General features: G+C 42.2%; 95 protein-coding genes and 1 pseudogene (1 of these 96 cut by a window edge). 82 read left to right on the top strand and 14 right to left on the bottom strand.

All coding sequences use genetic code 11. The features are described from left to right. Positions 1-156: 156 nt before the first annotated feature. Both AC2CZC_RS21520 and AC2CZC_RS21515 read right to left on the bottom strand, forming a co-directional pair. On the bottom strand, positions 157-1,023 hold the full coding sequence (locus AC2CZC_RS21520; protein WP_484583366.1) for a hypothetical protein: 867 nt from the start codon (positions 1,021-1,023) through the stop codon (positions 157-159). 27 nt (positions 1,024-1,050) lie between these two features. Continuing rightward, positions 1,051-2,886, bottom strand: coding sequence for a motility associated factor glycosyltransferase family protein (locus tag AC2CZC_RS21515; protein ID WP_484583365.1), 1,836 nt, complete (start codon positions 2,884-2,886; stop codon positions 1,051-1,053). 714 nt (positions 2,887-3,600) lie between these two features. Here AC2CZC_RS21515 and flgB point away from each other — a divergent pair. From flgB to AC2CZC_RS21370, 29 genes are all read left to right on the top strand, one after another. Next, positions 3,601-4,014 (top strand): flagellar basal body rod protein FlgB, encoded by a 414-nt coding sequence (gene flgB / locus AC2CZC_RS21510; protein WP_484583364.1) that lies wholly within the window; start codon positions 3,601-3,603, stop codon positions 4,012-4,014. A gap of 2 nt (positions 4,015-4,016) precedes the next feature. Further along, a complete protein-coding gene (gene flgC, locus AC2CZC_RS21505) occupies positions 4,017-4,448 on the top strand; it encodes a flagellar basal body rod protein FlgC (protein WP_484583363.1) in 432 nt (143 codons plus the stop codon). 15 nt (positions 4,449-4,463) lie between these two features. Next, positions 4,464-5,141: a flagellar hook assembly protein FlgD gene (locus AC2CZC_RS21500; RefSeq protein ID WP_484583362.1), complete on the top strand. Its 678-nt coding sequence runs from the start codon at positions 4,464-4,466 to the stop codon at positions 5,139-5,141. A gap of 38 nt (positions 5,142-5,179) precedes the next feature. Further along, positions 5,180-6,532 (top strand): flagellar hook protein FlgE, encoded by a 1,353-nt coding sequence (gene flgE, locus AC2CZC_RS21495; protein ID WP_484583361.1) that lies wholly within the window; start codon positions 5,180-5,182, stop codon positions 6,530-6,532. 110 nt (positions 6,533-6,642) lie between these two features. Further along, a complete protein-coding gene (locus AC2CZC_RS21490; RefSeq protein WP_063363459.1) occupies positions 6,643-7,407 on the top strand; it encodes a flagellar basal body rod protein FlgF in 765 nt (254 codons plus the stop codon). A gap of 18 nt (positions 7,408-7,425) precedes the next feature. Further along, entirely contained in the window at positions 7,426-8,214 is a 789-nt protein-coding gene (gene flgG, locus AC2CZC_RS21485) for a flagellar basal-body rod protein FlgG (RefSeq protein ID WP_023401742.1), read from the top strand. 17 nt (positions 8,215-8,231) lie between these two features. Beyond that, positions 8,232-8,912 (top strand): flagellar basal body L-ring protein FlgH, encoded by a 681-nt coding sequence (flgH, locus tag AC2CZC_RS21480; protein WP_284018550.1) that lies wholly within the window; start codon positions 8,232-8,234, stop codon positions 8,910-8,912. Positions 8,913-8,923: 11 nt separating this feature from the next. Beyond that, positions 8,924-10,018: a flagellar basal body P-ring protein FlgI gene (locus AC2CZC_RS21475; RefSeq protein ID WP_484583360.1), complete on the top strand. Its 1,095-nt coding sequence runs from the start codon at positions 8,924-8,926 to the stop codon at positions 10,016-10,018. A gap of 104 nt (positions 10,019-10,122) precedes the next feature. Beyond that, the gene (flgJ, locus tag AC2CZC_RS21470; protein WP_484583359.1) at positions 10,123-11,115 is read left to right on the top strand and encodes a flagellar assembly peptidoglycan hydrolase FlgJ; all 993 of its coding nucleotides are present in this window, start codon (positions 10,123-10,125) and stop codon (positions 11,113-11,115) included. 1 nt (position 11,116) lies between these two features. Then, the gene (gene flgK, locus AC2CZC_RS21465) at positions 11,117-13,147 is read left to right on the top strand and encodes a flagellar hook-associated protein FlgK (RefSeq protein ID WP_484583358.1); all 2,031 of its coding nucleotides are present in this window, start codon (positions 11,117-11,119) and stop codon (positions 13,145-13,147) included. Between the two features lie 2 nt (positions 13,148-13,149). After that, positions 13,150-14,388 (top strand): flagellar hook-associated protein FlgL, encoded by a 1,239-nt coding sequence (flgL, locus tag AC2CZC_RS21460; protein ID WP_484583357.1) that lies wholly within the window; start codon positions 13,150-13,152, stop codon positions 14,386-14,388. Between the two features lie 336 nt (positions 14,389-14,724). Further along, complete coding sequence (locus AC2CZC_RS21455; protein WP_484583356.1) at positions 14,725-15,690, top strand: flagellin N-terminal helical domain-containing protein; 966 nt, start codon at positions 14,725-14,727, stop codon at positions 15,688-15,690. Between the two features lie 392 nt (positions 15,691-16,082). After that, entirely contained in the window at positions 16,083-17,051 is a 969-nt protein-coding gene (locus AC2CZC_RS21450) for a flagellin N-terminal helical domain-containing protein (protein WP_484583355.1), read from the top strand. Positions 17,052-17,201: 150 nt separating this feature from the next. Then, complete coding sequence (locus AC2CZC_RS21445; protein WP_484583354.1) at positions 17,202-18,167, top strand: flagellin N-terminal helical domain-containing protein; 966 nt, start codon at positions 17,202-17,204, stop codon at positions 18,165-18,167. 93 nt (positions 18,168-18,260) lie between these two features. Next, positions 18,261-18,671 carry a flagellar protein FlaG gene (locus AC2CZC_RS21440; RefSeq protein WP_484583353.1) on the top strand — a complete coding sequence of 137 codons (411 nt, stop codon included), beginning with the start codon at positions 18,261-18,263 and terminating at the stop codon, positions 18,669-18,671. A 21-nt stretch (positions 18,672-18,692) separates the two neighbouring features. Then, the gene (gene fliD, locus AC2CZC_RS21435; RefSeq protein WP_484583352.1) at positions 18,693-20,120 is read left to right on the top strand and encodes a flagellar filament capping protein FliD; all 1,428 of its coding nucleotides are present in this window, start codon (positions 18,693-18,695) and stop codon (positions 20,118-20,120) included. A 20-nt stretch (positions 20,121-20,140) separates the two neighbouring features. Continuing rightward, the gene (fliS, locus tag AC2CZC_RS21430) at positions 20,141-20,569 is read left to right on the top strand and encodes a flagellar export chaperone FliS (RefSeq protein ID WP_235408399.1); all 429 of its coding nucleotides are present in this window, start codon (positions 20,141-20,143) and stop codon (positions 20,567-20,569) included. Beyond that, positions 20,559-20,846 (top strand): hypothetical protein, encoded by a 288-nt coding sequence (locus tag AC2CZC_RS21425; RefSeq protein WP_484583351.1) that lies wholly within the window; start codon positions 20,559-20,561, stop codon positions 20,844-20,846. Before fliS ends, AC2CZC_RS21425 begins: the two co-directional genes overlap by 11 nt. Further along, entirely contained in the window at positions 20,836-22,959 is a 2,124-nt protein-coding gene (locus tag AC2CZC_RS21420) for a motility associated factor glycosyltransferase family protein (protein WP_484583350.1), read from the top strand. The genes AC2CZC_RS21425 and AC2CZC_RS21420 overlap by 11 nt, the downstream gene beginning before the upstream one ends. 3 nt (positions 22,960-22,962) lie before the next feature. Beyond that, positions 22,963-23,445, top strand: coding sequence for a GNAT family N-acetyltransferase (locus AC2CZC_RS21415; RefSeq protein ID WP_484583349.1), 483 nt, complete (start codon positions 22,963-22,965; stop codon positions 23,443-23,445). 70 nt (positions 23,446-23,515) lie between these two features. Then, a complete protein-coding gene (locus tag AC2CZC_RS21410; RefSeq protein ID WP_484583348.1) occupies positions 23,516-24,838 on the top strand; it encodes an aminotransferase class III-fold pyridoxal phosphate-dependent enzyme in 1,323 nt (440 codons plus the stop codon). Between the two features lies 1 nt (position 24,839). After that, a complete protein-coding gene (locus AC2CZC_RS21405; RefSeq protein WP_484583347.1) occupies positions 24,840-25,604 on the top strand; it encodes a cytidylyltransferase domain-containing protein in 765 nt (254 codons plus the stop codon). After that, positions 25,594-26,721: a pseudaminic acid synthase gene (gene pseI / locus AC2CZC_RS21400; RefSeq protein ID WP_484583346.1), complete on the top strand. Its 1,128-nt coding sequence runs from the start codon at positions 25,594-25,596 to the stop codon at positions 26,719-26,721. Before AC2CZC_RS21405 ends, pseI begins: the two co-directional genes overlap by 11 nt. A gap of 1 nt (position 26,722) precedes the next feature. Beyond that, positions 26,723-28,105 (top strand): FAD-dependent oxidoreductase, encoded by a 1,383-nt coding sequence (locus tag AC2CZC_RS21395; RefSeq protein WP_484583345.1) that lies wholly within the window; start codon positions 26,723-26,725, stop codon positions 28,103-28,105. Beyond that, positions 28,098-29,072, top strand: coding sequence for a hypothetical protein (locus AC2CZC_RS21390; RefSeq protein WP_484583344.1), 975 nt, complete (start codon positions 28,098-28,100; stop codon positions 29,070-29,072). Before AC2CZC_RS21395 ends, AC2CZC_RS21390 begins: the two co-directional genes overlap by 8 nt. Then, the gene (locus tag AC2CZC_RS21385) at positions 29,059-29,727 is read left to right on the top strand and encodes a class I SAM-dependent methyltransferase (protein WP_484583343.1); all 669 of its coding nucleotides are present in this window, start codon (positions 29,059-29,061) and stop codon (positions 29,725-29,727) included. The genes AC2CZC_RS21390 and AC2CZC_RS21385 overlap by 14 nt, the downstream gene beginning before the upstream one ends. Continuing rightward, positions 29,691-30,641 carry a DegT/DnrJ/EryC1/StrS family aminotransferase gene (locus AC2CZC_RS21380; RefSeq protein ID WP_484583342.1) on the top strand — a complete coding sequence of 317 codons (951 nt, stop codon included), beginning with the start codon at positions 29,691-29,693 and terminating at the stop codon, positions 30,639-30,641. Before AC2CZC_RS21385 ends, AC2CZC_RS21380 begins: the two co-directional genes overlap by 37 nt. Then, the gene (locus tag AC2CZC_RS21375; protein WP_484583341.1) at positions 30,638-31,270 is read left to right on the top strand and encodes a class I SAM-dependent methyltransferase; all 633 of its coding nucleotides are present in this window, start codon (positions 30,638-30,640) and stop codon (positions 31,268-31,270) included. The genes AC2CZC_RS21380 and AC2CZC_RS21375 overlap by 4 nt, the downstream gene beginning before the upstream one ends. Next, the gene (locus AC2CZC_RS21370; protein WP_484583340.1) at positions 31,267-31,989 is read left to right on the top strand and encodes a WbqC family protein; all 723 of its coding nucleotides are present in this window, start codon (positions 31,267-31,269) and stop codon (positions 31,987-31,989) included. Before AC2CZC_RS21375 ends, AC2CZC_RS21370 begins: the two co-directional genes overlap by 4 nt. A 44-nt stretch (positions 31,990-32,033) precedes the next feature. Here the strand turns inward: AC2CZC_RS21370 and AC2CZC_RS21365 are convergent. From AC2CZC_RS21365 to pseB, 3 genes and pseudogenes are all read right to left on the bottom strand, one after another. After that, positions 32,034-32,920 (bottom strand): annotated as a pseudogene (locus AC2CZC_RS21365) (aldo/keto reductase). Further along, on the bottom strand, positions 32,917-34,068 hold the full coding sequence (pseC, locus tag AC2CZC_RS21360; RefSeq protein ID WP_484583339.1) for a UDP-4-amino-4,6-dideoxy-N-acetyl-beta-L-altrosamine transaminase: 1,152 nt from the start codon (positions 34,066-34,068) through the stop codon (positions 32,917-32,919). Before pseC ends, AC2CZC_RS21365 begins: the two are co-directional and overlap by 4 nt. After that, entirely contained in the window at positions 34,065-35,066 is a 1,002-nt protein-coding gene (gene pseB / locus AC2CZC_RS21355) for a UDP-N-acetylglucosamine 4,6-dehydratase (inverting) (RefSeq protein WP_484583338.1), read from the bottom strand. Before pseB ends, pseC begins: the two co-directional genes overlap by 4 nt. 224 nt (positions 35,067-35,290) lie before the next feature. Here pseB and AC2CZC_RS21350 point away from each other — a divergent pair, with 224 nt between their 5' ends. Continuing rightward, positions 35,291-36,079 (top strand): flagellin N-terminal helical domain-containing protein, encoded by a 789-nt coding sequence (locus tag AC2CZC_RS21350; RefSeq protein ID WP_484583337.1) that lies wholly within the window; start codon positions 35,291-35,293, stop codon positions 36,077-36,079. 148 nt (positions 36,080-36,227) lie between these two features. Continuing rightward, positions 36,228-37,664 carry a sigma-54 dependent transcriptional regulator gene (locus AC2CZC_RS21345; protein WP_484583336.1) on the top strand — a complete coding sequence of 479 codons (1,437 nt, stop codon included), beginning with the start codon at positions 36,228-36,230 and terminating at the stop codon, positions 37,662-37,664. 8 nt (positions 37,665-37,672) lie between these two features. On the opposite strand, the gene AC2CZC_RS21340 is transcribed toward AC2CZC_RS21345, so the two are convergent. Then, entirely contained in the window at positions 37,673-38,290 is a 618-nt protein-coding gene (locus tag AC2CZC_RS21340) for a DNA-3-methyladenine glycosylase I (RefSeq protein ID WP_484583335.1), read from the bottom strand. Positions 38,291-38,547: 257 nt separating this feature from the next. Here AC2CZC_RS21340 and AC2CZC_RS21335 point away from each other — a divergent pair, with 257 nt between their 5' ends. The 30 genes from AC2CZC_RS21335 (at position 38,548) to AC2CZC_RS21190 (ending at position 68,612) form a co-directional block, all read left to right on the top strand. Then, positions 38,548-39,654 (top strand): sensor histidine kinase, encoded by a 1,107-nt coding sequence (locus AC2CZC_RS21335; RefSeq protein WP_484583334.1) that lies wholly within the window; start codon positions 38,548-38,550, stop codon positions 39,652-39,654. Continuing rightward, positions 39,651-41,060 carry a sigma-54-dependent transcriptional regulator gene (locus tag AC2CZC_RS21330; RefSeq protein WP_484583333.1) on the top strand — a complete coding sequence of 470 codons (1,410 nt, stop codon included), beginning with the start codon at positions 39,651-39,653 and terminating at the stop codon, positions 41,058-41,060. Before AC2CZC_RS21335 ends, AC2CZC_RS21330 begins: the two co-directional genes overlap by 4 nt. 154 nt (positions 41,061-41,214) lie before the next feature. Continuing rightward, a complete protein-coding gene (fliE, locus tag AC2CZC_RS21325) occupies positions 41,215-41,550 on the top strand; it encodes a flagellar hook-basal body complex protein FliE (RefSeq protein ID WP_063363410.1) in 336 nt (111 codons plus the stop codon). Between the two features lie 25 nt (positions 41,551-41,575). Further along, positions 41,576-43,294, top strand: a complete 1,719-nt coding sequence (gene fliF / locus AC2CZC_RS21320; RefSeq protein WP_063363409.1) for a flagellar basal-body MS-ring/collar protein FliF — start codon at positions 41,576-41,578, stop codon at positions 43,292-43,294. Continuing rightward, a complete protein-coding gene (fliG, locus tag AC2CZC_RS21315) occupies positions 43,287-44,327 on the top strand; it encodes a flagellar motor switch protein FliG (protein ID WP_484583332.1) in 1,041 nt (346 codons plus the stop codon). The genes fliF and fliG overlap by 8 nt, the downstream gene beginning before the upstream one ends. A gap of 3 nt (positions 44,328-44,330) precedes the next feature. Next, positions 44,331-45,149: a flagellar assembly protein FliH gene (fliH, locus tag AC2CZC_RS21310; protein ID WP_484583331.1), complete on the top strand. Its 819-nt coding sequence runs from the start codon at positions 44,331-44,333 to the stop codon at positions 45,147-45,149. Positions 45,150-45,169: 20 nt separating this feature from the next. After that, positions 45,170-46,513 carry a flagellar protein export ATPase FliI gene (gene fliI / locus AC2CZC_RS21305; protein ID WP_484583330.1) on the top strand — a complete coding sequence of 448 codons (1,344 nt, stop codon included), beginning with the start codon at positions 45,170-45,172 and terminating at the stop codon, positions 46,511-46,513. After that, a complete protein-coding gene (fliJ, locus tag AC2CZC_RS21300; RefSeq protein ID WP_484583329.1) occupies positions 46,513-46,959 on the top strand; it encodes a flagellar export protein FliJ in 447 nt (148 codons plus the stop codon). Before fliI ends, fliJ begins: the two co-directional genes overlap by 1 nt. Positions 46,960-47,042: 83 nt before the next feature. Beyond that, positions 47,043-49,325 (top strand): flagellar hook-length control protein FliK, encoded by a 2,283-nt coding sequence (locus AC2CZC_RS21295; protein ID WP_484583328.1) that lies wholly within the window; start codon positions 47,043-47,045, stop codon positions 49,323-49,325. A 46-nt stretch (positions 49,326-49,371) separates the two neighbouring features. After that, entirely contained in the window at positions 49,372-49,896 is a 525-nt protein-coding gene (fliL, locus tag AC2CZC_RS21290) for a flagellar basal body-associated protein FliL (protein ID WP_039609455.1), read from the top strand. 9 nt (positions 49,897-49,905) lie between these two features. Further along, positions 49,906-51,000, top strand: a complete 1,095-nt coding sequence (gene fliM / locus AC2CZC_RS21285; RefSeq protein ID WP_063363404.1) for a flagellar motor switch protein FliM — start codon at positions 49,906-49,908, stop codon at positions 50,998-51,000. Positions 51,001-51,025: 25 nt separating this feature from the next. Continuing rightward, positions 51,026-51,421, top strand: coding sequence for a flagellar motor switch protein FliN (gene fliN, locus AC2CZC_RS21280; RefSeq protein WP_484583327.1), 396 nt, complete (start codon positions 51,026-51,028; stop codon positions 51,419-51,421). A gap of 23 nt (positions 51,422-51,444) precedes the next feature. Beyond that, a complete protein-coding gene (gene fliO / locus AC2CZC_RS21275; protein WP_484584914.1) occupies positions 51,445-51,804 on the top strand; it encodes a flagellar biosynthetic protein FliO in 360 nt (119 codons plus the stop codon). Positions 51,805-51,809: 5 nt separating this feature from the next. Further along, complete coding sequence (gene fliP / locus AC2CZC_RS21270; RefSeq protein WP_484583326.1) at positions 51,810-52,553, top strand: flagellar type III secretion system pore protein FliP; 744 nt, start codon at positions 51,810-51,812, stop codon at positions 52,551-52,553. Position 52,554: 1 nt separating this feature from the next. Next, the gene (gene fliQ, locus AC2CZC_RS21265) at positions 52,555-52,824 is read left to right on the top strand and encodes a flagellar biosynthesis protein FliQ (RefSeq protein ID WP_484583325.1); all 270 of its coding nucleotides are present in this window, start codon (positions 52,555-52,557) and stop codon (positions 52,822-52,824) included. Between the two features lies 1 nt (position 52,825). Next, the gene (gene fliR, locus AC2CZC_RS21260; RefSeq protein ID WP_484583324.1) at positions 52,826-53,605 is read left to right on the top strand and encodes a flagellar biosynthetic protein FliR; all 780 of its coding nucleotides are present in this window, start codon (positions 52,826-52,828) and stop codon (positions 53,603-53,605) included. Positions 53,606-53,614: 9 nt separating this feature from the next. Continuing rightward, the gene (flhB, locus tag AC2CZC_RS21255; RefSeq protein ID WP_484583323.1) at positions 53,615-54,745 is read left to right on the top strand and encodes a flagellar biosynthesis protein FlhB; all 1,131 of its coding nucleotides are present in this window, start codon (positions 53,615-53,617) and stop codon (positions 54,743-54,745) included. A gap of 58 nt (positions 54,746-54,803) precedes the next feature. Further along, entirely contained in the window at positions 54,804-56,903 is a 2,100-nt protein-coding gene (flhA, locus tag AC2CZC_RS21250; RefSeq protein ID WP_484583322.1) for a flagellar biosynthesis protein FlhA, read from the top strand. Positions 56,904-56,925: 22 nt separating this feature from the next. Next, on the top strand, positions 56,926-58,437 hold the full coding sequence (gene flhF / locus AC2CZC_RS21245; RefSeq protein ID WP_484583321.1) for a flagellar biosynthesis GTPase FlhF: 1,512 nt from the start codon (positions 56,926-56,928) through the stop codon (positions 58,435-58,437). Continuing rightward, a complete protein-coding gene (locus AC2CZC_RS21240) occupies positions 58,430-59,290 on the top strand; it encodes a MinD/ParA family ATP-binding protein (RefSeq protein WP_023401816.1) in 861 nt (286 codons plus the stop codon). Before flhF ends, AC2CZC_RS21240 begins: the two co-directional genes overlap by 8 nt. 2 nt (positions 59,291-59,292) lie before the next feature. Further along, positions 59,293-60,027 carry an RNA polymerase sigma factor FliA gene (locus AC2CZC_RS21235; RefSeq protein ID WP_023401817.1) on the top strand — a complete coding sequence of 245 codons (735 nt, stop codon included), beginning with the start codon at positions 59,293-59,295 and terminating at the stop codon, positions 60,025-60,027. Between the two features lie 47 nt (positions 60,028-60,074). Next, a complete protein-coding gene (cheY, locus tag AC2CZC_RS21230) occupies positions 60,075-60,458 on the top strand; it encodes a chemotaxis response regulator CheY (protein ID WP_010364893.1) in 384 nt (127 codons plus the stop codon). A 20-nt stretch (positions 60,459-60,478) separates the two neighbouring features. Continuing rightward, positions 60,479-61,246, top strand: a complete 768-nt coding sequence (locus AC2CZC_RS21225; protein WP_063363394.1) for a protein phosphatase CheZ — start codon at positions 60,479-60,481, stop codon at positions 61,244-61,246. A 15-nt stretch (positions 61,247-61,261) separates the two neighbouring features. Beyond that, complete coding sequence (locus tag AC2CZC_RS21220; RefSeq protein ID WP_484583320.1) at positions 61,262-63,526, top strand: chemotaxis protein CheA; 2,265 nt, start codon at positions 61,262-61,264, stop codon at positions 63,524-63,526. A gap of 85 nt (positions 63,527-63,611) precedes the next feature. Beyond that, entirely contained in the window at positions 63,612-64,772 is a 1,161-nt protein-coding gene (locus AC2CZC_RS21215) for a protein-glutamate methylesterase/protein-glutamine glutaminase (protein WP_484583319.1), read from the top strand. Positions 64,773-64,833: 61 nt separating this feature from the next. Next, a complete protein-coding gene (locus AC2CZC_RS21210) occupies positions 64,834-65,619 on the top strand; it encodes a ParA family protein (protein ID WP_237137267.1) in 786 nt (261 codons plus the stop codon). Beyond that, positions 65,612-66,391 carry a chemotaxis protein CheW gene (locus AC2CZC_RS21205; protein WP_484583318.1) on the top strand — a complete coding sequence of 260 codons (780 nt, stop codon included), beginning with the start codon at positions 65,612-65,614 and terminating at the stop codon, positions 66,389-66,391. Before AC2CZC_RS21210 ends, AC2CZC_RS21205 begins: the two co-directional genes overlap by 8 nt. Positions 66,392-66,415: 24 nt before the next feature. Then, positions 66,416-66,913, top strand: a complete 498-nt coding sequence (locus AC2CZC_RS21200; protein WP_023401824.1) for a chemotaxis protein CheW — start codon at positions 66,416-66,418, stop codon at positions 66,911-66,913. Positions 66,914-66,916: 3 nt separating this feature from the next. Continuing rightward, the gene (locus tag AC2CZC_RS21195; RefSeq protein ID WP_484583317.1) at positions 66,917-67,345 is read left to right on the top strand and encodes a DUF2802 domain-containing protein; all 429 of its coding nucleotides are present in this window, start codon (positions 66,917-66,919) and stop codon (positions 67,343-67,345) included. A gap of 157 nt (positions 67,346-67,502) precedes the next feature. Next, positions 67,503-68,612: a serine hydrolase domain-containing protein gene (locus AC2CZC_RS21190; protein ID WP_484583316.1), complete on the top strand. Its 1,110-nt coding sequence runs from the start codon at positions 67,503-67,505 to the stop codon at positions 68,610-68,612. 223 nt (positions 68,613-68,835) lie between these two features. On the opposite strand, the gene AC2CZC_RS21185 is transcribed toward AC2CZC_RS21190, so the two are convergent. Further along, positions 68,836-69,132, bottom strand: a complete 297-nt coding sequence (locus AC2CZC_RS21185) for an EscU/YscU/HrcU family type III secretion system export apparatus switch protein (RefSeq protein WP_484583315.1) — start codon at positions 69,130-69,132, stop codon at positions 68,836-68,838. 2 nt (positions 69,133-69,134) lie between these two features. Beyond that, positions 69,135-71,687: a flagellar hook-length control protein FliK gene (gene fliK, locus AC2CZC_RS21180; protein WP_484583314.1), complete on the bottom strand. Its 2,553-nt coding sequence runs from the start codon at positions 71,685-71,687 to the stop codon at positions 69,135-69,137. A gap of 105 nt (positions 71,688-71,792) precedes the next feature. Between fliK and ccmA the strand changes: the two genes are divergently transcribed. Genes ccmA through AC2CZC_RS21130 form a run of 10 tightly spaced genes read left to right on the top strand, consistent with a single transcriptional unit; the run spans position 71,793 to position 79,531 of the window. Continuing rightward, positions 71,793-72,416: a cytochrome c biogenesis heme-transporting ATPase CcmA gene (ccmA, locus tag AC2CZC_RS21175; protein WP_081216527.1), complete on the top strand. Its 624-nt coding sequence runs from the start codon at positions 71,793-71,795 to the stop codon at positions 72,414-72,416. After that, positions 72,416-73,102 carry a heme exporter protein CcmB gene (ccmB, locus tag AC2CZC_RS21170; RefSeq protein WP_484583313.1) on the top strand — a complete coding sequence of 229 codons (687 nt, stop codon included), beginning with the start codon at positions 72,416-72,418 and terminating at the stop codon, positions 73,100-73,102. The genes ccmA and ccmB overlap by 1 nt, the downstream gene beginning before the upstream one ends. Before the next feature lies 1 nt (position 73,103). Then, positions 73,104-73,841 (top strand): heme ABC transporter permease, encoded by a 738-nt coding sequence (locus tag AC2CZC_RS21165; RefSeq protein ID WP_063362907.1) that lies wholly within the window; start codon positions 73,104-73,106, stop codon positions 73,839-73,841. Between the two features lie 2 nt (positions 73,842-73,843). Continuing rightward, positions 73,844-74,050, top strand: a complete 207-nt coding sequence (gene ccmD / locus AC2CZC_RS21160; RefSeq protein ID WP_484583312.1) for a heme exporter protein CcmD — start codon at positions 73,844-73,846, stop codon at positions 74,048-74,050. Next, positions 74,047-74,526, top strand: a complete 480-nt coding sequence (ccmE, locus tag AC2CZC_RS21155; RefSeq protein WP_063362909.1) for a cytochrome c maturation protein CcmE — start codon at positions 74,047-74,049, stop codon at positions 74,524-74,526. The genes ccmD and ccmE overlap by 4 nt, the downstream gene beginning before the upstream one ends. Position 74,527: 1 nt before the next feature. After that, the gene (locus AC2CZC_RS21150) at positions 74,528-76,480 is read left to right on the top strand and encodes a heme lyase CcmF/NrfE family subunit (protein ID WP_484583311.1); all 1,953 of its coding nucleotides are present in this window, start codon (positions 74,528-74,530) and stop codon (positions 76,478-76,480) included. A gap of 2 nt (positions 76,481-76,482) precedes the next feature. Further along, positions 76,483-77,055, top strand: coding sequence for a DsbE family thiol:disulfide interchange protein (locus tag AC2CZC_RS21145; RefSeq protein ID WP_063362911.1), 573 nt, complete (start codon positions 76,483-76,485; stop codon positions 77,053-77,055). Next, a complete protein-coding gene (locus tag AC2CZC_RS21140; RefSeq protein ID WP_484583310.1) occupies positions 77,052-77,528 on the top strand; it encodes a cytochrome c-type biogenesis protein in 477 nt (158 codons plus the stop codon). The genes AC2CZC_RS21145 and AC2CZC_RS21140 overlap by 4 nt, the downstream gene beginning before the upstream one ends. Continuing rightward, entirely contained in the window at positions 77,525-78,799 is a 1,275-nt protein-coding gene (gene ccmI, locus AC2CZC_RS21135) for a c-type cytochrome biogenesis protein CcmI (RefSeq protein WP_484583309.1), read from the top strand. The genes AC2CZC_RS21140 and ccmI overlap by 4 nt, the downstream gene beginning before the upstream one ends. Next, on the top strand, positions 78,800-79,531 hold the full coding sequence (locus AC2CZC_RS21130) for an MlaA family lipoprotein (RefSeq protein WP_484583308.1): 732 nt from the start codon (positions 78,800-78,802) through the stop codon (positions 79,529-79,531). A 46-nt stretch (positions 79,532-79,577) separates the two neighbouring features. Here the strand turns inward: AC2CZC_RS21130 and AC2CZC_RS21125 are convergent, their stop codons facing one another. Beyond that, the gene (locus tag AC2CZC_RS21125) at positions 79,578-81,605 is read right to left on the bottom strand and encodes a TonB-dependent copper receptor (RefSeq protein ID WP_484583307.1); all 2,028 of its coding nucleotides are present in this window, start codon (positions 81,603-81,605) and stop codon (positions 79,578-79,580) included. Between the two features lie 226 nt (positions 81,606-81,831). Next, positions 81,832-83,055 (bottom strand): EAL and HDOD domain-containing protein, encoded by a 1,224-nt coding sequence (locus tag AC2CZC_RS21120; RefSeq protein WP_484583306.1) that lies wholly within the window; start codon positions 83,053-83,055, stop codon positions 81,832-81,834. A 274-nt stretch (positions 83,056-83,329) separates the two neighbouring features. On the opposite strand from AC2CZC_RS21120, the gene putP reads away from it, so the two are divergent. Beyond that, positions 83,330-84,823, top strand: coding sequence for a sodium/proline symporter PutP (putP, locus tag AC2CZC_RS21115; RefSeq protein ID WP_484583305.1), 1,494 nt, complete (start codon positions 83,330-83,332; stop codon positions 84,821-84,823). A gap of 64 nt (positions 84,824-84,887) precedes the next feature. Here putP and AC2CZC_RS21110 read toward each other — a convergent pair whose 3' ends face one another. The 4 genes from AC2CZC_RS21110 to map all read right to left on the bottom strand — a co-directional run bounded on the left by AC2CZC_RS21110 (position 84,888) and on the right by map (position 90,150). Further along, a complete protein-coding gene (locus tag AC2CZC_RS21110) occupies positions 84,888-85,592 on the bottom strand; it encodes a hypothetical protein (protein ID WP_484583304.1) in 705 nt (234 codons plus the stop codon). A gap of 122 nt (positions 85,593-85,714) precedes the next feature. Next, complete coding sequence (gene dapD / locus AC2CZC_RS21105) at positions 85,715-86,542, bottom strand: 2,3,4,5-tetrahydropyridine-2,6-dicarboxylate N-succinyltransferase (protein ID WP_063362918.1); 828 nt, start codon at positions 86,540-86,542, stop codon at positions 85,715-85,717. A gap of 11 nt (positions 86,543-86,553) precedes the next feature. Next, positions 86,554-89,172, bottom strand: coding sequence for a [protein-PII] uridylyltransferase (gene glnD, locus AC2CZC_RS21100; protein WP_484583303.1), 2,619 nt, complete (start codon positions 89,170-89,172; stop codon positions 86,554-86,556). Positions 89,173-89,361: 189 nt separating this feature from the next. Then, a complete protein-coding gene (gene map / locus AC2CZC_RS21095) occupies positions 89,362-90,150 on the bottom strand; it encodes a type I methionyl aminopeptidase (RefSeq protein ID WP_484583302.1) in 789 nt (262 codons plus the stop codon). Positions 90,151-90,440: 290 nt separating this feature from the next. Between map and rpsB the strand changes: the two genes are divergently transcribed. The 10 genes from rpsB to AC2CZC_RS21045 all read left to right on the top strand — a co-directional run. Further along, positions 90,441-91,169: a 30S ribosomal protein S2 gene (gene rpsB / locus AC2CZC_RS21090; RefSeq protein WP_063362921.1), complete on the top strand. Its 729-nt coding sequence runs from the start codon at positions 90,441-90,443 to the stop codon at positions 91,167-91,169. Between the two features lie 104 nt (positions 91,170-91,273). Next, positions 91,274-92,125, top strand: a complete 852-nt coding sequence (tsf, locus tag AC2CZC_RS21085) for a translation elongation factor Ts (RefSeq protein ID WP_046355137.1) — start codon at positions 91,274-91,276, stop codon at positions 92,123-92,125. Between the two features lie 141 nt (positions 92,126-92,266). Further along, positions 92,267-93,007, top strand: a complete 741-nt coding sequence (pyrH, locus tag AC2CZC_RS21080) for a UMP kinase (RefSeq protein ID WP_023401852.1) — start codon at positions 92,267-92,269, stop codon at positions 93,005-93,007. A gap of 102 nt (positions 93,008-93,109) precedes the next feature. Continuing rightward, positions 93,110-93,667 carry a ribosome recycling factor gene (gene frr / locus AC2CZC_RS21075; RefSeq protein ID WP_063362923.1) on the top strand — a complete coding sequence of 186 codons (558 nt, stop codon included), beginning with the start codon at positions 93,110-93,112 and terminating at the stop codon, positions 93,665-93,667. Positions 93,668-93,898: 231 nt separating this feature from the next. Further along, complete coding sequence (uppS, locus tag AC2CZC_RS21070; protein ID WP_484583301.1) at positions 93,899-94,672, top strand: undecaprenyl pyrophosphate synthase; 774 nt, start codon at positions 93,899-93,901, stop codon at positions 94,670-94,672. An 11-nt stretch (positions 94,673-94,683) separates the two neighbouring features. After that, positions 94,684-95,550: a phosphatidate cytidylyltransferase gene (locus AC2CZC_RS21065; protein WP_484583300.1), complete on the top strand. Its 867-nt coding sequence runs from the start codon at positions 94,684-94,686 to the stop codon at positions 95,548-95,550. After that, complete coding sequence (gene ispC, locus AC2CZC_RS21060) at positions 95,547-96,755, top strand: 1-deoxy-D-xylulose-5-phosphate reductoisomerase (RefSeq protein WP_484583299.1); 1,209 nt, start codon at positions 95,547-95,549, stop codon at positions 96,753-96,755. Before AC2CZC_RS21065 ends, ispC begins: the two co-directional genes overlap by 4 nt. After that, positions 96,755-98,107: a sigma E protease regulator RseP gene (gene rseP / locus AC2CZC_RS21055; protein ID WP_484583298.1), complete on the top strand. Its 1,353-nt coding sequence runs from the start codon at positions 96,755-96,757 to the stop codon at positions 98,105-98,107. The genes ispC and rseP overlap by 1 nt, the downstream gene beginning before the upstream one ends. Before the next feature lie 72 nt (positions 98,108-98,179). Then, a complete protein-coding gene (gene bamA / locus AC2CZC_RS21050; protein WP_484583297.1) occupies positions 98,180-100,651 on the top strand; it encodes an outer membrane protein assembly factor BamA in 2,472 nt (823 codons plus the stop codon). A gap of 10 nt (positions 100,652-100,661) precedes the next feature. Next, on the top strand, positions 100,662-100,939 hold the 5' portion of the coding sequence (locus tag AC2CZC_RS21045; protein ID WP_063362929.1) for an OmpH/Skp family outer membrane protein. It continues 241 nt past the right edge of the window; 278 of the gene's 519 nt are visible here — the first part of the coding sequence; it begins with the start codon at positions 100,662-100,664; its stop codon lies off the right edge, out of view.

Raw genomic sequence — 100,939 nt, 5'->3', positions numbered from 1 at the left:
TACCATTCCGCATAAAGCTGATTTAATCTTTATACGGAATGGTATTAATTATTAATACACTGCATTATTTAAATAAATGAAAAGGCCAGCTAATACAGCTGGCCTAATAGCTGTCAACTTGAGCTAGGAGAAGCCAAGCGTTGCCGTTAGTGATAATTAACTACCCAAGTGTGCTTGGCAATATTCAGCTTCATAGGCATCTAGGCCTTTATAGTATGCTCTGTATACTGTATATGTCTGTCCGTAATCTGCGCCAAAACCGTAGAATTCATACTTACCATAATTATGCTTGTAAAAATTAAGTTTAGTGGTTCCAGGTTTATTAGCATGTTTTAATTTTAGGTGTAGAGAATAGAATCTTTCACCAGAATGTTCGTCTTTCTTATACGTTCCTTTCATTAAGTAACTGTGGTCTTTTACTAAATAGTCTTCATGTGTATTAGCACCGATAATGAAGCTTCGGTTGGATTTTGTACAGATGGTGTATGTTAGCTCATATTCAGCAAACGGATCATTTATGTTTTTACTTTCTACATATAAAACACCGTTATGTTGTTTCTCATAGAGTGGTGTTGTGTTACGTTCAGTTGTTGGAAATGGAACAAAGTCGATCGGGCGAGGCTCTGTTGAAGAAGAGTCTCCTGCACCGAATGAATCTCCCGCACCGAATGAGTCGCCTGCACCGAATGAGTCGCCCGCACCGAATGAGTCGCCCGCACCGAATGAGTCGCCCGCACCGAATGAGTCGCCCGCACCGAATGAGTCGCCTGCACCGAATGAATCGCCTGCACCGAATGAATCGCCGGCACCGAATGAATCGCCGGCACCGAATGAATCGCCTGCACCGAATGAATCGCCGGCACCGAAAGAGTCACCTGCACTGAATGCTGTATCTGTCATTGAGCTATAGTAACCACTCTGATCAGTATCGCTAACGAGAGAATTAACAGTATCTGCTAAAGAGGCCGATACATGCATTGTGCCTACAGCAAGAGGTAACACAGTTAATAAATTGAACTTCATCGATTTTCCTTATAGTTTCTTTAAGGGTTATTGGGTTTTACTTAACTTTTCTAGTGCCATATCAAATGAGATCATGAGCACTTCTTTTAAGTCGGTGAAATACTCATTATGATTTTCCAATGGCAAGTGATTTATATGACTTGCAACGGTTGTAGTTACATATTTTAAGGTACCACTCAGTAAATAGTGACTCCCCTGATATTCAGATTGATGAGATATTTTTGATAATTCTTTAGCGAACAATGCTAGTACTTGAGATGCATGCTCTGTTTGGTTGATTTTTTGTTTCAGTTTGAACAGAATATTGGCTGCTTGAGTTATCGAATTTTTAGCATTAATAGGTGAAGGAACATGATGCTGAGTATATTTTCTTATTTCGCACATAATCGATTTTTTATCAATTTTTTGTGGGGTGATATCACTCAGCCTCTGCGATACCGTCCCTTCAATATATGCCCCATCGCTGCTGTTAATGACATTAACGAACTTGTTCGTTTTAATTAGTCTTTGCTGTGCGAGTCTAGACTCATTGTAAATACGATCTGTATAGATAGACTGTCTAAAATTACCTTTAGTTTCTATCTCAGGACTAAAGACACTTTTTGAAAGAGAGCTTGAATCTTCAAAATAAGCAGAGTGCTTACTGTGATGGTATTTGGGGTCGATATAGCCATAGTCACATCCGACTAAAATAATATTCTTAAAACCCATTCGTGTTAAGGATGCCAGAGCCATATTTGTGACAGTCGGGTTGCAGTTATATAGCTGGTCTACTTGTTTTACATTTTGAGTATAAACATGAGTACCTAAGTCATTGGCTTTTGGAAAAAGCATGCGATGGTCAAATAAGTTTACATATTTAGGGTAAACCGTATTAAGTGCAACCAAGACAACTTCCTTCATTCTCGGATCTCTGACTTGCTCTTCTTTAATATATAAGTTACACGGAAGACGTTCCATTTCAATGTGAAAATCTGGTGTAATATTGTTGTTTAATAAGGGATTGAGCGAAGTGCCACAAGATGCAATGAGGAAATTCTCACGATTTTCAATTAGGTAACTTATGTCATTATCCAATGATGGCCCATTACCGGCTATCACTAGAGGTATGTCCTCAAATTGAGACAGGACACCGTTATGTCCAGTAATCTCATGTGATAAACTATTTTTTACAGTGTGTGATAGTCCAACCAACTCATCTTCCATGAACCCCCAAAGGCTAGCTAGGCGATTACGCCAAGTTTTAAAGTTGTCATAGACTTGGTCGAATAAGGAGGTTGAATAGTGTCTGTATAGGCTTATATCTGCCACAATATGTGATCCAACCTTTTGTGAGATACACAAGAGCGCTCGTTCAAACTCTTCATAGCTCTCGCTGTGAATGAGGTGTAGGCTACCACCCCTATTACTACACTCTGTATGTATTTTTTGAAAACTAATATGGTGCGATGCCATACTGAGCATATCGTTAGAAGGCTCGAGAATGATGACGTCGCTATATTTAATAGACTTCATTAAAGCTTCAATATGGTAACCAGCTGCGAGCCCTAATATAATTAACGTACCTCGTTGTGGTTTTGAATTTGGCTTGAGACCCAACTTGTTTGCTGTCTCATTCATCTTATTAATCAAATGCTGATGGACGTAGTCACTCTGATTGTTTGTCTTAAACCGCATACTTAGGTGTTGAGGGTGTTTCAAAAAGAGTTTCACTTGCTGCTCACAACAGGCTTTTGCACAACCCTCATAAAAATCTACGGTCTTGTTTTGAAGGTCTTGATGATTCCATAATGAAGGCGGGGGGACTGAGGATAAGTTATTAACTGAGCTTAAAAAATTTAAGTTTTTACTAAATAGTTCCATCTTATGTAATTTGTTTTTAATCGTTTTCTATTGCATATTTTTTCAGAGTTAAAACCTTCCGTCAATTACACATTTTACTATAATTGAATATTATTCTGGAATAAATAATTTAAACCATTATTTCTATATTTTGTTTAATAAATATATGAATATATGGTAACTGAAAGGTGTTTATAAACCTATTTTTTCGGTGATTGTTCGTAAAAACCCAACTGCAGAAATACTATTAATGATTAAGTAGTTTTAAATGTTAAATTTGTGGTTTTTTAATGTTTGAGTCTTTTTATTAATATTTTCATTAGTCACTTGGAGTACTAGGGAGCTTAAAGCAACCTAATTTAAAGTTCAGAGTAAATGTGATTTCAGTTTCTTCATCATTGCTTAGGATCCAACCTACTAACATACCTTGCAATATACTGTACCGCTTTTAAATAACTTATGTTTCGTCTTCAAGCCTGAGCTGGCTGTTAAGTTTTCTAAAGCCTAGGCCTTCAAAACAGGAAAGTAGTCGAACAACAATTCGATATAGACAAGAAATTTGTATGACATTGTGACCTTTATTTTATAAATCAGAGGTTGTTAATTGGCGGATCTAATCCAAAGTAGAAACATAACATATTGAATTTAAGGTTATTAATGATAAATCAAGTAGGTTGAGAATACTGGCCTTTATCTTGCATTAACCACCGTGAAGTCAAATTTTTGGAGTTGGTTATGGCAATTAGTTTTGATAAAGCGCTAGGGGTACATCAGCATACCATGTTGATCCGTTCTCAACGTGCAGAGCTCTTAGCGAGTAATATCGCAAATGCTGATACTCCCGGTTACAAAGCAAAAGATATAGATTTTGGCAGAGCGTTAAACGCGGCAAAGTCGGCACAGCAAAGCGGCAATCAGATGACCCGTACCAACGAAAAGCACATTAGTGGTGGGACAAGATTGACTAACAGTGAAGAATTATTTCGTAATCCAAATCAAACAGATACGGGAGATGGTAACTCAGTTGATATACAAGTGGAACGGAACTTGTATGTACAAAACTCATTAGAGTACCAAGCTAGTTTGAACTTTTTGGGTGGTAAATTTAAAAGCTTGAAAAAAGCGCTTAGTGGTGGTCAAGGAGCCTAATTATGAGTTTATATAACGTTTTTGATATCGCAGGCTCCGGCATGAGTGCACAAAATGTTCGCTTGAATACCACTGCGAGTAATATATCCAATGCAAACAGCGTCAGTTCCAGTCAGGATAAGGTGTATAGAGCTAGGCATCCCGTATTTGCAGCCGAATTGAACAAGGCAGCAGCGGCAAATCCTAATACATTGAGTTCGTCTGTGGGAGTTAAGGTTTTAGGTATTGTTGAAAGTGACAAGCCGCTGCAAGTTGAATACAACCCTAACCACCCAAGTGCTGATAAAGATGGTTATATCTATAAACCGAATGTGAATGTGGTGGAAGAAATGACAAATATGATTTCTGCATCACGCTCGTATCAAACGAATGTTCAAGTAGCAGACGCAGCAAAGCAGATGTTAAGTAAAACTCTGTTGCTTGGTCAGCGCTAATTGGGAGTATAGCTGATGAGTAATGATGTCAATTCCGCAACTTCGTCCTTTGTTGACTCGTTGCGTTGGCAAGATAAAAAAGTGCCAACAGAGAAAAATGATGAGCTAAAGCAGGAAGATTTCTTTGCGCTACTTACTCAGCAATTGTCTTTTCAAGACCCGAGTAAACCAGCTGATAATGATCAGATGATATCCCAGATGACCAATTTTACGATGGCAGAGGGGATTTCAAACTTAAATACAAAGTTTGAATCATTGGCGGCATCGATGACATCAAATTCAGCACTTCAAGCATCAACATTGATAGGTAAGAAGGCTTTGCTCGAGTCTGACACTGTTGAGCATGGGCCTGGTATGCAGGCGAGAGGCTCCATTATTGTTGCAGAGCCTGTCGAAAAGCTTACTTTGAGTATCGTCAATGATAAGAATGAGCTTGTTAGAAAGATTGAATTAGGCAAGCAAAGCGTAGGTGCAACACGTTTTGAATGGGATGGTTTGACTGATAATGACGAGCCAGCCCCTCCAGGTGAATACACAATTAAAGCTGAAGGGCAAACAAACGGTAAGTTTGAGTCATTGCCAACAGCAACATTTAGAAATATTGATAGTGTTAATGTAAATGGCTCTCAGGGCATTGTCATTAACACTAAAGCTGGTGCAGTTAGACTATCTGACGTTGCAGAGATAGCTTAATCAAAAGATTTAACCTTCATTTATAGAGGTATTAGAGTATGAGTTTTAATATTGCTTTAACAGGACTAGCTGCAGCCCAAAAAGATTTGGACACCACAGCTAATAACATTGCAAACGTAAATACCACAGGTTTTAAAGAATCCCGTGCGGAGTTTGCTTCTGTCTATGCATCGTCAGTGTTCAGTGCGGGTAAAACCAAAAATGGTGATGGTGTATCAACGACCATGGTTGCTCAGCAATTCCACCAAGGTTCATTAAACTTTACACAAAACTCGCTTGATCTTGCTATTACAGGTGAGGGTTATTTTGCGACAAGTGAAGATTTAGGCAGCCAAGATTATACATTCACCCGTGCAGGTGCATTTAAGCTGAACAAAGATAACTTTATTGTTGATGCGAACGGCAACTTTTTACAGGGTTTCCCTGTTGATCCAAGTACGGGTGATACAACATCAGTGAGCTTAAGTACGTCGTCACCGTTGCAAATACCTGACGCGTCAGGATCTCCGCGTGCAACAACAAATGTTTATTCATCATTTAACTTGGATTCGACAGCGACGGCACCTACCATTGCATTCGACCCAGATACAACAGCATCTTATAATAGCTCAACGTCGACGACAGTGTATGACTCTTTGGGTGAGCCACATACCCTACAGTTATTTTTCCGTAAAGAAGACCCAACAACCGACGCAAATGAGTGGCAGGTCTATGCAACGTTAGGCGGAAAGCCTTTTGACGCGAACGGTAATGAGATTGTTGCACCTGCTGTGATAACTCCCATTACTGAATTTGGATTTAATGCGCAAGGTTTTCCTGAGCATACTGGAGCTGCAGAAACTCCCAATACAGGCACAACCTTTAACCCACTTAATTTAACAGCAGCCAATGTATCTGGGTTATTGACTAACGGTGCAACTTTTCCGTCAGATATTCAGTTAAACTGGCGTGATGAAGCGAATACAACGAATAAGTTACCAACGCAGTTTGCAAGTCGTTTTGAAGTTAAGGCACTTGATCAAGATGGTGCGACAACGGGTCGACTTGCAGGTATTGACATTGGCTCTGATGGTAAGATTGTTGCGTCATACAGTAATGGAGACTCAACTTTCTTAGGACAGGTTGCTATGGTGAGATTTTCAAACTCACAAGGTTTGACAGAAGCGGGTAATACAGGTTGGAAGAAAAGTTTAACCTCAGGTGAGCCAATTGCCGGTGAACCAGGCTCAGGTACTTTAGGTACGATTAATTCATCAGCATTAGAGCAATCGAATGTAAACTTAACAAATGAATTAGTTGACTTGATCAGTGCGCAAAGAAACTTCCAGGCAAACTCGCGTGCACTTGAAGTGAATTCAACACTGCAACAGAATATCCTTCAGATCCGATAATATTTATCTCTTGTAAAAAGCCGCGTTTGCGGCTTTTTTATTTTTTGACACTCACCTTGGCACTAATATTGCTTTTATCACTATATATTGAACAGTTTTAGGTCGTTCTCATGGATAAAATGCTCTATATCGCCATGTCAGGCGCTAAGCAAAGCTTGCGAGGTGTGGCGCTCAAGGCGAACAATCTAGCAAATGCTAATACGACAGGCTTTAAAGCAGACTTTGCACAAGCTCGCTCTATGCAAGCTTTTGGTGAAGGCTTACCAACACGGGTATTTGCCATGCAAGAGCGCCCTGGTACTAATATGTTAAGCGGCGCGGTTGCAGAAACAGGTCGTGATTTAGATATCGCGGTTGATGAGAAGTCGTGGATCAGTGTCATGGATGCCAGTGGTGAAGAGGCGTATACAAAAGTAGGTACCTTGAACATTACTAGCGACGGGGCTTTGGTCACAAGTCATGGACGTCAATTAATTGGCGAAGGCGGCCCGATTATATTACCTTTACCTATCGATAAAGTGGTATTTAGTGATGATGGCTCCATTCAAGTTCGTCCTCAGGGGGCCCCAGCAAACTTCTTAGAAACCGTTGATCGGCTAAAAATAATTACCGCTGATAATAACCAGCTCGAAAAAGGTAATGATGGTTTATTTAGGCCACAAGAAGACCAGCTTGATGATGGGCATTGTGGTTTTTGCGAAGTATCTCCAACGGCAAAAGTGATGAGTGGATATTTAGAAATGTCTAATGTAAACCCCGTTCATGAAATGGTGGATTTGATAAACCATCAGAGACAGTTTGAGATGCAAATTAAATTAATGAAGTCAGCAGAAGAAATTGACGAGCGACACACTTCGCTCCTGCGCATAGTTTAAGAGAGTGAGGTATAGATTATGAATCCAGCATTGTGGATAAGTAAAACAGGGCTTGATGCTCAGCAAACAGATATTTCGGTTATTTCAAATAACTTGGCGAATGCCAGTACGGTTGGTTATAAAAAGAGCCGTGCTATTTTTGAAGATTTACTGTATCAAAATATCAATCAGCCCGGTGGGCGCTCATCACAGGATACTGAGCTACCTTCAGGTTTAATGCTTGGTGCAGGTTCTAAAGTCGTGGCTAACCAAAAGAACTTTTCTCAGGGCAATATGATAAGCACTGAAAACTCTTTGGACTGGATGATACAAGGTCCAGGTTTTTTTGAAATACAAATGCCAGATGGCACCATTGCGTATTCTCGAAATGGACAGTTCACCACGGACGAAACCGGTCGTGTTGTTACATCAGGTGCAGGTTTCCCGGTACAGCCAGAAATGACAGTACCAGATAATGCGAACTCCATCACCATATCTCAAGACGGTGAAGTATCAGTAAGTATCAATGGTCAGGCAGAAAACACAGTTATTGGCCAATTAGTTATCAGTGACTTTATCAATCCATCAGGGTTAGAGCCGATTGGACAAAACTTGTATACAGAAACAGCTGTAAGTGGCGCCCCAGTGCAAGGTAACCCAGGGGTCGAAGGATTGGGCTCTATGGTTCAAGGTGCGCTTGAAACGTCGAACGTAAACGTGACTGAAGAGTTAGTAAACTTGATTGAAACCCAGCGCGTCTATGAGATGAACTCTAAAGTCATTAAGTCGGTTGACGAAATGCTGAGTTATATCAACCAACAACTTTAATTAGGGTAGGGCAGATCATGCGTAAATGTATATTGGTAGTTACGTTAGGTTTAGGCTTAAGTGGGTGTATGTCTACTGAAAACAGTGATGTTGTCAGAGATGACCCTTATTACGCACCTATGTATCCTGAAATGGAGGCAGAGCCAGTTGTCACAACGGGCTCGCTGTTCAACTCATATTCAAATGATCTGTACTCAGATAAAAAAGCAGTGAGAGTCGGCGATATAATTACGGTTGTACTTAGAGAGTCTACCCAAGCTTCCAAAGCGGCTAATTCTAAATTAGATAAAGACAGTGAAGTCAATGTGGACCCTTTCCTAGGTCTTGGTAACGCGCCTGTCAATATTGGCGGTGACGCCATTCAACTGGATATGGGTGCGAACTCTTCTTACCAAGGTGATGCACAAGCTAATCAATCAAATAGTTTGTTTGGTAACATCTCAGTAAATGTAATGAGGGTTTTACCCAATGGCAACTTGGTGATCCGCGGTGAGAAATGGCTAACGCTAAATACGGGTGAAGAGTTTATTCGTTTAGAAGGGTTAGTGCGGCCGCAAGATGTTTCCGCAGAAAATGAGGTTGAATCAAATCGAATTGCTAATGCACGCATTCAGTATTCAGGAAAAGGTCAGACGCAAGAAGTGCAGAGTGCAGGCTGGCTAACTAAATTCTTCATGAGCACATTAATGCCGTTTTAAGGAAGTTGATCATGCGTATTCTGCAAAGTGTAATTTTATCATTGCTCCTTATCATATCGGTCAATGCACAAGCTGAGCGAATTAAAGACGTCAGTGTCGTTGAAGGAGTGAGAAGCAACCAACTTATAGGTTATGGTTTGGTGGTGGGTCTGCCTGGGACCGGTGAGCAAAGTCGGTTTACAGAACAGAGCTTTAAAGCGATGTTAAACAGTTTTGGTATCACCCTGCCGGGTAACCTAAAACCGAAGATTAAAAATGTAGCAGCTGTTGCTGTACATGCCGATTTACCGCCATTTGTAAAACCAGGGCAAAGTATTGATGTCACCGTTTCATCTATTGGTAGTGCGGGAAGTTTGAGAGGCGGTACATTATTGCAGACATTTTTAAAAGGTGTCGATGGCAACGTCTATGCAATAGCACAAGGCAGTATGATCGTTGGGGGCCTAGGCGCTGAAGGTTTAGATGGGAGTCGAGTGGTGATTAACACCCCTACAGTTGGCAGAATTCCCAATGGCGCTATGGTTGAGCGAGCAGTTAAAAGCCCGTTTACACAAGGGGATCATATTACGTTTAATTTGAACCGTCCTGATTTTACAACAGCCAAACGCTTAGCCGACAGAATAAATGAACTAGTGGGGCCTAATAGTGCCAGCGCACTGGATGCAGCCTCTGTGAGAGTCATCGCTCCGAGAGACCCATCGCAACGAGTGGCATATTTGTCTACTCTGGAAAATCTTGAATTTAAACCAGCAGATACTTCAGCAAAAATCATCGTTAACTCAAGAACGGGTACGATTGTAATTGGTAAAGATGTGAAGTTACAGCCAGCGGCGATAACACACGGTGGATTAACAGTGACAATTGCTGAGCAAACAAATGTGTCACAGCCACAACCTTTGACGGATGCTGATGCCGTCGTTACACAACAAAGTATTGTGGATGTTGATCAAGATGACTCGAGAGCATTTGTATTTGACCCAGGTAGTAGCCTTGATGACTTAGTTCGTGCAATTAATGCAGTTGGCGCTGCCCCTGGTGACTTGATGGCGATATTAGAGGCGTTAAAAGAAGCGGGTGCAATACATGGTCAATTAGTCGTTATATAGTTTATTTTATAATCAAAAAGTTAGCCTCATATTTATGAGGCTTTTTTTTGGCCTAATATTTGCATTTGATTAAGTATTCATTTTTTAACGACGTGTTTTTGACCATGAATACTGATCCTACACATAATCAAAGTTTTTTTGATTTAAACAACCTGAACTCATTGAGACAGGATGCATTAAAGAGTGCAGGGGACGGTGATGCATCAAAGCAGGCGTTGAAAAAAGCTGCGGAGCAATTTGAATCAATTTTTACGCAAATGCTATTGAGCAGTATGCGTAAAGCCAATGAAGCATTTGAAGACAAAGATAGTCCTTTCAATTCGAGCAGTGTTAAATTTTACCGAGACATGCATGACCAGCAGATGGCTCTAGAGCTGTCAGGTAAAGGTAGTTTAGGCTTAGCTGATTTGATTGTTCAGCAACTTTCTCCGCAAAAAGATGGTTATATGCCTTCTTCAGTTATTCGCACAGGGGCGGAGATCCAAAGCGATAAAATAGTCAGTAGGCAAGCTCCACATACAAATACCCCAGACAGTACTGAGTTGACTACGTCAGCACCTAAAGAAGTCGCTCAGCAACAACAAACTGACCCTCAAGCTTTTGAAAGCCCTGAAGAGTTTATCAATACTTTGTGGGATTACGCGAAATCAGCGGCTGAAAAAATCGGCTTAAACCCTGCTGTTATGGTAGCACAAGCCGCTTTAGAAACGGGTTGGGGCAAGCATGTGATAGCAAAACCTGACGGAAATAGTAGTTTTAATTTATTTAATATCAAAGCGGATAGCCGCTGGACAGGAGACAGTGCCAGTAAAATGACACTCGAATTTGAACAGGGCTTACCTGTTAAAAAACAAGCAAACTTTCGTGCTTACGAGTCGCTAAAAGATAGCTTCAGTGATTACGTAAACTTTTTACAGTCTAACCCTCGCTATCAAGACGCCCTCAAAAAAGCGGCTAAACCGAGTGAATACTTAGACGCTTTGCAACAAGCTGGGTATGCAACGGATCCTAATTATGCCAATAAGATAAAAAATGTATTAGGCGGTTCGCACTTTCAGTCCGCAGTGACATCGTTTATGCGTCAAGGAGTAAACTAATATGTCTTTTAACTTGATGAACATTGGTACTTCGGGCGTCAGAGCAAGTAGTGAGCTATTGCAAACGACCAGTAAAAATATTGCTAACCTAAATACAGTTGGTTATATCCGAGAACGTACTGAACATGCGACGATGGTTGGCAACCAAGTTGGTCGCGGTGAAACAGTAAGGCTATTGAATGAGTTTGCTCAAAAGCAATTAATTCGTGACATATCTAGTCAATCATACTATGAACAGTTTGTGGCTGAGTCAGCACGTGTAGATACTTTGTTTGGTGAAGAGTCAAACAACTTAAATACGAGTATCAACTCTTTATTCAATAACTTGCAAGAAGCAATGAATCTGCCTTCTTCAACTGTAACACGTTCCCTATTTCTGACCGATGCACAAAATATGATTGACCAAATGGATCGTCTATCAGGTATCGTTTTTGATCAAAATAATATTGTTAATGAGCAGCTCGCAATATACTCGCAAGAAGCAAACAATTTAATTCAAAAAATTAGTGACCTTAACGGTCAAGTTGGAGCGCTTAACGCGAATCCTGATAGTAACAATGCTAATTCTGTACTGAATGAGCGCGATCAATCAATAAAAGAGCTGTCTGAACTCGTTGATATAGAGGTACTTGATGGTTCAAATGGTGAAAAATTGGTTTTTCTTGGATCTGGTCAATCTGTGGTGATGGAAAATGGCACATTTAACCTATTTTCTCTTGATGGGGATCCAGATCCGAACCGAAAAGAGTTAACGCTCGATGTTACAGAGGGTAGTGCGATTGCTTTAGAAGTCGATCAAACTAAGCTTCAAGGCAAAATTGGTGGGCTACTGGCATTTAGAGATGAAATTTTAGTACCCGCTCAGAATCAATTGGGGCAAATTGCGCTATCTCTTGCTGATGCATTTAACCAGCAGAATAGATTAGGCATGGATTTGGATGGTAACTTGGGTGGTGATTTATTTACTATCCCAACTACGGCTGGTTTTCCCCACCGCTCGAATACCAGCGCAACCCAGTTATCCGCAACGCTAGAGCCCGGAAAAGGTGATCAGATCCCTGCAACAGATTTTAGAGTGACATATAACGCAGGTAATACAGTCACGATTGCGGCAATCGATGCATTTGGCAATACCATTGGTACTCCAACCAATGTGGCTTACACGGACCCATTAAACTCGACAACTGCACCAGCTGGAACTGAATTGTATGGGCTGCAAATCAGCTTTACAGATGCAAGCGGTGCAGCTGCTTTACCTAATGATGGTGATACTTTTGACATTAAGCTTAACTCCGCGGCTGCTGGCACATTATCGTTAGCAACCGACAGGCCAGAAAGCGTCGCCTTAGCCTCTCCGATTAGAACCGAATCCTCAGCTGGGAATGTAAGTAATGCGACCATTTCAGTTGGTTCTGTGACCAATACGGATCCTGCTAGCAGTAATTTCGCGGCGACAAATCCACCGTCGCTTGCGCAAGGTACGATTACCATACAGAAAACAGCAAACCCTGACGAATATACAATCACTGATGGTAATGGTACGACAACATTTATAGCGGCGGCACCTCGAGAGAACATTTTGGCGTCTGCTGGAGGTGTGTATGCAAATTATGGGTTTGACTTTGATATAGATGGCGAGCCCGCTACCGGAGATACATATACGGTTGAATTTAATGAAGGTGGCTTTGATGATAACCGTAATGGGTTGATACTGAGTCAATTGCAGTCAGGACAATTAGTACGTCAAAATGTTGTAACAACAACGGTGGCAGATAATCATAAGACGTTTAATGAAGCATATGCGGGGTTGGTTACAGAGATTGGTGTTATAGCTAATCAAGCAAAAACTAATGGCGCTGCCTATGATGCCCTTGCGGCTCAATCAGAAGCGTGGTTTGAATCAGTTGCCGGCGTGAACTTAGATGAAGAAGCGGCAAATTTGCTCCGTTTTCAGCAATCGTATACAGCATCTGCACAGATTTTGAGCGCTGCTCGTACTGTCTTTGATACATTAATTAATGCTGCGAGGTAATTATGCGTTTATCTCATAATATGATTTTTAAGAACAACTTGAACTCTATTTTAAATAGTCAGCAAGAAGTCAATAAATCAATGAAGCAAGTTAATACGCAGAAGCGAGTATTAACGGCCTCTGACGATCCTTCAGCTATGGCAAGATCATTACTATATTCAGATAGAATCCAAACTAATGAGCAGTATACAAAGAATCTGACTATGTTAAAAAGTCGACTTGATACGCAAGAGGGTGTACTTGAAAACATAAAAGATTCTTTAACTCGTGCTCATGTGTTGACAGTGCAAGCAGGTAATGGTGCTTTAACTTCACCAGATAGAGCTTCTCAGTCTGAAGAGTTAAGTGCAATAAAAACAGCAGTACTCGATTTAATGAATGCTAAAACCGAAGATGGGCGTTATATCTTTTCTGGATATCAAGATAATACCAAGACCTACGCTTATGACAGTGCAACAGGAAGGTATGCTTACAATGGGGATCAAGGTCAGCACAAGATAAAGGTTGCAGAGGGCGTCGAGATCAAGTCAAGTGACAATGGCTTCGATGTGTTCGAAAGTGTCGATCAAAGGTTGAACGTGACACAAAACACGGGGTTCAATAATACCGGTGGGGTAACAGCGAGTACAGTCTACGTAAAAGAGCAGGCTGATTTTGAGCAGTTCCACAAAGCAAATTATAATCCTGACCCAGCGGCAGCGGCGACAGGCAACCAAATTATTATTACTATGGCCGCTGGCACACCAAATAGCTACACTCTGACACAAGGTGGAACAAATATCGGCACCGGCACTTTTGCGGGTAATCGTATTAACTTTGGTGGGATGGAAGTCGATATTTCTGGCACATTGCCAGGATCTACTACGATAGAATTAGAACCACCCCAAAAAGACAATGTGCTCAACACATTGGATAAGCTGATTAATGCGTTGGAAAATCAGTCGCTGAGTGATGATGATTATAGGCAATTACTCGCAGATTCTATGGTGGGCATAGAGAATGCAAAAAATCGTGTTTCTCAAATTCAGTCTGGATTAGGTGGCAGACTTAATACGGCAACAAGGATAACGGATGCCAATGGAGATTTAGATGTTAATAACCAAATTGCGCGGGCTCAGTTGATTGAAGTTGATATGGCTGAAGCAATTACAGAATTAACAAAACACGAAACGGCTTTACAAGCCTCCCAAGCAACTTATGGCCGTTTGTCGAATCTTTCTTTATTAGACTACATTCGCTAATTTAAATACTCGTAAATTGTATATTTGTATCAATTTACGAGTATGCTTACCATAAACCCCTTCTAGCCCCATTAACTGATTATAAATAATAAAGTTTATTTGACGCTATCTTCTCAATTGTTGTCTGTAAATCATTCTTCCCAGACCTAGTCATGCTGCTTTTAAGTCACTTAAAAAATATAAAAAACAAAAGGTTAAAATTTTTTTTAATTTTTTACTAAAGGATTTTCTCGAGAGTCCGATAACTTAATTAACCAAGCCGGAGAGATAAAAAATCATCGAAGGCTAGAGAATTTAAGTTTGAGAGTAAACTAAGTTTACAGTGGGAGAATCATCATGGCACTTTATGTAAATACTAACGTAAGTTCATTGAACGCTCAAAGACAATTAAACAATTCAGGCAATGCTCTAGACGTATCGTTCAAGCGTCTATCATCAGGTTTCCGTATTAACAGTGCGGCGGACGATGCGGCAGGCCTACAAATATCAGACCGTTTAACATCTCAAATTAACGGTTTGAATCAAGGTAACAGAAACGCAAATGACGGTATTTCTTTAGCTCAAACAGCTGAAGGTGCGATGGACGAAGTGACTTCTATGTTCCAACGTGTCAGAACTTTGTCACAACAAGCGGCAAACGGTTCGAACACAGACGAAGATAGATTGGCTATCCAAGAAGAAATTCGTTCATTAATGTCAGAAGTTAACCGTGTAGCAACAGATACTACCTTTGGTGGCGCTAACTTACTAGACGGTTCATATGAAGCGAGCTTCCAAGTCGGTGCAGATGCGGTACAAACAATCGGCTTCAGTATGCAAAACGTTGGCGGCACAGCGGCAATTAATAGCCTATCGGCAAACGGTGGCTTCACGCTATCGGGTATTGCGGGCATTGCGAGTGCTGTAACCGGAAATGAACTGTCAACACTAGCGGTAGGTGTATCAGATATTGACGGTGCGGCAGTGACTGAAACGTTTGCGAATACTTACATTGCTACTGCAATCAGTGTATCGAGTCAAACCAATGCGCAAGTAGTGATGGCTGGTATGGACTCACTAATCGCAGTAGTTGATAAGAAACGTGCGGAGCTAGGTGCTGTACAAAACCGCTTCCAGTCAACAATTCGTAACCAATCGAATGTTGCAGAAAACCTATCAGCTGCGAAATCTCGTATCAAAGATACTGATTTTGCTACAGAAACTGCAAGCCTTACTAAAATGCAGATTCTACAACAGGCGAGCCAAACAATCCTAAGTCAGGCAAACCAGCGTCCACAGGCAGCTTTGAGTCTACTAGGTTAATATAATTAATAGGAAATAGTTGAAAGAGGTGTCTGTGCTTGATGGGGTATTAACACAGACACCCAAATTGGACGATAAAGCGGAGAAGCTTAAATCCAAAAGCGTTCATCAATTTAGTGAACATGAATTATTAAGCACATACTATGCCAATTTTTAAATGAAATATTGGCACTCACTCTCAAACTTTAAAAAAGAGGCAGTTACTGCCTCTTTTTTTATTCTTGAATACCTTATTTTCAACTCTGGCACGGCTATTGCTTTATTTCAGGAAACTTGAAAGAAATGTACATGGGCAATGCTTTGTATACATATCAAGCAAAGATCTTGCCGCTCCATGCAATCGACTTGTACTTCTTTCTAGATATCGACAATTTATAGAGAGAGAGTGAATCATGGCTTTATTTGTAAATACAAATGTCAGTGCGTTGAACGCACAAAGACAGTTAGCGCAGTCTAGTGTTGAGCTGGATACTTCTTTTAAGCGTTTATCTTCAGGTTTACGGATCAACAGTGCGGCTGATGATGCGGCAGGTCTACAGATCTCAGATCGTCTTCAATCTCAAATACTGGGTTTAAACCAAGGTAACCGTAACGCAAATGATGGTATTTCATTGGCACAAACAGCAGAAGGTGCAATGGATGAAATCACGTCAATGTTCCAAAGAATGAGAACATTGTCACAACAAGCGGCAAATGGTTCTAATACAGACGAAGACCGCCTGGCAATTCAAGAAGAAATTCGTCAGTTGGCGTCAGAAGTAAACCGTGTTGCTACAGATACAACATTTGGTGGTCAGAACCTATTAGATGGCTCTTACTCAGCAAACTTCCAAGTGGGTGCTGATGCTGTTCAGACCATTGGTTTTAGTATGCAAAATGTTGGCGGAACAGCGGCAATTAATAGCCTATCAGCAAATGGCGGCTTTACCGTGTCGGGGATTGCCGGTATTGCGAGTGCTGTTACAGGCAGTGAACTGTCTGCATTAGTTGCTGGTGTGTCTGAAATTGATAATGCGGCAATTACAGAAACATTTGCTGGCGTATATCAAGCTACGTCTATCAGTGTTTCTTCGCAAACCAATGCACAAGCCGTAATGGCAGGTATGGACTCGCTTATTGCTGTCGTTGATAAAAAACGCGCCGAGCTTGGTGCGGTTCAAAACCGTTTTCAGTCAACCATTCGTAACCAAAGTAACATTGCTGAAAACCTTGAAGCTGCAAAATCAAGAATCAGAGATGCAGATTTCGCAATGGAAACTGCTAAACTAACTAAAAATCAGATCTTACAACAAGCAAGTCAGACTATTTTAGGTCAGGCAAATCAACGTCCTCAAGCAGCATTGAGTCTATTGCAAGGATAAAATTTTAAATTTTTTTAAAAAAAAGCTAAAGCATTCGCTCATCTCGTCGATATCAGAGTTAGAGAACTATAAATTTAGGACTCTGACTCTCATCTTCGCAGGGTAGGGGTATCCCGCGTTGATGGATGAAATGATAAAGCGGAGGCTATTATGGCTATTTTTGTAAATACGAATGTAAGTTCTTTGAATGCTCAAAGACAACTTAATAATTCGTCAATGGCGTTGGATACATCTTTCCAGCGGTTGTCTTCAGGGCTAAGAATTAATAGTGCGAAAGACGATGCTGCGGGTATGCAGATCTCAAACCGATTAACAGGTCAAATTAATGGCTTAAGTCAGGGATCACGAAACGCAAATGATGGTATTTCTTTGGCTCAAACAGCTGAAGGGGCACTAGACGAAACAACACAAATGTTTCAACGAGTCAGAACATTGGCGCAACAAGCATCAAATGGCTCAAACACAGATGAAGACAGACTCGCTATTCAAGAAGAAATTCGCTCATTAATGGGTGAGGTGAACCGAGTTGCTACAGATACGACCTTTGGTGGTCAAAACTTACTAGATGGCTCTTATCAAGCGAGTTTCCAAGTAGGTGCTGATGCTGTACAGACTATTGGCTTCAGTATGCAAAACATTGGTGGTACTGCGGCAATTAACAGTATTTCTGCTAATGGCGGTTTTACCTTATCGGGTATTGCTGGCGTAGCAAGTGCTGTAACTGGTAATGAGTTATCAACATTAGCAGTAGGTGTGTCAGATATCGATGGTGCCGCTGTCACAGAAACATTTGCGAATACTTATATCGCAACTTCTATCAGTGTATCTTCTCAAACAAACGCGCAAGTTGTCATGGCTGGTATGGACTCATTGATCGCGGTCGTGGACAAAAAGCGTGCTGAGCTAGGTGCCGTTCAAAACCGTTTCCAATCTACTATCAGAAACCAAAGTAACATCAGCGAAAACCTATCGGCTGCACGATCTCGTATCAGTGATACAGACTTTGCTGTTGAAACTGCAAACTTGACCAAAATGCAGATTTTGCAACAAGCGAGTAGTTCAATTTTAAGTCAAGCCAACCAGCGTCCTCAAGTAGCCTTATCGCTTCTAGGGTAATTTTGTTGCAATAGTAGCGTCAGGTTTATACTTATTTGATAAACTTGACGTATACTATAAGTTGAGCTTGCTATTTGGAATAGGAGGCGAATCGTGAAAGAGGTTCAAATTCCACTTGGTAATGGTACACAGACTTCTTTACTGGCTCGTGAGCAAACAAAGCAAGAAGAGGGGGTCGAATCCCTCAGAGCGATTGAAAAGCTTACTGATGTACAAGACAAGTTAAAGTCTGAGTTAGAGCAGTCAGATGAAAACTCTGAGTTGTTTGAAGCTGTGAAAGCCAATCTTGCCAAGGTAAATGATTTTATACCGGTCACGGCGACGAATTTGTCATTTGAATTTGATGACCAAGGAGATCCACCTTTCATAAGGGTGGTGGACAAAGATAGTGACGAGGTGATTCGTGAGATTCCTTCAGAGGAATTCCGTGAAGTCGCTAAAGCATTGGATGAACTTGCCGATAAGGTATCAGGTAAAGGTGTACTGTTCGATAGAACAGCATGATAGTTAGTTGGAGGTAGAAAAATGCCACTTATTACATCTGCGGGTGTAGGCTCAGGGTTAGATCTTGAGGGCATTATTAAAGCGTCAATTGATGCTGAAAATAGGCCCAAAATGGAACAATTCGTCGCAAAGGATCAGCGTCTAGCCGTTGAGCTTTCCGCAATTGGCGAGGTTAAATCTGCCCTATCTACCCTCAACGACACTGTCGAAAAATTGGCGGACATTGATAATTTCAACAAGCGGGTTGCGAATATTACCCAGCCTAGCAGCGGCGACATTATCAGCGTCACGCCAACATCTGACATTTCTGTGGGTGATTTTGAAATCGCAGTGCAAGAGTTAGCGCAGGGGAGTCGTGCTGTAAGCGCAGATAACGCGTTTGCAACAGCGGATTCTGTTGTGAGTGCATCTGGTGGAACCTTATCATTTTCTGCCGGTACAAAATCATTCGATTTAGCTGTAACAGCGGGCATGACCTTAAATGAGCTAAGAGATGCAATTAATGCTGACAGTAACAATTTTGGTTTAACGGCAAACATCATCAATACAGGTGATACTGACGTAGGAAGTAAGCTGGTCTTGACTTCCAGTGTAACTGGTACGAATAACGATTTAGTGATAACCAGTGACACGTCTGAATTAGACGCGATCGAAACATATGATGCAGCAACCAACCCCACCGGTGGTATGCGGATCGCCGATGATGACAAAGCAAAGAGTGCGGTTATTACAGTTGATGGTCTAACTGTAACCAGCGAGACAAACACTTTTACGAACGCTGTACAAGATATGACAATCACAGCCAAAGCTAAAAGTGTTCAAGATGCCACGACTCTGGAATATGAAACAGCCAAGCTGAATATTGCTTACGACAGAGAATCGGTGACGACGCTCATAGATGAGTTTATAACGAATTATAATGCAGTTGTTGGGCAGATTGGTTTTAGAACACGTATTGGTGAGCCGTTAAATGGTGATTCATCGATGCGAAGTTTAAGTGATCAGATGGTATCTACCTTGTCGAAAGCGTTAACGGACGCAGGCCCGTTTGGCTCAATTTTTGACATTGGTATTAGCGTTGATAAAAAAGGTTATTTAGAAAAATCATCCCTGGTACGTAGTTTAAATGAAGCTATGGATACCAATTATGATGATATTGGCACAGCGTTTGCAGGTCCTAATGGGGTTGCCAAAGATTTAGAAACTCTGCTTGGCAACTATGTAGATTCAGGTGGATTACTGAAACAAAGGGAAGATGATTTAACGACTCAGCAAAAGGCGATCGAAGATGATGTTTTAAAGCATCAATATCGCATGGAGTCATTGGAGCAGAGGCTCCGCAAGCAGTATGCTGGACTGGATGTTTTGATAGCGCAAATGCGTCAAACGCAAACGTATCTGGGCTCTCAGTTAGCAAATTTACCTGGATTTACTAGTAGTAAGAAATAACACACTAAGGAGCCGTTTTTATGTATAACGCAAAAGTTAAAAATTATCAGCGTGAGGCACTGAAAACTCGAGTTGCAGGTGCTGATAGATACGAGATAATTCAAATGCTGTTAGGTGGTGCTATTGAAAAATTGGTCTTGGCTAAAATCTCGATTGAGAAAAAACAGTTAGAGGCAAAAGCGGAGCATTTATCTAAGGCGTCGGCGATTATTGAAGCGCTACGCGGTTGTTTGGACTTTGAGGTCGGCGGTGAAGTGACTGAAAACTTGTATGCACTTTATAGCTACATGATTGACAGGCTGCTAGACGCGACGATTCAAAATGATCCTGAAATGGTTCAAGAAGTATCCCACTTATTAAAAGAGATTAAATCTGCGTGGGATGCAATCCCGCAAGATGTAAGAATGCAGACAATGCAAGATTACGGTGCAGATGCGAATGTCGGATAGTAGTGAGTATCATCGCTTAAAAGTGGCTTTTGATACTTTTGAGCAGCAGCTAGAAAAAAATGTTGATAGTACGCTGGGCTTGTATGATGAGCTCAGTGAAGAAATTAAACAATTATTCAGCAACCCAGAGGTTTCGACCGAAGAAAAAGCGGCGTTGTTGACTCGCCATGGACAAATCATAGAAAAGGTTGAACAAAGCCGAGAAGATATTAAGTTGCAATTGATCCGCTACAACACAGGCCAGAAAAAAATAAAGAAGTACTACGATGTCAAATAACTTGCACGATAAAGACTCCATCCCAGAACAACTGCAAGATCTCGAAAAACAGATTCAGGATTTAGATCATCAGCAACAAGCCGAAGAAGCATTTATTGATGCGGCAAATGATTTATTCAATAAAAACATTCAAGCCTTTTCAAAATATTTCCCTGACATTGCGGAAAAGTTTGCTAAGCATGACCCATCAGAGAAGTTTAATCTTTTTTTGACGCCAAGTGGGCAAGCAAACCTCATTGATTATGACACAGGTGTGCCAATATATGGCGATACGCCGATAGAGCAGTGTCATCAGCAGGTTGATGAAATACTAAAACAGCCAATCATTGGCCGAGTCGATCATAGTGCGATTTCGAGTATTAAGAATGAAACGGGCTTTAAGCACATTACCTTGATGCAAAATATAGGTAAAGTCTACGATGAAGCCAAAGCAACGTTACCCAAAAATGACCGCGCATGTAAAAAAATGCCCAGTATGATCATTTTTGGTGTGGGCTTAGGTTACTTTTTAGATCGATTAATTGAACAAGTCACGGCCTCATACATAACCATTCTTGAACCAAACGAAGACTATTTTTTTGCAAGTTTATTTACTTTTGACTGGGCGCAATTCTTAAACAAAGTAGATCAAGACGGTAGTTTTTTATATATTTCGGTCGGTGTTTCAGAACAAGAGATGTATCAATCTCTTTATGATAGAGCATCTCAAATAGGTGCGTTTAGTATATCGACGGCAGTATTTTATCAGCATTACCCTTCGAAGTTGATGAATGAACTGATTAAAGAGTTTAAAACTAACTTCCATCGTTTCTTTATGGGGTGGGGCTTTTTCGATGATGCATTATTAAGTATTGCGCACACCGTCCAAAATTTTAAAAAGCCAGTATCGATCCTTAACCCTAAATCGAAAGGGGTTGGGCCTGAACTGAATTTTCCTGTTTTTATTGTCGCCAACGGTCCTTCTTTGGATAATGACGTTGCGTTTATCAGAGAAAATCAGCACAAGGCGCTTATAGTTGCTTGTAACTCTGCCACCACAGCATTACTTAAAGAAGGCATTATCCCTGATTTTCACGTGGCTCTTGAACGAACAAAAGCGACAGAGGATTTATTGACAACGTTTATCAGCGAAGAACTCAGGCAGAAGATTAACCTGCTGGTTTTAAACGTAATGTATCCCAAAGTATTGGACCTATTTGGTTGGTGCGGTGTGGCATTAAAAGGTAACGAAGCCGGTACTTCTTTGTTTCACATCTCCGAGTTTATAAAGCATAAACGTATTACAAGTACGCTCGGTTACAGCAACCCGCTCGTAGGTAACACTGCGTTGAGTTTTTTCGGTAGTATGGATTTCAAGAGCATCTATTTGTTTGGTGCCGATAATGGTTATAAAGATCCCAACCATCACCATTCAAAAAACAGCTACTACTACTCTAAAAGTGGTGAAACGGTATATGAGCCGTTAAAGATGGGGGGAGAGCTGCACGTTGAAGGGAATTTTGGTGGCGTAGTCACAACAGATCACTTTATGCATACAGGTAAAGTGCAGATGGAACGCTTCATTGATTCCAAAAAGGATGCCGATATTATGGTGTTTAATTGTAGTGATGGCACCAAAGTCGAGGGGGCCTTCCCGCTTCACTCTGAAGATATCATGTTTGAAGAATCAAGCTTTAGCAAAGAGCAAGTGATCAACTTCGTCAAAAATAAAGTATTCACTTCAAGCAACAACGACACTGAGTTAGAGTCGTTTCTTGATTTTGACGAGTTCGACGAAATGTGTCACGTGATGGCTGAAATACTGGAGGAGCCCGTTTCAAACAGGGGGGAAGCACTTGAGCAAATTCTAAAAAGTCTTCGCTATTTATTCTCTTTTAAGCAACACCCTCGGTATACGCATTTTTACCTTTTGATGGAAGGCGAGTCTTTATATGTTACGTCGGTGCTCCTATCTACTCTATATAATTTTGGTGATGACGAAGAAATAATGCCGTTGTACTTGAATGCGAGGCAACTATGGGCAGACTTTATTAAAGAAGCACCAGATGAATATAGGGCACGTTGGAACGAGTTAAGTGACTATAGTTTTGACTACTCACAATCAGAGGTCTAGCTTATGTTAGAACTAGCAACAGAGAGATTTGTACTAAAAAAACTAGGTGCGGAAGATGTATCAGAAACCTATTACAATTGGTTTTTTAATGCTGAAAATGCGCAGTATATCAGTTACAGACCAACCTCTGTTGCAGAGTTAAAAGAATATGTAAAAGACCGTGAAATTAAACAAGATTGCTTGCTATTGGGTATTTATCATGATGGCAAGCACATCGGTAATATTAAATATGAACCCATTGATGTGAGTAAGAAAACTGCAGAGATGGGTATTTTTATTGGTGAGCCCGATTGGCAAGGAAAGGGTGTAGCAAAAGAAGTCATTCATGCTGTAAACTTGTTCTTGAATAAAAAGTGGGGGATCCAAGACATTCACTTGGGGGTCGATTATAAAAATCAGCCTGCCATTTCAGCCTATGAAAGATTGGGGTTCAAAATAACATCCCAATATCCAACCTATTATATAATGAGCCTTGAACTAACATAGTAGCCTTAATGAATTAAGACGGCTGCATGAGTGTTCGGGTCAATCTTCAAGTTATTCTTTGGTTATCAAAATGGAAAGTAAAAAAAATTCAGGTGCAACTCTATGGGAAAAGGCGAAAAAGATAATCCCTGGAGGCAATCAGCTATTATCGAAAAGAGCTGAGATGTTTCTTCCTCAGCAATGGCCTGCATACTATAAAAAAGCCCAAGGATGTGAAATTTGGGACTTGGATGACAAGCATTATTTAGACTTTTCTATTATGGGCATTGGAAGTTGCTCATTAGGTTACGCTCACCCTAAAGTAACCGAAGCGGTTGTAGAGGCCGTGCAAATGGGGTCTATGTCGAGTTTAAACTGCTATGAAGAAGTTGAACTAGCTGAAAAATTGATTGAAATACATAGTTGGGCTGGTGGCGTTAGATTTACACGCACTGGTGGCGAATCCTGTGCTTTAGCTATTCGTATTGCTCGCTCTTACTCGGGCAAAAATAAGGTGGCATTTTGTGGCTACCACGGCTGGCACGACTGGTATTTAGCAACCAACCTTGCCGATGGAGATAAGCTCAAAGAGCAGCTACTTCCGGGCCTCTCACCAAGTGGTGTTCCTCAACAGCTAATTGATACTGCACTACCTTTCCACGAGGGGGACCTTGAGGGGTTTGATGCACTGTTATCAGAGCATGGTGATGATTTGGGGGTCGTAATGATGGAAGTATTCAGGCACGGAATGCCTGATTTAGAATTTATCAAAGCGGTAAAATCACGTTGTGAGAAGCATGGCATAGTCCTCATTTTCGATGAAATATCTTCTGGGTTTAGGCTAAATGCAGGGGCAGCGCACCTACTATTCGATATTCACCCTGATATTTGTGTACTTGGTAAAGCAATGGGGAATGGCCACCCAATTGGAGCGATTATCGGTAAGTCTGAGGTAATGGATGCTGCGCAGCAGTCGTTTATTAGCAGTACATATTGGACTGAACGTGTGGGGTTTGTTGCCGCATTAAATACACTGGCTGCTTTTGAACAAGAGCAAGTGAGTGAGCAGCTAAATAAGACGGGTCACCATCTAAAAACTAATATGGCAAAAATTTGTCAGGACTTACAATTTGAACTCCAGTTAATAGGCGTTGACAGCGTACCAATATTGGTTTTCCCGGGTGAACAGGCCCTTGCACTCAAAACGCTATATACGCAAGAGATGCTAAAAAGAGGCGTGTTAGCCGCCAATGTTATTTATGTATCAATGGGTCATACACCAGCACACTGTGAAACCTTCTTAAACGCCTTTAAAGAGGTTATCGGTATTTTAAAGCAGGCCCAAGACAAAGGGGATGTGCTTGATTTACTCGATGGACCCGTGTGCCACAGTGGATTCCAGAGGCTGAATTAATATGGTGAAGACGGTAGCATTTATCCAAGCGAGGATGGCATCTTCTCGCTTACCTGGTAAAGTTTTAAAGCCGCTCAATGGTTTGCCGGTCATTCTGCATTTGATAGAGCGTTTGAAGCAAGCTTCTCGTGTTGACAGCATTGTTGTGGTGACTTCGGTCAATCAGGAAAATGACGTATTGTGCGATACGCTCAATGCTGCGGGTGTCAATGTTTTCCGAGGGAGTGAAGATGATGTACTGGCCCGTTTTTGTGAAGCCTTAAAGGTTTATCCCGCAGAACGAGTGGTCAGACTGACCGCTGATTCTCCTTTCATTTGTCCTGAGATAGTCGATCAACTTATAAATCGCTTTGAACAAAGCGACGCTGATTATGGGTATTTAAATGAGTCATACCCCGAAGGTGTCGATTGTGAGGTGGTACGTTCAACGACGCTTCAAACCGTGAGTCAACTGGCGACACGCGCGTCAGAAAGAGAGCATGTAACCTTATACCTTTTTAATCACCCTGATTTTTGCAACATGGTAGAACTGTGTAACGAAACACAGGATAGCCACTACAGATTTACTTTAGATACGCACGAAGATTGGCAAGTTGTATCCGCAATGGCGGAACACTTTAACACTGAAAGCTTGGCTGTTAATTACGAGCAAATAAAGCAGTTTTTCGACACAAATCAAAGTATTTTTGAAATAAACCAGCATATTATTAGAAATGAGGGGCTAGAAATCTCCTTGCAAAAAGAGAGTGAAGCAAATGAACACTAAACCATCTCTAACAATTAATAAAACCAAAATAGAGGGGGATTCTCCTTGCTACATCATTGCGGAAATGTCTGCTAATCATGGAGGCAGTTTAGAGAAGGCAATATCCCTTATCAATGTTGCCCATAGAGCTGGGGCAAACGCGATTAAGTTGCAGACTTACACGGCAGATACAATCACTTTAAATTGTACAAAGGATGACTTTTTGCTGCCGAGTGGCAACGCATGGGAAGCACATCATTCTTTATACTCTTTGTATCAAAAAGCCTACACGCCATGGGAGTGGCACAGCGCACTTTTTGCTGAAGCTCGCAGATTAGGCATGGATATATTCTCTAGCCCCTTTGATACAACAGCGGTTGACTTGTTAGAGAGCTTAGACGTCCCAGCGTACAAGATTGCGTCACCTGAAATAACCGATATAGGCTTGCTCTCTTACGTTGCAAAAACTGGCAAGCCCGTTATTTTATCAACCGGGGTGGCACAGTATGAAGACATCCGTTTAGCCGTTGAGACTTTACGTGAGCATGGTTGCAATAATATTGCCGTTTTAAAGTGCACTACGGCTTATCCAACACCACTTGATGAATGTAACTTGAGAACGATCCCGGATATTGCGAAGGAGTTTAATTGTGTGGCTGGGTTATCAGATCACACTGAAGGAACCCTAGTGCCAGTTACAGCTGTAAGTGTGGGGGCAAAGATTATCGAAAAGCACTTCGTTGATAGCAGCGAAGATGATTCTGTTGATGCATTTTTTTCGTTAGATGCTCAGGCATTTACGGATATGGTTAATGCAGTGCGTCAACTTGAGTCAGGAATAGAGCCAAAATATACGCCGGCACAGCAGCAGCAAATAGAGCTAGCGCTTGGGCGCATCAATTATGATATTACTGAGTCGGCGCAGAAAAATATCCTGGCCAAACGTTCTTTATATATATGTAAAGACCTGCCAGCAGGGCATATACTCGAGGAAGGAGACATCCGCTCGGTGAGACCTGGGTTTGGTGCCCACCCTAAGTTTTTACCCCACTATCTTGGTCAGACTCTCAAACAAGCTGTGGAGCTGGGAGATAGGGTAGGTCCAGATCTTATTGAGGGGGCCATAGAGGAGTGTTGATATGAGCAAGTGTGTTGTAGTCGGCGGGGGCGTTTGTGGGCTACTCGCTGCGTATTTGTTGAAAAAACATGGTCAAGATGTCGTGTTGATTGAACAAGCAGAAGAATGCGGTGGCCTACTTCGATCTGTGACCGATGCATCTGGTCATTACTATGATCAAGGTTCACACATCCCCAATTTGTCGGGCGTTGCTGAATTAGATGACTTTTTATTCGGCCCAGAGCAAGCTCGTCAACATAGTTGGGTAAGTATTCCTGAGCTGATGACGGGAAACTACTTCCAAGGTGCTTGGGATCTTCAAACACAAACCATTGATGCTCGAAAGCTAAATAAAGAAGACTACTTGGCAGGTATTGCACAGTTGCTGGCGAATGAAAATGTATCTCAGGCAGACAATATCGAAGAGTACTGTAAAGAGACGCTCGGATCCTTATTTTTCGAAAAGTTAGTGAAGCCAGTTATTGTTAAACTATACGGTGAACAACCTGATTATACCCAACTTTCGGCACGAAATAGCATCAATTATTTTGGCGCATCTCGTATTTTAGCATTTAACGCCGATATCACGGATAAGTTGAAGCAGCTCCCTGTTTTTGATGCAAAACTGGGTTATCACAACCGGCTTGACTATGCCAAGCGTCTGCAGCAGGATGGCGCTAAAGACTATGCGTATCTGTATCCAAAGTCACCTAAAGGCAGTCAGTATTGGGTGGACTATTTGGTCGACAAAGTGACCTCTGCGGGTGTAAAAATAGAAAATAATTTGAGCGTATCTGAGTTAAAGCGTGAGAACAAAAACATTACCTCACTCACATTGAGTGATGGACGTGAGCTTGCTTGTGACTGGGTTTACTGGAGTGCACCTCCCATTTTTGCATTGAAGTTATTGGAGGATTATAAGAGCCGCTGTCGGCCTAATTTCCGTACTGCAAACATTTTCCATTTTACTTTTGATGCGCCTTTAAAAAATACGGAGTCGCACTTGTTGTGGAACTGGGACCCACGTTCTAGCATTTTTAGGATCACTATGTATCCCAACCTCAACGGTAGTCGCGCGCACTCTATCTCTGCGGAAGTCTTGAGTAGTGCTGATGAAGCAAAAGAAATTAAGCAACAGGATATTTTACAGGCACTGATTGAAATGGACTTGGTGCCCAAAGAAGCGAGTTTGCTAGACTCAACGACACAGGTAATACACAACACTTTCCCAGTACCTACAAAAGAGTTTAATCAAGAAGTGAGCGCACAGTTTGAGCATTTAGGATCCTTGGTGAATAATCTCTGCGTATCAGGTAGGTTTAGTGGTAAGTTATGGTTATTAAATGATATTCTCCATGATACTTACACTAAGATAAACAAAACGTTTGGGGAAGTGAGTGCCTAAAAAAGCCATTTTTGTATGTGATGGTACCAGTCGAGTTGGATTTGGACATTTTTCACGCTGTTTGACCATCGCATTGGAAATGTCTATACACAAGGTTGATATTGAGTTCTGTGGCGAATTCGATGGCTTCGCAATGGACTTACTCAAGGGATCTGGTTTTGATGTTGTGCCCAAGTCGTCTCTGATGAGGGGCGATTTGATTATTGCAGATAGTTATCTGTTTACAAAAACCTTATTAACACAGTTAAAAGAGCAATGTCAGCGTTTAGTTGTACTAGATGATTTCGATATGTATCGCTACGACTGTGTAGATTTGCTCGTCAACTTTCGATTTAACGCGCAGTCGTTTGTTAAAAATACAAGTCAACATGTACTGGGTGTTGAGTATTTTCCTTTTAAGCAAACTTTTGTTGATATTCGTAAGGCACATTTGTCCAAACCACAACCGGTTGTGGAAGTTAAACGTGTGTTATTGGTATTGGGCGCGTCTGACCGTTTTAATATTACAGAAACACTACTTTGCGCGTTAGATAGTGTACTAAGTGCAAGTACTATCGTTGTCCTATCAGCAGAAACGCCCTGTGTTACTTTGGAAAATAATTCAGTGATACACCGCACGTTTACAAAAGACATGGGCAAATATTATCGAGAATCAGATGTCGTGATCAGTGGCGGTGGCTCTATAAAATATGAAGCTGGATTTTGCATGGTTCCCAATGCAGCGGTCTCTCAAACTGCGGAGCAGCAAGCCGACACGAAACTACTACAAGGTGGAGGTATCTGCTTTGATGTCGGCTTGGCAGAAGCATTGCTAGAGAATCCTTCGGTACTAGAGGCGCAGCTCAAGGTGTTTTTGAGTAAAGCGACGCGCAAAAAGCAAATTCAGCAACTAGCACATGTGTATGACTTAAACTCAACGCGTAATTTGGTGAATATAATATTGGGGTCAAGAAATGTCTCATCATGAAAAAAAGCAGGCTTGGCATCAGCAAGCAAGTGATAGCGATGTGAAGAAGCAAGTGGGTCGACTCGCAGATGACATAATTTGGCAGAAGCTTGCCGACAACATCAACCAAAACCTGCAATTAAACAGTCAAACGGAAATACTCGACGTCGGTTGTGGTAATGGCTATTTATTGTCACTACTTAATGTTGACAAAAATCTTGTATATGGAATTGATTTTGCTGAAAACATGGTAAAAGAAGCCAAAGAAAGATTTCCTCATGGCCACTTTGCGCAAAGTGAAGCATGTCATATTCCTTACAACAAAAAGTTTTCACGTATTCTGTGTTATAGCATTTTTCATTATTTCCCTTCACAGAGTTATGTAGAGCAGGTGCTAACCGAGTTTATAGAACACACTGAGCCTGGTGGCACGATCCTTATTGGTGACCTGTTAGATAAACAGTTTGAACAGGAAATAAAACAAAGTAGCGATCAAGAAATAGAGTCCGCTATCCCCATTATTCATCGTTATTCTCAATGGTTGTTTGTTGATGTTATTAAGTTGGTAAAGTGGCTTGAGAACGATGACAGATTAGCCCGTATTGAAATTCGTCAGCAGCCAAAAGACTTTAAATTATCATGGTACAGAAAAGATCTCCTAATCACTTTGAAGTGACTTTGAGCCAGTTTTTTGGCATGCACTCAAGTTTTTTAACGCGCTCTGGCAGTACCGCGATTATTGTGGCGATGCAGGCAAATCATGTAGCTCCTGGAAAAGAAGTCATTGTGCCTGCTAGTTGTTGTCCTATAGTACTTTTTTCTTTGCAGATGGCAGGATATGAAGTTGTGCTTGCGGATGTGAGTGCAAGTACTTTGAATTGCCGGGCAGAAGATATTAAACAAAGGCTTTCGGCCAATACCGGCGCAATTTTGGCCGTACATGGCTATGGGAGATATTGTGATATCGAGGCGATTATTCGTTTAGCGCAAAAGCATGCTATTCCGGTTATTGAAGATGCTTGTTTGGCGTATGGTGGTCAGCTAAATGGCAGGCCTTTAGGGGGGATTGCGAGTACCTCTGTTATCAGCTTTGGTTATGACAAGCCAATTTCCATGGGATTTGGGGGGGCTGTTTTAACAAATGATAGTGAAGTCGCATCGAGAATACCGAGTATTTTAGAGAATAATGTATTTTTTCAATTTCAATGGTTAGATAAACTCGATGATTTAGCGCATGAGTTTAAGAAACTCCCTAGTTATACAAGTAACCGGCTTCGTAATATTGCATGGGTGCATGACAAGATAATTAACCCTGCTTTTGTAAAGCTGGATATGAAGGAGCAAATACCCTATTGGCGCTATCCGGTCTTAATTGATAGTAATGACAGGGCGCGTTTCCTGTTATTTGCAGAGGCTAAAGGTCAGGTATTTACGCACCATTATCAGAGCTTGGGTACCATGATGACACAGAGTAATGTACCCGTTGCAGATGAAATTGGTCGACAAATCCTCAACATATTTGTCAAGTCGCAAACACCTAATAGTCAGCTAATCGCCATGGTTGATACCATCAATGAGTTCGAAATATGAGCCCCGAAGAGTTAAAAAATTATTACCAATCACTTTTTCGTCAGCATGGAGAAAGTGCGGCAGCTGTGCAACATGTCTCAAAAGATGCGCAATATGTGCGTTTTCAAATATTCAGCGAGTTTATTGACACGTCTGACAGTCTCATTGATTTAGGCTGTGGATTAGGTGATATGTTGGTTTACTTGAGAAGTCATAATCATACCGGAAAGTACTTGGGGTGCGACTTTGTTCCAGAGTTTATTGAAAACTCACAAACTAAGTTTGAAAAAGATGAAAGTGCTACATTTCAGGTGATGGACATCATAAACGATGAGATACCAAGAGGGTACGATTATATTGTGATGAGCGGCATCTTCAACAATGTACTAAATTGCAATGAGTCTTTCTTGCGAAACACCATTAATGCAGCATTCAAGGCAGCCAATAAAGGGGTGATCTTTAATGCCTTGTCTACATTTGTTGAATACCAAGATAACAGCTTATTTTATGCAAACCCATTAGAAACGTTTGAATATATTAAGCGCCACATAACGCCTTATGTCACCTTAAAGCACGACTATGTGACTAAACCGGGTGGGTTTCCATATGAATTTACGATGGTAATGAGTAAAGAAGGCGTTCCGGCATGATTTTATCTGTAATGCAACCTACTTATATCCCTTGGATGGGCTACTTTGATCTGATTTTAAACGCAGATAAATTTGTTTTTTTAGATGATGTGAAGTTAGAGAAAAGTGATTGGCATGTCAGAAACAGAGTTAAGTCTTCTCAAGGGGAGCAGTTACTGTCTCAAGTCGTTTCGACGCCAAAGGGGAGAATGGCAAGTGTTATATGTGAAACCTCATTTAAAAGTGGTCACCCTTGGCGCGTTAAGCATTTAAAGTCATTTAAAACGAATTACGCTAAAGCAGCCCATTTTCAGACCACCTTTGATGTGATAGAAGCGTACTACGAAACGGAAATCGACAATTTAGCAGACTTTAATATTGGATTGATAAAGCTGTTTATGTCACAGCTAGAAATCTGTACTCCCTGTTATAGAACGTCTCAGCTTCCTAATATATCGGGTGCAAAAGATGAGAGGCTTGCAAATTTATGCCGATACTTTGGCGCAGATAATTATGTATCGCCTCTGGGCGCGAGAAATTATATTGACAAAGCCAATCCGGGCGGCGCCCTTGCAAAATCGGGTATTCAGGTAGGTTATCAGCAATTTGAACACCCAATCTATCCACAGCTTTATGGTGAGTTTGTATCCCACCTGGGCATAATCGATGCGTTATTCAATTTAGGGGCAGAACAAACGCGTGAACTAATAGAGAAAGGGCATAATGCTCCGATAGTGTGAGCTTTGCAGATAATCCGGTTAGGGAGAGTGTTTAGTGCTGCTGCCTAACCAATATTCCAGTGAGCGGGGTTAGTAAGTTGGCTATCTGAGACAGACACATCAGGGAGTAACTGTCTGCTTAATTGCTCAGCCTGATGATAGGCAGACAGTATTTGCTGCAACTCTAGCTCGCTATTGACCCCAATGACGACTTTATCAATCTCATCTTGTTTTAGTACGTAAGCTAGGGCAAGTTCAAGTGGGGACACGGCAAACTCAGTGGCAATGTTTTTGAAGTTTGTAAGTTGCTTCTGCCATGGGGCAAAGTAACTTGGGACATTTTCTAGTGCCATTAAAAGTAGGCCTTGTAAAAATGCAGAGCGTACGTGTACTTCTATATTGCGTGCGTTGAATTTTTTTAAATACCCTTCGCTTTCAAAAAAGGTGTCAAATGCATTAAAGGGGAGCTGAACTAACCCTATACTTTGCACAGACAACAAATCATCCATGTTATCGTGAGAATAGAGGGACACGCCTATTTTCCGAATTTTCCCTGTTTTTTGAGCATCTCTAAGGAGTCCAAAAGCGCTCTATTGCCTGCTTTGATAATATCACCCGATTGATGAAATAAAACTCCGTATATCTCTTCACAGTGGAGTGTGTCGAAACTATTTAAGAGCATATTTTGATATTCTTCACATGAGTCACTATCAAAGTTTGGTGCATGTAATGGGGGAAGCTTGGTAACAATGTTGAGGTGTTGGCAAACGTGCCTTAACTCCCCCAGCACTGTGTGGCTCTGACCATAAGCAATTGCGGTATCTATAACGTCGATATTTGATTGTGCTGCGAGTCTGAGAATTTTTTCCACTTCATCCAAAGGGGGCTGCCCAGAGCGATTACTGACGCCGTAATCTAGGCCAAACTGAACGCTTCCTAGCGCAAGCCTCATGCCAGTGCCTCAGATAATACAGACAGGACTTGATCTTGCTCCTCAAGGGTCAAGTTCGGGTGCAAAGGGAGCGTAATCGCTCTTGCATAGTACTCTTCAGCATGCGGGAAATCGCCATGTCTGAAGCCCCTCTCTTGATAGTATGGTTGAAGGTGAATCGGTATATAGTGCAAGTGTCCAACAATGTGATTGCTTCGCAGTGTTTCGATAACCGCTCTTTGCTTTTTGCTGGATTGTTTGTCGAGTAAAATCACGTACAAATGATATGCTGAGTAGCATTGGTCGCTTTGTAACAAGTGTAAACACGTATCAGGCAGCTTTTCAGTATAGCGTTTTGCCAGCTTGTTTCTTTGTGCAACAAAATCATGTAGGCGCTGTAGTTGACTTGTCCCTAAAGCAGCTTGCAGATCGGTCATTCGATAATTGTAACCGAGTTGATGTTGCTCATAATACCAAGGCCCGTGGCTTTCATACTTCAATTGTTCAGCTTTGTTTGTAATACCATGGCTTCTCAAAAGTGCCGCTTTTTCAGCTAGGGTTGCGTTATTGGTCGTTAGCGCACCGCCTTCGGCTGACGTAACAATTTTTACAGGGTGAAAGCTAAAGACTGTAAAATCAGAATATTGACAGTTACCTACATATTGAGATTGGTATTGTGCACCAATAGCATGAGATGCATCTTCGATAATAGAGAAACCATATTCGGCACTCAGTTTGTGTATTGCTTGCATGTCACAAGATTGACCTGCGAGGTGAACGGGAATGACTACTTTGGGCAAGGTATTATTTGCTTTGGCTATTGCGAGTCTTTTCTTTAAATCGTCAACGGACATATTGCCGGTTTCAGTTTCCACATCGACAAAGTTGACATCGGCACCGCAATACAGTGCGCAGTTAGCGCTTGCAACAAATGAAATTGGTGACGTCCAAACCGTATCACCAGGGCCTACCCCAAGTGCAAGACATGCAATGTGCAGTGCTGACGTAGCACTGTTCAATGCGACGCAGTAATTAACGCCACATAAGTTTGCAATTGCGGACTCGAACTCAGGGACTTTCGGCCCCTGGGTTAACCAATCTGATTTAAGTACGTTCAGTACTGCGTCGATATCGGCTTGGTTTATGTCCTGTTTTCCATATGGGATCATTTCAAGGCACTCTGATTAAATGCTTTGATTTCATCAACAGTTAGATAATGGTCATTGTTCAAAGAATTGTACTCAAAGTTCATAGTAACCTGTTTGCCTTTTTCTTTGATTGCATTGACGGTGAAATCATTGCTGCGACTGCTGAACTTAATGCCTGGCGCAATGACGAAGTATTCATCAAATTCGTACGTATTAAAGCAGAGGTCCGCGGGGCACATCACTTCGTGAAGTTTTTCGCCGGGTCTGATACCAATGATTTTTTGAGGTAAGTTTGGTGCCATCGCTGTTGCTAAATCGGTTATCTTAATTGAGGGGATCTTAGGTACGAAAATTTCACCGCCCAACATTCTTTCAAAGTTTTTCAGAACAAAATCAACACCCTGCTGCAGACTGATCCAAAACCTAGTCATATCTGAGTGTGTAATGGGCAAATGATCAAGACCTTCGTCAATAAACTTTTGGAATATGGGAACCACAGACCCTCTAGAACACACGACATTACCATATCTGACCACCGAGAAAATCGTGCGATGTCCTCCTGCAATATTGTTTGCGGCGACAAATAATTTATCTGATGCTAACTTTGTGGCACCGTAAAGATTGATAGGGTTTGCGGCTTTGTCGGTGGATAGGGCAATGACTTTCTCGACATCATTATCCAGCGCTGCTTCAATGACGTTTTCTGCGCCGTTTATGTTTGTTTTAATACACTCCATTGGATTGTATTCAGCAGCAGGAACTTGCTTGAGCGCTGCAGCATGGATCACGTAGTCGACGCCTCTCATTGCTCGCTTCAATCGGTCCTTATCTCTTACATCACCAATAAAGTATCTCATGCAAGGTTGATCGAAGACTTGCTGCATTTCAAATTGCTTCAATTCATCACGTGAAAAAACGATGATTTTCTTAGGCTTATAGCGATCTAGTAAGGTCTTAACATACTTTTTGCCGAATGAGCCCGTACCACCAGTTATCAGAATGGTTTTGTTGTCGAACATAATAATCACCAAAGGTGTAGTTTATTCTTTACATGTTCGCAAAAATGGACGTGTAAGGAATAAATATCAAGATAAAATTTTGCTATTACTCAATACTTTATATCACTTTATAAAATTTTGCAGTAAATTAAGCGCAATAACTCATACTCTACATTCTAAGCTGAGTGACTTTTGAGCATTATGGGAGTAGACTAAAGGGATAGTAGTTTGAATTGGAGGCTAAAATGCAGATAAATTCCCCTTCTAACTCGTTTTTAAATAAAACAACACAAACCAGCAATAAGCAAAATGAGCAACTTGCAACAGGTAAAAGAGTCAACTCGGCGGCAGATGATGCCGCGGCATTGCAGATAATTAATCGGTTAACTTCGCAGCAAGAAGGGTACGGTCAGTCTATCCGAAATGCTTACGACGGGATTTCATACAGCCAAACTTCTGAGTCTGCATTATCAGGTGTGGGCGATGCTGTTAGTCGAATCAGAGAACTTTCAATACAAGCCGGTAATGGCGCATTAACGGATAGTGACAGACAAGCTTTGCAAGACGAGGTGACGCAGCTTCAGGCTCAAATTACAGATACGTTTGAGAACACGACATTTGGCGGAGCTCCCTTGTTTGACGGCCAACAAGCGAACTTTCAAGTCGGTCCAGATGCAAATACCACTCAAAGTTTTACGCAATCCGATAGTTCTGTTGCAGCTGGTATTTTAAGCGTTGATATCTCAACTCAAGCGGGTGCGCAAGCCGCCATTACAGCTGCGGATCAAGTCGCTAAAGATGTGAACACACAGCGTTCGCAGTTGGGCGCATTTGAAAACACATTGAACAGTACCATTCGAGGTTTAGGTAATCAAAGCGACAGAATCGCTGAAAGTCAAAGCCGTATTGCTGACACAGATTTTGCGCAGGTGGCTGCTCAAAGGTCTGCAAATGATATTTTATCGCAAGCATCTATTGCACTGCGGGGACAAGCTAACCAATCAGCATCATCGGTACTTAACTTACTGCAGTAATAATTAATACTATTGTATTGATTGAAAACATACTCAGTGGCATTTATTTGGCGTTTACGTCAATAATTTGCCACTTAGGTATTGCATCCCTTAGATACTCCCTTACAATCATACCCATAGACTTATAAATTTTTTGGATCCAGTCCAAATGATACTGATCATCGATAAAAACAATAATCGCGCTTCTGGATTAGCTGCTGCATTGTCATTTTGTGGGCAACCAGCAAGCGTAGTTGCTGAATCAGACTTTAGCCCAGAGCTGGTAAAAAAGTATCAAGATTGTAAAGTGGTTCTTGGCGCACTCGATGGATTGGATCATGAGCGCCACATAAAAAGCCTTCCTGCTCACCCCTTTATTTTAGTGGGCGAAACACTTAGACCTTTATTGTCTCTAGCGAATGTGATCGGGTTAATAACCGAGCCTTTTAGTCACGATGTGACAATGCAGCTACTGCACGATTGCCAACAGTACTTGAGTCTGTTGCCGGGTCAAACGGAGCAAGGGCGTGACGCCAGGTCATTTGACGGGCTTGTCGGTGATACAGAAGCGGTAAAAGAAGTGAGGTTTTTAATCTCTCAAGTTGCACAAACTGATGCCAATGTCCTGATCTTAGGTGAATCTGGAACCGGTAAGGAAGTTGTAGCTAGAAATGTACATTTACTTTCTAACCGTTCTGATGGTCCTTTTGTGCCTGTAAACTGTGGTGCTATTCCTGGAGAGCTACTAGAAAGTGAACTATTTGGCCATGAGAAAGGGGCGTTTACAGGTGCCATTTCTGCTCGTAAAGGGCGCTTCGAATTGGCTCAAAATGGTACGTTATTCCTAGATGAAATTGGCGATATGCCACTGCAAATGCAAGTCAAGTTACTGCGCGTTTTGCAAGAGCGAAGTTATGAAAGAGTCGGTGGAACCAAGCCAATTCAAGCGAATGTTCGCGTCATAGCTGCGACACACCGAAACCTCGAGGAAATGATAGAAGAGGGGAAATTTAGAGAAGACTTGTTTTATCGCCTAAACGTTTTCCCTATTGAGAATCCATCGCTCAGTCAGCGTGTTGATGATATTCCACTTCTATTGAAGGAGCTTCTTCGTAGAGTGACTGAGCAAGGTAATAAAGGGGTTAAGTTCACCGATAGAGCTATTGAAAGTTTAAAGTCTCATGCTTGGCCAGGCAATATTCGTGAGCTGGCTAATTTGGTGGAGCGTATGGCGATTATGTTTCCTGACAAATTGGTTGATGTCACTGATTTGCCAATTAAGTATCGCTATATTGAAGTGGAAGCCTTTGAGCCTGAATACCCTGAAGAACTAATGGAAAGAGATGCCTTCAATGATTTATTTAGTGAAGGCTTTAGTGATTTTGAAGAGGAAGAGGATATTGTGGCGCCAGAGCAACCTATGCTCGGTTTGCTGCCTGATGAAGGGATCGAATTAAAAGATTACTTGGCTGATTTGGAGATTAGCCTTATTACTCAAGCGTTAGAGCGATATGATTACGTCGTAGCACGTGCTGCTGAAATACTTGGGGTCAGGCGCACGACACTTGTCGAAAAGATGAAAAAGTACAATCTTAATCGAGATTAAGGTTGTTACTAAATAGGTTCTTTGCTTAGCAGTTCAGCTAAGTTTAAAGTGTCGATTAGGTCGATTAACGGCTGCTTCCTGTGGCAGCCGTTGTCATGATCATTGACCATACCACAAGCTTGCATATGTGCGTAGATTGTCGTAGGTCCCAAAAATTTAAACCCTCTCTTTTTCAAATCCTTGGCAAATTTTTCGCTTATTTCACTTGTAGTGGGGTAGTCATCTTTACTTTTTATATCATTGATGATTGGGGTAAAGTCCACAAATGCCCATTGGTATTTAGCAAAGCTGCCAAAAGCTGACTGAACCTCGATAAAACGTTGTGCATTGTTTATGGTGGCCAATATTTTGGCTTTATTACGTACAATTCCTTTATTATCCATAAGCGTATCTACATCTTGCTCTGACATGTTTGCGACTTTCTGGACATCAAACTTTTTAAAGGCGGCTCTGTAGTTTTCACGTTTTTTTAAGATGGTATACCAGCTTAATCCAGCTTGTGCAGACTCCAAAGTAATAAATTCAAATAATTTGTGATCATCCCAAATAGGCACTCCCCATTCTTGATCATGATAAGCAACATAATCTGGTTTGCTCTCATCAAGCCATAAACATCTTTTGCACATTTTAGTTCTCTGGTGAGGGTGTCATATTAGTATTTATCTTACATAAAGTATTTTTAATCAAGATATAGTGAGATTGATTTGAATGTGAATGCAGCACTTTGAAAGTATCTTAAAAAGTGTGCTATTGGTGCGCTAACAATGGGAGTGTCAAAGTTTTGTCCTGCCAATTTTTCATTTAACTACTTGTTATTTATATTAAATAAATTTGGCACGCGATTTGCTTTTATCATGTCAGGAAGATACATGAGAGTAGTGTCATGGCGTTAGCGAAAGTGATAAATCCACAATTTGTGCCAGAAAATCAATATAACCCTTGCCTGTTGCAAGAAGCATATATTGGTGAGCTGAGCGACTTGCGACAACAAGCAAGCTGGTTGGGCCATTTGGTCGATACTATGCCAGCCGGCGTCGTTGTATTGGATGGTCAAGGTATGATTGCCAAAGCAAATCAAATTGCCAAAGATATGCTAGGTGAGCCGCTAGAGGGTGAGAAATGGTTTAACATCATTCAGCGCTCTTTTAGTCCACAGCAGGATGATGGGCATGAAGTATCATTGCGTGATGGTCGCTTAATTAAGCTTGAAATATCAGCACTGACACCAGAGCCGGGTCAATTGATCTTAATGACAGATCTGACTGAAACTCGCCGCCTTCAAGCTCGAGTGGCTCATATGCAGCGTTTGAGTGCGCTTGGTAAAATGGTGGCATCGCTTGCGCATCAAGTCCGTACACCACTTTCTGCTGCCATGTTATATGGCGCAAACTTGGGGAGTGAAAACTTACCGACCAAGTCACGTGAAAAATTCCATAATAAGCTCATGTCCAGACTTAAAGACCTTGAAAATCAAGTCAATGATATGCTGTTGTTCGCTAAAAGTGGTGAGCAGCAGGTTATCGAACAAGTATCGATGCAGCAGTTACTTAATGAGGTGAAGGCGGGCTCTGATGCAATGTTGTCATTACATCATGCCAAATTAGACGTCATATTACCCGATCCAGATATTGAAATTATTGGTAATAAAACCGCTTTGGCGAGTGCTATTCAAAATCTGATCCATAACAGTGTTCAAGTCATTGGCTCGGGCGCAGAAATTACGGTAAGTGCTGTGAAAGATCAAGGTGACCATGTTCGAATAGCTGTGTGTGACAATGGGCCAGGTGTTGACATGAGTTTGGCAGACAAGCTCTTTGAACCATTTTTTACTACGAAATCACAAGGTACTGGACTGGGGTTAGCAGTTGTTAGTTCAGTTGCCAATTCGCATAAGGGGCGCGTTGAAGTAAACAATGAGCCAAGCGGAGGAGCATGCTTCAGTATGCTATTACCTATATCTCAACATACTCAACTTCAGGAGGTTGTATGAGCAATAAAATTCTAGTCGTTGAAGATGACGCAGGTTTACGAGAAGCACTATTGGACACATTAGAGCTTGCTGGCATTGATTGTGTTGAGGCTGATAGCGCAGAGCAAGCCATAGTATTACTCAAACAGCAAAGTTTTTCGCTGGTGGTGAGTGATGTTCAAATGGGACAAATGAGTGGTATAGATTTGCTTAAAAGCATTAAGCTGAATTATCCAAATCTACCTGTTTTGATGATGACGGCGTACGCAACGATTGATGATGCTGTAGAAGCTATGCGACTTGGTGCGATTGATTACATGGCTAAGCCATTTGCACCGGAAGTATTGTTGAATATGGTAAGCCGTTACATGCCTGAAAAGGAAAAAGAAACGGATGGCCCTATTGTCGCTGATCCAAAAAGTCTTCAGTTATTAAGCCTTGCCAAAAAAGTGGCGCTGTCAGATGCCAGTGTGATGGTATTGGGCCCAAGTGGCTCGGGTAAAGAAGTATTGGCTCGTTATATTCATGATAGTTCTGAGCGTAATAGCGAGCCTTTTGTCGCCATTAACTGTGCGGCGATCCCTGAAAATATGCTTGAGGCGACTCTATTTGGGTATGAAAAAGGCGCATTCACAGGTGCAATACAGGCTTGTCCTGGTAAGTTCGAGCAAGCACAAAAAGGGACCATCTTACTCGATGAAATTACAGAGATGGACTTAGGTTTGCAGGCAAAACTTCTACGTGTTTTACAAGAGCGCGAAGTAGAAAGGTTAGGTGGCAGAAAAACCATCGAATTGGATGTCAGAGTTTTGGCGACCAGCAACCGAGATTTGAAAGATGCAGTGGCTGAAGGCAAATTCCGAGAAGATTTGTATTATAGATTAAATGTTTTTCCGCTGACTTGGTTACCTTTGAAAGAGAGAGCCGCAGACATTGTGCCTTTAGCTGTGCACCTGATTGATAGACATTGTCAAAAATCGAATCAATTGGCTCCTAAGTTAACCGTGGCTGCGCAGCAAAAATTATTACAGCATGCTTGGCCCGGCAATGTGAGGGAGCTGGATAATGTTGTTCAACGCGCATTGATCCTACAGCAGGGAGATCAAGTTACTGATGCTGACATTTTCATTGAAAATTTAGCTCCAGTGGAACTATCGACTGAACAGGTTTTGGCTTCTCGGCCCGTTGAGCTTGATGCTTCACCGTATAATGCTTACCCAAACATGGAATCTGAAACACCTAGCTCTAGTGATAATATGAGTTACAAAGAAGAGCTTCAGGACAAAGAACATCAAATTATATTGGACACGCTTACTCGCTGTAATGGTAAACGAAAAGATGTTGCTGAAATACTTGGGATCAGTCCAAGAACGCTTAGATATAAATTGGCCAAAATGCGGGATTTAGGCCTGCCAGTCCCAGCTTAATATCTTATAAAGCAACCAGTTAAAATCTGGTTGCTTTTTCACCTGTCAAAAAACCGACCTCCCAATTAATTCTTCAAGTTATTGATTTTAAACCATTAAAAGTTGGCATGCATCATGCTTTATTCCTTGTGAGAGAATTTACAGGGTGAGCAACATGAAAATTCAAAATACCAGTTTATATCAAGAGATGCAGTCTATGGCATCTCAAGCAGGCCGTATCGAGCCTCAAGTGAAGCAACCCATGGATGCTACAGCGGCGACATCAAGCGCGCAGTTTGGTGATATTTTGAAAGGCGCGTTAAATAACGTCGCTGATCTGCAAAGAGATGCAAAAGCGAAAGTCACCGCAGTAGAAATGGGGGATCGCAGTGTTTCCTTAGCAGAAGCAATGATTGCAAAAAACAAATCATCAGTGGCCTTTGAAGCAACCGTTCAAGTTCGTAACAAACTTGTCGAAGCTTACAAAGACATTATGAGCATGCCTGTGTAATTAATGAGATGATTGGAGAGTAACTGTGGCTACAAATCAAACGACAGATCTAGCACTTTCAGACGGCCCAGCTGGGGCAGTCGCTGAAGGCGCAGACACCCAGCAAGAGCAAAAGTCTGGTTATTTTAGTGCTTTAAGTGGCGTTGATATGCTACGTCAAGTTACGCTCGTAATCGCCTTAGCAATTTGTTTGGCAATCGCCATCTTCATTATTATTTGGGCTCGCCAACCTGATATGCGCCCACTTGGTCAGTACCCAACTGATGAGCTAGTCCAAACACTCGATTTTCTAGATGCGCAAAAAATTGAGTATGAACTAGATGGCAATACCATCATGGTTGCTGAAACAGATTATCAAAATATCAAACTTAAAATGGCGCGAGATGGCTTTACACAATCGCCAACCTCCGGCACTGATATTTTGATGCAAGATATGGGTTTTGGCGTCAGTCAGCGTCTTGAGAGAGAAAGGCTGAAACATAGCCGTGAGCAGCAATTAGCGCGCACAATTGAAGAATTACAAGATATTAATCGTGCTAAAGTGCTACTCGCCATACCTAAAGAGAATGTATTTGCTCGTCGTGAGAAAAAGCCTTCCGCAACTGTGGTGTTAACAATGAAGCGTGGTCGTACGCTCGACGGAGAAGAAGTTGACTCTATTGTTGATATTGTAGCCTCGGCTGTTCAGGGCCTTGAGCCTTCTCGTGTAACCGTGACAGATCAAAATGGTCGTTTATTAAATTCAGGTTCGCAAGATTCATTGGCGGCACGTTCTCGTAAAGAATATGAAATAGAACGCAAACGTGAGTCAGAGTACTTATCAAAAATTGACAGTATCATGATCCCAGTGGTTGGCTTGGGTAACTTTACTGCACAAGTTGATCTGACCATGGATTTTAGCGCAGTTGAAGAAACGCACAAACGCTTTAACCCAGACTTGCCTGCAGTGCGCAGTGAAACAACATTTGAAGAGAATAACATTGGTGGGATCACCGCCGGTATTCCTGGCGCATTAACTAACCAGCCACCAATGGACTCAAATATTCCAGAAGTCGCTGGCCCAGGCGGCAGCGGTAAAGGCACGACTCCTAGCCGCTCTCAAAGAGAAGCAACACGAAACTATGAGCTGGACACCACGATTTCTCACAAGCGTCAACAAACAGGTGTTATTCGTCGGATCAGTGTGTCAGTTGCGGTTGACTATGTCGCTAAAGCCGATGCTGAGGGCAATGTGTCTATGGTGCCTAGAGCACAAGAAGAGTTGAATAACATACGTCGCTTGCTACAAGGTGGTGTTGGTTTTGATATGCAACGTGGTGATGCATTAGAAGTGGTTACAGTGCCGTTTGTACGTGAAGATATTTTAGAAGCTTCAGAGCTACCTCTTTGGGAGCAAGAGTGGTTTATGAAGGTTGCTCGTTTAGCAGCAGGTGCTTTAGTTATCATTGTATTGATAATGGCGGTAGTTCGCCCTATGCTGAAAAGACTTATTTACCCAGACGATACACTTGAGGACTATGATGAGGATGCACTTACTGCAGGTGTAGACTTAGGAGATAGTACTTTAGATATGCTTAGTAACGACTTTGATGAATCAGCTGTTGGCTTCTCCTCGGATGGTACATTACAATTGCCAGACTTACATGGAGATGAAGATCTATTGAAAGCGGTTCGAGCATTGGTAGCAAATGAGCCTGAGCTTTCTTCACAAGTGGTCAAAGCGTGGTTAACTGAAGATGAGTGATGAAGAACAAAAACAACTGCCCCCTACATTTGATGTAGAAAAGTTAGATGGCGTCGATAAAGCCGCCATTTTACTGCTCAGTTTAACAGAAGAAGATGCGGCGCAAATTTTAAAACATTTAGAACCCAAGCAAGTACAGAAAGTGGGTATGGCGATGGCGGCAATTGATGATTTGTCGCAATCCAAAATTAGTGCCGTACACAATTTGTTTATAGAACAAATTCAAAGCTTTAGTACTATTGGTTTCCAGTCTGAAGACTTTATTAAGAAGGCGCTGACTGCTGCGTTAGGTGAAGACAAAGCTGCAAGTTTAATAGACCAAATTGTTATGGGTTCTGGTGCGAAAGGGTTAGATTCACTGAAGTGGATGGACTCAAAACAGGTTGCCAACATTATCCGCAACGAGCACCCACAGATCCAAACAATTGTATTGTCATATCTAGAGCCGGAGCAATCAGCAGAGATACTTTCACAGTTTACAGAGAAAGTGCGGTTAGACTTAACAATGCGTATTGCAAACCTTGAAGAAGTTCAGCCAGCAGCATTGCAAGAGCTTAACGAAATCATGGAAAAACAATTTGCAGGCCAAGCTGGTGCACAAGCCGCGAAAATGGGCGGCTTGAAAGCTGCTGCTGACATCATGAACTACCTAGATACCAATGTTGAAGGTCAGTTAATGGACTCAATTCGTGAACATGACGAAGAGATGTCGCAGCAAATTCAAGATCTGATGTTTGTATTTGAAAACTTGATGGATGTTGAAGACCGAGGTATTCAAGCAATACTGAGGGAAGTACAGCAAGATGTCTTGATGAAAGCCATTAAAGGCGCAGATGACTCATTAAAAGACAAGATTTTAAGCAATATGTCTAAGCGTGCCGCTGAAATGATGGCCGATGATTTAGAGGCTATGCCACCTGTGAGGATCAGTGAAGTAGAAGCAGCACAAAAAGAAATATTGGCAACTGCCAGACGTTTAGCTGACTCAGGAGAGGTCATGCTTGGCGGTGGTGGTGGTGAGGAGTTCCTGTAAAGTATGTCTGATCCTAAATTTCATCGTGGACGCCCTGTTCATGGAGAGGCTGTCGATGCATTACTCGATCATTTAGAAGAGTGGCCTATACCGGATGTCAAAGAGGACCTAAGTGGGTTGAGCGGTCGTTCAACCGCAATGGGTACTCCGCTTGAAGAGCTTTATACCAAGACCGAACGTAATGCAGAGCCTGAAACTGTTGAACCTGAAATTCCGACTTTAACCTTGGAGGAGCTTGAACAAATCCGTCAGGATGCTTATGACGAGGGGTTAAAGCAGGGTCATGAGCAAGGTTATATTGAAGGGTTCGAAAAGGGAGCCAAAGAGGGTAACGAAGCTGGACAAAAAGAAGGGTTAGAGATAGGTAAGCAACAAGGCCTTGAAGATGCCAAGCCTTTGGTTGAAGAAAGGCTACAAACACTAACACAGTTAATTGAAAAAATTCATGATCCGCTTAAGCAAGTTGATGATGCTTGCGAAAAGCAATTGATTGAGCTTGTCAGTTTATTGACACAACAAATTACTTTCCACGAAATAAAGACAAACCCTGAACTGATTTTACAAGCTTTGAAAAAAGGTCTGGATGCATTACCCATCGGTGAGGTGCAACTTAAAGTCCATCTTCACCCTGATGATCTTTCTTTAGTTGAAGAAGCGTATGGCGCTGATATGATCCAAAAGCAGCAATGGCAGCTTATTCCCGAGCCTACCTTTGAACGCGGCGGCTGTGAAATTAAATCTCTGATCTCTTCTATCGATTTAACGGTAAAAACCCGTCTGACTGAAATATTGGAGAAGTTTTTGCATGACAGTGGTATCTAAGAATTATCGCGCCATGTTAAATGTCAGAGCTAGAACCTCAAAACCAATCGTTTGCACAACGTATTAATACATACCAAAAACATATCCACCCTTTTGGTGTTGCTGTGGCGGGGAGCTTAACACGTGTTGTTGGGCTAACCCTTGAAGCAAAAGGACTCAATGCTGCTGTTGGTAGTCAATGCAAAATCGAAACTATCAATGGCTTTATTGATGCTGAGGTGATTGGCTTTAATAATGATGTGCTGTATCTCATGCCCAACGATCGTATATCAGGTGTCTTGCCTGGTGCACGAGTTATCCCTCAAGTAAAAGAAGCTGGATTGCCTGTCGGTATGGGTCTACTAGGTCGTGTAGTTGACGGTTTGGGGCGACCATTAGATGGATTAGGTGCAATACAGGCAGAAACGAGACTTAAATTTGCTCAGGCTCCCATCAACCCGTTAGCCCGTCGCCCGATCAAAGAGCCCATGGATGTTGGCGTACGTGCAATTAACTCAATTATTACTGTAGGGCAAGGTCAGCGAATGGGCTTGTTTGCAGGTAGTGGTGTCGGTAAATCAGTGCTGTTGGGCATGATGACGCGAGGCAGTGAAGCCGATGTGATTGTTGTTGGCCTGGTCGGTGAGCGTGGGCGAGAAGTAAAAGAGTTCATTGATGAGATTTTAGGTGCTGAAGGGCGTCGTCGCTCTGTCGTAGTCGCTGCTCCTGCCGATGCCTCACCTTTAATGCGATTAAAAGGCTGCGAAAGTGCAGTTACAATTGCGGAGTATTTTAGAGATCAAGGTCTAAACGTTTTGTTGCTGCTCGACTCAGTAACACGTTATGCGATGGCTCAGCGTGAAATTGCGCTTGCTGTCGGAGAGCCACCGGCAACCAAAGGTTATCCCCCTTCAGTGTTTGCTAAATTACCAGCTTTGGTTGAAAGAGCAGGTAACGGCGGGGAGGGTCAAGGGTCAATCACCGCATTTTTTACTGTTCTGAGTGAAGGGGATGATATGCAAGACCCCATTGCAGATTCTGCACGAGCTATATTAGATGGTCACATTGTTTTATCAAGAGAATTGGCTGATAGTGGCCACTACCCAGCAATTGATATTGAAAAGTCCATTAGCCGTGTGATGCCGCAAGTTGTTTCAGACACACATATGCAGCAGGCGAGGATCCTGAAACAAGTTTATTCAATGTATCAGCAAAACAAAGACATGATCACATTAGGTGCTTATCAAAAAGGCAGTGATCCTATGCTTGATCAAGCTATTGCAATGATGCCAAGCGTAAACGGCTTTTTGCAACAAGGTATGAAAGATGTACTTAACTACGATGAATGCTTACAAGGCTTATCACAATTATTAGGACAAGGCTAATGGCGGCTGACAAATTATCTCTATTGCACAAGCTGGAGACTGATAAAGAAGATACGTTGCGGGTTAATTTTATTCAGGCTGAAAATAGCTTGAATGATAATCAGCAAAAGTTGAAAGGTTTGAATGACTTTCGTTTGGAATATACCCAACAGTTACATGCAAAGGCACAGCAAGGTCTGAGCAGTAGTGGGTTTACTCAATACCACAGTTTCATCAATAAAATTGAAGAGGCAATTAAGCAGCAAGCAAATACAGTTGCAACGGCAAAACGTGTTGTTGAGCAGCGCAGAAAGTTGTGGTTAGCACAGCAGTCGAAAGTAAAAGCTATTGCAAAACTCATCGAGAAGAAATTGCTGGAAAAACAACGGATCCAAGCAAAATCAGAGCAAAGAATGCTCGATGAATTCGCAACAAATATGTTTATGAGAAATAAACTGCTCAATTAGTGGCTTAAAAATTGCATTTTTTAACAAAATTGGTATTTGAAGTAGGCAAGCGGTCTTAGGTTGCCACATAAAAAGGTGAGAGTATGGCTAATGTTTCGCTAGATGTAGGTATGAACAATTCAGTTTCACCTCAACATAGACAAGCAGATGAAAGGTCAACAGAACAAGGGTTCATGGCCGTATTGGCGCAAGCAAATGAGCAGGAAGAGGCTAAAAGCACGGCGTTAGCGTCAGAAGTAAATGCTGAAGTAGAGCGCAGACAATCTGCATCACAGAGTGAAAATGGGGAAGTTGAACCTATTAAGGTACAAACAGAACCTGACGAGCCGTTGAAATTAGACGATTCACACTTACCTAAGACAGGCCCAGATATCATGTTGCAAGTAGAGAGAACAGGTGACATTGATACGCAGCCAAAAGGGGCAGGACAAACTCCGGATAGCTTATTATCGCAAATAACGGCTTCTAACAATCAGAAAACCGATGTGGAACATCATTTAGCCCCAATACCGAAGGCGATGCGAGATCATGCAGGCGAAGTTGAAGTGTTACCAGGTAACCCTGGAACAAATAAAGGGAAAAAAGGACCTATTGATCTAGTAGGGCCAATAGTAACGCAAGGGGAAAAAGCTGAGACCGGTACCGATATCATTGCAGACAATAAATCAGCATTATCATTTCGCTCTGACAAACTTTTAAACGCGGATACTCCTCAGAAGCAAAGCCAACAGACAGAACCAGAACGTTTTAAAGCCATTGATCCTGGACCTCGTTATTCTGAGGGCCCAGTTGGTGATCCGAGTAACGTGCAAGATGATGTAAAAAAGGCTGCCAATAATCCTCAGCCCCAAAAAGATATCATTACAGCTAAGGAAGTTTTTAATGGTGAAGTAAAGTCGCGTGAATGGTTCTTACATAATAAAAATGCTGCTTCTGACAACTCCGAAGTTCAGATACAAACACAACCTGATGTAGCAAGTAAAGCTGTATGGAAAGATTCAATTGATGCAAAAGATTCAACAGAACCTAAAGTGAAAACTGAATTAAAGACTGTATCAAACGATGTAACAAAGTCAGTAGAAAGTGAACCAAATAGTGAGGCTTCATATTTGGCTTCGCAGATTAGAAAAGCAGTTACTCAGGATCCGCAAGTGGTTCAACCAAAAGGGGATGTTCAGGTACAAAGTATTGACGAAACTACTTCTAAAACTGATCTAACAGCCAAGCCATCAACTGATGAGCTAAAAGCAAAGCCTGCAATTGAGGTGGCGACACAGGGAAATGAAAAAGATTTTCCAAACATCAAAGTACTTTCAGAGCTAAAGTCTATGGTTGAGCAACTTTCTCCCCAAGAGAAAAAGCAATTGGAGAGTGCCCTAAATGAGAAGTTAAGCAGTAATAAAGTGGCTGACCCTCAGGTAAAACGCCTTGAAAGTACATTATATACATTGGTAACAGGTAAACCTGCTCCTGATGTAAATCCAAAGCAGGCAAAAGATACTTCGAATAATGAGCAAGCAGCTGATAAGTTAAGTGATAGTAAGGTTAAATTGAGCAATGCAGCGGTTGAACTACCCTCTCAGCAGGTTGATAAGCCTGAAATGAGTTACAATTCTACGAAAATAACATCGATTAAAGAGGGCGTTGTGGCTGAACCAACAAAACAAAACGTAGATGTTACTTTAAGTGAAGAAGCCCCTGAAATGGCTACTGATTCAGATGGTGAGCAATCACAAAATAACAGCAGCAACCAACGTCAAACTGCCAGTGCCAATGTCGAAAATATTTTTAAAGCGATCCGTACTTTAGGTTCAGAGCAAATTCAAAGTAAAGAAGAGTTTGAGAATGTGATCCAACAGGTTGAACAATCTCGCCAGAGTCAGCAAGTCGTTCAACAACAAAGTGCCGCTCAGGTGAAAACGCCTCAAGAGCAGGGGATCATGCAAACACTTAATCTTGCACGAAATGATGCAGCAAAAATGATGCAAGAAAAAGTGAATATGATGATCAATTTAAACAATCAAGAAGCAGAGATTAGGTTAGACCCCGCTGAATTGGGTAGTATGCAAATTCGTATTCGCTCTGATGCTGAACAGGCACAGATAAACTTTGTCGTGCAAAATCAGCAAGCAAAAGAATTACTTGAAGAGTCTATGCCTAAACTTAAAGAGATGTTAGAGGAGCAGGGGATCCAATTAGGTGACAGCAGCATCGAGCAGCACTCAGAGGGTAACAGTGGCGATGGAGATAATGAGCAGAATGCTCAAGGAAAACTTGCTAATGAGAGCAGCGAGGCGCAAAATAATAAAGAACAATCAGTGACTAGCAGAAAACAAAGTGATTCAGCAATAGATTACTATGCTTAACAACTGCTATTATTAAAAAAGATTATTTAGTTATAGAAGCGCACATATGGCAGAAGAAACCGATTTAGAAATAGAAGAGGCTGGTGGGTCTAAAAAGAAACTCATCATCATCATCGCTGCAGTTGTAGTGATTTTGGGAGGTGTTGCTGGTTTCTTCTTGATGTCTGGAGGGGAGGAAGAAGAAGCCTCCTTGGCAGAAGAGTCAACCGCGGTGCAAGAAGACCTGAGTGAGCAAAATGCAGCTGAAATGGGTAGTGCGTTATATGTCGCAATGCCAAGACCTTTTGTCTTTAATGTGCCAGGTGCCAGTAGAGACAGGATAGTGCAAATTAAAGTGCAATTGCTCGTGCGTGGTGATGTTAACGAAGAAGTTGCAAAAAAGCATATACCACTGATCGAAGGCACTTTACTGGGCGTGTTTTCCACAACTACTGCGGATGAATTAAGCACAAGTGCAGGAAAAGAAACACTGCGCTTATCTGCACTGGACAAAGTTCAAGCTGCAATGGAAGGCGTCGAAGGCAGCAAGGTTATTGAACGTGTGCTGTTTACTGGTTTTGTAATGCAGTAGGACGAGATTGTGAGCGACTTATTATCACAAGACGAAATCGATGCGCTACTCCATGGTGTTGATGAAGTCGAAGAAGATGAAGTATCCACAGGAGAAGATGGCGAGGACGCTAATGCCTTGCAATATGACTTTTCCTCACAAGACCGAATCGTTCGGGGCCGAATGCCGACTCTGGAGATTGTTAATGAGCGATTTGCGAGGCACATGCGGATCAGCTTATTCAATATGATGAGACGTACAGCTGAAGTATCCATCAACGGGGTTCAAATGCTCAAGTTTGGTGAATATATCCATACCCTGTTTGTTCCAACCAGCCTTAACATGGTGCGATTCCGCCCTTTGAAAGGCACGGGTTTGATCACCATGGAAGCTCGGTTAGTATTCATTTTAGTTGACAACTTTTTTGGTGGTGATGGTCGTTATCATGCCAAAATTGAAGGCCGTGAATTTACACCTACAGAGCGACGAATTGTCCAGATGCTGCTCAAGATCATCTTTGAAGATTATAAAGAGGCTTGGGCACCCGTCATGGATGTCTCATTTGAATATTTAGATTCTGAAGTAAATCCCGCCATGGCGAATATTGTATCGCCGACGGAAGTAGTCGTAATTAGTTCTTTTCACATAGAGTTAGATGGTGGAGGTGGAGATTTTCATATCTCATTGCCATATTCTATGTTGGAACCTATTCGAGAATTACTTGATGCGGGTGTTCAATCAGATACAGAAGATACAGATCTACGTTGGAGTAAGGCTCTACGTGATGAAATCATGGATGTTGAAGTTGAGATGTCGACACAGCTATTGGAAGTTGACTTGTCGCTTCAGCAAATTATGGAATTAAAAACTGGCGATATTATACCAGTTGAAATGCCTGAGCATATAACGGTGTTTGTTGAGGAGTTACCAACTTTTAGGGCTAAAATGGGTCGCTCCAGAGACAACGTTGCGTTACAGATTAGTGAAAAAATTAAACGTCCTGAATCTGTGAAGTCTGAGCTGCATGTCTTTACCAAAGGTGGTAAAAAGCTCGATTCTGATGCAGAGTTAGCGGAATTAGAAGAAGATCTGCACCTGTCTGAAGGTGTGGACCTTGACTGGTGATCAAGTTTTTTAAGGTAGTAAGTGCATGAGTGATGATCAAGATACTATGGATGAATGGGCGGCAGCGCTTGCAGAAGCAGAAGATGTCGAACAGGGCAGTGCAGAGGTCGCTGAATTAGAAGAGCTTGAAGAGAGCAATGCCAACCTAAGTGCAGATGAAAAAAGAAAATTAGACACGATATTAGACATTCCAGTGACTATCTCAATGGAAGTTGGTCGTTCTAAAATAAATATTCGCAATCTATTACAGCTAAACCAAGGCTCCGTTGTTGAGTTAGATAGAGTTGCTGGTGAGCCGTTGGATGTATTGGTTAACGGTACGCTGATAGCGCACGGAGAAGTGGTTGTTGTAAACGACAAGTTTGGTATCAGATTAACAGATGTGATAAGCCAAGTAGAGCGAATTAAAAAGCTTAGGTAAACACGCTAACAATGACTTGGATAATGTTTGCAAATGTGGCTGCGGCAACGCAGTCTCCAGGGCCCAATTTAGATATAGTGACTGTGATTTTGTCGTTGGTATCAATCGTGGCCTTGATAATAGGATTAGCGTGGTTGGTAAAACGCGTTAATCCAAACGTAGGTAATAATCAGGACTTTAAAGTGATCAGGAGTTTACCTCTAGGGACGCGAGAGAGGCTTCTCGTTATCGAAATTGATGACAAACAGCACCTGCTCGGCGTAACTCCTCAAAATATCAATTATTTATATCAGTTAGAAACCCCTTTAGATGAAAGTCAAACGGCACCTTTCGTAAAAGAGTTGAGTCGTTTTATGAGTCAACCCACAACAAAAATAAAGTGAGTATCATGCTTCGATTCCTGATCCTGTGTGGATTAATTTTCTTCTTTCCTCAAGTGAGCGCTAATGATGGTATTGAAGCGCTGAGTGTGACGACAAACCCTGATGGTTCACAAGAATATTCGGTGACACTGCAAGTGTTAGCCATCATGACGGCGTTCAGTTTTATCCCCGCAGCACTCATCATGATGACCTCGTTTACACGGATCATTGTCGTATTGGCGATTTTACGTCAAGCGATTGGCTTACAGCAGTCGCCCTCTAATCAAATCTTGGTCGGCATGTCATTATTTTTGACTTTTTTCATTATGGCGCCCATTTTTAGTAAAATTTATGATGAGGCTGTGCAACCTTATATCAATGAAGAAATGACATCCGTGCAAGCACTGCATGCCGCAAAGGAGCCCATGAAAGCATTTATGCTATCGCAGACTCGGATCAAAGATTTAGAAACTTTTGCCAAAATCGCAGGTTATGATCAATTAGATAGTCCTGAAGACACGCCGTTTGTGGTTATCATACCTGCTTTTGTCACCAGTGAGTTGCAAACTGCCTTCATCATCGGCTTTATGTTTTTCATTCCATTTTTGATTGTCGACTTGGTGGTTGCAAGTGTACTTATGGCGATGGGTATGATGATGTTATCTCCTATGATAGTGTCATTACCGTTTAAAATAATGTTGTTTGTTTTGGTCGATGGTTGGTCATTAGTAATGGGCACATTAGCGCGAAGCTTTGGCTTGGGAGTATGAAATGGAACCTGAAGTATTCGTTGATATATTAAGTGACTCGTTATTTGTAGTTATCAAACTTGTTTCGGCTATTGTGGTACCTGGTCTAATAATTGGTCTAATTGTTTCTGTTTTTCAGGCTGCAACATCTATCAACGAACAAACTTTAAGCTTTCTACCCAAACTTATTATTACGCTTGTTGCGCTAATTGTTGGTGGCCACTGGATGACACAAGAACTCATGGATTTTTTTAAAATATTGGTTATGCGGATCCCTGAAGTAGCAGGTTAAGATGGAGTTTTTATTTTCCGATATTATGCAGGGGTTAAGTGATTATTTAATTCCTTTTATTCGTATCAGCTCTATGATCATGGTGATGGCTGGTTTGGGCGCTCAGAGTGTTTCAAAACGCATCAAAATTTGCCTCTCTATGGTGGTTACTTTGGCCGTCGCGCCCGCAATACCGCAGTCTCAGTTTACGGATCTATTTTCATTTCAAATGATACTTGTGGTCATCCAAGAAATGATAATCGGTGTCGCTATTGGTTTTGCATCCCTTCTTTTGTTGAATACTTTTATTCTTGCAGGTCAAATACTTGCAATGCAAACGGGGTTGGGTTTTGCATCAGTTGTTGACCCTTCAAATGGATTGAGTGTGCCAGCGGTTGGTCAGTTTTACTTGATTTTAGCAACACTACTCTTTTTCGTATTTAATGGTCATTTGATGATGATCCAAATGATTGTATTTAGTTTTCAATCATGGCCTATTGGAGGTGATTGGTGGCATGTTGATAATTATTATGATATCGCGAAATGGGGATCGTGGTTATTTGCTACCGCTTTGTCGCTTTCATTGGCACCGTTGACAGCTATGCTAGTGATCAACCTTGCCTTTGGGATTATGACTCGAGCCGCGCCGCAGATGAATATTTTTTCGGTGGGTTTTGCGTTTACATTAGTCGCGGGTTTGATGATTATCTGGGCCACGTTAGGCAATTTTACAATGCAGTATGAATTTCAGTGGCTTAAGATGACAGAGTTAATGTGTAATCTTATTGGTTGTACCGTTTAGGAGACTAAGATGGCTGAAGATTCGGGTCAAGAACGTACCGAGGAACCGACCGCCAAAAAAATAAGTGATGCAAGAAAAAAAGGGCAGGTTGCTCGCTCAAAAGAGTTGGGAACGACTTTTGTACTAATCTTCTCCGCTATTGCACTTATTTTATATGGAGCGGATATTGCGAAAGGCCTTTACAACATAATGGGCCGAATGCTGACACTCAATCGAAATGAAACTTACGATACAACAAAAATGTTCTCTGTATGGGGGGATGCATTTTCAGAGCTACTGTTCCCTATGTCTATGTTTGTATTGATTATTGTAGTAGCTGGTATCATAGGTAATACCTTATTAGGCGGCTTTAATTTTAGTTGGAAAGCCGCAGCACCAAAAGCCAGTAAAATGTCGCCTTTAAAAGGCATAAAACGCATGTTTGGACCTCAAGCTGCGATAGAGCTACTTAAGTCAATTCTAAAGTTCGTATTAGTGGCTGGATTTGCCATTTTATGCATTAAGTGGATGTTCTATGATATCTTGCACTTAAGTATTGAGTCAGTACCCGGTAGTGTCATTCACTCACTTGAAATATTGGCTTGGCTTTTCCTCGCACTAAGTTGCACTATGATAGTTATTTCCGCAATTGATGCACCTTATCAGAGTCATACACATCACAAGCAATTAAAAATGACGCTTCAGGAAGTGAAGGATGAATATAAAAACTCAGAAGGTGACCCGCAGATAAAAGCACGTATCAGAAGAACGCAGAGAGAAATGTCGCAACGTCGTATGATGCAAGATGTTCCTGATGCGGATGTTGTGGTCACGAACCCCACTCATTACTCTGTTGCTTTGAAATATGATACTGAAAAAGCTGGAGCACCAATCGTCATTGCAAAAGGTGTAGACGAGCTAGCCATGCAAATAAGAAAAGTTGCTAAAGGTAATGAAGTACCCATTGTTGAATCCCCTGTGTTGACGCGTTCTTTGTATCATACAACAGAGGTAGGTGACCAAATTCCGGATCAACTATTTACCGCAGTCGCGCAAGTACTTGCATATGTTTTCCAATTGAAAAAGTTCAACAAGGGTCGAGGCAGAAGACCTAACGCGTTGAGTAAAGACCTACCCATCCCAGATGATCTAAAACACTAATAGTTGGAACAAAGCTTGCTTTAACTTATCTGCGTCAATAAATTGAAGTTGATAAGTTATGGATTTTAAAGCGGTTCTACAACAAATTAATCGAGACAAAAAAGAGTATGCTAAAGGTATAGGTACGCCTTTATTGGTTTTAGCTGCCTTGGCCATGGTGATTTTACCCATGCCGCCATTCTTACTGGATATTTTGTTTTCGTTTAATATTGCATTAGCACTTGTGGTACTGCTTGTTACCGTATACACCATGAAACCGCTGGAATTTGGCATGTTCCCTGCTGTGCTTCTTATTGCGACGATAATGCGATTAGCATTAAACGTCGCCAGTACGAGGGTTGTGTTACTTGAAGGACATAATGGCGGAGATGCCGCTGGTAAAGTGATTGAAGCGTTTGGCTCCGTAGTTATCGGTGGTAATTATGCGGTTGGTTTAGTTGTATTTCTTATCCTGATTATCATTAACTTTGTCGTAATAACCAAAGGTGCTGGCCGTATTTCAGAGGTTTCAGCACGTTTTACTCTAGATGCAATGCCCGGTAAGCAAATGGCGATAGACGCCGACTTAAACGCGGGCTTTATTTCAGCCGAAGAAGCACGAACACGCCGTGATGAAGTGACCAGAGAAGCTGACTTTTATGGTTCTATGGATGGTGCCAGTAAGTTTGTTAAAGGTGACGCTATTGCTGGCATCGTCATTTTGGCTATCAACATCATAGGTGGGTTATTTGTTGGTATGGTTCAACATGACTTAACGTTCTCACGTGCAATGGAAGTCTATACGCTGCTTACCATTGGTGATGGTCTCGTGGCGCAATTACCTTCTCTTTTACTATCTATCGGTACTGCGATTGTAGTAACTCGTCAAAATGAGTCTCATAACATGGGCGAGCAGGTGACACAGCAGTTAGGTAACGAGAAATCGCTTTACATTGCTTCTGGTATCTTAATTGTGATGGGTTTAGTACCTGGTATGCCTCATGTTGCTTTCTTGGGGTTAGGCACTTTGATTGGTGGCCTTGCTTATCTTTCAAAACAGCACAAAGAGAAAGCCGCTGCACAGCAGGCAGAAGAGGAAGCAAAAGGGACGCAAGTTGCTAACAAACAACAAGATCAAAAAGAGTTGGGTTGGGATGACGTTCAACCTGTTGATGTAATTGGTCTCGAAGTAGGCTATCGATTGATCCCTTTAGTAGACCAAGCTCAAGGTGGTGAACTGCTTAGTCGCATAAAAGGTGTTCGTAAAAAGTTATCACAAGAGCTTGGGTTTCTTGTCCCTCCTGTCCATATTCGCGATAACTTAGAATTAGATCCTAATGCATACAAGATAACACTTATGGGTGTAGGTTCTGGTGATGGCGAATTAAAACATGGTGATGAGTTAGCAATTAACCCAGGGCAAGTCTTTGGCCCTCTTCAAGGTGTGGCGACAAAAGATCCCGCTTTTGGCTTGGAAGCTGTGTGGATAAAACCAGACCAAAAAGATGAGGCGCATTCTCTAGGTTATACTGTCGTGGATGCTGCAACGGTTGTTGCTACACATATAAGTCAATTGCTAACAAATAACGCATCTTTACTGCTTGGCCATGAAGAAGTACAGAACTTATTAGATATGCTAGCGAAGACCCATCCACGTTTGGTTGAAGGCTTAGTGCCAGATATTTTACCTCTGACAACTATCGTAAAAGTGCTACAAAACTTGTTAAACGAAGGCGTTGCAATTCGAGATATGAGGTCAATTGTGCAAACTCTTGTTGAGTATGGTCCAAGAAGCCAAGATCCAGATGTATTAACGGCTGCAGTGCGTATTTCACTAAGAAGATTAATCGTTCAAGATGCCGTTGGAAACGCAGATGAGATACCTGTCATAACATTGGCGCCTGAGTTGGAACAGATGTTGCATCAGTCACTTCAGAACGCAGGTGATGAGGGGGCAGGCATAGAGCCAGGTCTTGCAGAGCGACTTCAAGGTTCATTGAGAGAAGCGCATCAAACGCAAGAAATGCTAGGCGAGCCGTCCATCTTATTAACCTCAGGTATGTTAAGAAGTGTTTTATCTCGATTTGTTAAACATACTATCCCTGGTTTAAGAGTGATGTCTTATCAGGAAGTACCAGACGAAAGACAAATCAAGATCATTAGCTCTGTTGGGCAATAATAGAGGAACGAGGTGCTGAGTCATGAAGATTAAGAGATTTTTTGCAAAAGATATGCGTACAGCTTTGAAAGAAGTAAAAGATGAACTGGGCGCAGATGCCGTCATTATGTCAAACAAAAAATTGGCAGATGGTGTAGAAATTGTTGCAGCGATTGACAATGACAGAGTGGCACCTCAGCCGCAAACCGCTGCGCCTGATGCTCGTCCCGAAATGGCTTCTGCAGCAACGATGCAAAAGCCAACGTATAGTCAACCTGCACGAGTTGTAAAGCCTCAAACTCGTCGCCCTCAAGCACAGCAACCTCAAGCAAAAGTCGCTGATAGCTTAGAAGCTCTTTTGGAGCGACAAGCACCAAAACCTCGTTCGCCTGAGCTCGCTTCAATGTTTTCTCAATCAGGCATTGATACTGGCGATCTTTTCCAACCAAAGACCGAGCAGCAACCAGCGTTTAATGATGTACAGGCTTCTTCACCTCAGACTGCGCGTCCTCGCCCGGTTAAGCATGCTGAACCAATTTCGTCTGATTGGGACTTTGGCGATGAGTTAGACTCAGAACTTGATAGCCAACCAGTAGCCAGCAGTGCTAACAATGCTTCTCAGGATGAAATGAGCTCTATGCGTGATGAGATGAACGCTATCCGTCAATTATTAGAGTACCAGTTATCGGGTTTAATGAAGCAGGAAATGGATCGTCGAGACCCAACAAGAGCGTGTTTGGTCGATCGACTGCAAGGTATGGGCATTAGTGCTGATGTAGCTGAGCAAATGGCATGTTTCATTCCCGATGATGTGTCTCGAAAAGAGGCATGGAATGCATTACTGAATATGGTTGTAAATCAGATGCATACCACCAACAATGATATTCTACGTCAAGGCGGTGTTTATGCTATGGTAGGGCCAACGGGCGTAGGTAAAACGACTACAGTCGCAAAATTAGCTGCGCTTGGAGCACAAAAATACGGTGCAGACAAGGTCGCGTTAATTACAACAGATACATATAGAATTGGTGCTTACGAGCAGTTGGCAACTTATGGTAGAATTATTGGCTGTCCGGTTAAGCAAGTTAAAGATGCAAATGAGTTAGCAGAAGTTCTTTATCATTTGCGAAATAAGCGTCTAGTATTAATAGATACTGCAGGCATGAGTCAAAGAGACTTACGTTTGACGGAGCAGCTTAACACATTGATGCGTAGCTCACGAGTTGATATTCGTAGTTATTTAGTATTAAGTGCAACTTCGCAAATGCATGTCTTACAAGAAACTGTGAACCACTTCAAAAAAGTTAATTTGAGTGGTTGCATTTTTACAAAACTTGATGAATGTCTAAGTTTAGGTGAGATTATTAGCATAGCGATTCAAAATCGCTTACCAATAGGGTATCTTACCAACGGTCAGCGAGTGCCAGAAGACATTCGCGTAGCAAATGCTCAAAAATTAGTTAAAAAGGCTGAGCAATTGTATTTAAAAAGAACAAAAGCACAACATTCACGACGTGAAGCAGTGGCGTCCCAGACAGTAGGAATGTATGATTAATACAGTTTTAGATCAAGCAAGTGGCCTGCGTAAAATGAATCAAAAAAGTAACCACGGAGTAAAAGTAATAGCAGTAACTGGTGGTAAAGGAGGAGTCGGTAAGACCAATGTTTCATTAAATACTGCAATTGCGTTAGGACAACAGGGCCATAGAGTATTAGTTTTAGATGCTGACCTTGGATTAGCAAATTGTGATGTAATGCTAGGGTTACGTGTTGAGCGTAATTTATCTCATGTGCTATCTGGCGAATGTGAACTTGATGAGATTTTAGTAGAGGGTCCAGCCGGAATCAGAATTGTGCCAGCCACATCAGGCTCACAAAACATGGTTGAATTGAGCCCAGCAGAGCATGCCGGCCTAATTCGTGCGTTTAGCGAGCTGAGCAATGACTTTGATGTTTTAATTGTCGATACAGCCGCTGGCATATCGGATATGGTATTGAGTTTCTCTAGAGCAGCTCAAGACGTGATGGTCGTGGTTTGTGATGAACCAACATCTATTACCGATGCATATGCCCTGATTAAAGTACTTAGTAGAGAACATGGCGTGTACAAGTTTAAGATTGTCGCGAATATGGTTAGAAGCCTGCGTGAAGGCCAGGAGCTATTTGCTAAGTTGTCCAAAGTAACAGATCGATTTTTAGATGTTGCGCTAGAGCTAGTCGCGACAATTCCTTTCGATGAAAACATGCGAAAGTCATCTCGCCGTCAAAAAACCATTGTTGAACTCTACCCTAACTCTCCTGCCGCTGTCGCTTTTAGAGGGTTAGCAAGTAAAGCTGTGAAATGGCCAGTGCCTCACCAGCCCTCAGGTCATCTAGAGTTTTTCATTGAGCAGTTAGTTAACGGGTAATTATGGCTACACCGGTCAATCGAATGGCGGGATATCAAACAGCAGACCATCTGAATAAGGTGGTCGAGCGTCATACACCTTTAGTCAAAAAAGTGGCTTGTCATTTACTTGCAAGACTGCCAGCAAGTGTTCAGCTTGATGATCTTATTCAATCAGGAATGATAGGCTTGATTGAGGCAACGAAAAATTTTGATGCTAGTAAAGGAGCAAGCTTTGAAACCTTTGCTGGGATTCGAATTCGAGGAGCCATGTTAGACGAAATACGCCGTGGTGACTGGGCCCCGCGCTCAGTTCACAAAAATAGTCGCATGGTGGCTGAGGCGATATCAGAGCTAGAAACTGCCTTGGGTCGTGAGCCTAAAGACACTGAAATCGCTGAAAAACTTGATATTCCCTTAGATGAGTACCATCATATTTTACATGACGTGAATGCAAGTAAAATTATTGGCATTGAAGATTTAGGTGTCGACCAAGACGTAATTTCACCTGCAGGCAGTGATTTAGCGCTAGACAAACCATTCAATAACGTTAAGAATGAGCGCTTTAATGAGTCGTTAGTAGAAGCAATAAAAACTCTACCTGAGCGTGATGCAATGGTTTTGTCTTTGTACTACAACGATGAAATGAATTTAAAAGAGATTGGCCAGATCCTAGATGTGAGCGAGTCTCGAGTGAGTCAGATTCACGGTCAGGCAATGATTAAACTCAGAGCCAAGATAAATGACTGGATCAATTAGAGTACATTTTAATATTTTTTTAGGTTCAAACCTCACCGGAGGAAGTTTTGGATAAGAACATGAAAATTCTCGTGGTTGATGATTTCTCTACAATGAGAAGAATAATCAAAAACCTTTTGAGAGACTTAGGCTTTACAAATGTTCAAGAGGCAGATGATGGCAGCACTGCGCTTCCAATGTTGCAAAATCAAGAATTTGACTTTGTTGTTACAGATTGGAACATGCCAGGAATGCAAGGCATCGACCTGTTGAGAGCAATAAGAGCCGACGATAGCCTTAAGCATATTCCCGTGCTTATGGTAACTGCAGAAGCCAAAAAAGAACAAATTGTTGCGGCAGCCCAAGCGGGCGTAAATGGTTATATTGTTAAGCCATTCACTGCTGGAACATTGAAAACTAAGTTAGAAAAAGTTTTTGAACGCTTAGGCTAGTTACAAGTAAGGATAGGCTTATGTCAGAATCCTCTGCGCCACAAATTACATTAGAGCAAGCGAAGCAACTTGTTGAGTATCTTGAAAACGGTGAACAAGAAAAAGCTGATCAAATTTTAATTGAAGCAACTAACAAAGAACAATCTGAGTTATTTGCTGAAGTCGGAAAATTGACACGCCAGTTACACGAGTCGTTGAAAAACTTCGAGTTAGACACGCGTTTATCAGATTTAACTACAGAAGCCCTGCCAGATGCTAAGCAACGTTTAAACTATGTTATGGAAATGACAGAAAACGCTGCGAATAAAACGATGGATGCGGTTGAAGCGAGTCTACCGCTTGCTCAAGAGCTGGCTGATGACCTTTCTGAGATCAAGCCTACCTGGGATAGGTTGATGAGTCGTGATATACAACTCGGAGAATTTAAATCTCTGTGTCACGACTTAAACGACTTTATGCAATCTTCACAAGGCCGCACCGACGAATTACAAAGCTTGATGACAAATGTTTTAATGGCACAAGATTATCAAGATTTAACCGGTCAGGTTATTCGACGAGTCATAGAGCTTGTTAGAGAGGTAGAGGACAGCTTAATACACCTATTGACTGTTTTCGGCACGGCAGAAGTGGGTCAACTTAATACGGCTCAACAACCACAAGAAGTAGTTGAAACCCCCACTGATGAACTTTCTGGTCCTGAAGGACCTATCATTGACGCTGAAGAACGAGACGATGTTGTGTCTGGTCAAGATGAAGTTGATGATTTGTTATCTAGTTTGGGTTTCTAATAGGAGAGTATAATAATGAGCTTTGAAGTCGATGAAGATATCTTACAAGACTTTCTTGTTGAAGCTGGAGAAATACTCGAACTGTTATCTGAGCAACTTGTTGAATTAGAAAATAACCCAGATGACAAAGATTTGCTGAATGCAATTTTCAGAGGGTTTCACACTGTAAAAGGTGGGGCTGGTTTCTTAGGCATGAATGAGCTCGTTGATGCTTGTCATGGTGCTGAAAATGTTTTCGATGTATTAAGGCAAGGACAACGATCGGTCAATCCTGAATTGATGGATGTGATCTTGCAGTCGCTCGATACGATAAATGATATGTTCGCGTGCATTCAAAATCGCGAGCAGCCAGAACCGGCAGACCAAGAATTACTAGATGTCTTGCATAAGCTCAGTCAGCCAGAGTCTGCTGACGAAGAAATCGTTGCACCATCTGCTCCCCCAGAGCCTGCGCCAGAACCAGAGCCTGCTAGCGAGCCTGAAGATGACGTCTTGTTTGATATTGGTGACACGGATTCAGGTGAACCGGCTTCGTCTGACAGCATTGATGAAATCACGGAAGAAGAATTTGAAAGTCTATTGGATGAACTGCATGGTTCAGGTAATGGGCCCGCAGCTGAAGAACCGCAAACACCATCCGCTACTCCGTCGTCTCCACCTGCCAATGTAAATGATGGTGATATTACAGACGACGAATTCGATAGTTTGTTGGATGAATTACATGGTGTGGGTAAGTTCGGTGCTCAAAACGATACTACACCTGCACCTAGCGAACAAGCACCCAAGACGCCAACATCATCAACCCCACCTCCAGCGGCTTCTCAGAGTGCGTCCAGTGGTGGTGATGAAGAAATTAATGATGATGAATTTGAGGCTTTGCTTGATGAGCTCCACGGTAGAGGTCAAGCGCCAAAAAACTTAGAAGAGCCATCTGGAGCACCTGACGCTGCACCAGTGCAGGCACCCAAAACAGAAGCTCCAACGCCTCCTGTAGCAAAACCAAAACCGGCGCCAAAAGCTGATACGCCTAAACCTGCAGCAAAGCCAGCACCTAAAGCTGCGCCTGCAAAAGCAGAGCCAAAAGGCGGTGCCCAGAAAAAACCTGCTGCACAGGCAGAAACAACGGTTCGTGTTGATACAAAACGACTAGACCAAATAATGAATATGGTTGGGGAACTTGTATTAGTGCGTAACCGCCTGGTCAGCCTTGCAAATAACAGTAACAGCGAGGCAATGGGTAAAGCCATATCAAATCTAGATGTGGTGACCGCAGATTTGCAAGGCGCGGTCATGAAAACCCGAATGCAGCCTATCAAAAAGGTATTTGGCAGATTCCCAAGAGTTGTAAGAGACTTAGCGCGAAGCCTTAAAAAAGACATCAATCTGATCCTTGAAGGTGAAGATACAGATCTAGACAAAAACTTAGTCGAGGCACTCGCCGATCCATTAGTGCACTTGGTTCGAAACTCTGTAGACCACGGTATTGAGATGCCAGACGTCCGTGAAGCGGGCGGTAAATCTCGTACAGGTACAGTTACATTATCTGCTTCGCAAGAAGGCGACCATATTCTATTGACCATCAGAGATGATGGTGCGGGTATGGACCCTGAAAAACTTAAAAAAATAGCAATAAGTAAAGGTGTTATCGATTCAGATCAGGCAAGCAGGTTATCTGATACGGAAGCCTACAATCTAATTTTTGCGCCGGGCTTCTCAACGAAAGAAGAAATTTCTGACATCTCAGGCCGAGGTGTTGGTATGGATGTAGTTAAAACGAAGATCACGCAGCTGAATGGTCAAGTTAACATCCAATCTGAGTTGGGTGTAGGTACTATCCTAGAAATTAAGGTGCCGCTGACACTAGCCATTCTACCAACCTTAATGGTGATGGTCGGTCAGCAAACATTTGCATTACCACTTGCAGGTGTTAGTGAAATCTTCCATCTTGATTTGACGAAGACAAATGTAGTTGATGGCCAGCTTACGATTATTGTGCGTGAGAAAGCGATACCACTGTTTTATCTTGAACATTGGTTAGTGAAAGGTACGGACATTAATCAGAAAAAAGCCGAAGGACATGTCGTTATAGTACAAATAGGTACTCAACAAGTGGGTTTTGTAGTTGACTCATTGATTGGTCAAGAAGAAGTGGTGATTAAACCTCTCGATTCCTTACTACAAGGTACGCCAGGCATGGCTGGTGCAACTATTACTTCAGATGGTGGTATAGCCTTGATCCTAGATGTACCAAGTATGTTGAAGCATTACGCAGGCAAATAACATTCAATGTTGTTTGTTGTCACCGAATTTAGTGGTGCCAAAGGCACCACTTTTCGGATCTGTAACATAAAAAAGAGCGATGCCAATGGCAGTAAAAGTATTAGTTGTTGATGACTCAAGTTTTTTCCGTCGTCGTGTAAGTGAAATACTAGAAAAAGATGCAGGAATTGAGGTCATTGACTTTGCAGTTAATGGTCAAGAAGCTGTTGAAAAAGCAAGTAAGTTGCGACCTGATGTGATAACTATGGACGTTGAAATGCCAGTATTAGATGGCATTAGCGCTGTCAAAAAAATAATGCAGAGCAACCCAACACCAATCTTGATGTTTTCGTCGTTAACCCGCGAGGGGGCCAGCGCAACCTTAGATGCGCTAGATGCAGGGGCCGTAGACTTTTTGCCGAAAAAGTTTGAGGATATTGCCCGCAACAGCGAAGAAGCTACTCGAGCATTACAAACAAAAGTTAAAGAAATTGGTAGAAAGCGTGTAAGCCGTTTCACTCGTCCTATGACGAATACTAAGCCTACAACGTCTACAAGTAGCCCGTCGTCTAAGCCTGTTTCGAATTTGAGAAGCAGCACAGCCTCTACGATTGCGCAGCCAGACCGGAGCTTTCAAAAAGCACCGACAGAAACTGCGCCTCAGCGTAGTTTTAAAGCGTCAGGAAAATCATATAAAGTTGTTGCAATCGGCACGTCTACAGGTGGACCTGTTGCTCTTCAAACCATTTTGACGCAACTACCCGCTAATTTCCCTCACCCTATTTTGCTAATCCAACACATGCCTGCAGCATTTACTCCTGCATTTGCACAGCGATTAAATAGTCTGTGTAAAATTAAGGTTAAAGAAGCCGAGCAGGGCGATAAATTGATGCCGGGCGTCGCTTATTTGGCGCCGGGTGGCAAGCAAATGATGGTTGAGTCCAGAGGCGGCAGTAAAACGCTGAAGGTATTCGAAGACGATAGCCCTAGGATCACTTATAAACCATGTGTTGATGTTACATTTGCAAGTACGGCGAAAGCCTATTCAGGAGATGTACTGGCAATCGTGTTAACAGGTATGGGTGCTGATGGGAGAGATGGTGCGCGTATGCTGAAGCAAGTTGGCGCGACAATCTGGGCTCAAGATGAAAAAACTTGTGTTGTATATGGCATGCCTCAAGCAGTCGCTGCAGCTGGGCTGTCATCAGAGAGTTTAGCTTTGCAAGATGTTGCGCTGCGGATCAATAAAGAGCTGGGGATTGCTTAAGAGATACCAACTTGATAGTTGCAGCTTTGTCATGATAGTCACAAAGGAATAAAATAATAAAGTGAAAATTTGGACGGTAGCGAATCAAAAAGGTGGTGTGGGTAAAACAACTACTGCGGTGAGCTTGGGCGGCATTCTTGCCGCCGAAGGTAAAAAGGTATTATTAATCGATACTGACCCGCATGCATCACTAACATATTACTTTGGTATAGATTCTGAAGATCTAGAGGTGAGTGTTTATGATATTTTTATCCGCGGTTCCAACATGCAAAGCGAAGAGATATTACAGGCTTTGTGCCCTTCAACCGTTGAAAACTTAGATATCCTACCTGCGACAATGGCGATTGCAACGCTTGATCGAAGCATGGGGAATCGCTCGGGCATGGGCCTTATATTAAAAAAAGCGCTAGCTAAAATTAGCGACTATTATGACTACGCAATTTTAGATTGTCCCCCTGTACTTGGTGTGTTGATGGTCAATGCGCTGGCAGCTAGCGAGCGTATTTTAATTCCAGTACAGACAGAGTTTCTGGCACTGAAGGGTCTTGATAGAATGATGCGGACAATGACATTAATGCAAAGTTCGCATTCTAAGCAATATCAATATACTATAGTCCCTACAATGTACGATAAGCGCACGAAAGCATCTTTAGAAGCGTATAAATCGCTAGTAGAATCTTATCAGGATAAAGTGTGGCCGGGTGTTATACCTGTTGATACTAAATTCAGAGATGCTAGCTTGGCACAGAAGGTTCCGGTACAATTCTGCCCCAAATCAAGAGGCGTATATGCATATCGAGCCTTGCTTGAGCATATTGGTGAATTAGAAAGAGGTAAGAATGAGTAAGCACCTGTTTGCAAATGAACAAGTGATGAAACAATATCTAGGTGCCTTATTGCAAGAAGAGGAAGACCAAGATGTTGCACTTGCGCCAGTTGCAAGGCTGCTTGAATCTGTGCCTGACGCACAAAAGCAACTACTCGAACAAATCGAGAATAAAGACGCATTAAAAGCAGATGTTGATGTAAAAGTTCAGCCACAGGAGAAGATTGTAGAGAAGGTTCTGCAAGAAACTCCAGTGAAGCCAACTCAAGAGCTTGAGATAACTGAAAATACAACTATTATCAAAGAACAAGCACCTGCTAAGAGTGCTGCGAAAGAAGCTTTTATTGAAGGGGAGTTTCAGGCTTTATTTTTTGAAGTCGCTGGACTGACGTTGGCCGTTCCTTTACAAGCGCTGGGTGGCATTCATCAGCTTACTGAGGTCAATCAGTTATTTGGAAAACCTAAGTGGTTCAAAGGTGTGATGCTAAACCGTGAAGAGAAGCTGAACGTTGTCGATACTGCCAGGTGGGTTATGCCTGAAAAGTTTACCCCTGAATTGGAGTCTAAGCTTAATTATCAATATTTGATAATGTTAGGAGATAGCCAGTGGGGGCTGCTAGCAGAAAAGTTAGTCAATAATATTACACTCACTGCTGATGATGTAAAATGGCGAACAGCATGTGGTAAACGTCCATGGCTTGCGGGCGTTATTAAAGAAAAAATGTGTGCGCTTATTGACGTAGAGAATTTAAATAGGTTGCTAGAACAAGGCCTCGATAGCCGAGAGCAGTAACTAGCATCAATCTGGAGTTTAATCATGAGCCAAGAAAGAATACTTTCTGCAGATAAAAATGCCGATAGTAATGATGAAGTCCTACAGTGGGTGACATATAAGCTAGAGGAAGAAACATACGGTATCAATGTAATGCAGGTACAAGAAGTACTTCGTTACACTGAAATTGCACCTGTACCAGGTGCACCAAGTTATGTACTAGGTATCATCAACTTGCGTGGTAACGTTGTCACAGTAATAGATACGCGAGCACGTTTTGGACTGATGAGTGCAGAAGTGACTGATAACTCGCGTATCGTGATAATCGAAGCTGAAAAACAAGTGATTGGTATTTTGGTCGATAGCGTTGCAGAAGTTGTTTACTTGCGTAGCTCTGAGATTGACAGTGCGCCAAACATTGGCACTGAAGAAAGCGCCAAGTTCATCCAAGGCGTATCTAATCGCGAAGGTGAGCTACTCATCTTGGTTGATTTGAACAAACTACTCAGTGATGATGAGTGGGATGAGCTGAGTCATTTATAACTTGTGGCGGCAGTAAATTTAGATGACGTACTCATTGTACTTGTGGTCGTATCATGCGTTGTCAGCTTAACTTGTTTAGGGTTGTTGTTTTTATTTAGCAAACGCTTACAACAAGCCCAAAACAATGCTGCGAGGTTACATAAGCAATCACATAATGATGCTGAACAAATTAGTATTTTAAGAAGTGAAATCGCAGAAGTAAGAGCAAGTGTGTTGAGTATTGGAAAGCGGCTTGTTGAGTGTGAAACTTTTGCAAAAGATTTAGCACAGCAACAAGCAGCCCAAAAGTATGACGACCCAGATGCAAAAATATACTCTCGAGCAGTCAAGATGGTCGAACTTGGCGCGGATTTAGAAGAAATAATGAGAGAGTGTGAGCTCCCCAGAGCAGAAGCCGAGTTGCTTATGTCTCTACATAACAAATCCCAATAAAGGTGCCAAATGGCACCTTTTTTATTACATATATAAAATACTGTTCATGACATTAGAATTATGAAAACATTAGCCTAAACACGCTCGATTACTAGACAATAATTAGATAGTATACAATGAGTGAATAGTAGTAATTGAGTTTCACCAAGGAAAGTGAATGGTTTATCGATTAATTTGTTTTATTATTTTTTTGATGCTTGTGGGCTGTGCGCAAACTGATTTATCTTTGCAAGATAAGTTGATCCAGCAGGTTCATAATAATGCGTCACATCATGGTATACCGTCCCAAGCTGTATTAATTAGTAACAATGGTAATATAAAGTTTAACTATGCATTAGATACCTCTCAGCAAAAAGAGGATATAAAGTTAAACGAGCACAGCATCTTTCCAATTTTTTCTGTAAGTAAACTGTTCGCCAATGTGCTTGTGTATCAACTTGTAGAAAAAGAGCAAATTAAATTAAGTGATAGTATAGGCGAGTATGTTAAGTTACCAAGTCATTGGCAACACATACCTATCAACGCTTTATTGAATCATACATCAGGGCTGCCTGAGTACTTTGTAGTGTCTAACCAAGAAGTCGTGGCGCCAAGTAACCAAGATGGGGTGATAGAAAAGCTCGGGGCCCAGCAGCCTATCTTTGAATTAAATACTCAAATTCAGTATACGCAAACAAACTATATGCTACTCAAAGCGCTGTTAGAGTCTGTGACTGGGCAATCTTATGAATCATTAGTTAACACACGTATATTTAGCCCCTTAAAAATGTCTAACACCGCTTTTCATGTTGATGACCTCACTAAAGGGGTTGTGCGTTCATACCTGTCAAATGGAGGGGATAGTTTAAAACCCAATGACTATGTTTTTCCTCGCTATAGTAGTGTCCATACAGGCGCTTATTCGACGGCATACGATTTAAATCTTTTCTTGAGTAGCTTGATGGAAGGCAAATTGATCAATAAAACCCTGTTAGTTGATTTTTGGCGGCCGCAGAAGCTTAAAAACGGTATTACAAATTACTTTACCTTGGGGTGGAATACCGACGAAGTGGGGCGTTGGTCGACGGCAGGACATGATGGCGGCACATTGGTAAGAGTGTCTGTCTTATATCAAGAAAATAAAGACGACTATATGACATATATTTATCTAACAAATGGGAATTTAGATGGTATATGGAGTAGGCGGTTAATCAACTCTCTGCAACAGCATGCATTACCTGACTTTTATTCTAGAGCGGTGGCTTGGGCGAGTTATAACCTGCTCTAATAAAGTATCTATGCAAGCAGAATATAAATAAACGAGATTGAAATCATCAAGTCATCTTTTTTATATTAGCCAACTATTTTGCTTGCAATGAGAATAAGGAAAAAAGCACATTCATTCATGTTTGCAGTTTAAATGCTTACTTTATGATTTGAAGTGGCGTACAAAATATTGGTGCGCACCATGTGTCACAAGGCATTAATATCATTATTAATATTTCTGATTGTCAGGCTTTTATATTTAGCTTGCCCTGAAAATTTTCCCAACCTGGTGGAAATTTACCGCGTAGCACATAAGAAAAGGCAATTAACTCAGCGATGACATAATAGAGCTCTTCAGGGATCTCTTCATGTAAGTCTAGTTGCCCGAGCGTTTTCACCAGTGCAGGATCTTCGTGGATCATGATGTCTTTTTCTTTGGCCAAAGCGATGATCTCTTCAGCGAGTTCTCCAAATCCTTTACAGACAACTTCCGGTGATTTACCCGCTTCGTATAAAAGCCCAACTGCTGTTTTTTGTTCCATATTTATACCTTTATGTTGACGATAGCGTGCTTATCGTAGAACTGTTTGACTTGCACGGCATCTTCACGCAGTGCGATATTACCCACTTGCAGGCCATGGGCTGCAAGCTTGCTTCTCAAGGCGTCCAGATGTGGTTCGGCAAGCTGACATACGCTGGGGCTGTCACCAACAATTTCGCAATCTACGGCTTTGTCCATAAGCTCAGCTTGAACACTTAGCTGTCCCAGTGCTTCATAGTCAAAGTTTAGCCTGACAAACCATATTTGCTTTTCTGGCAACCCCGCTTTTGCCGGTTTTTTGTAGTTGCCTATTTGCAATTCACTTTGTCGGCACTCTGGTGGGGTTTTCATCGGCAAGAATAAGTTGATGAGCAGCTGACTCTCATTGTCAAACTTTTGACCAAGTGCTTGCGTTTGGTTGGTTGGTGACATGGCATTTTGGATAAAGCCGAGTTCCTCAACCAGATTTTGCTGTGCTGATAAATTCACAGCCTGAATAAACTGCTTGGGTTGTTGTAATTTATTTCCGGGAAATAAGGTTTCTACCATGCTTGCGATACGTTGTTCTTGTGACACATTTTTTGGCAGTTGAGCCTCATTTTGAGTACTGAGTTGTGTGCCTAGCAGTGTTACAAGCAATTTATCTAATGCTTGAGTAAAGCTCGTCATAGGCACACTGGTGTTCAGCGGCGTTGCGATACTAGGTAAACGACTGAACAAATCTTGGCTAACCATGTCTGGTGTTGCTTTTCTTTCGTCCATTAAGCGTGAAAACGCCTGGTGAACAAGCCGAGTGAGATCCACCGACTGGCCGCTTTTAAAGGTCATCTTTTCAGAGATTTTCTCGCTCAACAATGCGGGATCTTTGAGGTTTGGTGTTTGCGTTTCTGTTAATGCGGCTTCTCGCAAAGGTTTGCTAAGTATATGTGCCAGTGGCAGTGATGCAGGTACTGCATTTTGTGATTTTTGGGCGCCTCGCAGCGGGATCACATCAGTTAATTGTATTTGTGTCGCGAGTTTTGTGTGCGTCATGCTGAGTTGTTCTGCCGTAATTGGCCTGTTATTTTTTGGTAATGCTGCAGATAGGACTTGTTGGATCAGTTGCAAACGCATCTCAAATGGTACTTTTTCAGCGCTGCTTTGCGCACTTTGCAATGCATTTACAGGCGGCGTTGCTTGTGTTTTTGGCGTGCTCGCTGATTGCTTATTGTCACCTTGAAGAGCAAAGTTATTTGGCCTGCTGTTATCAGAGGTAATACTTTTAGCTTTTTGCTGCTCTGTCGCGTTTGCGTCATCAAAAGGGGGTTGTAGGGTTTGGTTTTTTGCACTAACAAGCCCTTGTTTGCTCATAGCGGATTGATTTTGTGAGTCCAGCCCAGAGAAATTTTGTTTAATACCTTCTGAGAGTGCCATTAACGCTACGCTGGCAGGGCGCAGTGCTGCTGATGTATAAAGTGGCTGGTGTAAATAGTTTTTGGCTGTAGCTGTAATAGATGGAATTTGCTGGACTGGGTGCTGATTAGCTCTATTTGCATCTTGCTGTGCAGCGCGATTAAAAAATGGTGTTTGTGTAATGGCTTGCAAGGCCTGTTTTACGGTTTGCTTTATATCAGCCAAGGAGACGTTAAAAAGCGGTTTGTCATATTTTAAAGTTTGCTCTTTGTATGACTGAGTCGCCTCCTTTAACTGAGTTTGAAATGCTTGAGTATCTAGCTTGGGTAAAATACTTTTAAGTGATGTAGCCAGTTTGATTTTAGTTGACTTAGTCGCGATTGCGACTTCAATCCCATTCGGTGCAGTGCTCAGCTTAGCACCATGCCATACCTGCTTTTGTAATTGCTTTAATTCAGTAGGTGTTGGTGTTTGAATTTGCGTAATGTCATGCTGATGTCGCCCCAGCTTTAGCGTGCCTTTATTTTGCGTCAGCTGTAAATAGTTAGATGTTTGTTGACTGAGCTGACTGACTAATTTTGCAATGGCCTTTTTGGCAACCGGCATTTGATGCAGTTTGTCGCCAAACATATTAAATACTTGCATCAAGACTTTATCACTTTGGGCGCTTAGGCTGGCTACCAATTTAGATTCTTGCTGCAATAAGTTGCCTATGCTGGGCGGTATTGGCACGTTTACCCCAAGTTTAGGTAAAGCGAGTTGTGAATGAGGTGTTTGTTTTATTTGTGCGTCGGTTTGAATGGCACTGTGATCGCCAAATCCTTTTAAAACGCCAAGTAAACTGAGCAGTGATTGTGCTGATTTTAACGATAATTTCGCTTCAGGTGTCACAAGGGTAAGCACAGTGCCAGTGGTATCTAATTTTAATTGTGCTTCCGGTAATTTCAAAACCTGCTCTATGTTTGCTTCGCTACTTAAGCGTACCGGTTGCCAACGGCCTTCTAGCGCAACTTCCATTTGAATCGAGTCGGGCTTAATGACAATGTTGCGTGCCAAAAACGTCTTATCAGCTTCTAGTTGCGGCTGATTGTTGCTACCTTGTGAAGATATTGTTGTTGGTGACACATTTGCCGGATGTTGTACAGGAATTGTTTGCTTATTCATTATTCTAAATCAAATTTTCGGTAATCGGTCACAAGGTATTATTCGTATTACAATATCACTATGATAGACTTACGCCCACATTTAGGGTCGTGAGAATAACAAATTTTGCTAGAGATTAAGGCTTTAACTTGTATCAAACAAGACCGTTGTTTGTTCGAATCACTTAACTTTTCATTGTTATCTGGTCAAATCATGCAAATAGAAGGCCCAAATGGTGCAGGAAAAACATCGTTGCTGAGAATAATAGCCGGTTTTTCTCAGCCAGATGAAGGTAGTGTTCTGTTTCATAAGAAAAATATTAATGAAGACTACGATGACTTCGCTCAGTCCTTGCTGTTTATTGGACATAAAACAGGTGTTAATCAGCAGCTCACAGCTTATGAAAATGTCATGCATTGGCTCACTGTTCACGGCTATAAAAGCGCACAAACGGAAATATATGACCTCCTTGGCAAGCTAGGTCTTGTCGGCTTAGAAGATGTCCCCGTCAGAACCTTATCCGCAGGTCAGCAACGCCGCGTAGCTTTGGTGCGTTTGTGGCTTAATGATGCCAAACTTTGGATCTTAGATGAGCCCTTTACTGCCTTAGATAAAAAAGGTGTTGCTATGTTACAGGCGCAATTTCAACAGCATTTGGATAGTGGTGGCGCTATTTTGTTAACAACTCACCAAGATCTCACCAACTCGTTTAGCTCTTTGCAAACCTTGGTTTTGGAGTATCGCCACTGATGCAAGTAAGCAATTCATATTGGACGCTATTTTGCTCCGTTTATAAAAAAGATGTCACACTGGCTTTTCGCCAACGGGCTGAAATCGTTAATCCGCTCCTGTTTTTCTTGATTGTCATTACTTTATTTCCCCTAGCGATTGGTCCTGAACCTGGCTTATTAGCGAGAATGGCACCGGGGATTATTTGGGTCGCAGCGCTTTTATCAACTATGTTAGGGTTAGATAAGATTTTTCGTGATGATTACATGGATGGCTCATTAGAGCAGCTGATTGCTTCCCCTTATCCATTGCCACTGGCTGTATTAGCGAAAGTCGCGGCACATTGGACAACGGCTGGACTCCCCATGGTGGTCATGGCGCCCGTGTTTTCTATGTTGATGAACTTAGAGTCGCAAGCGCTCAGTGCAACCATATTAACACTACTAATTGGCACCCCATTATTAAGCTTTATTGGTGCCATTGGAGCAGGCCTGACTGTTGGCTTGCAAAAGGGCGGTATTTTAATGAGTTTACTCGTTTTACCGCTATATATCCCAGTACTTATTTTTGCAACGTCCGCTATTGATACTAGCATCATGTCTTTAGCATATAGTGGGCAGCTTGCAATCCTTGGTGCGATGTTAGCCGTCGCTTTAGTCGCCGCACCAATTGCTATATCGTCAGCTTTAAGAGTGAGTGTAAGTTAAAATGTGGAAGTGGTTACATCCTTATGCCAAAGCGGAGCGTGCTTACCAATTGTGTAATACTTTGCTTCCGTACTTTGTTGTGGTGTCCGTGCTATGTATTGTGGTTGGATGGGTGTGGGGGCTTGCGTACGCCCCAGCAGACTACCAACAAAAGGATAGTTACCGGATCATCTTTATTCATGTGCCTTCGGCGATTTTGTCGATGGGGGCATACTCTTCTATGGCCATTGCTGCCATCATTGCATTGGTTTGGCAGCTACGAAATGCCGAGTTGGCTGTCATTGCAATTGCGCCAGTAGGGGCGGCGATGACTGCGATTGCGCTGATTACCGGATCTGCATGGGGCAAGCCAATGTGGGGCGCTTGGTGGGTGTGGGACGCAAGACTTACTTCAGAGCTCATCTTATTATTTTTGTATCTTGGTGTGCTCTCGCTATTCCATGCTTTTGAAGATAAAAAAGCAGGCGGTAAAGCAGCATGTATTTTAGCGATTGTAGGGGTGGTCAATCTACCGATTATTCATTTTTCTGTAGAGTGGTGGAATACGCTTCATCAAGGAGGCGCTATCACTAAATTTGATACATCAGCAATTGATCCGTCGATGCTTTGGCCCTTATTGATTAATATTTTAGGGTTTGCAGCACTGGTCGGTATGCTTACTTTGATCCGTCTTAAAAATGAAATTATACAGGTCGAAAAACATCGTCCTTGGGTCCGTCAATTAGTTAGCCGAGGTTGATTATGCAGTTTGAATCATTTAGCGACTTTATCGCCATGGGCGGTTATGGATTTTATGTATGGCTCTCTTTTGGTAGCTGCGCGGTCATCATATTGGGCTTGTTATTCGGCTCGCTGTACGAAGGTAAACAACTCAAGCAACAAGTAAAGTCACAAATGGCCAGAGAAGAACGCATTAAAAAGGCCAAAGAAGTGGAGGCACAGGTATGAACCCAAGACGTAAAAAGCGTTTGTTTACTGTCCTTGCCGTGATTTTCGGTATTGGTTCAGCGGTTGGTTTGACTTTGTATGCGTTGCAAGAAAATATCAACTTATTCTACACACCGAGCGAGTTAGTGAACGGTAAAGGGCCTGAGTTAGAGAAACCAACGATTGGCCAAAAGCTGCGTATAGGCGGTATGGTTGTGCCTGGTTCAGTGGTGCGTGATGAAACCTCATTAGATGTTGAATTTAAACTCATAGATACAGGGCCACTTGTGACTATTCGCTATCAAGGTATTTTGCCTGATTTGTTTCGAGAAGGGCAGGGGATTGTTGCTCAGGGGACTTTGATTGAACCTGATGTGATAGAAGCTTTTGAAGTTTTAGCAAAGCACGACGAAGAATATATGCCTTCTGAAGTGGCAGAGGCAGTAAAAGGGATCAAGCACGAAAAACCTAAATATAATTTAAATAGCGAGAACTAGTATGATCCCAGAAATAGGATATTTTGCGCTAGTTTTAGCTATGGCACTGAGCCTGCTTCTTTGTATTTTCCCGCTTTGGGGTGCATATACGGGCAACTTAAGGTTGATGCGTGCAGCCCCATCTTTAGCACTCGGGCAATGTTTATTTGTATTGTTTTCTTTTGGCATTCTTATTTATATCACGTTGACGGATGATTTTACCGTTGCGTACGTGGCACACCATTCAAGTAGCACCTTACCTTGGTACTACAAGGTGACCTCAACGTGGGGCGGACATGAAGGTGCGATTTTACTCTGGTTAGTCATGCAATCTAGCTGGACGGCACTGGTTGCATTAATGTCAAAATCACTGCCTTGGGTGCTCAGAGCACGTGTACTTGGCGTACTGGGTTTCCTTGGTGTTGGTTTTATGTTGTATACCTTGTGGATGTCGAGCCCATTTGAGCGTCTGTTACCCTACTTTCCTGTTGAAGGACGTGATTTAAATCCGTTGTTACAAGATCCTGGTATGATCATACATCCACCACTGTTGTATATGGGCTATGTGGGTTTGTCTGTGTCATTTTCATTTGCCATTGCCGCATTATTAACTGGCAAACTAGATAATACTTGGGCGAAATGGTCTCGACCATGGACCATGGTTGCTTGGGCATTTTTAACTTTGGGGATCACCATAGGCAGTTGGTGGGCTTATGCCGAACTTGGCTGGGGAGGCTGGTGGTTCTGGGATCCCGTTGAAAACGCCTCGTTGATGCCTTGGTTAGTTGCCACAGCCTTGCTGCATTCGTTGGCAGTGACTGAAAAACGCGGGGTATTTAAATCGTGGACCGTATTGCTGGCTATTGCCGCGTTCAGTTTATGTCTGTTGGGCACCTTCATTGTTCGCTCCGGCATTATCGTTTCTGTACATGCGTTTGCCACAGATCCTGATAGAGGCTTGTACATATTATCTTTCTTAGCTGTGGTTGTGGGCGGCAGTTTGGCCTTGTATGCCGCTCGAGTTTCTCAAGTCCATAGTGAAGGTCGTTATCGATTTGCTTCTCGAGAAGTGGCCTTGTGGCTCAATAATATTTTCTTAGTGGTTGCGACCTTAATTGTATTGTTAGGGACTTTACTGCCGATGATCCACAAAGAATTAGGCCTTGGTTCAATTTCAATTGGGGTACCTTTCTTTAATCAGATGTTTGCTATTTTAATCGTACCATTTGCATTGTTGTTAGGGATTGCCCCAATGTTGCGCTGGAAGCAAAACAAACTGTCTCCGTTGGCAAAAAAATGGTTGGTCAATGTTGCGCTTAGCCTTGTGGCGACGGCTGCATGGTTGTTCTCTAGTTATGAGCAAGTCTCTGCGCTGACTTTTATGGCGACGGCACTGGCAGTTTGGATTGTGTTTTCATCCATCGCTGATTTATTGCAAAAAGTGTCATTGCAGACATCTATTTCAGAAGGTTTCAAACGACTTGGTTTGAGCTACTGGGCCATGGTACTGGGTCATGTGGGACTTGCTTTTGTGATTGCCAGTGTGACTTTGACTTCTGCTTATTCGGTAGAACGTGCGGTTGCTATGAAGCCTGGAGATATTGCGACCTTAAATGAGTACCAATATCGCTTTGATGGCGTCAAAGAGATCCGAGGACCAAACTACAGCGGCCATGCTGGGGTCGTAACTGTGCTTAAAAACGATGAGTTGGTAACAGAGCTTTATGCCGAAAAGCGGTTATACGATATTGGCATGCAATTTATGACAGAGGCCGCCATCGATGATGGATTCTTCCGTGATTTGTATCTGGCTTTGGGTGAGCAAATGAGCCAAGGAGCTTGGTCACTGCGGATTTATCATAAGCCGTACGTTCGCTGGATGTGGCTTGGCGGGATTTTGATTTCCTTGGCAGGTTTCGTCGTGCTGGCAGATAAACGCTATCGTCGTCGTGTGAAAAAAGAGGCTCAAGTTTAATTATGAATCGAAAAATACTGGGCTTTTTGCCGTTCTTAATTTTTGTTTTGCTGTGCGTATTTTTATATCAAGGTTTGTTTGGTAACCCTAGAGAGTTACAAACCGGTCGATTAGGGCAAACTATGCCGAGCTTTAATTTGCCTGATTTAATGGATGAAAATAAGCGCTGGACAGAAAAAGAGTTACTGGGTGAAGTATATTTGATGAATGTGTGGGGGACTTGGTGCCCTACATGTATTGCTGAGCTGGGGTATTTAACTAAGTTGCGTGAGCAGGGCGTTAAAATAGTGGGCTTGTATTATGAGCAGGCCTATGACCCAGATTTTGGTGACCATTTCGATATCAACGCACTCAGAGAAGAAGTCGATACCATGTTAAGCCGAGCGGGTAACCCTTATCAGTTTAATATTTTGGACTTAGAGCGCAGTCTTGCGCTGGATCTTGGGGTATCGGGTGCACCTGAGACTTTTTTGGTTGATAAGGAAGGTACAATTTTGCTGCATCACACTGGAGATATTAACCAGCGAGTATGGCGAAATAAGTTCTTACCTGCCCTTGAGGAGTTGCAACCATGAAGATCAGACATGTGATGCTGTTGGTGATGATATTGTTGTTAAGTGCCACAGGTGCCAATGCTGCTGAAGATAAGTATGAATTTAAAAATGCTGAGCGAGCACAAACATTTAAAGAGCTGACATTAGAACTTCGCTGTCCAAAGTGTCAGAACCAAAATATTGCCGACTCAGATGCGGTTGTTGCAAAAGACTTACGTGATAAGGTTGTGGCTCTAGTACAAGAGGGGAACTCTAAGCAAGAAGTTATTGATTACATGATTGATAGGTACGGGTATTTTGTGCACTACCAGCCGCCAGTGACGCCTGCGACTATCATTTTGTGGGTGCTGCCAGTGGTTATCGTTGTGTTAGGTTTTGGTTTTATCGTGTTTAGACAAAAGAAAGCATCAAAAAAGCAGCAGTGGAGCGCAGCAGATGATGAAAGACTCGAACAGTTGATTGCACAGTATCAGCGTAAGGAGCGCCAGCAATGATAGAGTTGACTCAAATGTGGGGTGTTTTTGCGTTGCTGGCAATCTTGAGTTGCCTATTTGTGGTGATGCCTTTTCTTCGAAAAGAAAAAGTGGTGTCAGTTGATCATGATGCCAATGCACAACGTATTGAAATATATCATCAAAGGTTAGATGAATTAAAAAGCGAATTAGAAAATCAGCGCATCGGTCAAAATGACTTTGAAGAGTCCGTCATTGAGTTAAAAAGACGGCTGTTAAATGAGTTGTCTCCAGAGCAAACACTGGACACGCGTGGCAATAATCTCGTGCTTGGTGCTACAGGTATTGCGTTTACTGTGGTTGTCAGCAGTGTTTTTTACTATTTCACAGGTAGCCATCAGCAAATCGCCAATTGGCAAAAAGCGGTGGAAAAGCTACCTGAATATGGTGAAAGGGCAGTACTGCAAACCGGCGAGCCTTTATCGGCTAACGAATTACAAGCATTTGCACTGGGGTTGCGAACTAAACTAGCCAACAGTGGTGATGATGCCGTTGCTTGGATGTTGTTAGGACGTGTCGCCATGTCATTAAACGATTATGAAATGGCGATGCAAGCGTTTGATAAAGCATTGATCATGCAGCCTGATAATCACAATGTGTTGGTTAATTACAGCCAAGCGCTATTAATTGAAGGTTCCGAGCCAAGTATTAATCGAGCTGCACGAATGTTATCTCGTGTACTTAGGGCTGAGCCACAAAACATTGATGCAATTTCTTTGTTGGCATTAATTGCGTATGAGCGAGAGGATTGGCTTGAAGCGAAATCTGCATTTGAGGTTTTACTGTCAACTGTACAACCTAATGATCCACGTTACGCCATGATCAAACAGCGTATTGATGAGATCGCAGAAAAGCTCGGAGAAACCGAGGCTGTGCATTCAGGAGCTGGGCCTCAGTTGAGTGTGCAGGTGCGCATTGATGATAAGTTAGTGAGTCAATTACCAAACAATGCAACCTTGTTTGTGTTCGCAAAAGCAGCAAACGGACCGAGAATGCCACTTGCAGTGCAAAAACTTACAGTTTTTAACTTGCCTTTAGTTGTCACTTTGAATGATAGTATGGCAATGTTGCCAGATCTGAAGTTATCGAACTTTAATGAAGTTGTGATAACGGCGCGTATTTCTGTTGATGACTCGGTGATGACGCAAGTGGGTGAGCTTGAAGGCACCTCCGACGTGATCACGATAAATAACGATATGCGCCAACAGGTTAATGTCATTATAAGTCGTGTTATAACCAGCACAGGAAGCTAAATGTATAAAAAATTTGTCGGTGCAGCGCTTGCGTTAATGCTTGTAGGCTGCGCACAGGTCCCTGAGGTAAAAGAAGACCCTCGCGATCCCTTGCAATCAATGAATAGACCCATCTATGACTTTAATATGGATGTGCTTGACGCTTATATTTTGCGTCCAGCAGCGAAGGGATATGTGGCTATCACGCCAGCACCCGTGCGCAGTGGTATTGTTAACTTTACCACCAATATTGCGGCGCCAACGGATGCAATAAACTCAGCATTACAGGGTAAGCCTGGAGATGCAGGGATTAATGTTGCACGTTTTTTAATTAACTCAACCGTGGGTATTCTCGGCTTTTTTGATGTTGCAAGAGAGCTGGGCCTTGAGCACAAAGACGAAGACTTTGGTCAGACACTCGGTGTTTGGGGCGTAGGAGATGGTGCATATTTAATGTTGCCAGCCATGGGACCATCAACGGTGAGAAATATCACAGGTGATCTCGTTGATAATATCGTGCTGCCAGAGATTGCACTGACGACGCCACAAACTTTGATTGTATTTGCACTGCGAGCCGTTGAAGCTCGTGCATCATTGATGTCGCAAGAAAAGCTACTTAACGAAGCGTTAGACCCGTACATGTTTTTAAAGGATATCTACTTTCAAAGGCAGCTTTTTGAACTGCATGATGGCAATCCGCCAATGGAAGAAGAACCAGAAGATTTTGATGATGATTTCTTAGAAAATCTTTAATTAAAAAGCCAGCATATGCTGGCTTTTTTACTTTTATATGAGTGGCCTAAAACTTCCAGTTCATATTTAGCCACACCGTTCGACCAGCTTCATTTACTTTACTAGTTTGTGAGTATCCGCTTACCATTGTGCCAGAGCGGCTTAAATGCTCTGCGTAGGTTTGATCGAATACATTGTCAAGACCCAAGTTAAAGACCAAATCATCTGATTGTGAATAAGACGTGTTGAGCGCCAATGTGCCAAAGCCGTCGCTTTGAGATATGTCTTGGCCAGCAATATTACCTTGGCCTATCGCGACTCGATGTTGACCTTGGACTACGCGCCATAAACCGCCAAATTGCCATTTTTCTTTGGTATAGCTAAGCGCAAAGCGAAGCTGCAAAGGAGGTTGTTGGGCAAGGGCTATATTGTCAGTACGATTTTCGCCTTTGACATAGTTTATGCTCGCTGTTGCCATGAGGTTTTTATTGATGTTGTAACGGCTCTCTGCCTCGAAACCATAGGTTTGTGCATCAATATTGCGAGTCACTTTACTGGCCATGCCCATTTTTTCATACAGGTTATCAGTAAGGAGGTAATTATCGATACGGTTGAAAAATACAGAGACTGAATTAGTAAAAGCACTCGACTGACCAAGCCAACCTATATCTAACTGATTTGTTGTTTCATGGTCTACGAGAAATGCACTTGGACTATCAACAGCACCACGGCCGCCGCCCATTACTTCCCAGTAATCAGGGAACCGCTCTGTGCGTCCAACACCAATATAATAACTGCTGTTTTCTGTTTGCGCTTGATAACGTGTAAAACCGCTGATTAGGGTATCATCGCGTGTAACATCTGCTGTTGGGTTAGGTACAACTTTCATCATCACAGTGCGAGTTTGGCGTCTATCTGTGGCTTGCCAATCGTCAACTCTTAAGCCACTAACCCACTGGCTGTTTTGACTTAGGCTATATTCAACTTCGGCAAATAAACCGGTTTGCTCGAATTCTGCTGTCTCTTGACGAGTCAATGATTCGACGGGGGTATTTTCGAGATCGCGGCCAATTCGAATACGGTGGCGGTTTTGCTGATGATCTAATCCGTAAGCCAGAGCAGTTTTGTCATTGAGCTCTGAATTGAGTAAGACTTTACCACCAAAAGTTCTTCTGTCAGGGTTAGAGGACACAGGCGTTTTCATCATCATATTTGGCATAAATTGGCGCAAACTGTGATTGTCCATGATGTGATCTATGTTGTTGTAAAACACATTGGCTTCGATGCTCGTTACAAAACCGCTCAGCTCGCTTTTTGACATTTGCAAAGCCACTTGCGTTCTATCAAAGAGACTACCGTCCATCATTCTGTCGGCATACGCTACTTCACCATCACTGCGGCCAAGGCTTAAACTATATAAGCTTGTATCATCTGGCGTGTATGCAAATTGTGTATCCAAATTCCATTTTTCATATGCTGAATGAATACTGGTGCCGTCGCCATCTTGGTAATCGTCAGCTTCACTGTAACTGGCGGCAACTCTCGCGAAGTAATCTTGAGTGCCAGTTTTGATATCACTGTTTATAACGCGTTTTCCAAAGTCACCCAGTGTCGTGTTAACAAAACCTGTTGTGCCGCGCTCAAGCAGACGCTCTGATTCACGTTCAAAGACGACAGTTGCCGCACTATTACCTGGACCATATAAAACGGTTTGCGGTCCTTTAATGACGGTTAAAGTGTCATAAGTCTGCGGTGTAATGTAGGCAGTTGGCGGATCCATACGACCGCCACAGCCACCTAATGTGACGCCGCCATCGGTGATAATGTTAATACGAGAACCCGCCATGCCTCTGAAAACAGGGTCGCTACTTGCGCCACCTTTTTTGACCAGTGAAAAACCCGCAATGCTAGAGAGCAGATCTGCGCCATCTTGCGCAGGTAGAGGTTGCCTTGTGGCTTTGGGATCTGTTTTGATATCGAGTGGGCTATGCATTGGGGCAATGACTTCGATGTGTTCCATCGTTTGTTCAGATTGTGCTTGTCCTTGCCAAGCTATGGATGCGGTTATCGCGGTACAGATCAGACGCTTTTTCATGGATATCCTCAGAGTTGTATATCAACATAACTTTTTAGTAAGGCAGTTGATTTGATTGCCAATAGTTTATTCTGAGGCGTATTTTACTGATGTGGGAACAGGTTGGGATGTGACAAAATGTCGCACTCGGTTACAAAGCTTGGAAAAATTGATTCAGCTCAAAAATCTTGAGTTTCAAAGCGATGATGTAAGACATCACCGCTGATTGAAGTTGTGAAAACATGGGTTAAATGCCCATGGCTTCCACTTGTTGGTCGCACCACTGGAGAGCTTCGGAGTATAACTCGGGCAAAGACTGAGTTTGCAGGTTTAACTGTTCAGTCAATTGAGAAGCGTCAGACCAATTTGCTTTTTCGTATGCCATGACAAGGCTTAGGTATTGCGCAAGCATGCCTTCTCCTTGTAGTAAAGCGTCTTTAATATCGATGGTTAAAGGGAGCTTTTGCATCACACTGTCCATGGTTTCATCTAAGATGGCATCCATTAAGGACATCATACCGGTCAAAAACGCCATACCGGTATCGCGTATTTGGTTGTGTTTGATTGCGAGCAGCTCACAAAATCTTGCCCGTGTTAGGGAAAGTCGAATAAGCTCCATGGGCTTATCTGAGGCAACCTGAGAGGCGAATAATAAAGAGAGAAACTTCTTCAGTTCTTGATTACCGAGTACAACCAATGCTTGCTTGATTGTGGATATCTCAGCTCTGCGTTTGAAGGCGGCTGAATTTGAGTAACGCAGTAATTTGTAGCTTAGGTTTACATCACGCTCGAACACTTGTGTGATGCGTTTTAAATCGACATCGACACTGGATGTTTCGTATAAAAGCTCAGCCAATGCCATTTCAGAGGGCGGCAATGCTTTGGTTTGCACCATCTCTGGCTTGGCAAAGAAAAATCCTTGAAAAAGTGTAAAACCCAATTCAAGGGCGAGTTGATATTGTTCGTAAGTTTCTACTTTCTCAGCAACGAGCTCAATATGTTTATGTGGCGCTATGGCCTCTTTGAGCTCACGAATTTCATCAACACTGGTGACCAACATATCCACTTTGATTTGATCTATATAGGGATAAAAATGACGCCAAACTTTTTGATGCTTGTAGTCATCTAACACTAGCTTATAGCCTTTTTCTTTGAGATCTTGCACTGCGGCCAGTAGGCGCTTACCAGGCTGCACTGTTTCTAAAATCTCAACAATTAGTTGGTCGCGCCCCATCATGGTGGGGTAGCCTTTTATAATTGTTTCAAGTGTAAAGTTGATATATGCAGGCTTGGAGTCGGTCAGATCTTCTAAACCGAAGTTGAACTGGCTTCCCTCTATTAATTTTGATGTTGCCTCTACGTCATCAATATTAGGAAACACGTTATCTACGCCATCACGAAACAGCAGTTCATAGCCGACGACTTCTTTATTTATATTTAAAATAGGTTGCCTAGCGGCATAAAAATACATGGAACAAGACACCCAATCGTTACTTCATTTCACTTCAATATAAGGCAATATAAAGCGTATTTCATTATTAAATTTACACTTTCTTAGTATTTTGGTACTAAAGGGTAATATTTTAGAGTGTGAAATGTGCAATAACAGCTATTTGCGTAGACTTGCTTGGGGGTAAAGAGGAGGCGTGATATAGTGCGCCTTTGTTTTTGGCTTTTGTTCCAATATCAGTTAGGGAGTAAGTTTACTGTTATTCGGAGAGAAGCTCTTTTTAACGGAGGTCATTTTGGAAATTGGCACAATGATATCGCTGGCTTTGTATTTTGTTGCAATGTTAGCTATTGGCCTTTATGCCTATCGTAAATCTACCGATGATGTATCTGGATACATGTTAGGGGGTCGTAATCTACCACCTAGCGTTGCAGCGCTTTCAGCTGGTGCATCAGATATGAGTGGTTGGATCTTAATGGGATTGCCTGGCGCAATGTTTTTAACAGGGTTCAGCAGCACTTGGATTGCGGTGGGTTTGGTAATTGGTGCATTCTTAAACTATTTGCTTGTCGCACCAAGACTACGTGTCTACACCGAGGTCGCCAACGATGCGATCACGATTCCAGATTACTTTGCAAATCGCTTTGAAGACAACAGTAACGCACTGCGTATTGTTTCTGCCATTGTTATTATCGTGTTCTTCACTTTATACACCTCTTCTGGCGTTGTAGCTGGCGGCAAATTATTTGAAAACTCATTTGGTATGAGCTATGAAACGGGCTTGTATGTAACAACTGGTGTGGTTGTACTTTACACGCTGTTTGGCGGCTTCTTAGCTGTGAGCCTGACTGACTTTGTACAAGGTTGCATCATGTTTATTGCCCTTGTTTTAGTCCCTTTTGTGACCTTTAGCCTTTTGGAGCAGCCGTTAGTCACTACATTGAATGAGATAAACCAGTTAAACCCTGATGTTGATATGCTCACTTGGGTAGGGGCTGGTGGCGTGATTGGCATTATCTCGGCAATGTCTTGGGGTTTAGGTTATTTTGGTCAACCGCATATCATCGTGCGTTTTATGTCGGTACGCAGTGTTAAAGATATGCCGACAGCCAGAAATATTGGCATGAGCTGGATGATTGTAGCCACAGTTGGTGCTATCACAACAGGGTTGTTTGGTGCAGCCTATGCACATGAAAACAACATTGCTGTTAAAGATGCTGAGACTATTTTCCTTGTCTTGTCTGAACTATTGTTCCACCCATTGATTGCAGGCTTCTTACTGGCAGCTATTCTAGCGGCGATTATGAGCACGATTTCATCACAGCTATTGGTGAGCTCAAGTTCTTTAACTGAAGACTTTTACAAGGTATTTATCAAGCCGAATGCCACAGACAAAGAGCTAGTTATGGTAGGTCGTATCAGCGTAGCAGCCGTTTCTGTGTTAGCGATTTATCTTGCTCACGACAGAGAAAGCACAATCTTAAGCTTAGTGAGCAATGCGTGGGCAGGTTTTGGCGCTGCATTTGGGCCACTGGTACTGTTTAGCTTGTTTTGGAAGCGCATGAACTTCTCAGGTGCGCTTGCTGGCATGGTTGTGGGTGCAGTTACTGTGCTTGTATGGATCTATGCGCCATTCACAATTGCAGGTCAAAGCCCAAGTGGATACATTTATGAAATCGTACCTGGTTTCATTGCAGCATCCATTGCAATTGTGGCAGTGAGCTTAATGACGGCACCGCCTTCAAAAACGATAGAAGCTAAATTTGACGAAATGAATCGCGGCCTGTAAACAGGCAGTCGCGATACAAGTAAAAGGTGAGCTTAGGCTCACCTTTTTTGTTTTCTAAGTAAACTCAAAGTCGCGTGCCAAATTCATATACGCAATGCTGGCTCACGTGATGATTCTCAATCGGTTTTAGTCGTATTAATTCAATTTCACTGATTTGATCTTGAGTGACTAGTTGATGTATTTCAAAATAGCGGCTCCAGCTAATGCCTTTGTATGGTCTTAGCTCCATATATGGATATTGCACATAGTGCCAAGTACCTTTTAATAATCCTTTATTTTCTTCTGAAACATTCTCACCTGAGATCTCATAGGCCCCATTTTTATGGAGCTTGAGCTTATATTCGCTGTCACATGAGGCGGTTTTAAAATGCTGTGCTAAGTCTGCTTTAAGGAGCGGACTATTTTGTTTATCTTTTGGAAAGGGGTAAATTGCAATGGCGTTTTTGGTGTACCAGTGGTTACCTTCTTTTAGTGCTTGAATATCAGAGATCCTAAAACCATTTTTGTTGGCCGTTTGTTTGGCAGTTTCTACTGCATTTGGGTCTTGCAGCATGAGCGAATGAAGCATTGTATTTTGGGAAATGCTGGTTGGGAAATCGAGAGTATTGGTCTCGACGTTGAAACCATTTTCTTCTAATGCTTGTTTTAATTGAATACGAGATTCATCTGGGATGTATTTAGCGTAAATGTGAACGGTTGTTGTATTGGCACATCCAGCTAAAAATAAGGTGAATATGCAAAGAAGGTACTTGCGGAATATTGTTATCATTATGTCTTTCCATGTTTGGGTGTGTCGTTATTTTAATCACAGATTGACAGGGTTGAAAATAATGAATCGAACTTGAATTGAAAAGAAGCCGTGCAGCTAAGTTGCGCACGGCTCGGTATGAGTTAGTCTTGCACAGAGCGAAGTAGGGCATTAACACCGACTTTTTCGCGTGTTTGCTTGTCTACTTTTTTCACGATGATAGCGGCATAAAGACTGTGGGTGCCGTCTTTACTAGGTAGTGAACCTGGCACAACCACAGAACCAGCTGGCACACGACCATAGTGAATTTCACCAGTTTCTCTGTCATAAATACGTGTGCTTTGAGAAATATAAACACCCATTGAAATAACAGCGCCTTCTTCAACAATCACACCTTCTACGATTTCTGAACGCGCGCCGATAAAGCAGTTGTCTTCAATGATGGTAGGATTAGCTTGTAGAGGCTCTAAAACACCGCCAATGCCAACACCACCAGACAGGTGTACATTTTTACCAATTTGCGCACACGAGCCTACAGTAGCCCATGTATCAACCATAGTGCCATCATCAACATATGCACCAATGTTAACGTATGAAGGCATCAGTACAACGTTTTTACCAACAAAGCTGCCTTGACGAGCAACAGCATTTGGTACAACACGCATGCCGCCTTGTTGGAATTGCTCCGGCGTGTAATCGCTAAACTTCAGTGGTACTTTGTCGTAAAACTGGTTTACACCATCATTCATTGGTTGGTTGTCACGAATTCTAAAAGACAGTAATACCGCCTTTTTTAACCATTGGTGCACAACCCACTCACCACTGACTTTCTCAGCAACGCGTGCTGCGCCTTTATCAAGTAACTCTAGAGAGTCAATTATTGCGCTTTTAACTTCAGGTGCAACAGCAGATGGTGTAATGTTATCGCGGTTTTCCCACGCTTGTTCAATAATGCTTTTTAAATCCGACATAGTTTCCTCTTTTATTCAGATTCGGCGTTTAATTTTTTCATTAGTGAATGATGTAAAGCGGTTTTTTCATCTTCACTTAATGCTAAATAATGTTCGTTTGAGACTACGAAAAAGTCTTCTGCACGTTCCCCAACGGTTGTGATCCGTGCTGCGTGGATATGTAGATTATGAACCTGTAATACTTCCGCAATTTTGGTTAATAGGCCCTGAATATCCACGGCTTGAATTTCGACGAGGTTTCTATCGTCACGTGCATGTGGACGGACAATCACTTTTGGTTTGATATTAAAATCTTTAAATCGCTGTGAGCGGTTTTTCTTCAAGCGTATTTTTTTCTTCGGATCGATCAAGATGCTATCGAGTCCTCTACGCAAGGTCTTCGCTCGGCTCCCGCTAATGGCATCGCCGTTAACTTCTAAGATAACAAAACTAAATACCACATAGTCATCTTTGGTTGTCATGACCTGAGCATGCTGAATCTGTGCTTTTTTACTACCAATAACGGATACAAGTTTGGCAAACAAGCTTGCTTCATAGGGCGCGTATACAAATACTTGTGTACCACCGTGCATCGGCTTTTCTGATACAGCAACACCTGATTTTGTCTCATTTCCTAATGATAGTAGGTATTCACTCTGCCATGAGATCTGTTCTTCACTGAAGCCGGTAAAATAGTTCGGTTTAAAGCGTGCCCAAAGCTGTGCGACACTTTCTTCATCGAATCCGATTTCAATCAACCTTTCCATGGCTTGCGCTTTTTTATCACGGATCTGATCACGCATATCCATCGGGTGTTCAAGGCCCAACCTCAATGCGCGCTGCGCATGCAAATAGAGCTCACGTAATAAAGTGTTTTTCCAATCATTCCATAAGTTGTCATTGGTCGCACGGATATCTGCCACTGTTAAACAGTAGAGATAATCAAGTTGGCGTTCGTTTTTAACTTTTGAGGCAAATTCATTGATCACATCAGGGTCATTAATGTCTTTTCGCTGTGCCGTTACTGACATGAGTAAATGGTGCTCAACTAGCCAAGCTACAAGCTTGGCATCTGAAGGCGTTAGTTTATGCATGCTAGCAAATGCAGTGGCATCCACTGCGCCCAGCTCTGAGTGATCTCCGCCACGCCCTTTGGCAATATCGTGGAAAATTCCGGCCAGATACAATAACTCGGGTTTATCCATTCGTGTCACGATCTCTGCGCAGATAGGGAAATCTTTACTAAGCTGCTTGTCGCGATATTTGTGGATATTGTTAATTAGCTTATGAGTGTGTTCATCCACCGTATACGCGTGAAATAAGTCAAACTGCATTTGTCCGAATATACTTCGCCACTGCGGCAAATACGCTGCGATAATGCCATGTTTGTGCATCAGCGTGAATGCTCTACCCATGCCATTTGGATGCTTGAGCAAGCGCATAAATGCGTCACGACATGCGGCGTAGTCTTGAAGGTCACCCAATAAACGTCTGCGCACCTGTCTGACCGAACGTATGGTATTTGGATCAATATCTGTAATGTCAGTATTGTCAGCGATGTGCTCAAAAAGGACTAAAAGGTTTTCTCGTAAAAAGAACGCGGAGGGATCTTTTACTCGGATTTTATTACCGATGCGTTCAAAATGCGCATCTAAGGGGGTGACAACATGTGCATCATGATCTGGAAGTATACTTTGCTCAAAGTAGGCGAGCAGCATCTGGTTCATCTCTCGGACGCGACTCATGATCCTGAACAAACGCTTCATCATGCGCTCAACTGATGGTTTACCCTCAGAGCCAAACCCAAGCAATTCAGCAGCATGTGGTTGATAGTCAAATAGCAGACGGTTTTCACAACGTCCAGCCGCAAGGTGCAGTGCAAAGCGAATATTCCAGAGGTTTTCCAAGCACTCCATGAGCTCTTGGTATTCTTCATGAGTCAAATAACCATGACCAATTAGCTCTTCTAATGTTTCAGCATGGAAGTGCTTTTTAGCAACCCAAAAAATGGTTTGTAAGTCTCTTAATCCACCAGGGTTTTCTTTTATATTTGGTTCCAGATTGTAGGCAGTACCATGGCACTTTTTGCGTCTTAACTTTTGCTCTTTAACCTTAGCAATAAAGAAATCATCGGAGCGCCAAATCGGGGTTTTAACAATATGGCTTTTAAGTCTCTCGAATTCAACGAGATTACCGCAAATTAAGCGGCTTTCTAATAAACTTGTTGTGAAGTGAACATCTTTACGTTTTTGTTCAAGAACTTGCTCATGGGTACGGACACTATGACCGATGTCTAAGTTTAAATCCCACAAGTAGGTAACAAAGATCTCTAAGGCGCTGCGAAGCTCATCGCAGGGTTCCCCATCTGTTAGGAGCATAAAATCGATGTCAGAAAATGGGTGTAATTCACCACGTCCATATCCGCCGATACCAATGAGGGCCAATTGAGAAAATTCTGAGAGGCCGGTTTGAACAAATAGCTTTTTTAATAAGGTATCAATAAATTCAGAGCGTGCCTTGATCAGCAGTCTGACTGGTTGCTTGGAAAATTGATTATTGAGCCACTTGTAAAAGTAGGTCATACAGCCTTTGTAATCATCAAGTTGTTCGGCTTGGTCAAGCAACAACTTTACTTTATTTGGTAACGCCACGAGAGATCCTTGGAACACAAGATGAAATCAGTTTACTTGTATATTGGCATGACTTGAAGCGGCAAAGATGCGTTTTTTACGGGTTTTATAGGATTGATAGCTTAATTGGGTATTTTTTACCTAATACTGAACCAATTTGATTAAACCCAAGAGCGGCGCTGCTTGCAGTCACAAGCAGCGAATTTTGGTTTAAGCGTGTTCAATCACGCGGTCAATCGTGTCGTCTTTACGGTGTGTAAGGATTTCAACACCCTTGTCCGTGACCAGCAGTGTGTGTTCCCACTGTGCAGATAAGCTGCGATCTTTAGTGACAACAGTCCAGTCATCTTTGAGTAGTTTACATTGGCGTTTGCCTGCGTTAACCATTGGCTCAATAGTCAAGCACATACCTGCTTTTAATGTTTCACCAGTGCCAGGTTTGCCATAGTGCATAACTTGTGGTTCTTCGTGGAATTGTGCACCGATGCCGTGACCACAGTATTCACGTACGATTGAGTAATTGAAGCCTTCCGCAAACTTTTGAATAGCTGCGCCAATATCACCAAGACGCACACCCGGTTTCACCATCTTGATGGCAAGGTAAAGAGATTCTTGGGTGATTTCACTTAAGCGCTTGCCTTGTATGCTCGGTGTGCCGACGTAGAACATTTTTGATGTATCGCCATGGTAACCGTCTTTGATAACTGTCACGTCGATATTAACGATGTCACCTTCTTTGAGTGGTTTCTCATTCGGGATACCATGACAGATAACATGGTTAACAGATGTACAAATTGATTTTGGAAATCCATGATAATTGAGCGGCGCAGGGATGCAGCCTTGCACATCCACAATGTAATTGTGACAAATTGTATTTAATTCGTCTGTGGTAACCCCAGGCTTCACATACTCTTCGATCATTTCTAATACTTCAGCCGCTAACCTACCGGCAACACGCATTTTTTCGATTTCTTCAGGGGTTTTAATCACTGCACTCATTGAGACTCCAAGTCATATTTTTCACAAAGCAATGACGAGCAAATTTTGGCCTCATCATTGAGTTAATTTATTTTATATGGTATAAAGCGCGCCGTCTTTTTACAAATAAATCTTCTCGATTTGATCTTGATGGTTGTTTGTACTTAAGACACACAAAATTTAATTTTAACACACACACATATCGACACATACACTTGGGTGCATGTTTGTATCGACAAATGATACGCAATAAGCATGTTGGTGCTATGGGATATGTGGAGGCCTAACCCTACTAAATAGAGGAAAATACAATGGCAAACGTTTCAATGCGCGATATGCTTCAAGCTGGTGTTCACTTCGGTCACCAAGCACGTTACTGGAACCCTAAGATGAAGCCGTTCATCTTCGGTGCACGTAACCGCGTTCACATCATCAACCTAGAAAAGACAGTTCCACTTTTCAACGATGCACTTAAGTTTTTATCAAACGTTGCATCTAACAAAGGTAAAATCCTTTTCGTTGGTACTAAGCGCGCAGCTGGTGAAGCAGTTAAAGAAGCAGCTATCTCAAGTGAGCAGTTCTACGTAAATCACCGTTGGTTAGGTGGTATGTTGACTAACTGGAAAACAGTTCGTCAATCAATCAAGCGTCTTAAAGACCTTGAAGCACAAAGCCAAGACGGTACTTTCGAGAAGCTTACTAAGAAAGAAGCGCTAATGAAAACGCGTGAAATGGAAAAGCTTGAGAAGAGCCTTGGCGGTATCAAAGATATGGGCGGTCTACCTGACGCTATCTTCGTAATCGATGCTGACCACGAGCACATCGCAATCCGCGAAGCTAACAACCTAGGTATTCCAGTAGTATCTGTTGTTGATACTAACTCAAACCCAGATGGTGTTGATTTCATCATCCCAGGTAACGACGATGCGATCCGTGCAATCCAGCTTTACACTAACGCTGTTGCAACTGCTATCACTGAAGGTCGTGAAAGCAACATCGTTGCTCAAGCAGAAAACGACGATTTCGTAGAAGCTGAGTAATTAGCTGTCATCAAGTCTTCATCCAATTGTGATGAAGACTTGATATTCTTTACAAGCGGTAATTCGCTTATCAAAAAACCGAATTCAGAATTGAGGATATTCTAATGGCTGTAACTGCTGCCCTAGTTAAAGAACTTCGCGAGCGTACTGGCGCTGGCATGATGGATTGTAAAAAAGCACTAACTGAAACTAACGGTGACATCGATCTAGCGATCGAGAACATGCGTAAGAGTGGTGCTGCTAAAGCTGCTAAGAAAGCGGGTAACATCGCTGCTGAAGGTACAATCCTTATCAAGCAAGGCGAAGGTTTCGCTGCACTTCTTGAAGTTAACTGTCAAACTGACTTCGTTGCTAAAGACGAAAACTTCCTAGGTTTTGCTAACACTGTTCTTGACGACGCTGTTGCTACTAAAGCAACAATTGCTGACCTTCAAGCTAAGTTCGAAGAAACTCGTGTTGCACTAGTTGCTAAAATCGGTGAAAACATCAACGTTCGTCGCGTTGAGTACATCGATGGTGACAAGCTATCTGCATACCGTCACGGCGACCGTATCGGTGTTGTTGTAACTGGTGATGCTGACGAAGAAACACTTAAGCACGTTGCAATGCACGTTGCTGCTTCTAAGCCTGACTTCCTGAAGCCAGAAGACGTACCAGCTGACGTTGTTGAAAAAGAAAAAGCGGTTCAAGTTGAAATCGCTATGAACGAAGGCAAGCCTGCTGAAATCGCAGAAAAAATGGTTGTTGGTCGTATGAAGAAGTTCACTGGTGAGATCTCTCTTACTGGTCAAGCTTTCATCATGGAGCCTAAGAAGTCTGTTGGTGAGTACCTTAAAGAGAAAGGCGCTACAGTTTCTTCATTCATTCGCCTAGAAGTAGGTGAAGGTATCGAGAAGAAAGAAGAAGACTTCGCTGCTGAAGTTGCTGCTCAAATCGCAGCTGCAAAAGGCGAATAATCGCAATAGAATAATCTTATTGACATAAAAGTGTTGATTTGCTTTTGCGTCAATGAAGAAAATTCTCTAAAATAACCGCGCATTTATGTCTATCATAAGCGCGGTTATTTTTTGTCTCAATTTTAACTTGGCCCGGAAATTATGACTATCAATCGAAAACCTGTTTTTAGACGCGTTCTTCTTAAATTAAGCGGTGAAGCTTTAATGGGAGATGAAGGCTTTGGTATCGATCCAAAAGTATTGGATCGTATGGCGCAAGAGATCAAAGAGCTTGTAGAACTCGACGTAGAAGTGGGTTTGGTTATCGGCGGCGGTAACTTTTTACGTGGTGGCTCATTAGCTGAAGCGGGTATGAACCGTGTTGTTGGTGATCACATGGGTATGTTGGCGACAGTGATGAATGGTTTGGCAATGCGTGATGCACTTCACAGAGCATTCGTAAATGCCCGTTTGATGTCAGCTATTCCACTTAACGGCGTGTGTGATGCCTATAATTGGGCTGAGGCAATTAGCTTGTTAAAATCAGGCCGTGTTGTTATCTTTTCAGCAGGTACTGGTAATCCATTCTTTACAACCGATTCAGCAGCGTGTTTACGCGGCATTGAAATCGAAGCTGACACAGTGATCAAAGCAACAAAAGTAGATGGTGTTTACAGTGATGATCCTGTTAAAAACCCAGAAGCAACTTTGTACAGTCAGCTTACTCATGACGAAATTATTGATAAAGAATTAAAAGTAATGGATTTAGCTGCATTCACTCTGGCCCGTGACCACAATATGCCTTTGAGCGTATTTAACATGAACAAACCAGGTGCATTAAAGCGTGTTATCATGGGTGAAGACGAAGGCACCTTGATCACGTCAAAAAAAGCAGCAGAATAAATAGCAATTGAGAATGGGGCTTGAGGCCCCATTCTTATAGAATAACCCAGCCTGCTAACATGTTTTAGCTGAGACTGGAACAGTAAAAATAGGATTGCAACTGTGATTAATGATATCCAAAAAGACGCTCAAGAGCGCATGAAAAAAAGTGTGGCAGCACTTGCTAGCCAACTTTCTAAAATTCGTACAGGCCGTGCACACCCTGCATTACTAGATGGCATTTCAGTATCTTACTACGGTGCTGATACGCCATTGAACCAGGTTGCGAACGTAACTGTAGAAGATTCACGTACACTTGCTATTAATGTGTTTGATAAATCATTAGCGCAAGCTGTAGAAAAAGCGATTATGGCTTCAGATTTAGGTCTGAACCCAATGTCAGCTGGCACTGTTATTCGCGTACCTCTACCTCCACTAACTGAAGAACGTCGTAAAGATTTAATTAAAATCGTACGTGGTGAAGTGGAAGGCGGTCGTGTTGCAGTTCGTAACATTCGTCGTGATGCGAACGGTGACATCAAAGCACTATTAAAAGACAAAGACATTTCTGAAGATGAAGCGCGTCAAGCAGAAGATCAAATCCAAAAGATCACTGATGCACACATCAAAGAAATGGATACTCAGTTGAGTGCAAAAGAAGCAGAGTTAATGGAAATTTAATTTTCTATTGACCTGTTTTTTGACCAAAAAGCCGCATTGTTGCGGCTTTTTGCTGTTTTCAGCCCAACTAAATGCAATTTATAGGTTGTAGTTTGCTGTATTTACACACATTTTAAAACCCAGTGTGAAAATTGAACACTTTGTCTCAAGTTTGAAGATAAAGAATTTTATTAGGTTTGCAGCGATGACTGCGCTATACTAGGCGGCGTTTTTTTTATTTAAAATAGTACTATGGTTTTAAACGCTGACGCGATTTCTCAACAATCACTACCTAAGCATGTTGCCATAATTATGGATGGCAACGGACGCTGGGCTCAAGCCCGCAAGCGCCCGAGAGCTTATGGTCATAAAAAAGGTGTCGACTCTGTTCGCAGCGCGGTACAGTTTTGCTCAAAATTAGGTATTGAATCACTTACACTATTTGCTTTTAGCAGTGAAAACTGGCGTAGACCTGAAGACGAAGTAAGTACTCTGATGGAATTGTTCCTTTTCGTCTTGAGTAAAGAAGTAAAAAAGTTACATAAAAATAATGTCAAATTAAACATCATTGGTGATATATCAAAGTTTCCAACAAGTTTGCAGGATAAAGTGCATGACGCGCATGCTTTGACTGGCCAAAATACTGGGTTGCAGTTAAATGTTGCTGCAAACTATGGTGGTCGCTGGGACATTGTTAATGCCGCTCAGACACTCGCAGAAAAAGTAAAAACTGGCGAATTAGACGTGACTGATATTACCGAAAACGCATTGACAAATAACATGTCAATGGCTGAGCAGAGTCCGCTTGATTTACTAATACGTACAGGCGGTGATTATCGGATCAGTAACTTCTTGCTATGGCAAGCTGCTTATGCTGAGTTATATTTCACAGAAACTCTTTGGCCTGATTTTAACGAAGAGGCTTTCTCAGAAGCAATCGCTTGCTATATTTCTAGAGAGAGGCGCTTTGGTTGCACAGGTGAACAAATACAACAACTACTCGCCGAGAGCAATACAACAAGTTAAAGGTATTCAGTTTGTTAAAACAACGTATTATGACGTCAGCTGTGCTTGCACCGCTGGCGCTGATTTTAGTATTTTATACGCCTCTAAATCTCTTTAGTATTATTGCGGCTTCTATTGTGCTACTTGGTGCATGGGAGTGGGCATCTCTAATGGGGATAACCAAACCGTTACATAGATTGCCATATGTCGCGTTAACAGGGGCCCTAATCGCTACTTTGCATTTCCACTGGCCAATTGAAAACCTTTGGCAGTCTGGAAAACTGGTGGCGGATGCAAATTACTTATTTACTTTGGCTGCCGCGTGGTGGATTGTCGCAACCCTGTTAGTTGTTCGTTATCCGAAGATGGCTAAATCTTGGAGCCAAGGTTATGTATTGCCTGCTGTTGCCGGCTTTTTGACTTTGGTGCCACTGTGGCTTGCGTTAAACGTTTTGAGAAGTGCAGATTATCAAGCATCTGAACAATTTGGTTCTGTGTTGATCATGGTGGTCTTAGGTATCGTATGGAGTGCTGATATAGGCGCTTACTTTGCGGGTAAAAACCTCGGCAAGAGAAAGCTAATGCCAAATGTGAGCCCGAATAAAACCATTGAAGGCTTAATTGGCGGTCTGGTTACTGCGGTCATATTTGTCATGATTTTTTGTTATTGTTCTGAGGTTGATTTCAAACACTGGCTACTATATGGCTTACTGACTGTCGTGATTGCGTTATTCTCAGCCATTGGCGATTTACTTGAAAGTATGTTTAAACGCGAAGCAGGATTAAAAGACTCGGGCAGTTGTTTGCCGGGCCATGGTGGTATCTTAGATAGAATTGATAGCCTGACGGCAGCAGCACCTATGTTTGCGCTCTTTTATGCTTGGACGGTGACACTATGAGCATAGTTACGCTGCAACCAGAACAAGTTGTTATATTGGGCTCAAGCGGCTCTATCGGTACTTCGACATTAGATGTTATTGGTCGCAATCAATCGAGATACAGTGTATTTGCTTTGGTCGCAGGAAAAAACGTTGATGTTGTATATCAACAAATCGTAACACATAGACCGACATACGTTGTGATGAACGATGAGTCAGCTGCGCAGTCGCTCAGAGCACGTTTAAGCGGATTTAAGACCGAAGTGCTAAGTGGCACTCAAGCTATGTGTGACGTTGCCTCACACGATGATGTTGATATTGTAATGTCAGCTATCGTAGGTGCCGCAGGTCTCTTGCCAACGCTTGCGGCAGTGGAAGCAGGTAAAAAAGTCCTGCTTGCCAACAAAGAGTCTTTGGTCATGTCTGGTAAATTATTCATGGACAAGGTTAAAAAACATGGCGCAACTTTGTTACCCATCGACAGTGAGCACAATGCGATTTTCCAATGTATGCCTCGTGATATGCAGCAGGGCATAACGACAGACTTTTCACCTCTTGGTATTCATAAAATACTGCTGACAGGCTCTGGCGGCCCTTTTCTCAATCGTGACATCAACACCTTATCTCAAGTTACTGTCGCTGAAGCTGTCGCACATCCAAACTGGTCAATGGGGCAGAAAATCTCTGTTGATTCTGCAACAATGATGAACAAAGGGCTTGAATTTATAGAAGCCAAATGGTTGTTTGACTGTCAACCTGATGACATAGAAGTTGTTATTCATCCGCAAAGCATGATCCACTCGATGGTTCAATATCAAGATGGCTCGGTTATTGCTCAAATGGGGCAGCCTGACATGAGAACCCCGATTGCCTATGGGTTGGCTTATCCCGAACGTATTGATGCAGGCGTTAAACCGCTTGATTTTTCTATTATGAAAGACTTTACGTTCACTGAGCCAGATTATAACCGTTACCCTAATTTACACCTTGCCATCGAAGCATGTCGATTAGGACAAGCTGCGACAACGACGCTCAATGCGGCTAATGAAGTATCCGTTGCTGCGTTCTTACAAGGAAAGGTTGGCTTTATGGATATTTATAAAATCAATGAGCAAGTGCTTACAGCCAGTGCGTTAGGAGAGCTAACAACACTGGACGAAATCATGGATATGGATCAACAAGCTCGCCGAGTTGCAAATGAGCTTATAGCAGGGCAGGCACGCTAATGTTTGACTTTTTCTGGAATCTTGGGTCGTTTGTCGTCGCGTTGAGTATACTTGTCGCGGTACATGAATATGGACACTTTTGGGTTGCCAGAAAAGCAGGTGTGAAAGTACTGCGTTTCTCTATCGGGTTTGGTAAGCCTCTTTTCACTTGGTATGACAAGCTTGGTACCGAGTATGCGATTTCCGCTATCCCACTCGGTGGTTATGTCAGAATGCTTGACTCGAGAGTGGATGAAGTTCCCGAGCAAGATAGAGCTAATACGCTCGATAGCAAATCAGTTTATGCACGTATGGCGGTTGCTGCTGCAGGGCCACTTGCAAACTTTATATTCGCTGTCTTTGCTCTGGCTATTATGTATGTTGTTGGTGTTCAAAACGTTAAACCTGTTGTGGGTACCATTACACCTAACTCAATTGCTGAGCGTGCCGGCGTTCAGTCAGGTGATTTGTTAAAGCGTATAGGGAATGAGGATGTGTCCTCTTGGCAAGAAGTGAATTTTGCTGTGATGTCAGGATTGGGCGAGCAAAGGTTAGAGATCAAAGTAACAGATGCTAATGGGCAAATCGCAATTCGCATCTTAGATGTTGATGGCTGGAAACTGGATAAACGTGATGTTGCGCCTTTAACTTCCATTGGTATTACGCCGTACCGACCTAATATCACAACTGAACTTGCAATCGTCGCGGAAGGTTCTGCAGCAGAGCGCGCGAATGTTAAAGCAGGTGATGTCATCGTCTCCTTCAATAAAGAGTCTATTTCTACTTGGACACAATTTGTTGAACTTGTACAACGTTCTCCGAATAAGCAAAGCACATTGACGGTGTTAAGGGATGGCAGTGAAATTTCCTTAAATATAACACCAGATGTACGTGAAACTGCTCAGGGAATAGAGATAGGGTATTTAGGGGTTGTGCCGAGGCAGAAAAGTTGGCCTGAAGGGTACATTGAGACTAGACAGTATGGTGTATTCGATAGTATCTTGCTTGGCGTTCAGAAAACCTATGCTCTTACCAAATTGAGCTTCGAAATGATTGGCAACCTGATAACGGGGCAAGTCTCTGTAAAAAATATCAGTGGGCCGGTAGGAATTGCTGTAGGGGCTGGAGACAGTGTTAGTTATGGATTAGTTGCCTTTTTGAGCTTTCTAGCTCTTATTAGCGTCAACTTGGGGGTTTTCAACCTTTTACCACTGCCCATGTTGGATGGTGGGCATTTGATGTATTACTTAATTGAACTAATTCGAAAAAAACCGGTCTCTGAAAAGACACAAGAGTTAGGTTATAAGCTGGGAGCCATGATGCTGTTAGCACTGACCTGTTTTGCATTGTTTAATGATGTATCGAGGCTCTAGGCTCTTAAAATAAGGGTGATAGCGCACGTGGCGCTTTGTTCGCCGTAAGCTGTAAAGGATAAAGATAAAAAAATGCCTATAAAAAAACATTTAGCTGTAACGAGTTTACTTGGCGCTAGTTTTGCCGCTTTAGGGCAAAACTCCTTTATCGTAGAAGATTTAAAAGTTGAAGGGTTACAACGTGTTGCACTGGGTGCAGCCTTGACTCATATTCCAATTAACGTTGGCGATGAAGTTGACAACTACACGGTCTCTAAAACCATCAAGGCATTATTCTCGTCAGGTCATTTTGACGATATTTCTGCCTACAGAGATGGCAATCAGATTGTTTTTAAAGTAAAAGAGCGTGCCACGATTGCTTCAATTGAGTTTGATGGCAATAAAGATATTAAAGATGAGCAGTTACAAGAAAGCTTAGATGGCAAAGACATTCGAACTGGCGAAACGCTGGATAGAACCGTCATTGATGGTGTTGAAAAGGGACTTATCGAGTTCTTTCACAGTATCGGTAAATATAATGCCAAAATTGAAGTGAGTATTGTTGAGTTACCGCGTAACCGAGTAAAGCTTAAATTTGACTTTGATGAAGGCGACGCAGCTTCTGTTCGACAGATCAACCTCGTTGGTAATGAGTTATTTTCTGACGAGCAATTATTGCGTCTAGTTGAGTCACAACAAGATTTGCCTTGGTGGAAGTTCTTATCAAGTGACCGTTATCAAAAACAAACAATTGAAGGTGATTTAGAGAAAATCCGAAGTTATTATTTGGATAGAGGCTACTTGCGCTTCAATATCGATTCAACTCAGGTATCGGTTAGTCCTGAACGAGAGTCAGTATATGTAACTGCAAATATTTCGGAAGGTGAAAAATACACAGTTAAAGGGTTTGACTTCATCGGTGATTTACTTGGCCGTGAAGAGCTAATTAGAAGTGTGATCCCGTTGAAGTCAGGTGAGCTATATAACGGGTCACTTGTAACGTCATCTGAAGAGTTTATCAAAAGCTATTTAGCACGCTTTGGTTATGCGAATGCTGAGGTTCGTACTATTCCTGATATTGACGACGAAAACAAAGAAGTGCACTTAACGCTTTCTGTTGACCCTGGTCAACGTGTTTATGTACGTCGTATTTTAGTTAACGGAAACCAAAGTACAGCAGATCATGTTGTTCGAAGAGAGATGACTCAGTTAGAAGGCGCTTGGTTGTCAAACCAAAGCCTTGAGCGCTCTAAGCTGCAAATTCAACGTTTACCTTACATGGAATCTGTTGACTTTGAAGTGAAGCCAATTCCTGGTGTAGACGATCAGGTTGATGTAGATTTTAACGTCAAAGAGCAACCAGCGGGGAGCTTCCAAGCGGGTGTTGCATACGGCTCTTATGCAGGTCTGCAATTTAATGTTGGTGTAAGTGAGTCAAACTTCTTAGGCTCTGGTGACCAAGTTGCATTCAATATCAATACATCAAAGGCATCTACACGATATAGTGTTTCTTACACAAACCCATACTTTACGCCTGATGGCATATCTCAAGGTAGCAGTATCTTCTTCAGTAAGTTTGATGGTTCAGAGATAGGTCTAATTGATTACGATTCTCGAAGCTATGGTATTGGTACTCATTTTGGTATTCCAATCAACCCAGTTAACCGACTGAATTTCAGCTTCCGTTGGATTGAAGAAGAGCTTGATCGCATCGCCGATTACGAGCAGACACGAGTATTAAGGCTAACTTTCCAAGATCCAGATGATCCGGATGGTGGCTATGACTTTACTAAGTATGAATTAGGCCTTGGTTGGTCTCGTATCACTGTTAACCGTGGTATGTTCCCAACAGATGGTTCGCGTCAAAATGCAAACTTTACAATTACGACGCCTAATTCTGACTTAAATTACTTTAAGTTGAGCTATGATTCTCGTTTCTATTGGCCAGTAAGTAATGATCATCGTTGGGTATTCTCAACACGTGCATCTCTTGCATATGGTAATGGTTATGGAGAAGAAAACGGTTTTGATCAAGTATTGCCGTTCCAAGAGTTCTACCGTATTACAGAAATGGAGCTAAGAGGCTTCGAAAGAAATACTATCTTACCACTCGCTATTCAGCGTAGGCCACAATCTATCATTGGCCCATCGCTGCCTGATGGTACTGAAAGTGGTTCGATTAGTGGCGACCCAGCATTTGACCAGATAATCACTGGAGGTCGAATTGGTGGTAATGCCAAGGCTGTGTTTGGTGCTGAAATGATAGTACCGACGCCATTTTTAGATGAAGAGAATACGAGTTCAGTGCGTACTAGCTTCTTCGTCGACGCGGCAAACGTTTGGGATACTGAATTCGACGTAGATCGTTATTCAAACTTACCAGAGTATCAATACAAACAACTTTCAGATTTCTCTGACCCAAGTCGTTTTAGGGTTTCTACGGGTATGTCTATTCAATGGATATCACCGATGGGACCAATGTTAATTAGTTTTGCGTATCCGCTGAAAAAAGAAGATGACGATGATACTAAGAACATCAGCTTCAACATCAGTAATACATTCTAAGGAGTTTATTGTGAAAAAGATTTTTAAAACCTCTGCTATGGGTATCCTAGCAGCTTTATTAATGGGTAACTCTATCAACGCATTTGCGCACAAAGTGGGTATCGTTGATATGCAGACTGTTTATTCTCAATTGCCACAAATGGCTAAAATTGAGCAAACTTTAAAAAGTGAATTCTCAGAGCGTCGCCAAGAACTTGAAAAACTACAAGGTGACATCCGTTTTGAAGCTGAAAAGTTCAAACGCGAAAGTGCCACTATGAGCGAAGAGCAAAAAACGCAATTGCGTGA

The organism is Pseudoalteromonas sp. MMG033 (genome assembly GCF_057197785.1).
This window is presented reverse-complemented; position numbering and strand designations above follow the sequence as displayed.

What these genes read in the sequence shown, in the direction of transcription:
- flhF (WP_484583321.1), top strand. Translation starts at nt 56,926, where the DNA reads ATGAAGATTAAGAGATTTTTTGCAAAAGATATGCGTACAGCTTTGAAA.
- AC2CZC_RS21140 (WP_484583310.1), top strand. Translation starts at nt 77,052, where the DNA reads ATGAAGATCAGACATGTGATGCTGTTGGTGATGATATTGTTGTTAAGT.
- fliL (WP_039609455.1), top strand. Translation starts at nt 49,372, where the DNA reads ATGGCAGAAGAAACCGATTTAGAAATAGAAGAGGCTGGTGGGTCTAAA.
- AC2CZC_RS21405 (WP_484583347.1), top strand. Translation starts at nt 24,840, where the DNA reads ATGGTGAAGACGGTAGCATTTATCCAAGCGAGGATGGCATCTTCTCGC.
- AC2CZC_RS21515 (WP_484583365.1), bottom strand. Translation starts at nt 2,886, where the DNA reads ATGGAACTATTTAGTAAAAACTTAAATTTTTTAAGCTCAGTTAATAAC.
- AC2CZC_RS21385 (WP_484583343.1), top strand. Translation starts at nt 29,059, where the DNA reads ATGTCTCATCATGAAAAAAAGCAGGCTTGGCATCAGCAAGCAAGTGAT.
- ispC (WP_484583299.1), top strand. Translation starts at nt 95,547, where the DNA reads ATGAGCATAGTTACGCTGCAACCAGAACAAGTTGTTATATTGGGCTCA.
- AC2CZC_RS21165 (WP_063362907.1), top strand. Translation starts at nt 73,104, where the DNA reads ATGTGGAAGTGGTTACATCCTTATGCCAAAGCGGAGCGTGCTTACCAA.
- AC2CZC_RS21370 (WP_484583340.1), top strand. Translation starts at nt 31,267, where the DNA reads ATGATTTTATCTGTAATGCAACCTACTTATATCCCTTGGATGGGCTAC.
- flgH (WP_284018550.1), top strand. Translation starts at nt 8,232, where the DNA reads ATGCGTAAATGTATATTGGTAGTTACGTTAGGTTTAGGCTTAAGTGGG.
- flhA (WP_484583322.1), top strand. Translation starts at nt 54,804, where the DNA reads ATGGATTTTAAAGCGGTTCTACAACAAATTAATCGAGACAAAAAAGAG.
- fliO (WP_484584914.1), top strand. Translation starts at nt 51,445, where the DNA reads ATGTTTGCAAATGTGGCTGCGGCAACGCAGTCTCCAGGGCCCAATTTA.
- fliD (WP_484583352.1), top strand. Translation starts at nt 18,693, where the DNA reads ATGCCACTTATTACATCTGCGGGTGTAGGCTCAGGGTTAGATCTTGAG.
- AC2CZC_RS21500 (WP_484583362.1), top strand. Translation starts at nt 4,464, where the DNA reads ATGAGTAATGATGTCAATTCCGCAACTTCGTCCTTTGTTGACTCGTTG.
- pseC (WP_484583339.1), bottom strand. Translation starts at nt 34,068, where the DNA reads ATGATCCCATATGGAAAACAGGACATAAACCAAGCCGATATCGACGCA.
- AC2CZC_RS21240 (WP_023401816.1), top strand. Translation starts at nt 58,430, where the DNA reads ATGATTAATACAGTTTTAGATCAAGCAAGTGGCCTGCGTAAAATGAAT.
- AC2CZC_RS21375 (WP_484583341.1), top strand. Translation starts at nt 30,638, where the DNA reads ATGAGCCCCGAAGAGTTAAAAAATTATTACCAATCACTTTTTCGTCAG.
- fliK (WP_484583314.1), bottom strand. Translation starts at nt 71,687, where the DNA reads ATGAATAAGCAAACAATTCCTGTACAACATCCGGCAAATGTGTCACCA.
- AC2CZC_RS21190 (WP_484583316.1), top strand. Translation starts at nt 67,503, where the DNA reads ATGGTTTATCGATTAATTTGTTTTATTATTTTTTTGATGCTTGTGGGC.
- AC2CZC_RS21150 (WP_484583311.1), top strand. Translation starts at nt 74,528, where the DNA reads ATGATCCCAGAAATAGGATATTTTGCGCTAGTTTTAGCTATGGCACTG.
- AC2CZC_RS21425 (WP_484583351.1), top strand. Translation starts at nt 20,559, where the DNA reads ATGTCGGATAGTAGTGAGTATCATCGCTTAAAAGTGGCTTTTGATACT.
- AC2CZC_RS21220 (WP_484583320.1), top strand. Translation starts at nt 61,262, where the DNA reads ATGAGCTTTGAAGTCGATGAAGATATCTTACAAGACTTTCTTGTTGAA.
- fliR (WP_484583324.1), top strand. Translation starts at nt 52,826, where the DNA reads ATGGAGTTTTTATTTTCCGATATTATGCAGGGGTTAAGTGATTATTTA.
- fliH (WP_484583331.1), top strand. Translation starts at nt 44,331, where the DNA reads ATGTCTGATCCTAAATTTCATCGTGGACGCCCTGTTCATGGAGAGGCT.
- AC2CZC_RS21340 (WP_484583335.1), bottom strand. Translation starts at nt 38,290, where the DNA reads ATGTGCAAAAGATGTTTATGGCTTGATGAGAGCAAACCAGATTATGTT.
- tsf (WP_046355137.1), top strand. Translation starts at nt 91,274, where the DNA reads ATGGCTGTAACTGCTGCCCTAGTTAAAGAACTTCGCGAGCGTACTGGC.
- dapD (WP_063362918.1), bottom strand. Translation starts at nt 86,542, where the DNA reads ATGTCGGATTTAAAAAGCATTATTGAACAAGCGTGGGAAAACCGCGAT.
- AC2CZC_RS21205 (WP_484583318.1), top strand. Translation starts at nt 65,612, where the DNA reads ATGAGTAAGCACCTGTTTGCAAATGAACAAGTGATGAAACAATATCTA.
- AC2CZC_RS21395 (WP_484583345.1), top strand. Translation starts at nt 26,723, where the DNA reads ATGAGCAAGTGTGTTGTAGTCGGCGGGGGCGTTTGTGGGCTACTCGCT.
- AC2CZC_RS21215 (WP_484583319.1), top strand. Translation starts at nt 63,612, where the DNA reads ATGGCAGTAAAAGTATTAGTTGTTGATGACTCAAGTTTTTTCCGTCGT.
- fliI (WP_484583330.1), top strand. Translation starts at nt 45,170, where the DNA reads ATGTCAGAGCTAGAACCTCAAAACCAATCGTTTGCACAACGTATTAAT.
- AC2CZC_RS21455 (WP_484583356.1), top strand. Translation starts at nt 14,725, where the DNA reads ATGGCACTTTATGTAAATACTAACGTAAGTTCATTGAACGCTCAAAGA.
- AC2CZC_RS21380 (WP_484583342.1), top strand. Translation starts at nt 29,691, where the DNA reads ATGGTACAGAAAAGATCTCCTAATCACTTTGAAGTGACTTTGAGCCAG.
- uppS (WP_484583301.1), top strand. Translation starts at nt 93,899, where the DNA reads ATGGTTTTAAACGCTGACGCGATTTCTCAACAATCACTACCTAAGCAT.
- AC2CZC_RS21475 (WP_484583360.1), top strand. Translation starts at nt 8,924, where the DNA reads ATGCGTATTCTGCAAAGTGTAATTTTATCATTGCTCCTTATCATATCG.
- rseP (WP_484583298.1), top strand. Translation starts at nt 96,755, where the DNA reads ATGTTTGACTTTTTCTGGAATCTTGGGTCGTTTGTCGTCGCGTTGAGT.
- AC2CZC_RS21330 (WP_484583333.1), top strand. Translation starts at nt 39,651, where the DNA reads ATGAGCAATAAAATTCTAGTCGTTGAAGATGACGCAGGTTTACGAGAA.
- rpsB (WP_063362921.1), top strand. Translation starts at nt 90,441, where the DNA reads ATGGCAAACGTTTCAATGCGCGATATGCTTCAAGCTGGTGTTCACTTC.
- fliG (WP_484583332.1), top strand. Translation starts at nt 43,287, where the DNA reads ATGAGTGATGAAGAACAAAAACAACTGCCCCCTACATTTGATGTAGAA.
- AC2CZC_RS21120 (WP_484583306.1), bottom strand. Translation starts at nt 83,055, where the DNA reads ATGTATTTTTATGCCGCTAGGCAACCTATTTTAAATATAAATAAAGAA.
- AC2CZC_RS21520 (WP_484583366.1), bottom strand. Translation starts at nt 1,023, where the DNA reads ATGAAGTTCAATTTATTAACTGTGTTACCTCTTGCTGTAGGCACAATG.
- flgE (WP_484583361.1), top strand. Translation starts at nt 5,180, where the DNA reads ATGAGTTTTAATATTGCTTTAACAGGACTAGCTGCAGCCCAAAAAGAT.
- flgG (WP_023401742.1), top strand. Translation starts at nt 7,426, where the DNA reads ATGAATCCAGCATTGTGGATAAGTAAAACAGGGCTTGATGCTCAGCAA.
- AC2CZC_RS21415 (WP_484583349.1), top strand. Translation starts at nt 22,963, where the DNA reads ATGTTAGAACTAGCAACAGAGAGATTTGTACTAAAAAAACTAGGTGCG.
- fliE (WP_063363410.1), top strand. Translation starts at nt 41,215, where the DNA reads ATGAAAATTCAAAATACCAGTTTATATCAAGAGATGCAGTCTATGGCA.
- flgK (WP_484583358.1), top strand. Translation starts at nt 11,117, where the DNA reads ATGTCTTTTAACTTGATGAACATTGGTACTTCGGGCGTCAGAGCAAGT.
- AC2CZC_RS21225 (WP_063363394.1), top strand. Translation starts at nt 60,479, where the DNA reads ATGTCAGAATCCTCTGCGCCACAAATTACATTAGAGCAAGCGAAGCAA.
- AC2CZC_RS21445 (WP_484583354.1), top strand. Translation starts at nt 17,202, where the DNA reads ATGGCTATTTTTGTAAATACGAATGTAAGTTCTTTGAATGCTCAAAGA.
- AC2CZC_RS21450 (WP_484583355.1), top strand. Translation starts at nt 16,083, where the DNA reads ATGGCTTTATTTGTAAATACAAATGTCAGTGCGTTGAACGCACAAAGA.
- AC2CZC_RS21125 (WP_484583307.1), bottom strand. Translation starts at nt 81,605, where the DNA reads ATGAAAAAGCGTCTGATCTGTACCGCGATAACCGCATCCATAGCTTGG.
- AC2CZC_RS21200 (WP_023401824.1), top strand. Translation starts at nt 66,416, where the DNA reads ATGAGCCAAGAAAGAATACTTTCTGCAGATAAAAATGCCGATAGTAAT.
- fliQ (WP_484583325.1), top strand. Translation starts at nt 52,555, where the DNA reads ATGGAACCTGAAGTATTCGTTGATATATTAAGTGACTCGTTATTTGTA.
- fliP (WP_484583326.1), top strand. Translation starts at nt 51,810, where the DNA reads ATGCTTCGATTCCTGATCCTGTGTGGATTAATTTTCTTCTTTCCTCAA.
- AC2CZC_RS21235 (WP_023401817.1), top strand. Translation starts at nt 59,293, where the DNA reads ATGGCTACACCGGTCAATCGAATGGCGGGATATCAAACAGCAGACCAT.
- flgB (WP_484583364.1), top strand. Translation starts at nt 3,601, where the DNA reads ATGGCAATTAGTTTTGATAAAGCGCTAGGGGTACATCAGCATACCATG.
- ccmB (WP_484583313.1), top strand. Translation starts at nt 72,416, where the DNA reads ATGCAAGTAAGCAATTCATATTGGACGCTATTTTGCTCCGTTTATAAA.
- fliS (WP_235408399.1), top strand. Translation starts at nt 20,141, where the DNA reads ATGTATAACGCAAAAGTTAAAAATTATCAGCGTGAGGCACTGAAAACT.
- pseB (WP_484583338.1), bottom strand. Translation starts at nt 35,066, where the DNA reads ATGTTCGACAACAAAACCATTCTGATAACTGGTGGTACGGGCTCATTC.
- flgJ (WP_484583359.1), top strand. Translation starts at nt 10,123, where the DNA reads ATGAATACTGATCCTACACATAATCAAAGTTTTTTTGATTTAAACAAC.
- ccmI (WP_484583309.1), top strand. Translation starts at nt 77,525, where the DNA reads ATGATAGAGTTGACTCAAATGTGGGGTGTTTTTGCGTTGCTGGCAATC.
- AC2CZC_RS21410 (WP_484583348.1), top strand. Translation starts at nt 23,516, where the DNA reads ATGGAAAGTAAAAAAAATTCAGGTGCAACTCTATGGGAAAAGGCGAAA.
- AC2CZC_RS21145 (WP_063362911.1), top strand. Translation starts at nt 76,483, where the DNA reads ATGAATCGAAAAATACTGGGCTTTTTGCCGTTCTTAATTTTTGTTTTG.
- ccmD (WP_484583312.1), top strand. Translation starts at nt 73,844, where the DNA reads ATGCAGTTTGAATCATTTAGCGACTTTATCGCCATGGGCGGTTATGGA.
- AC2CZC_RS21335 (WP_484583334.1), top strand. Translation starts at nt 38,548, where the DNA reads ATGGCGTTAGCGAAAGTGATAAATCCACAATTTGTGCCAGAAAATCAA.
- AC2CZC_RS21490 (WP_063363459.1), top strand. Translation starts at nt 6,643, where the DNA reads ATGGATAAAATGCTCTATATCGCCATGTCAGGCGCTAAGCAAAGCTTG.
- AC2CZC_RS21110 (WP_484583304.1), bottom strand. Translation starts at nt 85,592, where the DNA reads ATGATAACAATATTCCGCAAGTACCTTCTTTGCATATTCACCTTATTT.
- AC2CZC_RS21345 (WP_484583336.1), top strand. Translation starts at nt 36,228, where the DNA reads ATGATACTGATCATCGATAAAAACAATAATCGCGCTTCTGGATTAGCT.
- AC2CZC_RS21295 (WP_484583328.1), top strand. Translation starts at nt 47,043, where the DNA reads ATGGCTAATGTTTCGCTAGATGTAGGTATGAACAATTCAGTTTCACCT.
- flgL (WP_484583357.1), top strand. Translation starts at nt 13,150, where the DNA reads ATGCGTTTATCTCATAATATGATTTTTAAGAACAACTTGAACTCTATT.
- fliN (WP_484583327.1), top strand. Translation starts at nt 51,026, where the DNA reads ATGAGTGATGATCAAGATACTATGGATGAATGGGCGGCAGCGCTTGCA.
- flhB (WP_484583323.1), top strand. Translation starts at nt 53,615, where the DNA reads ATGGCTGAAGATTCGGGTCAAGAACGTACCGAGGAACCGACCGCCAAA.
- AC2CZC_RS21350 (WP_484583337.1), top strand. Translation starts at nt 35,291, where the DNA reads ATGCAGATAAATTCCCCTTCTAACTCGTTTTTAAATAAAACAACACAA.
- AC2CZC_RS21420 (WP_484583350.1), top strand. Translation starts at nt 20,836, where the DNA reads ATGTCAAATAACTTGCACGATAAAGACTCCATCCCAGAACAACTGCAA.
- pyrH (WP_023401852.1), top strand. Translation starts at nt 92,267, where the DNA reads ATGACTATCAATCGAAAACCTGTTTTTAGACGCGTTCTTCTTAAATTA.
- pseI (WP_484583346.1), top strand. Translation starts at nt 25,594, where the DNA reads ATGAACACTAAACCATCTCTAACAATTAATAAAACCAAAATAGAGGGG.
- flgC (WP_484583363.1), top strand. Translation starts at nt 4,017, where the DNA reads ATGAGTTTATATAACGTTTTTGATATCGCAGGCTCCGGCATGAGTGCA.
- bamA (WP_484583297.1), top strand. Translation starts at nt 98,180, where the DNA reads ATGCCTATAAAAAAACATTTAGCTGTAACGAGTTTACTTGGCGCTAGT.
- AC2CZC_RS21185 (WP_484583315.1), bottom strand. Translation starts at nt 69,132, where the DNA reads ATGGAACAAAAAACAGCAGTTGGGCTTTTATACGAAGCGGGTAAATCA.
- ccmE (WP_063362909.1), top strand. Translation starts at nt 74,047, where the DNA reads ATGAACCCAAGACGTAAAAAGCGTTTGTTTACTGTCCTTGCCGTGATT.
- fliJ (WP_484583329.1), top strand. Translation starts at nt 46,513, where the DNA reads ATGGCGGCTGACAAATTATCTCTATTGCACAAGCTGGAGACTGATAAA.
- AC2CZC_RS21130 (WP_484583308.1), top strand. Translation starts at nt 78,800, where the DNA reads ATGTATAAAAAATTTGTCGGTGCAGCGCTTGCGTTAATGCTTGTAGGC.
- map (WP_484583302.1), bottom strand. Translation starts at nt 90,150, where the DNA reads ATGAGTGCAGTGATTAAAACCCCTGAAGAAATCGAAAAAATGCGTGTT.